The organism is Mycolicibacterium sp. XJ662, from assembly GCF_053484035.1.
In genome coordinates this window covers 53,707-167,495 of record NZ_JBEFTL010000009.1, presented here as the reverse complement: position 1 = coordinate 167,495, position 113,789 = coordinate 53,707, and the positions used below count along the sequence as shown (strand labels likewise).

Here is a 113,789-nt window from a genome sequence, read left to right as displayed (position 1 = left end):
CCCCGATCCGGACCGCCGCGGTGACCTGGCGATGACCTGGCTGCTGGCCGGCCTGTTCGCGGGCATCGTCAGCGGGGTGGTGGCGTGGTTCATCTCGCTCTTCTACCAGGCGCTCTACGTCGAAGCGCTGATCAACGAGGTCACCACGTTCGCGGCGTTCACCGCGCTGCTGGTGTTCGTGATGGCCATCGCCGGCGTCGCGCTCGGGCGTTGGCTCGTCGACCGCAAGGCTGACCAGACCCCGCACCTGCACCACAGCGACGACGACCGCGCGGACACCGACGTGTTCGCCGCCGTCCGCCACCCCGGCGGCGCCGACGAAACCCAGACCACCGAAGTGCGTCGCGAGGATCAACCCTGATCGGGGCTGACCGCCACCCGCTGTGAACCCGGACGAGTTCTGCACGTCCGACCAGTGGAGCGTGCTGTCCTCGGCCGCGTCGAACTCCCAGCTCGCCGGTGTTCTCGGCGGTTTCCTGATCACCGCGATCGCCCTGCTGTTCGACAAGAACAGCCGCGAAGGCGTGCACACGCTGGCGTTGTTCTCCTCCGCGGTGCTCGTGTTGATGCTGGACAGCTTCCTGTTCAGCCTGATCACCGGCACCCAGGTGCCCGACGGCGCGCGGCGCGCCACGTGTGCGATCGCCTGGACGCAGGGCGCGGTGTCGACGGGGATGCTGGCCGCCGGTGCGGTGGCGCTGTTCGGCGGGCTGGGTTGGATGTTGGCCAGCCACGCCGTCAATAAGGTGGCCGATCAGGACCCTGACGACGTCCGCGCGTACTGCTTCATGGCGGAACTGGGCGGTTGGCTGACGTTCGCGGCCGCGATGACGGCGACTTTGATCGTGTCGGAGACCTCGATCGACTACCTGCGCTTCATGTACGGGCACCGGCCCGCACTGTGGCTGGAGGGCGCCATCATCCTGGCCTGTGCGGTGTTCATAGTCGCCGATTTCGCGCTGGTGTCCGTGCGCACCCGGGCGTTGCGAAAGTCGTTGTCCAACACCGCCGAACCGACCCTGCTGGAGTTGCGGTCGATCAAGTTCGCGACGGCGGGAATCGTGGTGCTCGCGATCGGCGGGTCCTGGTTGGCGGTCAGTTTGGCGCGAGTTCCCGACGCCTGGCTGACGGAACCGAACCTGGTGATCGTCGGGTTCGTGCTGCTGCTCACGCTGGTGTTGCCGACGATCATCTCGACCGCGATCTGCTACTCGGTGCCCTCCACCGACGAGCGACCTTCGGCACCGAGGCTGGCCAGATACCGCAGGGCCAGCAGATAACCCTGCACCCCCAGGCCGACGATCACGCCGGTGGCCACCGCGCTGATATAGGAGTGGTGCCGAAACTCTTCGCGGGTGTGCACGTTGGAGATGTGCACCTCGATCAGCGGTGCGCGCAGCTCGGCGCAAGCGTCGCGCAGCGCGACCGAGGTGTGGGTCAGCGCGCCGGCGTTCAGGATCACCGGATCGCCGGCGTCGGCGGCAGCGTGGATGAAGTTCAGCAGCTCGGCTTCGCTGTCGCTTTGCCGCACAACGGCTTTGAGCTCCAGCTCCGCGGCCTCGCGTTCGATCAGCGCGACCAGGTCCTCGTAGGTGGTGCTGCCGTACACCTCGGGTTCGCGGCGGCCCAGCCGGCCGAGGTTGGGGCCGTTGAGGACGAGCACCGTCTGGGTCATGACGTCACCTCCGAGTACGCCGCAGCCAGCAGCGACGGATCGGGGCCCTCCAGGCGCCCCGGTTTTGCGAGCCCGTCGAGCACGACGAACCGCAACACCCCCGCGCGGGTTTTCTTGTCGCCGGCCATGTACTCCAGCAGCTGTGGCAGCGCATCGGGGTCGTAGCTCACCGGCAGGCCCAGCGCGGTCAGGATCGACCGGTGCCGCGCCGCGGTGTCGTCGTCGAGCCGGCCGGCCAGCCGGCCCAGTTCGGCGGCGAACACCAACCCCACCGACACCGCGGCCCCGTGGCGCCACCGGTAGCGCTCGCGGCGTTCGATGGCGTGGGCGAGCGTGTGGCCGTAGTTGAGGATCTCGCGCAGCTGCGACTCCTTCTCGTCGGCGGCCACCACCTCGGCCTTGACCGCGATCGCGCGCCGGATCAGCTCCGCCAGCACCGTGCCAGTGGGGTCGAGCGCGGCCTGCGGGTCGGCCTCGATCATGTCCAGGATCACCGGGTCGGCGATGAAACCGGCCTTGACGATCTCGGCCATCCCCGCGACGAGTTCGTTGCGCGGCAACGTTTCCAGCGTGGCCAGATCGACGAGCACGGCGGCGGGTTGGTGAAACGCCCCCACGAGGTTCTTGCCCGCGTCGGTGTTGATGCCGGTTTTCCCGCCGACCGCCGCGTCGACCATGCCCAGCAGCGTGGTGGGTACGTGCACGATGTCGACGCCGCGCAACCAGGTGGCCGCGGCGAACCCGGCCACGTCGGTGGCCGCTCCCCCGCCGAGGCTGACGATCGCGTCTTTGCGGCCGATGCCGATGCGGCCCAGCACTTCCCAGATGAACCCGACGACGGGCAGGTCCTTGCCCTTCTCGGCGTCGGGGATCTCGATGCGGTGCGCGTCGATGCCGTTGTCCGCCAGCGCCGTTCGGATCGCCTCCGCGGTCTGCGCCAGCACCGGCTGGTGCAGGATGGCGACCTTGTGTCTGCCCTGCATCGTCTGTCGCAGTTCGGTGAGCAGACCGGTGCCGATGATCACCGGATAGGGCGGGTCGACGCGTACGTCTACGGTGACCGGGCCGGTCACGGGTTCAGTCACGGTTGGCCTTCGGGTTGCGAGCGGCAAGGGCAGCGGGCGACGGCGGCGCCTCGGTGCTCGGTTCGGCGGTCAGCGACGACGGTCCACGTCGCCACGGCTGGCGGCGCCGACGACGCGGCGGCTGGGGCGCGTCGGGGTTCTCCAGCCGGGTCACGATGTAGCGCACGACGGCACCGGGATTGCGCCGATTGGTGTTGACGCGCATGGTGGCGACCCGCCGGTACAGCGGAACCCGTTGGGCCATCAGCGCTTTGAACTTCTCGCTGCGATCGCCGCCGGCCAGCAGCGGGCGTACGGTGCTGCCGCCGGTACGGCGCACCCCCTCGGCGGCGCTGATCTCGAGGTAGATGACCACGTGGCCGTCGAGCGCGTCGCGCACCCCCGCGGTGGTGATCGCCCCGCCGCCCAGCGACAGGATCCCGTCGTGGGTCTGCAGCGCGTCGCGGATGACCTCTTCCTCGATGCGGCGGAATTCCTTCTCGCCGTCGGTGGCGAAGATGTCGGCGATGGTGCGCCCGGTCTTCTGCTCGATCGCGACGTCGGTGTCGAGCATCGTCAGGTCCAGCGCCTTGGCGAGCCGGCGCCCGATAGTCGACTTACCCGAACCGGGCAGACCGACCAGAACCGCTTTGGGTGCCATCAGCCCGACGCCTGCGCCGACTGCGCCGACGGTTCGCGGTCACGCACCATGCGCAGATAGTTGTCGATGTTGGCCCGGGTTTCGGTCAGCGAGTCGCCACCGAACTTCTGCAGCGCGGCGCGCGCCAGCACCAGGGCCACCATGGTTTCGACCACCACGCCCGCGGCGGGCACCGCGCACACGTCGCTGCGCTGGTGGATGGCGACGGCCTCGTCGCCGGTGGCCATGTCGACCGTGGCCAATGCGCGGGGCACGGTGGAGATCGGCTTCATCGCGGCCCGCACCCGCAGCGGCTGGCCGTTGCTCATGCCGCCCTCGAGGCCGCCGGCGCGGTTCGTGGAGCGCACGATGCCGTCGGCGCCGGGATAGATCTCGTCGTGGGCGGCGCTGCCGCGGCGGCGCGCGGTCTCGAAGCCGTCGCCGATCTCGACGCCCTTGATCGCCTGGATGCCCATCACGGCGCCGGCCAGCTGGCTGTCGAGCCGGTTGTCGCCGCTGGTGAACGAGCCCAGCCCGACCGGAAGGCCGTGCGCGACCACCTCGACGACGCCGCCGAGCGTGTCGCCGTCGCGCTTGGCGGCCTCGATCTCGGCGATCATCGACTCCTCCGCGGCGGCGTCGAACGCGCGCACCGGGCTGGCGTCGATGGCGGCCAGATCCGACATCTGCGGCGGCGGCCCGGCATAGGGGTCCGACGCGCCGATGGAGATGATGTGGGACAGCACGTCGATGCCGAGGGCCTGTTTGAGGAACTGCTTGGCGACCGTGCCTGCGGCGACGCGGGCCGCCGTCTCGCGGGCGCTGGCGCGTTCGAGCACCGGGCGGGCGTCGTCGAAGCCGTATTTGAGCATGCCGGCGTAGTCGGCGTGCCCGGGCCGCGGCCGGGTCAGCGGCGCGTTGCGCGCGGAGTCCTCCAACTCGGCGGGGTCGACGGGGTCGGGTGCCATCACCGTCTCCCACTTCGGCCATTCGGTGTTGCCGATCTGGATCGCGATCGGGCCGCCCAACGTGACGCCGTGGCGCAGCCCGGCCAACATAGTGACCTGGTCCTGCTCGAACTTCATCCGGGCGCCGCGGCCGTAGCCCAGCCGGCGCCGGGCCAGCTGCGCGGCGATGTCCTCGGTGGTCAGCTCGACGCCGGCAACCATGCCCTCGACCACGGCCACCAGCGCGCGGCCGTGGGATTCACCAGCAGTGGTCCATCGCAACACGCAGCCATTCTCTCATGGCGATTTCGGCGCGTTTACCGTCGCTGAGCGTCCATTAGCGCGCCGAAATCGCAAACTAGTCGATCGCCAGCGCGGCCAGCACGCGGTCGATCTCGGCGAGCGCCTGGCGGTGGGCGGCCTTCTGGTCGTCGGCGCGCGCGACGATCATCGCGGTCTCACACAGCGCGCCGTAGAGGAAGTTGGCCAGCGGACCCGTCGGGCGCCGGGCGATTCGGCCGGCGTCGATCGCGCCGGCGATGCCGCGTTCCATCATGCCCAGCAGCGGAGCCTCTAGGCGGCGGACCTGCTCCCAGCCGATCGCCGCGGGCGCGTCGAGCAGCATGATCCGTTGCAGCCCGGGATCGAGGCACTCGTCGAGAAAAGCGCGGCAGCCGGCCGCGAACGCGTCCCACGGGTCCTTCTTGCGGCCGTAGGCGGTCGCCACCGGCGCCATGATCCGTTCCACCTCGCGGGCGAACACGGCCTCGAACAACTGCCGCTTGCCTTTGAAGTGGTGATACACCGCGCCCTTGGTCACCTCGGCGCGGGCGGCGACCGCGTCCAGCGACGTCGCGTCGTAGCCGTCGCGGGCGAACAGTGCGCGTGCGGCGTCGACCAGCGCGGCGGTGGTCGCCTCGGTGCGCTGCGCCTGGGTGCGTCGTGCCGCGTTCGTCGCCACAGCAGAACGATAGCCCGAGGTCATCGCGTCATCGGCTCCAAGACGATCAGCGGCAGCGGCCGTTCGGTGAACCGGGCATAGAACTCGGCCTGCGGGTACATCTGCACGAATCGTCGCAGCATCCGGTCGTACTCGGCACCCTTTAGTTCGCGCGGCCGGACCGTGCGCCGCTCGCGCCCGACGATCACCTCGCCGCTGCCGGCCGCCTTGAGGTTCAGCCACCACGCGGGTGTTCGCGCGGCGCCGGCGTTGGCGGCCATCACCACCAACGCGTCGCCGTCGCGCAGATAAAGCACCGGCGTGCTTCGGTTTTCACCGGTGCGACGCCCGACGGTCTGCAGCACCATCACCGGAGCGCCCGCGAACCAGCGGGGCATGACGCGGCCCCCGCTGACCCGGTACAGGCGGGCGTGCATCCGCGACATGGCGCGCTGGGCGCGCGGCCAGCGGCGCACCACCCGATTGGATTGGCGGGCAAGGCGTTCGTGGTCGGGAATGGCGGTCACCGCACCCGGTAGACGCGGTAGTCGATGTGGTCGGGCGACAAGATGTTGTAGCCGACGGCCACCACCTCGCTGAGCCACGCGTAGCGTTCGTCGGCGGTCTCGAAACTCGGGGTGGTCCGCACGTAGGTCTCGTCGAACCCGAGCGCCTCGCCCGCGGCCAGCCGGCCCATGCCGTCCGCCGGGATCTTGATGACACCGCCAGCGCGGTAGTGGATGAGCGCGCCATCGTGGGTCCGCAGCGTCGCGCGCACGTCGACCCGACCGACGCCGTCGCTGCCGACCAGCAGCCAGTCACCTCCGCCGGGCAGGATCTCGCCGCGCAACCGGGGGCCGTCGATGACGCCGCCAGTCGTGACGAAGGTCAACCGGGTACCCAGCGGCGTCGGGATCGCCTGTGCGGGTTGCAGATTGACCCCCATGTCGAAGAGATGCTCGACCGGTAGCGCGGTCACCATCGGCAGCTGGTCGACGGTCACGCTGTCTTCTCCAACGCGGCCTGCAGTTGTGCCGCGTCGATGAACGTGTCCTTGCGGGCCACCAGGCCATCGGGTGACACGTTGACGACGTCGAGGCAGTCGAACCGGATGTCTCGCGAAATCAGCGCCCAATCCAGGATCCAGTGGTCCGGCCCGTAGAGCACCCGGTACGTCTGCCAGGTGAAGTCGGGGAACTGCTCGAAGATGCCGGCGAAGGCCGCCCTCACGTTGGCCCGGCCGACGACCGGTGCCCCGCCGGCGTGCGTCCAGAACTGGGTGTCGGCGGTGTGCAGGGCCGCGATCGCGTCGGGGTCGCGTGCCGCCCATGCGGCGAAATAGCGCTCGGAAATGGCGGTGAGATCCACGGGTGCTCCGTTTCCTTTAGTTACATACTTTGGGTAGGTATTAACGTACCACGGGTAGGTAACTGCGGTCTAGAGCACTGCGAGCGACACCGCCGCCGCGGCGGCCAAGCACATCGAAGGGCCGTGCGGCACAGTGGTTTCGTCCCGGCGAATCGCCGCGACGATCGCCCATCCGGCGGTCAGCAGCGGCGCCACCAGTGCCGCCAGTGCCCACACGTCGACGCCGAACGCGCCCGTCAGCGCGCCGACACCGGCCGCAAGTTTCACATCGCCCGCGCCCATCGCCGTCGGCGCCAGCAGGTGCACGACCAGGTAGGCGGCGAACAGCGCGACGGCGCCCAGTACCGCGGAGACCCCGTGTCCCGCCACCGCGGCCGCGGCGAGAATCACCGTCGCGCCCGGCACCGTCAACCAGTTCGGTAGCCGGCGTTGGGTGATGTCGAAAACGCTCAGCGCCGCCAGCCACCCCAGCACGGCCGCACACGCCACTGCCCCCACTTTCGAAGGCTAACTGCGGCGCGGCACACCGTTATGCGCCGATTTCTGCGCCAGGGTCGTGGATCCGCGCGGCCAACAGCCCTGCGGTAGAAATCGGCGTCGGCGCCGCACGGTCTATCCCTGGCCGAGCGCGGCCCTCATCGCTTCTTTGGGTGCGGGCATCCCGGTGAACTGCTCGACCTGAGCGAACGCCTGGTGCAGCAGCATCTCCAGGCCGCTGATCACCCGGCCGCCGGCGGCGGAGACCGCGGCGGCCAGCGGTGTCGGCCAGGGGTCATAGATCGCGTCGAGCAGCGCGGGAACACCGGCGACCGTGTCCGCGTACTGCGCGGCGACGTCGGCGGGGATGGTGTTGACCACCACATCGACGCCGCTGAGTTGCGTGCCCAGCGCGACCCAGCGTGTCTCGGCGCTCAACCGCTCGCCCAAATCGACCAATGGGCGCGCCTTGTCGGGGTTGCGCGCCACGATGGTGATGTCCTGCACGCCGAGTTGGGCGAGGCCCGCGACGACGGCCGGTGCGGTGCCCCCCGAGCCCAGCACCGCAGCGCGGCCCGACGCCGCGCCCAGAGCGCCCGCCACGCCGTCGACGTCGGTGTTGTCGGCGCGCCAGCCGTCGGCGGTCCGCACCAGGGTGTTGGCCGAGCCGACCAGTTCGGCGCGCGGGCTCCGTTCGTCGGCGAACCGCAGCGCCGCGAACTTGCCCGGCATCGTCACCGACACCCCGACCCACTCCGGTCCGAAACCGCTTACTACAGACGGCAATTGCTCGGCCGTGCATTCGATGCGCTCATACGTCCAGCCGGCCAACCCCAGCGCGCGGTAGGCGGCCAGGTGCAGCTGCGGGGACCGCGAATGGCTGATCGGCGACCCCAGCACCGCGGCTCTCCTGCGATTTGTGTGCGATTTGTTGCGCTCAGCGCTCCTAAACGCGCCCAAATCGCTTACCGTGCCGAATCCAGGACGCCGTTGCCCATGGCCAGCTCGATGTTCGCCAGGTGCTGCCCGTAGTCGCGGGTGAACAAGGTGGTGCCCTGCATGTCGATGGTGACGAAGTACAGCCAGTCCCCCGGCTCGGGCCGCTCGGCCGCGGTCAGCGCCGGCTGTCCAGGCGAGCAGATCGGGGTGGCCGGAAGGCCGGGCCGCACATAGGTGTTCCAGTCGGTGTGCTGGGCGCGGTCGGCGTCGGTGGTGGCCACCTCGATGCGGTCCAGCGGATAGTTCACCGTCGAGTCGAATTCCAGCGTGCGGTTCTCGGCCAGCCGGTTGTAGATGACGCGGGCGACCTTGCCGAAGTCCTCCGGGGTGGCTTCGCGCTGCACCAACGACCCGACGGTCAGCACCTGATACGGCGACAGGTTCATCGCCGTCGCGGTGTCGAGCAGCCCACCCTGGGCGTACTGGGTCGCGCTGGCCCCGATCAGCGTCGACAGGATCTGTTCCGGGGACGCCGACGGGTCGATGTTCCACATGCCCGGCGCGATCAACCCCTCCAGCCGGCGGTGGTCCTGGCCCAGCGCGGTGACGGCATCGGTGGCCCAGTCCGGCACCGACAGCGTCGCCGGCGGGGCGGCGGTCGCGATGTTCTTCAGATCCTCTGCCGACACGCAGCGACGTTCCCCGTCGAGGTTCACGCACGTGGCACGCGAGATCAACGAGAGGATGCCGTCGGTGACGGCGTTGGTCTTGACGTCGCGCACGTCGTCGAGCTGACGACCCTCGGGGATCACCAGCTTGCCCACCCGGTTCTGCGGGTCGGCCAGGCGCTCAACGGCATTGGAGGCCGGGATCTCGGTGCGGACCTTGTAGAAGCCGGGCTGAATCGACGAGATCGCGGTGTTGCCTTCGGCGGCGTTGAGGAACGCTCCGACGGTCGCGACGACGCGGTGCTCCTGCAGCGTCTGCCCGATCGCGGTGGTGGAGTCGCCGTCGTGGACCTGGATGACCACATCGTTGACGCCTTCACCGGTGTAGTCGTTGCCGGTGCCGAAGAAGGAGTGCCACAGCTTGGAGCCCAGGAACACCGCGGCGACCGCGATCACGATCAACGTGGTCAGCGTCAACCCGCCGACGATCCGACGCTTACGCCGGCTCCGCGCCTCGCGGATCCGGTCGGCGCGCGTCCTGCGGCGCCTCGGCGGACCGACCGCGACGGGCTCTGCGCGTCCGCGGCTCCATTGGTCAGTCATCCCCAACCTCTCCGTGCCCGCTCCTCGCAGTGCGGCGTTGATCCAACCAGTTCTGCAGAATCCCCACCGCGGCCGCCTGGTCGATCACCGACCGCTGACCCTTGGCGCGGATTCCGGCTTCGCGCAGCGACCGCTGCGCCACGACGGTGGTGAGACGTTCATCGGCCAACCGCACCGGCGTCGGAGCCACGCGGCGGGTCAGCGCGTCGGCAAGCGCGACGGCGTCCTGCGCCGACGTGCCGGAGCGGTCGGCGAGCGTGCGGGGCAGGCCCACCACCACTTCGACCACGTCGAGTTCGTCGACCAGCGACGCGAGCCGACGGATATGGCGGTCGGTGCGGTCGCGCCGGACCGTCTCCAGCGGAGTGGCCAGGATGCCGTCGGGGTCGCTGACCGCCACCCCGACGCGCACGGTGCCCACGTCGACGCCGAGCCGTCGTCCCCGGCCGGGGTCGGGCGGATCGAGGTCACGTCCGGGCCGATCGGGTAGGCGGTCGGTTTGGGCCACGAGGTCAGCTCCGGTCTATCTCTGCGCGCAACGCGGCCAACGCCGCGTCGATCCCCGCCGCCCCCTTGCCAGAACCCTGCGCCAGTTCGGCCTTGCCGCCCCCACGGCCGTTGACCGGTGCTGCCAGCTGCTTGACCAGGTCGTTGGCGCGAAGACCGAGGTCTTGCGCCGCCTGGTTGACCGCCACCACGAACGGGACGGTGTCGTTGTCACCCTCGGCGATCAGCGCGACGACCGCCGGGTCACTGCCCAGCTTGCCGCGAATGTCACCGACCAGGGTGCGCAAGTCAGCGGCCGACATCCCGCCGGCCATCCGTTGCGCCACCACTCGGACCTTACCGATAAGTTCAGCGCCCGCGGCGGCATTGGCTGCGGCGGCCTTGGCGTTGGCCAGCCGCATCCGGTCGAGTTCCTTTTCGGCCGCGCGCAGCCGCTCCACCAGGTTGGCCACCCGCGCGGGCACTTCTTCGGACGGCACCTTCAGCGTCGACGCCAGACCGGCCATCAACGCGCGCTCCTTGGCCAGATGGCGGTAGGAGTCCAGGCCGACGTAGGCCTCCACCCGGCGCACACCCGAGCCCACCGACGACTCACCCAGGATCGTCACCGGGCCGATCTGCGCCGAATTGCGCACGTGCGTGCCGCCACACAACTCGAGGGAGAAGGGGCCGCCGATCTCGACCACGCGGACCTCGTCGGGGTAGGCCTCGCCGAACAGCGCCATCGCGCCCATCGCCTTGGCCTTCTCCAACTCGGTGGTGAACGAGTGCACCTCGTAGTCGGCCTCGACGGCCTGGTTGGTCACCTCTTCGATCTGGTGGCGCTGGTCTTCGGTGAGCGCGCCCTGCCAGTTGAAGTCGAACCGCAGGTAGCCCGGCCGGTTCAGCGAGCCGGCCTGAACCGCGTTGGGGCCCAGCACCTGCCGCAGCGCCGCGTGCACCATGTGGGTGCCCGAGTGGCCCTGGGTGGCGCCGTGGCGCCACCGCGGGTCGACGGTGGCGACGACGGTGTCACCCTCGACGAACTCGCCCGATTCGACGTTGACGCGGTGTGCCCACAGCGTTCGAGCGATCTTCTGCACGTCGGTGACGGCGGCCTTCGCCGAGGCGGATGCGCCGGTGCCGGAGATGTCGCCTTCGTCGGCGATCTGACCGCCCGACTCGGCGTAGAACGGGGTGCGGTCGAGGATCAGCTCGACGTGCTCGGAGCTGGCCGAGGTTTCGTGGTTGACGACGGGAACCCGTCGCCCGTCCACGAAGATCCCGAGAATCGTTGCCTCAGAGACCAACTCGTCGAACCCGGTGAACTCGGTGGGCCCGGTATCGACCAGATCGCGGTAGGCCGACAGGTCCATGTGGGCCTGCTTGCGCGCGGCCGCGTCGGCTTTGGCCCGCGCGCGCTGCTCGGCCATCAGGCCGCGGAACCCCTCCTCGTCGACGGACAGCCCCGCTTCCGCGGCCATCTCGAGGGTCAGCTCGAGCGGAAAGCCGTAGGTGTCGTGCAACGTGAACGCGTCGGCGCCGGACAGCACCGTCGCGCCGGAAGCCTTCGTCGCGCCGGCGGCCTCCTCGAACAACCGCGATCCCGAGGCGAGCGTGCGGTTGAACGCGGTCTCCTCGGCCACCGCGATGCGTTGGATGCGGTCGAAGTCGCTGACCAGTTCCGGATACGACGGGCCCATCGCGTCACGCACCGTGGTCATCAGGTCGGCGACGATCGGGTCCTCGATGCCCAGCAGCTTGGCCGACCGGATGATGCGGCGCAGCAGCCGGCGCAGCACATAACCGCGGCCGTCGTTGCCGGGGCTGACCCCGTCGGCGATGATGATCGCCGCGGTGCGGCTGTGGTCGGCGATGATCCGGTAGCGCACGTCGTCATCGTGGTTGCCCTGGCCGTACCCGCGCGGAGCGAGGCCGGCGACCAGGTCGATGACCGGGCGCACGAGATCGGTCTCGTAGACGTTGTCGACACCCTGCAGCAGACACGCCACCCGCTCCACGCCCATGCCGGTGTCGATGTTCTTGCGCGGCAGCGGCCCGAGGATCTCGAAGTCCTCCTTGGAGGTGCCCTCGCCACGTTCGTTCTGCATGAACACGAGATTCCAGATCTCGATGTAGCGGTCCTCGTTGGCTTCCGGGCCACCCTCGATGCCGTATTGCGGGCCGCGGTCGTAGTAGATCTCCGAGGACGGTCCGCACGGTCCCGGGATGCCCATCGACCAGTAGTTGTCGGCCATGCCGCGCCGCTGGATCCGCTCGGCGGGTAGGCCTGCGACCTCCTGCCACAACGCGACGGCCTCGTCGTCGTCGACGTAGACGGTGGCCCACAACCGCTCGGGGTCGAAACCGTAGCCGCCGGCCTCGACCGGGTTGGTCAGCAGCGTCCACGCGAACTCGATCGCGCCCTTCTTGAAGTAGTCGCCGAACGAGAAGTTGCCGGCCATCTGGAAGAAGGTGTTGTGCCGGGTGGTGACCCCGACCTCGTCGATGTCGGGCGTGCGGATGCACTTCTGCACGCTGACCGCACGCTTCCACGGCGGGGTGCGCTGGCCGAGGAAGTAGGGGACGAACTGCACCATGCCGGCGTTGACGAACAGCAGGTTGGGGTCGTCGAGGATCACCGAGGCGCTGGGCACCTCGACGTGGCCCGCGTTCACGAAATGATCGAGGAAACGCTTCCTGATCTCGTGTGTCTGCACGTTGCTACTGTCCTCGCCGTCGTGTGTTGTTCCGCAGGTACCTGCGACTATTCGACCGCACTACAGTACCGGTCGCGGTTGGCGGTCCTGAAAGGTCAACGAACGGGCGCGGCTGGCAGTGCCGCCTCAGGACGTGACGAAGCTCAACCGCACCGAACGCCGCGGGTTGTCCCGGTTCAGGTCGACGAGCACGACGCTCTGCCACGTTCCCAGCAGCGGCTCACCACCCTCGACCGGCAACGTCACCGACGGTGACACCAGCGCGGGCAGCACATGGTCGGCGCCGTGACCGGGTGAGCCGTGGGCGTGTCGGTAGCGATCGTCGCGGGGCAGCAACCGCTCCAGCGTGTCGACGAGGTCGTGGTCGGAGCCCGATCCTGTTTCGATGATCGCCAGGCCGGCGGTGGCGTGCGGGACGAACACGTTGCACAGGCCGTCCCCGCGGGAGCCGCAGAAGTCGCGCACCGCGTCGGTGAGGTCGACGATGCGGTCGCGGGTCGTGTCGATGGTCAGCACGTCGGAGTCCACGTCTTCGAGCCTACGAGGCCGCCGAGCGTTGACGCCCGCGTTTATTCGCCGGGGGCGCGGGGTATCGCACTCCCACGCCCGACCTTGGAGGACTTATGACCATCACCGGAGTGATCACGGCAATACTCATCGGCATCGTGGTCGGTGTGCTGGGCCGCCTGCTCGTGCCGGGCCGCCAACCGATCGGCTTTCTGGTGACCATCCTGGTCGGCATCGTCGCCGCGCTGATCGGCACCGCGCTCGCCAGGGCGCTGGGTATCCCGACCGCGACGAGCGGTATCGACTGGTTGGAACTGCTTGTCCAGGTGGTCGTCGCGGCGATCGGCGTGGCGCTGGTGGCCGCGCTGATGGGCCGCAGGGACACCGGTGTGGTGGGCAGGCGCCGCGGCATGCTGCGGCGGTAGCCACCAAGAGTTGGGGTGCACGTTGCCGTCGGGGTCGGCGGATCGGTGTGGAGCGCGTCCCCCCAGCGCGTCCCTCGATCACCGCGCCGCCCCGGCGGCAACCCCACTGTGGCGCCGAAAGGGACAAACGTTCTGGCGCAGTCAGCGCTTGCGGCGGATGATCGCCCGTAGCTTCTCCAGCCGGGCGGCGATCTCGCGTTCGACGCCGTGGGTGGTCGGCCGGTAGTAGTCGACGCCGACGAGCTCATCCGGCGGGTACTGCTGGGCGACCACCCCGTCGGGGTCGTCGTGGCTGTACTTGTAGCCGATCGCGTTGCCCAGCTTCTCGGCGCCGGAGTAGTGCCCGTCGCGCAGATGGGTCGGCACCAGCCCGGCCTTACCCGCGCGCACGTCGCTCATCGCGGCGCCCAGCGCCGTGGTGACCGCGTTGGATTTCGGCGCCGTCGCCAAGTGCACGGTGGCGTGCGCCAGGGTCAGTTGCGCCTCCGGCATGCCGATCAACTGGACGGTCTGCGCGGCGGCGACGGCGGTCTGCAGTGCGGTCGGATCGGCCATGCCGACGTCTTCGCTGGCCAGGATCATCAACCGCCGGGCGACGAAGCGCGGGTCCTCCCCCGCCACCAGCATCCGGGCCAGGTAGTGCAGCGCCGCGTCGACGTCGGATCCGCGGACCGATTTGATGAACGCGCTGATGACGTCGTAGTGCTGGTCACCGTCGCGGTCGTAACGCACGGCGGCCTGGTCCAGCGACTGCTCGATGGTTGCGACGGTCACCTGCTCCCCGGTTTCCGAGGCCACCTCGAGCGCGGTCAACGCGCGTCGCGCATCGCCGGCCGACAGTTGCACCAGGAGGTCGACGGCATCGTCGGTGACCTTGACCTTGCCGCCGAGCCCGCGCGGGTCGGCGATGGCGCGGCGCACCACGGCGCGTACCGCCTCGGCGTCCAGCGGCTGCAACTGCAGGATCAGCGACCGCGACAACAGCGGCGCGACCACCGAGAACGACGGGTTCTCGGTGGTGGCCGCCACCAGCAGCACGACGCGGTTCTCCACCGCGGACAGCAGCGCGTCCTGCTGGGTCTTGGAGAACCGGTGCACCTCGTCGATGAACAGCACGGTCTGCTCACTGTGGGCAGCCGCGCGGCGCGCGACGTCGATGACGGCGCGGACCTCCTTGACACCCGACGACAGCGCCGAGAGCGCCTCGAACCGGCGGCCGGTGGCCCCGGAGATCAGCGCGGCAAGCGTCGTCTTTCCGGTGCCCGGCGGGCCGTACAGGATGACCGAGGCGGCGCCGGAGCCCTCGGCGAGCCTGCGCAGCGGCGAGCCCGGTTGCAGCAGGTGATCCTGCCCGACCACTTCGTCGAGGGTGGCCGGGCGCATCCGCACCGCCAGCGGCGTCGACGCCCCGACCGGGCCGCCCGCGGTGACGCTCGGCTCACCGGGGACGTCGAACAGACCGTCGGACACGATCCCTGCTTACCACGCCGCTACGACCCCGGCCCGGCCGTCACGAAGTCGATCAGTTCCTCGACGCGCCCGATCAGCGCGGGCTCGAGGTCGTTCCAATCGCGCACCCGGCCCCGGATGCGCTGCCACGCCCTGGCGACGTCGGCCTGCTCGGTGTGCGGCCAGCCCAGCGCCCGGCACACACCCCGCTTCCAGTCGACGCCTTTGGGGATGACCGGCCACGCCGAGATGCCCAGCCGGACCGGTTTGACCGCCTGCCAGATGTCGATGAACGGGTGTCCGACCACCAGCGTGTGGTCTCCGCCGGGCCCGCGGCGGACCGCCTCGGCGATGCGGGCCTCCTTCGACCCGGCGACGAGATGGTCGACGAGCACGCCGAGCCGCCGGTGCGGCGCCGGTTCGAAGTCGGCGACGATGGCGGAGAGGTCGTCGACGCCGCCGAGGTGTTCGACGACGACGCCTTCGATGCGCAGGTCGTCGCCCCAGACCTGTTCGACGAGTTCGGCGTCGTGGCGGCCTTCGACGTAGATGCGGCTGGCGCGCGCGACCTTGGCCCGCGCGCCGGGCACGGCCACCGAACCCGATGCGGTGCGGGTGCTCTTCGGTGCGGTGCGCTTGGGTGCGGTGAGGATGACGGGCCGGCCGTCGATCAGGTAACCCGGCCCGATCGGGAACGGCTTGCGGCGTCCGTGGCGGTCCTCGAGTTCCATTCGGCCGTACTCGATCCGGACCACCGCGCCGACGTATCCGGTCTGGGCGTCTTCGACAACCAGACCCATCTCCACCGGCTGCTCGGTGGAGCGCAGCCTGCGGGGATGCGGGTTGTTGGCCAGGACGTCGGAGCCATAGCGATCAGCCACCGGGCGATCGTAGGGTCACCGGCGCGCTGAGCGCGTGCGACACGGCCGAGGGACGGGCGGCGCTAGGTTCGACGCCTGCTGATGCGCACGGACAGTTCGTCGGGCGGGACGACGTGGCCGACGGCGCACCGGATCTGCACCGTCGCCTCGGCACCGCAGCCCTTGTGCGCCAGGCGCAGCGGGGTGCGGTTGGGCAGGTGTCGTCGTCCCCACTCGAACATCGCCCACACCACCGGCATGAACTCGCGGCCCGCGTCGGTGAGCACGTACTCGTCGCGGCTGCGCTGCCCGGGTTCCTGATAGGGCCGCCGGACCAGCAGACCCGCCTCGACCAGGTCGTTCAACCGTGCGGCGGCCGCGGCTTTGGTGATCCCGACGCGCCGCCAGAAGTCGTCGAACCTGGTGGTGCCGTAGTAGGCCTCGCGCATGACGAGCATCGCCGACTTCGTTCCGAGCACCGCCATCGTCTTTTCGATCGGGCACTCACCCACCGCCGACCACGCGTCGCGGTCGGCCAACCGCCCCTCCAGCACTGTCATGGAAGTCACTCTACCCCTGAGTTGCCGTCGCTATACCCAGAGTGGTACACCTGAGTATAGAAACAAGTACCCAGCGTGGAGTGAGGAGAAAAGCCATGGCGGGACATTCAGGCCGCGACGCGGTCATCGTCGGCGCGGTACGCACACCGGTCGGTAAAGGCAAGGCCAACGGAGCACTGCACGACGTGCTGCCCGTCGACCTCCTCGCCCACAGCCTCAAGGAACTGGTGACGCGCACCGGGATAGACCCGGGCCAGATCGACGACGTCATCGCCGGCGCCGTCACCCAGGCTGGCGATCAGGCGGCCAACATCGCCCGCAACGCCGTGCTGGCCGCGGGATTTCCGGAGACGGTGCCCGGCACCACCATCGACAGGCAGTGCGGCAGCAGCCAGCAGGCGATCCACTTCGCCGCGCAAGGGGTGCTCTCCGGCGCCTACGACATCGTGGTGGCCGCAGGTGTCGAGTCGATGTCGCGGGCACCGATGGGATCCAGCGTGCTACCCGGCAGCGACCCGTTCGGGGCGATGGCGCAGCGCTACCCCGAAGGCCTTGTGCCGCAGGGGATCAGCGCCGAGTTGATCGCCGCCAAGTGGGGCCTGTCCCGTCAGCAGCTCGACGATTTCTCCGCGAGCAGCCACGAGAAAGCCGCCGCCGCAACGAAAGAAGGCCGCTTCGACAACGAGCTGGCGCCGATCGCCGGGCTGGCCAGCGACGAGATCATCCGCCCGGGCACGACGGTCGACACCCTCGCCGGGCTGCAGCCCGCGTTCTACAACCCGGCATACGAGCAGCGGTTCCCGCAGATCGGCTGGCAGATCACCCCGGGCAACTCGTCGCCGCTGTCGGACGGCAGCGCAGCGCTGCTGATCACCAGCAGCGAGACGGCCGCGCGGCTGGGCCTGCGCCCGCTCGCGCGCATCCACTCCATGACCGTCGTGGGCTCCGATCCGCTGTACATGTTGACCGGCGTCATTCCCGCAACCGAAAAGGTGCTGCGGCGTTCAGGGTTGACGCTCGAAGACATCGACCTGTTCGAGGTCAACGAAGCCTTCGCGCCGGTGGTGCTTTCGTGGGCGCACGACGTCGGGGCCGACCTGGCCAAGACCAACGTTCACGGCGGCGCGATCGCCATTGGGCATCCGCTGGGCGCCAGCGGCGCGCGCATCATGACCACCCTCGTCAACGCTCTGGAACAGCGCGGCGCGCGCTACGGCTTGCAGACGATGTGTGAGGGCGGCGGCATGGCCAACGCCACGATCATCGAGCGGCTCTAGCCGGGGATTTCACGCTCTCCGGAGCTCGAACAGCGGGATGACGCGGCTGGTCTTGGCCTGGTACTCGGCGAACACCGGTGCGATCTCGACCACCTTCGGATAGAGCTCGTCGCGCTCGGCGGTCGGCAGCTCGCGGGCGATCACGTCGTACGCCGTGGTGCCCACCTCGACATGGGCCCGCGGCTCGGCCCGCAGGTTGTGCACCCACGCGGGGTGCACATCAAGTCCCGCATACGAGCCGGCGATGAGAATCTTGCCGTCGATGTTGAAGTACGCCAGCGGCGAGATGCGCGGCTGGCCCGATTTGGCACCGGTCGTGGTCAGCAACAGCAGCGTCGCGTTCTCGAACGGACCGCCGACCTTGCCGCCGTTTGCGCGGAACTCGTCGACGATGTTTGCGTTGAATGACTTGATGTCGGAGAGGTCGGTCATGCGGAGTTGAGCGCACGAAGCCGCGCCGCTATTCCCGTTTCCGCATAATTGGGCCATGCGGGTGATTGTCACGGGCGCCAACAGCGGCGTCGGCAAGGCGACGGCGGCGGCGCTGGCCGCGCAGGGACACAGCGTCGTCATCGCGTGCCGCACGATCGCCAAAGGTGAGCAGGCCGCCGCCGAGATGGGCGGCGACGTCGACGTGCGTCACCTCGACCTGGCCGACCTGGCCAGTGTGCGGGTGTTCGTCGAGTCGGTGGAAAGCGTTGACGTGCTGGTGAACAACGCCGGTGTGATGGGAATGCCGTTGACGCGCACCGCCGACGGGTTCGAAGCCCATTTCGGCAGCAACCACCTCGGGCACTTCGCGCTGACGTGTCTGCTCGGCGAGAAGATCACCGACCGGGTGATCTCGGTGGCCAGCGCCACCTACCTGTTCACCCGCCTTCACCTCGACGACCTCAACTGGCATCACCGCAAGTACGCGAAGTGGAGCGCATACGGCGAATCCAAGCTGGCCAACCTGCTGTTCGTCACCGAGCTGGCCGCCCGCGGTGTGCGCGCATACGCCACCGATCCCGGCGCCACCGACACCGACATCACCCGATCACTCGGGATGGGCGACCATCAACGGATACGGCGGCTGTTGCACACCCCGGCCCAGGGTGCGCGGGCCAGCCTGCAGGCGGTGACGACCGACCTGCCCAGCGGCACCTATCTGGCGCCGCGGTTCAACCAGATCGGCCCGCCCAAGGTGACCCGGTTGTGGCCGAAGGCACGCGACCGGGCGATGGCGCGCCGATTGTGGGACGCGTCGGCCGAACTCACCGGATGTGACTGGCGCTAGTCTGTTTTCGGCTTGGCGTCGATGCCGGATTCCTTGCGCTGCTGCGGCGTGATCGGCGCGGGTGCGCCGGTCAACGGGTCGAGGCCGCCGCCGGACTTGGGGAACGCGATCACGTCGCGGATCGAGTCGGTGCCCGCGAGCAACGCGGTGATGCGGTCCCAGCCGAACGCGATCCCACCGTGCGGTGGTGCGCCAAAGGTCAAGGCGTCCAAGAGGAATCCGAACTTCTCCTGCGCTTCGTCCGCGCCGATGCCCATCGCCTTCAACGCGCGCTCCTGAACGTCACGGCGGTGGATACGAATCGACCCGCCGCCGATCTCGTTGCCGTTGCACACCAGGTCGTAGGCCTCGGACAGCACGCCGCCCGGGTCGGTGTCGAGCAGGTCGACGCACTCGGGCTTCGGCGCGGTGAACGCGTGGTGCAGTGCCGTCCATGCGCCGGATCCGACCGCGACGTCACCGTGCGCGGCCGCTTCGTCGGCCGGCTCGAACATCGGGAAGTCGACGACCCAGACGAACGCCCAGGCGGCTGTATCGATCATGTCCAACCGCTTGGCGATTTCGACGCGGGCCGCACCCAGCAGCGCGCGGGAGGACTTGGCCGGCCCCGCCGAGAAGAACACGCAGTCCCCCGGTGACGCGCCGACGGCCCCGGCCAGCCCTTCGCGTTCGGCTTCAGAGAGGTTCTTGGCCACCGGGCCGCCCAGCGTGCCGTCGTCGTTGACCAGCACGTAGGCCAGCCCGCGGTGGCCGCGCTGTTTGGCCCATTCCTGCCAGGCATCAAGTGTGCGCCGCGGCTGCGACGCCCCACCCGGCATCACCACGGCGCCGACGTAGGGCGCCTGGAACACCCGGAACGGGGTGTCCTTGAAATAGTCGGTCAGCTCGACGAGTTCGAGGCCGAACCGCAGGTCGGGCTTGTCGGTGCCGAACCGGCGCATCGCCTCGGCGTAGGTCATCCGGGGCAGCGGCGTGGGCACCTGGTAGCCGATCAGCGCCCACAGCGCGGTGACGATCTCCTCGGAGACCGCGATGACGTCCTCGGTGTCGACGAAGCTCATCTCCATGTCGAGCTGGGTGAACTCGGGCTGGCGGTCGGCGCGGAAGTCCTCGTCGCGGTAGCACCGCGCGATCTGGTAGTAACGCTCCATGCCCGCCACCATCAGCAGCTGCTTGAACAGCTGCGGGCTCTGCGGCAGCGCATAGAACGTGCCCGGCTGCAGCCGCGCGGGCACCAGGAAGTCGCGTGCCCCCTCTGGCGTCGACCGCGTCATCGTCGGCGTCTCGATCTCGACGAAGTCATGGCGCGCGAGCACCTCACGCGCCGCCGCATTCACCTTGGAGCGCAACCGGATTGCGTTGCCTGGGCCCTCCCGCCGCAGATCGAGATAGCGGTACTTGAGGCGGGTCTCCTCGCCGGGCTGCTCATCGAGTTGAAACGGCAGCGGCGCGCTCTCCCCCAGCACCGTCAGCGACGTCGCGTTGACCTCGATCTCGCCGGTGGGGATCTCGGGGTTCGCGTTACCCTCGGGCCGGATCTCGACGACGCCGACCACAGCGATGCAGAACTCCGCGCGCAACCGGTGGGCCACCTCGAGCACCTCGGGTTCACGGAATACCACCTGCGACACCCCGGATGCGTCGCGCAGATCGATGAAGATCACCCCGCCGTGGTCGCGGCGGCGTGCCACCCAGCCGGCCAACGTCACCTTCTGACCGGCGTCGGCGGGCCGCAACGACCCGGCGGCGGAACTGCGCAGCACTGAAACTCCTGAGGAAATCGGCTGATGGGACAACTGCCCAAGTGTAAAGGTGCCGTTTCGGCCGGTAGCTTGGCCTGCGTGCGCACCACCATCGCCGTCGTCGGCCCCGGAGCGATCGGCTCCACCGTGGCGGCGCTGCTGCATGCGGCCGGCCACCAGGTGATGTTGTGCGGGCGGACGCCGCGTGACGCGATCGAGGTGAGGCCGGACAACGGCGAGCCGATCGTGGTGCCCGGGCCCGTACTGACCGACCCGGCGCGCGTCGACGGCCCGGTCGACGTGGTGCTGTTGGCGGTCAAGGACACCCAGAACGCCGGCGCGGGGCCCTGGCTGGCCAAGTTGTGCGACGAACGCACCGTGGTCGCCGCGCTGCAGAACGGCGTCGAACAAGTCGAACGCGTCGGTCGTTACTGTCCCGCATCGACCATTGTTCCTGTGGCCGTGTGGGTTTCGGCTGAACCGGCACCGCAGGGCCACATCCGGTTGCGCACCGCTGCGCGGCTGGTGCTGCCCGAGGTACCCGCCGCGCAGACGATCGTTGACCTGTTCGACGGCAGCGCAGTCGCCGTCGAGATCGATCCGAACTTCCTCAGCGCGGCGTGGCACAAGCTTCTCGTCAACGCGGTCGTGGGGTTCATGGTGCTGACCGGGCGCCGCGCCGGCATGTTCCGCCGCGACGACGTGGCCGCCCTGGCGCGCCGCTATCTCACCGAGTGCCTGGCGGTGGCGCGGGCCGACGGCGCGAAGTTGGGCGACGAGGTGATCAAGCACGTCGTCAACCTGCTCGCCAGGTCGCCGGAGGACATCACCACGTCGATGCTCACCGACCGCCAGGATGGACGGCAGTTGGAGTGGGATATCCGCAACGGCGTGATCCTGCGCAAGGCGGCCGAGTACGGCATCCGCACCCCGATCAGCGACGTGATCGTTCCGCTGCTGGCGGCGGCGAGCGACGGGCCCGGATAGACACCGAAACCGACGCAGTGGTCGATTCGGCGGCCGAAAACCAGCCAAAGCGTCGGTCTCGGCGCGCCTAACTCGCACGGGCGGCCCGCGACGGCGATATCGTTTTCGCACCGATAGAGCGACGGCCTCCTGGAGGCGCGGAAGTGGCACCGGCACACTGCCCCACCTGTGCGACCGAAGCGCGTGCCGGCGCCCGGTTCTGCGACAACTGCGGAACACCGCTGGTCCAACCCCACGTCGCCGAGTACAAGCAAGTGACCGTGCTGTTCGCCGACGTCGTGCGGTCGATGGACATCGCCGCGGCGCTCGGCCCCGAACGGCTCCGGGAAGTGATGACCGAGCTCGTGCGGCGCGCCACCGCCGTGATCCGTCGCTACGACGGCACCGTGAACCAATTCACCGGCGACGGAATCATGGCGCTGTTCGGCGCTCCACGCGCGTTGGAGGATCATGCTCGTCGGGCATGTCTGTCCGCGCTCGACGTCCAGGACGAGGTCCGTGCCCTGGCCGCGGAGACCGCCCGCGGTGACGGGATCTCGTTGCAGCTGCGGATCGGGCTCAACTCCGGGATGGTCGTTGCCGGCGACATCGGTCCGGAGGCTCTTGCGTACACCGCGATCGGCGAGCACGTTGGGATGGCCCAGCGGATGGAATCTGTGGCGCCGCCCGGCGGGGTGATGCTCAGTGAATCCACGGCCCGATTGGTCGAGAACGACGCTCGACTCAGCGATCCGCAGTCCGTGCGCATCAAAGGGTCAGCCGGAACGGTCACAGCACGCCAGCTCCTTGCCGTGCGCAATCATCGCCGCGCGGGGCCGCGCACGACCCCGCTGGTAGGCCGAGATCGGGAGATGAGCGTGATAGCGGCCGCGTTCGACGAGGCGCTCAGCGGCCACGGGCGCGCCATCGGGATCAAAGGGCCGCCCGGGATCGGTAAGAGCCGGCTCACCCAGGAAGCCGTGGCACGAGCTGCGGACCTCGGCGTCGACGTCTTCTCGGCGTACTGCGAATCGCATTCCAGCCAGATTCCGTTCTTCGCCGCCGCCGAACTGCTGCGCTCCTTCTTCGGTGTCGACGGGTTAGACCCGGCCGACGCCGCGCTCAGGATCCGCACCAGGGTGCCCGAGGCGAACCCCGAAGATCTCCACCTCCTGCACGATCTGCTCGGGATCGGTGATCACGGCGCAGTCAGCGGCATCGACCCGGACGCCCGCAGGCGCCGGCTCACCGGTTTGCTCGACGCGGCTCTTCTGGCGCGCACCGAACCCGCCGTCTACGTGATCGACGATGTCCAGTGGATCGACGCCGTAAGCGAGTCGATGCTCACCGATCTGCTCGCCATGGTCCCGAAAACAGCTGCGCTGGTGCTGATCACGTACCGCCCCGAGTATCGCGGCGTGCTGAGCCGAACAGGCGACACCGGTGTGGCCGCTGACGTGCTCCCGCTGAGCGCACTGGACCGCTCGCAGACATCGACCCTGTTGGCCGAGTTGCTGGGGTCGGATCCGTCGGTCGCACAGATCACCGAGCGCGTTGCCGAGCGTGGCGCCGGCAACCCGTTCTTCATCGAGGAGATCGTCCGCGATCTGGCTGAGCGCGGAATTCTTGTCGGTGCGCGCGGCGCGTACGTCTACCGCGGCGACGGCGAAGTGAGCGTTCCGTCGACCGTCCAGGCCACCATCGCCGCCCGCATCGATCGCCTCGGCGCGGCCGCCAAACGAACGCTCAACGCGGCATCGGTGATCGGTTCGTCGTTCGGAGTTCGGCTGCTGCGTGCACTCGATGTCACCGAGGTGGCCGAGTTGATCGATGCCGAACTCGTCGAACCGGTGTCGATGTCGGAGTATGCGTTCCGGCATCCGTTGATTCGCGCGGTCGCCTACGAATCGCAGCTCAGGTCGAGCCGTTCACAGCTGCACCGACAGGTCGCCGCCGCCATCGAACATCAGGATCCGTCGTCAGCGGACAAGAATGCCGCACTGATCGCGACGCACCTCGAGGCAGCGGGCGACCTGCATGGGGCCTTCGATTGGCACATGCGCGCCGGGACATGGTCGGTGCACCGCAATATCGCCGCCGCGCGGATGAGCTGGGATCGGGCGCGTGCCGTGGCAGAAATGCTGCCCGAAGACGATCCCCGTCGGTTGGCGATGCAGATCGCTGCGCGAACGTGGTTGTGCGCCACCATTTGGCGGGTCGGTGGGAACCTCGAGGACGTCGAGTTCGACGTGCTACGCGATCTCACGACCGCCGCGGGTGACAAACGGTCGTTGGCGATGGGGATGATCGGGCAAGTCCAGATGCTCAACTTCCACGGGAAGTTCGCGGAAGCATCGCAACTCGCCGCCGAGTACGTGACCCTGCTCGAGTCGACAGGCGATGCGGAATTGACCATCGCGCTTCTCATGACTCCGGTCCTCGCGAAGTGGAACGCCGGCGAAATCTCTGCGGCTATGCGCCTGGCGCAACGCGTAATCGATCTTTGCGACGGCGATCCCACCGTGGGCAATCTGGTCATCGGTTCACCCCTTGCCATGGCGCTGGCACTGCGCGGATCGGCACGGTGCTGCCTGGGCATCCCGGGATGGCGCGATGATTTCGATGGTGCGATCGCGATGGCGCGTAGGGTCGACCCTTTCACCTTCTGTGGAGTCGTTCAGTTCAAGTACATCGCCGTGTTGAACTGGGCGCTGCAGGCTGACGACGTAGCGCTTCAGGACACTGCAGAGGCCGTGGAGATCGCTCGCCAGGGCGCTGACGACTTCACCCTCGCCAACGCGGAGTTCGCCCATGGTCTGGTGCTCGTGCGCCACCAAAACGCGGACCACAAACGCGGTTTCGGGTTGCTCGAAAGGGCCGCCGAGAAAGCGCGCCAGCACCGTTACACCATCATCGCGGCGTGGTGCGCCGACCTGGATAGGGCCGCGGAGATGATCAGAAGCGGAGACTGTGAGACGGCAGTCAAGCTGGCCCGCGGTGTCCTGGAGAACGAACTGCGAAGCGGAGAGTCGATCAATCAGGGCTGGACCACAACCGTGCTTGTCGAAGCGCTGCTCGCCCGTGGCGCCGAGGGTGATATCGACCTTGCCCGGGCGGCCGTCGAACAGCTGGCGAGCTTGCCTGCCGAACCCGGCTTCCTCTATCGCGAGTTGCCGCTGATGCGACTCAGCGCTCTGCTGGCGAAGGCACGCGGCGACGACGCGACCTATGCCGATCTGCGCGACCGCTACCGCGCGCGGGCTGAGGAGACCGGCATGGAGGGTCACATCGCGATAGCCCGCGCGATGGACTAGACACCGAAACCGCCGCAATGGTCGATCGGCAGTCGAAAACCAGCCAACGCGTCGGTCTCGACCGAATTCGAACACTCCGGCTAGACACCGTCCCCTAGGGTGTATGGCCATGCACGCATGCGAGCGCGTCGGCCTGGACTTCATCGACGACGCCCCGTTTCGGTTCGTCAGCACCGTCGACCTGGCGATCACACCCGAGCAGTTGTTCGAGGTGCTCGCCGACGCCGAATCCTGGCCGCAGTGGGCCACGGTGATCACCAAGGTGACGTGGACCAGTCCGAAGCCTCGTGACGTCGGCACCACCCGCACCGTGCACATGCGCGGCGGGATCGTCGGCGACGAGGAGTTCCTCGCCTGGCAGCCGCACAGCCACATGGCCTTTCGGTTCAACGAAGCCTCGACGAAAAGTATCGCGGCGTTCGCCGAGGACTACCGGGTGGTGAAGACCCCGGGCGGCTGCCATCTGACCTGGGTGATGGCGATGAAGCCCCACGGTGTCGCGGCCCGCATCGGCATGTCGCTGGGAGGTCCGGTGATGGGCTGGATGTTCCAGAAGTTCCTCTACAACCTGCGCGACTACTCGAACAAGCGGTACCCGGTGGGCTGAAACGGCGCGATTATTTCGCGCCTTACCGCAGTGTGCAAAGCTGGTCGACATGACCTTCAACGAGGGCATGCGCATCGACACCAGCACCACATCGAGCAGCGGCGGCGGGCGCGGGCCCGGCCGGGGTATCGCGATCGGCGGAGGTGTCGGCGGCCTCCTGGTCCTCGTGGTGGCCCTGTTCCTCGGGGTCGACCCCGGCACCGTCATGCCCGAGCAGCAGATGGGCAACGCCGACGTCGCAGCCCCGGGATTCGATCTGAGCCAGTGCCAGACCGGCGCGGACGCCAACGAGATGGTCGAATGCCGCGTCGTGGCCACCGGCAACTCGGTCGACGCCGTGTGGCAGCGCCTGATGCCTGGCTATGAGCGGCCCCGTGTCGAGCTGTTTACCGGATCCGTGCAGACCGCATGCGGCGCGGCCACGAGCGACGTCGGGCCGTTCTACTGCCCGGGCGATCAGACCGCCTACTTCGACGTCGACTTCTTCGACGTGCTGAAGACCGAGTTCGGTTCCAGCGGCGGCCCGTTGGCGCAGGAATATGTGGTCGCCCACGAGTTCGGCCACCACGTGCAGAACCGGACAGGCACGCTGGCCCGTGCGCACGGCGCCGGCGCCCAGGGCCCCACCGGCGGCGGCGTGCGCACCGAACTGCAGGCCGACTGCTACGCCGGCGTGTGGGCGCACCACGCGGCCATCACCAAACAGGAGAGCACCGGCGTGCCGTTCCTGGAGCCGTTGAGCGACAAGGACATCAACGACGCACTATCGGCCGCGGCGTCGGTGGGCGACGACCGCATCCAGAAGAAGGCCACGGGACAGGTCAACCCCGAGGCGTGGACGCACGGTTCGGCCGCGCAACGGCAGAAGTGGTTCACCGAGGGCTACCGCACCGGCGACCCGAACAGCTGCGACACGTTCGCCACGAGCGATCTTGGCTAGGACACCGTCGGCGGTCGATGCCGTCGCCGAACGCTACCTGGAGCGCTTTGCCGAGTTAGACCCCTGCGCCGCAACGGATATCGGTATCACGGGCCATGACGACGCCATCACCGACTACTCCCCCGACGGTGTTGCCGCGCGCGCCGAGGCGGCCCGAAACGCGTTGCGCGAACTCGACGCAGCACAGCCCGCCGACGACGTCGACCAGGTCACGATCGCCGCGATGCGCGAGCGGCTCGGGGGGCTGATCGAACTGAACGACGCCGGCCTCGACGTCGGCCCGTTGAATGTGATCGCCTCGCCACTGCAGTCGATGCGCGACGTCTTCGACTTGATGCCCACCGAAACCGAGGACGACTGGGCGCTGATCGCCGTGCGGCTGTCCCGGCTGCCGGAGCGGGTCGGCGGCTATATGGATGCGTTGCGTGCGGCCGTGACGGCCGGGCGCGCCCCCGCAGTGCGCCAGGTCGTGCGCGGCATCGAGCAGGCCACCGGCATCCAACAGTTCTTCGTCGACATGGTCGCCGACGCCGTACCCGATAACGCGGCGCTGCAGGAGGATCTGCGCCAGCACGCGGCCAACGCGGCCTATGCCTACCGGGAGCTGGCCAGGATCTTGGGCGACGAGGTCGCGCCTTACGCGCGCGCCGACGACGCCGTCGGCGTGGACGACTACCGGCTGTGGTCGCGCTCGTTTCTGGGCGCGACGGTCGATTTCGAGGAGACCTACCAGTGGGGTCTTGAGCAGCTGAAAAGCATTGTCGCCGAACAGCAAACCATCGCCCGCCAACTCTATCCCGACGCCACTGTGGCCGATGCGCTGCTGCGTCTCGATCAGGAGGAGCGCTACCTCGTGCACGGGGTCGACGAACTGCAGGCCTGGATGCAAAAACTCTCCGATCAGGCCGTGGAAGCGTTGGCCGGCAGCCATTTCGACATCGCCGCCCCACTGCGGCGGTTGGAGTGCCGGATCGCGCCCACCTACACCGGTGGCATCTACTACACCGGCCCGTCGGAGGACCTGACGCGGCCGGGACGGATGTGGTGGTCGGTACCGCACGGTGTCGACACGTTTCATACCTGGCGCGAAACGACGACCGTGTACCACGAGGGCGTGCCCGGCCATCACCTGCAGATCGGGCGCGCCGTGGTGTTGTCCGACCGGCTGAACCGGTGGCGTCGACTGGGCTGCTGGCTGTCGGGTCACGGTGAGGGCTGGGCGCTGTACGCCGAGCGGCTGATGGCGGAGTTGGGCTGGCTCGACGATGCCGGCAAACGGTTGGGAATGCTTGATGCTCAGCGCTTCCGGGCCGCCCGGGTCTGCATCGACATCGGGGTGCACTGTGGAATGACCGCGCCCGATGGCGGCGTGTGGGATGCCGAGCGGGCGTGGGAGTTCCTGCGTACCCACAGCGCGATGAACGACGAACACCTGCAGTTCGAACTGGACCGCTACCTGGGCTGGCCGGGTCAGGCCCCGTCGTATGCGATCGGGCAGCGGATCTGGCAGCAGCTGCGCGATGAAGCCCTCAGCTGCGGGATTTCGCTCAAGGAGTTCCACAGCCGCGCGCTGGATCTGGGTGGCCTACCGCTCGACGTGCTCAGGTCGGCGCTGATGAGCGATTTCGCGACGAGCTGATCCGCTGCGCGCGGCGCCTGCGGGGCCTTAGCGTCATGGCCATGGACACCGTGACCGTCACGCCGAATCTCACCATGCTGCGCGTGCACGGCTGGCAGGTCTACGTCTGGAACGACGGGGACTCCGTGACGCTGATCGACACCGGCGCACCCGGATCCGGAGCGGAGATCGCGGCCGCGGTCCCCCGCGTCGACAGAATCGTGCTGACGCACGGGCACGTCGACCACATCGGATCCGCCGCCGAGCTGCGCAGCACAACCGGTGCCGCTGTATTCGCCGGCGCAGGCGATGCGCAGGCGATCCGCACCGGTACCGCCCTGCCGCCGCCGGTGTTCGAAGACTGGGAAGTGCCTATCCACCAACGCGTTTCGGCCGGTCTGCCCGACGCGGCACCACCGGTCACCGTCGACCACGAACTCGTCGGCGGTGAGCGGCTCGACTTCGGCGGCGGCGCCGAGATCCTGTCCGTGCCGGGTCACACCGAGGGCAGCATCGCCATCCACCTGCCGCAGCACGGGGCGCTCTTCACCGGTGACACCGTCGCGCACGTCGGCTCCGTCATGCTCGGCACCTTCAACCAGGACCGCGCCCGAACCGTCGCCTCGTTGCGCCGACTGGCCGCCCTCGATGTTGAAATCGCATGCTTCGGTCACGGCGAGCCGATAGCGTCGTCTGCCGGCTCGCGAATTCGCGAAGCCGCAGCGGCCCTGTAGCCCAGGAGGTCAGATCATGCGTATCGCGGTCGCCGGCGCGACGGGCAACATCGGGGCGCGCGCGGTCACGTTCCTGGAAAACGACGGCCACGACGTGGTGCGGATCAGCAGATCGCTGGGCGTGGACCTGATGACCGGCGCCGGACTGGATGCCGCGCTGGAGGGCGTCGACGCCGTCCTCGACGCCATCAGCGCACCGCCCACCGACCGCGAGCAGACGCAGGCGTACTTCGGCACCACCACCGCGAACCTGTTGTCCGCCGAACTCCGCGCCGGGGTGCGCCACCACGTCCTGTTGTCGATCGTGGGGATCCACAGCATCGAGGGCAACCCCCACTATTCGGGTAAGCGCGAGCAGGAGCGGCTGGTTTCCGAAGGGCCAGTGCCGTGGACCATCGTGCCCGCCACGCAGTTTCACGATTTCGCCGCCATGGTCGCCGGGTGGACCGAGCAGGACGGCGTTGCCACCATCGCTCCGCTGCTGGTGCAGCCGATCGCCCCGGATGACATCGCCCGCGTGCTGGCCGAGGTGGTGGCCGGCGAGCCCCAGGGCCGTTATACCGATGTGGCCGGCCCGGAGCCGCAGGACCTGGTCGACATGGCCCGGCGCACCCTCGACGCCAGGGGGCATCGGGTCAAGCTGGTGCCGACGTGGTCGGGAATCTTCGGTGTTTCGATGGCCGGAAACGTGTTGTTGCCCGGGGAGAATGCCCGCATCGAAGCGACGACGTTCGACGACTGGCTCGCCGCCGGCGCCGACTGACAGGAGATCCCCACCGATGACGAACCCCGACACCCCGTTGGCCGGCAAGGTCGCCTACGTGACGGGCGCGGCGCGCGGACAGGGCCGCGCGCACTGTGTCCGACTGGCCCGCGCCGGCGCGGACATCGTCGCGATCGACGCGTGCGGGCCGGTCGCCGAGCACAACGGCTACCCGCCCGCGCTGCCCGAGGACCTCGCCGAAACGGTGAGCCTCGTCGAAGGCGAGGGCCGCAAGATCGTCGCCGACCGGGTCGACGTCCGCGACGCCGCCGGACAGCAGCGGGTGGTGTCCGACGCGGTGGAACAGTTCGGCCGCCTCGACATCGTCGTCGCCAATGCCGGCGTGATGAATTGGGGCCGGCTGTGGGAGATCTCAGCCAAGCAGTGGCAGGACGTGCTCGACGTCAACCTGACCGGCGTGTGGAACACGATCAAGGCCGTCGTGCCGCCGATGATCGAGGCGGGCAACGGCGGATCGATCATCACGATCAGTTCAGCCGCGGGGATCAAAGCCGTTCCGGGTTGCGGCCACTACTGCGCCAGCAAGTTCGGCGTCGTCGCGTTGACCAACTCGCTGGCGGTCGAACTCGGCGAGTACGGCATCCGGGTCAACTCGGTGCACCCCTACGGAACCGATACCCCGATGGGGAACGACACCTCGATGTGGCAGATCTTCGCCGACCACCAGGGCTACATCCACAGTTTCTCGCCCGGGGCGCTGCCGACCGACTCGCTGGCCGACCCGGACCTGATCTCTGACATCGTGGTCTGGTTGGCCAGCGACGCGTCATCGTTGGTGACCGCGGCCCAGATTCCCGCCGACAAGGGCTATCTGAAGATCTGAGCCCTCACCTTCCTCCCGCGAGCAGACGCAAAGGGCCCCGTCTCGCCGCAGATATGGGCCCTTCGCGTCTGCTCGCGCTGAAAAGGTGCCTAGAGGCGCGACTGTTCCTTGATCGCGGTGTCGGTGGTGCGCAGCGGCCGGATCAACGCGTCCTGGGCGAACGAGGCGATCAACTCACCTGCTTCGGTGTGCACCGTCCCGCGCACATAGGACATGCCGGCGCCAACCTGTGTGCTCTCATGGGTGTAGAGCAGCCAGCCGTCCCAGGAGAACGGCTCGTGGAAGCTCACCGACACCGTCATCGGCGCGGTGGAGACGGTCAGGTGCGCCTGCGCGGTGCCAATACCCGCATGCGCCCGCATCGTCGTCGAAATACCAAGGTGGCCAGTGAAATAGGCGATCAACGCCTTGGCCAGATCATCGCGCGTCGGGATCGGCTCGTAGTGCAGCCAGGCGTACAGTTCCGGCAGCCCCACGTCGTCGGGGCTGTTGACGTCGACCACATCGACCAACCGGACCTGCCGCCCGGTCATCGGCATCTCCGAGACGTTGGCGTCGGCAGGCCCCGCCACATCGGGGCGGGGCAGGTGGTGCCGGATGACGTCGGCGGTGGGCACGTCGGCCAGCACCGTCACCGTGATACACCGCTTGCCGTTCTGCTTGGCGGCTACGACAGCCGTTGCGGTGGAACGTCCTTCGGCGACGACGTCGATCTCGAGCTCCACGGGCCCGGCCCCGACCATCACCGCCCGGGAGAACACCCCATACACCGAGCGCACCGACTTGTCCGGAAACCTTTTGGCCGCAGCGACAATCGCCTGCGCGAGCACCTGGGTGCCCTCGACCACCTGACGGGCATCCTCACCCGCCGGGCCCGTCTGGGCGATGAAACGGTCTTGTCCGTCGGGCTCCACGTCGAACAGCTCGAGCAGTCCTTCAACGGTCCATGGCGTCTGCGCTGAATCTGTCGTCATGGGACCGAACAGTAACCGAGCATCGGCAAAAGCGGTAACGTCATTACCAGCCAGTCATCGCGAGCCCCGGAAGGTGGTCCAGCATGGCGAAGAGCACCGGCCGCTCGGCCGGCGCCGCCCGGTCGGCGTCCACTACCGGTGCTGCCGTCGTCGACCAGGAGTCGCGCGCCAAGCGCTTCATGAAGTCCGCGCTGGCGATTCTCGGCGAGACCGGACGTACCGACTTCACGGTGCTCGAGGTGGTCGAGCGCTCCAAAACCTCGCTGCGCTCCTTCTACCAGCACTTCTCCACAAAGGATGAGTTGCTGCTGGCCTTGATCGACAAGATCATGTCGGAGTCCACCCGCAGGTGGCGCGACGAAACCGAGGGCCTACCGAGCCGTAGGGCACTGCGCGTGCTCATCGACCGCATCTGCACCCCGGCCGAATCCACCACCCAGGACAAGGTCAACCGCGGTCTGACGTACTACAACGACCACCTCGCCGAAACCCTGCCGCGCGAGTACGCCCGCGTGCTGTCCCCGCTGCACGAACTAATCAAAGACATCATCGAGCGCGGCATCACCGAAGGGGTGTTTCGGTCCGGCTTCGACGTCGACGCCACGGCCGCGCTGATCATGCAGTCCGCGCTGGGCGCGATGCGGCTTCAGGTGTTGGGCGCCGAACTCAACGGCGTGCCTGTCGGGGCCGACCACATCTACCAATTCTGCGTCGGCGGCCTGCAAGCGGCACCCGACGACCGCACCTGACCTGCGCGGTACCGGCCCCGACGCTGGCGGGTCGGGGGTGATGTTTACGCTGGTCCAGACGTGGTAATGTCATTACCAGCATTGCAGAACCAGACTCTCCAGGAGGCGGAAATGGCCCGCAAGCTCCCCTATCCGGTGTTCGACGCCGACAACCACTTCTACGAGCCCAAAGAGGCGCTGACGCAGTTCCTGCCGGATCACCGCAAGAACGTCATCGACTACATCGAGGTCCGCGGCCGCACCAAGATCATGGTGCGCAACCAGGTCAGCGACTACATCCCCAACCCGACCTTCGAGGTCGTCGCGCGGCCCGGCGCGCAGGAGGAGTACTTCAAGCACGGCAGCGGCGGCAAGAGCTTCCGCGAGGTGATGGGCAAGCCGATGAAGGCGATCCCGGCGTTCCGCGAACCCGCCGCGCGCCTTGAGGTGATGGACGGGCTGGGCCTGGACTACTCGCTGATGTTCCCGACCCTGGCGAGCCTGGTCGAGGAACGGATGAAGGACGACCCCGAACTCATCCTCGACGTCATCCACGCGCTCAACGTGTGGATGTATGAGACCTGGCAGTTCAACTACGAGGACCGCATCTTCTCGACCCCGGTGATCAACCTCGGCATCGTCGACCGCGCGCTCGAGGAACTCGAGTGGTGCCTCGAGCGTGGCGCCAAGACCGTGCTCGTGCGTCCCGCACCGGTGCCCGGCCTGCGCGGCACCCGCTCGTTCGGGTTGCCCGAATTCGACCCGTTCTGGGACGCCTGCGTCAAGGCCGGCATCCCGGTCTCGATGCACGCATCGGATTCCGGATACGCCGAATACCTCAACGACTGGGAGCCCGCCGACGAGTTCCTGCCGTTCAAACCGACGGCGTTCCGGATGGTGTCGATGGGCAAGCGGCCCATCGAGGACTCGATGGCCGCGCTGGTATGCCACGGCGCGCTGACCCGCAACCCCGAGCTGCGGATCCTGTCGATCGAGAACGGCGCGGACTGGGTGCCCTACCTGTTCAAGCAGTTCGAGAGCACCTACAAGAAGATGCCGCAGGAGTTCCCGGAGGATCCGATCGAGGCGTTCAAGCGCGGGGTCTACGTCGCGCCGTTCTGGGAGGACGACTTCGCGCAGATGGCCGACCTGCTCGGCATCGACCGGGTGATCTTCGGTTCGGACTGGCCGCATCCCGAGGGCCTGGCCGAACCTACCCACCTGATCGACGACCTGCAGGCGCTCGACAAAGAGGGGCAGCGAAAGATCATGGGCGGCAACATGATCGATCTGTTCAAGGTTCCCAACGAGATCGTCCACAACCCGGACGTGCCGCCTCTCGTCATCCCCGCCTGACCCTCGAAGAGGTAGCACCGACCCCATGACCGACGCCGCAAACCCCGAGGTGCTGCTGTTCGCCTCGACCACGCAGTCGTTCCTCGAAAAAGAAGCGTCGCTGAGCGGACTGCGCGAACTGCACGACGCCGGCACCTCGTTCGACACCGGCTGGTGGCGTCGGGCCGCCGAACTCGGCTGGACCAGCCTGCTCGTTCCCGAGGACCTCGGCGGCGGCAGCGTGTCCGGAGACGGGGTGAAGGACCTGGCGCTGGTCGCCGAACTCGTCGGCAAGGTCGTCGCGCCCGGTCCCCTGCATCCGGTCAGCACGGTGCTGGCTGCGCTGGCCGAGGCGCCCGAAAACCACGGCGACACAATCGAATCACTGGTATCCGGTGAAACGGTCGCGTCGTGGGCGGTCTATGAGCCCGGGAAACCGTGGTCACCGATGACGCCCTCGGTCACCGCCACCGCAACCGGCAGCGGCTTCCGTATCGACGGGGTCAAGGACCGCGTCGAAGCCGGCGCCGACAGCACCGTCCTGCTGGTGGTCGCCGAGTGCGACGGCGCCGTGCGCCAATTCCTGGTGCCCACCGACGCGGCGGGCGTGCGCGTGGAACGGCAACGCTCGATCGACATGGTGAAGAACTACGCCCGTGTGCATTTCGACGGCGTGGAGGTCGACGGCTCGGCGGTGGTCGGGTCGGCCGAGCAGACTCCGGCGATCATCGCGCGGCAGCACCAGATCGCCGTGGTGCTCCAGTGCGCCGAGATCGTCGGCATCTTGGACACGGTGCTGGACTTCACCGTTCAGTGGGGCTTCGACCGGCATTCGTTCGGCCGCCCGATCGGCTCGTATCAGGCGCTCAAGCACAAGTACGCCGACCTGAAGATCTGGTTCGAGGCGTGCCGCGCGACCACCAACGCCGCGGTGGCCGAGGTGGCGGCACGTTCGCCGGGCGCGGAGATGGCGGTCAGCGTCGCGAAATCCTATTGCGCAGAACACGCACCCGGGATGTTGCAGGACTGCATTCAGTTACACGGCGGCATCGGCGTGACTTGGGAGCACGACCTGCACCTGTACCTGCGTCGCGCCACGCTGTACCGCTCGATGTTCGGCACCCCCGAAGAACACAACCTGCGCGTTTACGCACTGACCAAAGAGGGCCGGGAATTGGAGCACGCCGGATGACCGAGACTGCTGCGGCGCCAACACAAACCACGGAGTCGGTCGAGGAGTTCGCCGCCCGCGCCCGAGCGTGGCTGGCCGAGAACATGCCCGCAATCGACCCCAACAACCCACCCGAGCACGACCGCGGTGAAGAGGAACCCTGGCTGCGCGCCCGTGAACTTCAGAAGAAGCTGTGGGAGGGCGGGTTCGCCGGGATCTGTTTTCCCAAGGAGTACGGCGGCCTCGGCCTTCCGATCGCCTACCAGAAGGCGTTCGACGCGGCCTCGCGCAACTACGAGCTTCCGGTCATCCTCAACACGCCGACCTTCACGATCTGCGCGGCGACGATTCTGGACACCGGCAGCGAAGAGCAGAAGCGCCAGCACATTTCGGCGGCGCTGCGTGGCGACGAGGTCCTCGTCCAGTTGCTGTCGGAGCCCAGCGGCGGATCCGATCTCGCCGGCGTCATCACCCGCGCCGACCGCCAGGGCGACAAGTGGGTGATCAACGGCGCCAAGACGTGGAGCACGAGCGCGTTCGCCGCGGACTACGGGTTGATGCTGGCGCGCACCGACTGGGATGTGCCCAAGCACGAGGGCCTGACGATGTTCCTGGTGCCCATCGACAGCCCGGGCATCACGCTGCGCCGGATCAAGCAGGTCAACGGTTCGGTCGAGTTCTGCGAGGAGTTCTTCGACAACCTCGAACTCGGCGATGACGCCGTGGTCGGCGAGGTCAACGGCGGCTGGCAGGTGGCGTCGCGGCAGCTTTACCACGAGCGGCGCGCCGTCGGTGGCGGCTCGGAGTTCGCCTCCGGTATCGGCGCCGAGGGCAAGTCCGATGTGCCCACCGACTATGTGGCGTTATTGGAGGCGGCCGGCCAGGCCGACAGCGAGCTCGCCCAAGAGATGGCCGGCCGCGCGTTGGTACACCGCGCCGTACGGGAACAGCTCATCGAGCACGTGTACCACGGTGTGCTCGACGGTTCGCTGCCCCCGGCGGCCGGTTCGATCATCCGCATCGCGCACGCCGACATCCACCATCTGGAGTTCGACACCGCGCTGGCGATCACGGCCGGCGGCGGCGTCGTCGACACCGGCGACGATCTGATCCGCCACGGCGAGCGCTACCTGTCGCGCCAGGCGGCGGCGCTCGGCGGCGGCACCACCGAGATCGCACGCAACATCATCGGTGAGCGGGTGCTGGGCTTCCCCCGCGAGCACGCCGCCGACCGCGGGGTGCCGTTCAAAGAGGTCAAGCGCAACAAGGGCTGACGCGGCTCAGAACAGCGTCGGTTGCAGCGGCTGGGCCGGCTCGACGGCCGGCGTCGCCGTCATGCGAAACGAGCGGCGGTGCGGCGCCAGGCCGTGCTTGGCGATCAGCGGGGTCACCCGCTCGTGCAGCAGCTTGCGGTAGTCCTGCGGCAGATACGCTCCGCGCCGGTACAGGTCTCGGTAGGGCGCCACGAGTTCCGGATGCGCCCGCGCCAGCCACCCCATGAACCAGCCCCGCGTCGAGCCCCGCAGATGCAGCCCGAACGCCGTCACCCCGGTGGCCCCGGCGGCGGCGATCTGGCCCAGCAGCGTGTCGAGGTGCTCGGCCGAATCGGTCAGATACGGCAGCACCGGAGCCACCATGACGTGGCAGTCCAGGCCGGCCTCACGCACCGCGGAGATCAGCCCGAGGCGCGCCTGCGGCGTCGGCGTGCCGGGCTCGACGTCCCTGTGCACCTCCGGGTCGGCCACCGCGAGCGACACCGCGACGCTGACATCGACCCGACGGGCGGCCGCGGTGATCTGCGGCAGGTCCCGGCGCAGCAGCGTACCCTTGGTCAGGATCGAAAACGGGGTGCCCGAATCAGCCAGGGCGGCAATGATTCCGGGCATCAACGTGTAGCGGCCTTCGGCGCGCTGATACGGGTCGGTGTTGGTGCCCAGCGCGACGGTCTCATGCGACCACGACGGGCGCGACAGTTCGCGGCGCAGCACCTCCGCCACGTTGGTCTTGACGACGACCTGGCTGTCGAAGTCCGCGCCGCAGTTCAGGTCGAGGTACTCGTGGGTGGGCCGGGCGAAGCAGTACCGGCAGGCATGCGAGCAGCCGCGGTAGCCGTTGACGGTATAGCGGAACGGCAGTTGCGAAACCTTCGGCACCTTGTTGAGCGCCGATTTGCACAACACCTCGTGAAACGTGATGCCGTCGAACTGCGGGGTGCGCACGCTGCGCACGAAGCCGATGCGCTGCAGGCCCGGCAGCGCGCCGTCATCGACGCTGACGCCCTGACCGTCCCACCGCATACCCTTATTCGAACTGACGTTCGAGACGATGTCAAGGTGGTGGCGGGCGCGTCGGTAAGCTTGTTGGCAGCGCTCGACCGTTCCCACTCCAACATAGCGCGCGGCAGGGGGCTTGCGGCAAGACCGGGGTGATGCGTCAAACTCGTTGGCCGAAGCGCAAACTCACGAAATGAGGCATGTGACAACCCGTAGATCGAAGGAACTGCAAGCCGAGCAGAGCTATGTGGCGGGGCTCTACGCGCGGCTGGATGCCGAGCGCGCCCGGCTCAAGGACCGCTACGACGCCGCGCTGCGCGCCCCCATCGACGCCCAGGACGGCGGCACGCTCGTCGACCGCGACGCCGCGGTGCGCGGCTTGGCCGGGCAACTGGACCGACTCAACGTCGCCGACCATGGGCTGTGCTTCGGCCGGCTGGACGACCGCACCGGGGAACGCACCTACGTCGGGCGCCTCGGGCTGTTCGACGAGACCAACGACTACGAGCCGCTGCTGGTCGACTGGCGTGCGCCCGCGGCGCGCCCCTTCTACGTCGCCACCGCGGCCAACCCGGAGAACCTGCGTCGGCGCCGCCAGTTCCGCACCCTCGGGCGCCGGATCACCGACTTCACCGACGAGGTGTTCGTCGGGCCGGGCGAAGCCACCGACGACGACACCGCCTTCGCGGGCGATTCCGCGCTGCTCGCGGCGGTAAACGCGCCCCGCGGCCCGGGGATGCGCGACATCGTCGCCACGATCCAGGCCGAGCAGGACGAGATCATCCGCCTCGACCACCCGGGGGTGCTGGTGATCGAGGGCGGCCCGGGCACGGGAAAGACCGTGGTGGCGCTGCACCGGGTGGCCTACCTGCTCTACACCCACCGCAAACGGATGGAAAGCCACGGGGTCCTGGTGATCGGGCCCAACCCGGCGTTCCTGGATTACGTCGGCCGGGTGCTGCCGTCACTGGGCGAGACCAACGTCGTGTTCATGACGGCCGGCGACCTGGTGCCCGGCCTGCACGTCACCGCCCAGGACGATCCGTGCGCCGCCGCGGCCAAGGGGTCGCTGAAGATGCTCGACGTGCTGGCCGCCGCGGTCGCCGATCATCAACGGCTGCCACAGGATCCGCTGCCGATCGAACTTTCCGACGTCACCGTGCAGATCGACGCCGAGACCGCCGAGTGGGCGCGCCAGGAGGCGCGCGACAGCCGCAGGCCGCACAACGCGGCGCGCGCGGTGTTCACCGAGATCGTCACCTACGTGGTGACCGAGCGGGCGATCGCACGCATCGGGCGCGGCTGGTTGACCCGCGACGACCGCAACGCGTGGGAAGAGCTTCGCGCCGACTTGATCGAGGAGCTTCGCGAAAACCAGGCGTTCACCGCTGCGCTCGACGAGCTGTGGCCGCTGCTGACGCCCGAACGTGTGCTGTCCCAGCTGTATTCGTCACCGGAGCGGCTCGCCACGGCAGGTGCGGACCCTGCGCTGCATCGCGCCGATGGCGACGCCTGGACGGTGTCCGACGTGCCACTGCTCGACGAACTGGTGGACCTGCTGGGCCGCGACAAGGCCGCGGACCGGGCCGCCGAGCGCGAACGCAAGGCCGAGGCCGACTACGCCGCAGGTGTGCTGGAACTCATGGTCGCACGCGAAGACATGATGGACGACGAGGACCGCCTGATGGCGCAGGACCTGCTCGCCAGCAAGGACCTCGCCGAACGGTTCGTCGAGCGCGACACCCGCGACGTCGCCGAACGCGCTGCGGCGGACCGGGATTGGACGTACGGACACATCGTCGTCGACGAGGCCCAGGAGCTGTCCGAGATGGACTGGCGGGTGCTGTTCCGGCGTTGCCCCAGCCGGTCGTTCACGGTGGTCGGCGATCTGGCCCAGCGCCGGTCGGCGGCCGGAGCGACGTCGTGGGACGCGATGCTGGCGCGGTATGTGCCCGACCGCTGGGTATACCGGTCGTTGACGGTCAACTACCGCACGCCTGCAGAGATCATGGACGTGGCCGCCGCGCTGCTCGCCGAGTTCGCCCCCGGCGTGCAGCCGCCGGAGTCGGTGCGCTCGTGCGGAATCCGGCCATGGTCACGACAGGTCAGTGCCGAGGACCTGCCCCCCGCCATCGACGCGTTCGTGCGCGAAGAGGCCGGCCGCGACGGCACCAGTGTGGTGATCGGGCCGCCGGGCGTCCCGGGTGCGGTGACCCCGGCCGAGACAAAGGGGTTGGAGTTCGACGCCGTGCTGGTGGTGGAACCGCATCTCATCCTCGACGACGGCCAGCGCGGCGCGGCCGAACTCTACGTCGCGCTGACCCGCGCCACCCAACGCCTCGGCGTGCTGCACACCGCCGCGCTGCCGTCGGCGCTGAGCGGCCTCGACACGCTCGTCGACGCGGGTAACCAGCAGTTGACGTAGCGCGTCGATTTGGAAAGATGCGCACCATGGCCGGAGCCGAACCCTACGGACAGCTGCAGTACAAGGAGATCCACGGCAGGCGGATGGCCTACGTCGACGAGGGCGCGGCCGTCGACGGCTGCACGATAGTGTTTCAGCACGGCAACCCCACCTCCTCGTACCTGTGGCGCAACGTGATGCCCCACCTCGAGGGATTGGGCCGGCTGGTGGCCTGCGATCTGATCGGGATGGGTGGTTCCGACAAGCTCGAGGACTCCGGACCCGACCGCTACCACTACGCCGAGCAGCGCGACTACCTGTTCGCGCTGTGGGACGCGCTCGACCTCGGCGACCGCGTCGTGTTGGTGCTGCACGACTGGGGTTCGGCGCTGGGTTTCGACTGGGCCAACCAGCACCGTGACCGGGTGGCGGGCATCGCCTACATGGAAGCCATTGCGATGCCGATAGATTGGGCGGACTTCCCCGATCCGGTGCGCCCGCTCTTCGAAGGGTTCCGCTCAGCCGACGGCGAGGCGATGATCTTGGAGCAGAACCTGTTCGTCGAAGCCGTCCTGCCCGGCGCCGTGCAACGCCCACTCACCGACGAGGAGATGAACCACTACCGCGCGCCGTACCTCACCGCCGGTGAAGACCGACGCCCGACGCTGTCGTGGCCACGCAACATCCCGATCGAGGGTGAGCCCGCCGACGTCGTCGCGATCGTCGACGAGTACGGCCGGTGGCTGGCCGGCAGCGACGTGCCGAAGCTGTTCGTCAACGCCGCGCCCGGCGCGATCACGCGCGGACGGGTGCGGGACTTCGTGCGTACCTGGCCGAACCAGACCGAGGTCACCGTCGCGGGCACGCACTTCATCCAGGAGGACAGCCCCGACGAGATCGGCAACGCCCTCGCGGCGTTCGTGCGCGCGCTGCGCGCGGCAAACGATTAGGTCTGCGTCACCAGTTTCCGAGCTGGCAATGCGCGGTGTAGGGGCCAGAGTTCGAGACGACGACCTCACCGTCGACGGCGATCTCGCAGTGCGGGTTCGGTGCGCCCTGCATGGCGTGCACGCCGGTGCTCGCGGTCAGAATCGCCCACTGCGGATCCTCGAGCGTGGTCTCGAACACCCACGGCGCACCCGGGCCCAGGTCGATCTGCTCGCTCTTGAGGTAGGCGTACGCGTCGGCGTTGTAGGCCTCTTTGCTCGCCGGCTGCGCGATCAGGTAGTTGAGTTTGTAGTCCGCGGTGTTACCCGGTGACGTGAGCGTGTAGCGGACCTGATGGGTGGTCGGCTCCGCGTTCGCGGCGGCCTGACTGACTCCGATGGATGCGGCCGCCAGCGCGAGCGCTGCCCCGACCCGAATTGTCGCAGTTCGCATGTCCCTCACATCGCCGCACCATACCGAATCGTTACACCCCCATCTGTGGCGAGCGTGCGTGTTTGCGGCCGACACGCCGACCATCTGGGCGATTTCACGCACGCTCGCAACAAGCGAGGTGGCACGCTGCAGGCGTGGACACGTCATCGCAACCCCGGGTAATCGCTGACACCGGCGGCCTCGTAGTCACCGACGACGGACGCCGCGTCCTGGTCATCGACCGCGGGACCGGGCCGTCGGCGGTGCTGGCCTTCGTGCTGGGCGTGCTGGTGCTCGTCGCCGGCGGCTTCGGCGTCGTCGCGCTGGTGACGGGCACGCCGTCGGCGGCGCTGGGCGCGGCGTTGGTGGCGGCCGCGGTCGTGTCGGCGGTGTTCGTCGTCGTCGTGGTGCGCAGGATCCGGCGCAACCGGGGACGTCCGCTCAACGAATGCCGGCCCGTGGCGGTGATCGACCGCAAGCTCGGCCTGTTCAGCTACCGGGGCGGCGCGATCGTGCAGCTGGATCAGGTGCGCTTCGCGCGTCGACTCCAAATCGGTTCGAGCTCACCGAAATTGGTCGCGGTGACGCCCGGTGGCACGAAGGTGCTCAAGCGCGGAAACCCGTTCGACGGCGGCGTCGGCAGCATCGACGAGATCCTCACCAACGTCGCGCAGGGCTCCGATACGACGGATCAGCGCTAGTGTCCGGCGGTTCTGTCGCCGGAGTCGTCGGCCATTTGAGTTTCCGACGAGCGTGCGTGTCTGTCGCCGACACGCCGCGAAATCTCAGCAGTTAGCGCACGCTCGCACCGGTTTTCGCCGCACTGCGCTAGTTCCCCGTGGTCCTGGTGGTGTCATGCCAGTCGACCCACGCACGGGTGAAGTAGCTGGTGTCAACGATGCCGTTGTTGACCCGATAGTAGCCGTCGTAAACGGTGTATCTCTGGTCACCGGTTTGCTGGGTACCGAGGCCGTTGGTGTTGCCGCCCCAGGTCATCGTGTGTGCGTCACCCAGGTTGACGGTGACGGAGCCCCGTTCGAGGGTGTACCACGGGTCACCGTTGCCGTTATTCGAGGTATTCAGGCCGCCGCTCAGATCATCGCCGTCTGGGTCTGTCGTCGTGATGGTAATGGTGCAGCTGGTGAACGCACACGCCAAGGGACCGAGGCTCAGCGTGGGACTGGAGTTGATCGCGTAGATCGGCACCACGACCGTGACCTGCGCGGTGCCGCCGAACCCGTCGGTGACCGTCACGGTGAACGCGTCCTGGTAGGCGGTCAGGGAGACACCGTTGTAGGTGCTGCCGGCAGCCCCGATCCTGGCGGCGGCGTGCCGCTGTGCGGTCGTCAGGGTGCTCGTGTAGGTGAACTGACCGTCGGCGGCGATGGTGACGGTGGCTCCGCGCGAGCTGGTCACACTGGTCGGCCAGATCGGAGCGTCGCCGTCGGCGTCGTAGTACGTCAGCTTTCCGGAACTGGTCTGTGTGGTGCCGATCAGCGTGCCGACCGTCGGCGCCTCAGTCAGTGTCAGGGTCGGAGCGGTGTTGGGCACGTCCGGCTGGACGGGCAACCGCAGGGTGACCGTGCGGCCGTCGGCGTCGGTCGCGATGATGGTGAATACGTCGTCGGCCGTCGTGCTGTGGCCCAGAGTCCAGTCGCGGACGTAGGTGAAGGTCCCGGTGATCGGGTTGAACGCCGTGATCGTGCCCTTCGTCGGGAGCGTTCCAAGCGAGAAACCGGTGAAGATGCCGGCGTCGGCGGGCGGGATCGGCACCGATCCATTGACGACATACTGCGCCGGCTTGGTGACGTTCGCCGGGTTGATCGAGGTCACGTTGGTTACGGTCACGGTCACGGTCGCACTGCCGTGGTGACCGTCGCCGACCCGCACCTGGAAGCTCTGGGTGGCGCCGGCCGTCGCCGACGACACGTAGGTGAAGTCGCCTGTCGTCGGGTCGATGGTGACGATGCCGCCGTTGCCACCCGAGCCGTTCTTGGTGTAAGCGGAGTTGCCGTTCAGATCGTTGACCGACGACGCGACCAGCGTGTAGGTCAACGTGTCGCCGTCGGAGTCGCTGGCGTTGATCTTGCCGCGCACCACGCCCAGGGCGTCGGGGGCGCCCACGGTGGGCGCGCTCGTGGTCGGGTTGGCGTTCGTTCCGTCGACGATCAGAATTCTGAACGGGAGCGTGTAGGTGACGCCGTCCACGGATTCCACCGGGATGTAGACGACGTCGTACCTGTCGGCCTCGTTTTCCGAGGTTGCCCGGTGGTAAAACGCATTGCCGGGAAGCGTGTTGGTGTAGGTGTAGCCTCCGCTGCCACTGTTGATGGTGACCAACGCCCCACCCTCCGAGACAAATGTCCCGAGCAGCGATCCGCCGAAGTCCACCCCGTTGCCGTCGGGATCGGACGCATGGAACGATCCCGCCGCATACATGGAGCCAAGAGACGTATATGGCGCACCGCTATAGGGCCAAAGCTGCGAGTACGTCGTCCAGGTGTCGAACTGGGTCAGGACCGCCATCTCCTGGAACCGCTTGTAGACCCCGACGAGCCCCACGTAGACGGCGAGCGTGAACGGGTTCACTTGTTCGGCTGTCCAGGCGGGCAGAATCACATCCCAGGCCCGCTCCGGTTCGTGGAAGGCGCCACCGTCTCCGAGCCCGAGAATCGCCGCCGTCTGCGCTGCGGCGACCTTGGCCAGGAGGCTGTCGAAGTCGTTGAGGTCCGCTTCGGTGACGACCGCGCCGGTGGTCGCCTTGATGATGTCGATCTCGATCAGAACCGGGTCATAGACGCCGTTCAGCATGTTCTTCAGAACCGTTGCCGTCCCGACCACGGCGGCGCCCATGATCTTGTACGGGGTGATGACGCCGAGAGTGTCTGCCCCGGGGGCGATCGTGAACGGCGGCACTACCCGGTTCAGAAAGTCACCCATCGCATTGAGCGTGTCGACGAACGTATAACCCGGGATGGCCGATACGAAGAACAGCCCGAGGATGTTTTGGAGGTCCGGCACCCACCGCGCGGGACTGCCCGGAAGCGCACCGGCGAGCACCCCCTCAAGTTGGTCGTTGGCGAGGTCGAGCGTCCAGTCGGTTTGGTAAGTGGTGATGTCGGTGAAGTTCCACGGTGGCCCGGGCCAGCCGACCAGCCTGTTGACGGCCCGGGTGAGGACGCCGTGGAAGTACCACTCGGCCGATCCGGGCGTAAGCGTCGCCAAGGCCACATCGGCAGCCTGGGCCCCAAAGAGTGCGGCACCCGGGGCGCCAAAGAGTGCAGCACCCGGTGCGCCAAAGGGTGCGGCAACCGGGCCGCCAAAGAGCGCGGCACCCGGGGCGCCAAAGCCAAAGAGTGCGGCCATGCCGGAGACCGAGTTGATCCCGCCGTACATATCGGCTGCAAGTGGCGCACCGATGATCGGAATCATGCCGACGAAATCACGTGCAAGATCATGGATCTCGTCAACGATGTCATCCTGATCGCCACGCACCACGGCAGAGACCAGTGCGGAGGCGTTGAATATTGCGCTGACCCCGTACATCACCGTGCCCACTCCGGGAATCCAGCCGATCGACCGGCTGACCTCTGCAAGCACCGCTTCGCCCACCATCTCGGCGACGGCACCGACCGCTCCGGCCAGCGCAATGAAGGGGTCCTCGTTCCGACGAGCGGATACCCACATCGCTTGAAGCAACATACCGACGGGCGAATTCGGCGCTGAGTTGCCGTCCGGGGTGATTCCGAGTTGCCTCAACAGCTCACGCGACATCTCGGTGACAGCTACTTCAAGTTCCGCGGGGTCGATTTCCTCGTCCTCGGCGGGGTTTTCGGACGAGGACGAGGTTGCCGGCCCGTCGGGGCTGTCGGCCAAAACGACAACATCCGAAGTGTCCGCTGGTTCAGTCGGCGCTTCGGTGCCGACGAAATCGGGGCCGTCCGCAACAGCGGTGTCGTCGGACGAGGGTTGCGCAGCGCCCGTGTCAACGGCTAATTCTTCAAGTGCGCTGGGCTGCCCGGACTCCGGGGTGATCTCCGGATCATCGACCTCTTCGGAACCCTCCGGTTCCCCGTCATCTTCTGGTTCTGCGTCATCTTCTGGTTCTGCGCCGTCGTCGTCGACGGTCTCGGTGTCGTCTTCAGACAGATCGTCCTCGGTGTCCTCCTCGGACAGATCGTCGTCCCTGAAGTCGGTGTCGTCGAGATCGTCGTCACCGTCGTCGATGTCGTCGATGTCGTCGACGTGGGAGCCTTCGTCTGTGTCCTCCGCTCCAGAGGAAATGCCCGGCGCACCGGCGGTTTCAGCCCCATCGGTCTCACTCCGGCTTTCGGTGCCGCCAGCACCGGGGTCACCCTGCGAGGTCGTCGAGTTCGCCGACTCTGCCGCCGCCACACCCTGGCCGGTGACCAGTGCCGCGGCCAACCCGGCGCCGACGGCGCCGGCCCTCAGCCAGTTCTGGGTCTTGGCGGGTTTGCGATGACGGCCTTTCGTCCGACGCGGCTTTCGCGGGCTGGGAGCGGCCAACGCATCTCCTTAGCTGCATCACTCTCGGTCTCGCCGATCTGCAACGTGTGTCAGTTGCCAGCAAAGGGGCCAGCGCATGGTTCACCGGTGCAATCCGACGATGTTTCGCCGCCATGACCGGGCGGCGCCACTAGCAATCAAATTAACATGATCGACAATATTTTAGAGTGGCAAATGAAGCCGAGTTCTCTGCTCGGTTCGGCAACCGCACACTGACGCTGGCGTGAGCGTGCGCAAAATGCGCAAAATCCACGGCGTGGCGCCCTCAGACGCGCACGCTCACGGGAAAGGGGAGGCTCGAGGGGCGTTAGGCGCGGCCCAGGCGTGACAGGACCTCGGTGAGCACGTCGTCGGCGGGCACGTCGACCTGCTCGCCGGTGGCCATGCTCTTCAGCCCGATGGTGCCCGCCTCGATGTCGCGGTCGCCGGCCACCAGCGCGATCGAGGCGCCGGAGCGGTCCGCGGCGCGCATCGCGCCCTTGATGCCGCGGTCGCCGTAGGCCAGGTCGACGCGTACCCCGGCGGCACGCAACCGGGCGGCCAACACCACCAACTCGGCCTTGGCCTGCTCCCCGAGCGGCACGCCGAACACCTGGACCCGAGCGGTGCCCGCGACGGTCTTACCCTCGGCCGTCAGCGCCAACATCGTGCGGTCCACACCGAGCCCGAAACCGATGCCCGACAGGTCTTTTCCGCCGAGCTGGCTCATCAGCCCGTCGTAGCGGCCGCCGCCGCCGATACCCGACTGAGCGCCGAGGCCGTCGTGCACGAACTCGAACGTCGTCTTGGTGTAGTAGTCCAGCCCGCGCACCATCCGCGGGTTGATCGCGTAGGGCACCGACAGCGCGTCCAGATGCGCCAGCACGCCGTCGAAATGCTGTTTGGCGGCGTCGGAGAGGTGGTCGAGCATGACCGGCGCCTCAGCGGTCATCTCACGGATCGCGGGGCGTTTGTCGTCGAGCACGCGCAGTGGGTTGATATGCGCGCGACGGCGGGTCTCCTCGTCGAGGTCGAGCTTGAACAGGAAGTCCTGCAGCAGCTCGCGGTACTGCGGGCGACAGCTGTCGTCGCCCAGCGAGGTGATCTCCAACCGGAAACCGTCGAGGCCCAGCGACCGAAACCCGGCGTCGGCGATCGCGATCACCTCGGCGTCCAACGCGGGGTCGTCGACGCCGATGGCCTCCACCCCCACCTGCTGCAGCTGCCGGTAGCGGCCGGCCTGGGGCCGCTCGTAGCGGAAGAACGGCCCGGCGTAGCACAGCTTGACCGGCAGCGGCCCGCGGTCCAGCCCGTGTTCGATGACCGCGCGGATCACCCCCGCGGTGCCCTCCGGGCGCAGCGTCACCGAGCGGTCACCGCGGTCGGCGAAGGTGTACATCTCCTTGGACACCACGTCGGTGGACTCCCCCACACCGCGGGCGAACAGCGCGGTGTCTTCGAAGATCGGCAGCTCGACGTCGCCGTACCCGGCGCGGCGGGCGGCCTCGAGCAGGCCGTCGCGCACGGCGACGAACCGCGCCGACTCGGGCGGAAGGTAATCCGGGACGCCCTTGGGCGCCTGAAATTCAGTCACTGGCTCAAGCCTTCGAGAAACGGGTTGTTGCGGCGTTCGAAGCCGATCGTGGACTTCTCACCGTGCCCAGGTAGTACCACGGTGTCGTCGTCGAGCACCAATAGTTTTGTCACGATCGAACCCAGCAGGTCACGGCCGCTGCTGCCCGGCAGGTCGGTGCGGCCGACCGAACCGCGGAACAGCGTGTCGCCGGTGAAGACGACCTCCTGCGGCCCCTCTGCGGTGCGGAAGACCACCGATCCGCGGGTGTGGCCGGGGGTGTGGTCGACGGTGACCGTGATGCCGCCGAGTTCGAGTTTGTCGCCGTCACGGTCGAGTTCGACGAGTTGCCTGGGTTCGCGGAACAACGCGCCGAACGCGAGCTGAGCGAGCCGGGGCCCGAAGTCCTTGATCGGGTCGGTCAGCATGTAGCGGTCCTCAGGGTGGATGTAGGCCGGGCAGCCGTACATGTCGGCCACCTTCTGCGCCGACCAGATGTGGTCGATGTGGCCGTGCGTCAACAACACCGCCGCCGGGGTCAGGTGGTTCTCGTCGAGGATCCGGCGCAGCGGCGCCATCGCGCGCTGGCCCGGGTCCACGACGATGGCGTCGGCCCCGGCCCGCGGGGCCAGCACGTAGCAGTTGCACGCCAACATGCCCGCCGGAAAGCCGGTGATCAACACGACCTCCAGTTTTCCATCCCGCCACGACGTGGGGCGCAGCGCCACTCACAGCAATGCCTGGCACACTCATTTCGGACCAAAAGCGACACGAGGAGGACACAGGCGGTGCCGACCAACGAACAGCGTCGTGCCACGGCGAAGCGCAAGCTCGAGCGGCAATTGGAGCGCCGGGCAGAAAAGGACCGCAGGCGCCGCATCTTCACGATCGTCGGCGGGGCCGTCGCGGCGGTCGTCGTCGTCGCCGCCATCGTCGCGACCGTGGTCATCACCAACCGCGACTCCGACACCGAAACCGCGTCGGACACGACAAGCCCCGCGCCGACGACCTCGGCGCCGGCCGAGGCCGGTCCCGGCGGCCTGCCGCCGTTTGCCGCGCCCGCGGGTCTGGGCGAGAACTGCCAGTACCCGGCGGCGCCGACGCCGGCCGCCAAGGAGGTCGATCCCCCGCGCACCGGCAAGGTGCCGACCGAGCCGGCGCAGGTCAGCGCCAGCATGGCGACCAACCGGGGCAACCTGGGGTTGATGCTCGACAACGGCAAGTCGCCGTGCACGGTCAACAGCTTCGTCAGCCTGGCGCACCAGGGCTATTTCAACGACACCCCGTGCCACCGGCTGACCACCAGCCCGTCGTTGTCGGTGCTGCAGTGCGGCGACCCGACCGGGCAGGGCAACGGCGGCCCGGGCTACCAGTTCGCCAACGAGTACCCGACCAACCAGTACCAGCCAGACGATCCCAAGCTGATGGAGCCGGTGACCTATCCGCGCGGCACGCTCGCGATGGCCAACGCCGGTGCCAACACCAATGGCAGCCAGTTCTTCCTCGTGTACCAGGACTCGAAGCTGCCGCCGAACTACACGGTGTTCGGCACCATCGACGAGACAGGGCTGGAAACGCTCGACAAGATCGCCGCGGCCGGGGTGGCCGGCGGCGGTGAGGACGGTCCGCCGGCGCAAGACGTCCAGGTGACGTCGATCATGCTGGACTGATGCGGTGACCGGTCCGCCGCCGTACGGCTACGGTTATCCCCCGCCCCGGGGCACCAACGGGTTGGCGGTCGCGGCGCTGGTGTGCGCGTTCCTGTTTGCGCCGCTGGGCATCGTGTTCGGGCACCTGTCGCTGTCGCAGATCAAGAGGACCGGCGAAGAGGGCCGCGGCCTCGCCATCGCGGGTCTGGTCATCGGCTACCTGATCACGGCGGTGACGGTGATGGTGATCGTCGTGAGCGTGCTGTTCGTCCTGTTCTTCGCCAGCGCCCTCCAAGACGTCGACCTGTATCCGGATTCGCCCCGCTACACGGTGGCACCGCCCGCCGAGCTGCCCGCGTTCGATCCGCCCGCGACGCCGGGGTCCAACTGCCAGTACCCGGCCACCATCGAGCGCGCCAGCAAGCCCGTGGAACCGCCGAGCGTGGGTCGGGTGGCGACGGATCCGGCCCGCGTCGACGCCACGATCGTGACGAACCAGGGCGACATCGGGGTGCAGCTGCACAACGCCGAGGCCCCGTGCACCGTGCACAACTTCACCAGCCTGGCCCGGCAGAAATTCTTCGACGCCACCACGTGTCACGCGCTGAGCACCACGGCGTCGCTGCACGCGTTGCGGTGCGGAGATCCGACCGGCGGGGGCACCGGCGGGCCCGGCTACCAGTTCCCCAACGAGTACCCCACCAACCAGTACCGGCTCAACGACCCGGCGTTGCGGCTTCCGGTCCGATATCCGCGCGGCACGTTGGCGATGGCCAACAGCGGGCTGGGCACCAACGGCAGCCAGTTCCTGCTGATCTTCGAGGATTCGCCAATGCCGCCCAAATACACGGTGTTCGGCACCATCGACGCCGCCGGGCTGGCCGTGCTGGAGAAGATCGGCGCGCAGGGTGTCGCCGGCGGCGGCGACGACGGCAGGCCGGCGTTCGACGTGACGGTCGAGTCGGTGCAGATCGACTAGTTCTATCGGTACCCGCGCTTCAACAGGTACCGGGCACCGGCGGTCATGGCCTCGGCGCTGGCCAGGTCGAAATCGAAGGCGTCGGCCAGCCGGTCGGTGATGTTGAACGCCAGGCACACCGCCAACGCGTCGCTGATCTGCTCGGGTGAAACCCCTTGGGCCAGTACGGACCGCATGTCATCGGCATCGACGTGGTGTTCGCGCGTCAGCTTTCCGAGAAGGCCGAGAGTGGCCCGCAGCCCGTCGTCGATCGGTGCGGTCGACAGGTCGGCCAGCGTGGCGGCGACCTTCTCGTCGTCGCCGTACCACAGCCCCGATGTGGCCGAGTGTGCGGCGATGCAGAACTGGGTCTGGTTGACGTGCGACACGTAGGCCGCCATCAGCTCACGGTCGCCGACCGACCACGGCGAGGCTCCGCGCATCGCCTCATGGGTGAGGTCACCGGCACCGTAGAACTCCGGGCGGTACATCGCCAGCTTCACTGCGTCGACGACCGGCTGCCGAGACACCAACCGCACGAGCGCGAACAAGACTTTGGTGCGCAGGCGGTGGCCCCGCTCGAGAACGGTGAGCCTCATCGCTCGCGCCCCTGGGTCGCCGCGGCCAGCGCCGCCACCGCGGCTTCGTACTGGCGGCTCGCCTGCCCCACGGCGGCGCACACCACGATCTCGAAGATCTGGTCCTCGCTCAGGCCGGCGATCCGCGCGTCGGCGATGTCGTCGTCCGTCACCGCGTGGGCGCGGTGGGCCACCTTCTCGGTCAGGGTGCGCAGCGGCTCGGGTAGGCCCGCGTTGTCGAACGCGGCGCGGCGCAGCGCCGACGGCGCCTGTCCCCCGTCGCCGAGAACGCGGGCGATCAGCGCGTGGTGCAGTTCGGTGATGTCAACCATTTTCAATCGTCCAAGAACGCCACTCTTTGACCCGTTCAGACGATACGCCTACGTTCAGATCACCCCGGTTGATACGAACGTGAACGTGTGAATGCGAAAAGGATGTCCATGGTGAACTCCACACGGCGGAACTTCTCGAGGATCGGAAAGGCAACCGGGGTGCTCGCGCTCAGCGCGTTGCTTGCGCTCACCGGCTGCTCGCGGGTGCCCGAGGGCGGTGAAGGCGACACCCTGCAACGGGTCAAGGACGCCAACTCGATCAAGATCGGCATCGCGGGCGAGGTGCCCTACGGCTACACCGTCGACGGTGAGGTCACCGGGGAGGCACCGGAAGTGGCCAGAGCGGTGTTCGCCGCGATGGGCATCGAGAACGTCGACGCCACCCAGGTCGAGTTCAGCCAGCTGATCCCGGCGCTCAACGCCGGGCAGTTCGACATGGTCGCCGCGGGGATGGCGATCCTGCCGGCACGCTGCAACAACGCGCAGTTCTCCGCGGTCGACTACGTCACCCCGACGGCGATGCTCGTGCCGCAGGGAAACCCGGAGCAGGTCAACAACTTTGACGACATCAAGGCCAAGGGCCTCAAGCTCGCGGTGCTCTCGGGCACGGTCGAAGAGGCGGTGGCCCACGACCTGGGTATCCCCGCGGCCGACATCCAGCCCTATGCGGGTCAGCCCGAGATGCTGCAAGCGCTGCTGGGCGGACGCGCCTACGCCGGCGCGTTGACCGACATCTCGCTGCGCCGGATGCTGGCCGACAACCCGACAGCGCCGCTGGAGGTCACCGAGGGCTTCGTGCCGGTTGTCGACGGCGAGAAGCAGATTCAGGCCGGCGGCTTCGTCTTCCGCCAAGGCGACGACGGGCTGGTCGAGGAATTCAACACCGAACTCGAAAAGCTGCACAGCAGCGGTCAGTGGCTCGAGATCGTCGAGCCGTTCGGGTTCACCGAGGACAACCTGCCGCCACAGGATCTGACCACCGAGCAGTTGTGCGAGGCTGCCTGAGGCGTTCTTGATGCCCGACAACATCGGATTGTTCGTCGAGACGATCTCTTCGGGGCTGCTGCTCACCGTTCAGGCGACGGTCGGCGGCATCCTCATCGCGACGGTGTTGTCGTTCGTGTTCGGGCTGGCGATGCTGTCGGGCTCGCGGGTGGTCCGCGCGTTCGCCCGGATGTACGTGGAGATCTGGCGCGGCACCTCCGAGGTGGTCCAGCTGATGTGGATCTACTTCGTGTTGCCGGTGCTCGTCGGGTTCCAGATCGTTCCGCTGGCCGCCGGCATCATCGTGCTCGGGCTCAACCACGGCGCCTACGGTGCCGAGATCGTGCGGGGTGCCATTTCGTCGGTGCCCAAGGAGCAGTACGAAGGGGCCGTCGCGCTGAACTTCACCCGCAGCCAACGGATGCTGCGCGTCATCCTGCCGCAGGCCCTGGCCGAAATGGTGCCGCCGTTCAACAACCTGTTCATCCAGCTGCTCAAGAACAGCTCGCTGCTGACGATCATCACCGTGCACGAGATGACGTATCAGGCCCGCGAGGTGTTGGTCGACCGGTTCATCTCACAGGCGGCCACCATCTGGACCATCGTGTTGCTGTTCTACCTGGCGCTGGCCGTACTGATCACCCTCGCCATGCGGGTGCTGGAACGCTGGACTGCCAAGCTGGCGGGGCGCAGGCCCCCGCAGCGCCGCGGCCTGATGGCGACGCTGACGGCCCGGCGAGCGGGCTGAGCTGTGCTGTGGGACTGGGAATTCGCGTGGGAGGTGCTCCCGAAAATCGTCGTCGACGGGCTGCGCATCACGGTCGTCGCGACGGTCGCCGGCTCGATCCTGGCCTACACCCTGGGGTTGGTGCTGGCGCTGCTGCGACGCTCACCCATCCGCGTCGTCAGCACCGCCGCCTGGGCGTTCATCGAATTCGTTCGCAGCACACCACTTTTGGTGCAGATCTTCTTTTTCTTCTTCGTGCTGCCCGACTTCGGGTTGAAGTTCGAACCGTTGACCACCGGCATCATCGCCATCGGACTGCACTACTCCACCTACACCGCCGAGGTGTACCGGGCCGGGATCGAGGCGGTGCCGGCCGGGCAGTGGGAGGCCGCCGTCGCGCTCAACCTGCCCCGCCACCGCGTCTGGGCCGCGGTGATCCTTCCGCAGGCCGTCCCGCGGGTGCTTCCGGCGCTCGGCAACTACACGATTTCGATGCTGAAGGAGACACCGCTGCTGTTGATGATCGGCGTGCTCGACATCGTCGGTGTCGCCAACCAGGTGGGCTCGCGCGCGTTTCGCTACGTCGAGCCGATCACGATCGCCGGCGTGCTGTTCCTGGTGCTGAGTTACTCGGCGTCCCTGCTGGTTCGATGGATGGAGCGCCGTGTCCGATACACCGGCTGAGATGATCCGCTTCGACGACGTCGTCAAGCGCTTCGGCGACACCAGAAACATCAACGTGATCGACCACCTGAGTTTCTCGATGCCCCACGGTCAGTTCGTCGCGCTCATCGGCCCCAGCGGTTCGGGCAAGACGACGATCCTTCGGCTGCTGATGACGTTGGAGCGCGTCACCTCGGGACGCATCGTCGTCGGCGGGCAGTGCCTGACCCACATGAGCCGCGGCGGCAAGGAGGTGCCCGCCGACGAGAAGCACCAGCGGCAGGTACGCAAACGCATCGGCATGGTGTTTCAACAGTTCAACCTGTTTCCCAACATGCGGGTGCTGGAGAACATCACCGAGGCGCCGATCCGCTCGCTCGGTTTGGCGCGCACCGAGGCCGAGGACCGGGCGCGGGAACTGCTGGAGATGGTCGGTCTGGCCGACAGGGTCAGCGCACGGCCCTACGAACTGTCCGGCGGCCAGCAGCAGCGGGTGGCGATCGCCCGGGCGCTGGCCATGCAACCCGACGTGCTGCTGCTCGACGAGGTCACCTCGGCGCTGGACCCCGAACTGGTGGCGGGCGTTCTCGCGCTGCTGCGAGACATCGCCGCCACCACCGACATCACGTTTTTGTGTGTGACGCACGAGATGGACTTCGCCCGCGACGTCTCCGACCGGGTGATCATGCTCGATCACGGCCGCATCGTGGAGGACGCGCCACCGGACAAGTTGTTCACCGACCCGGAGAACGACCGGACCCGTGCGTTCCTGCGGGCCGTGCTGGAGCGCCGTTAGGCGCGGTTTCAGGACCGCGGGCAGCACCCACGGCGAGCAGACATAGAAGGCCCCAAATTAGCCCGGTTCAGGGGCCTTCCGCGTCTGCTCGCGAGAGGAAATGAACTAAGCCGCCGACGTCACCCGGTAGACGTCGTAGACGCCCTCGACGTTGCGCACCACGTTGAGCACGTGCCCCAGGTGTTTTGGATCGCCCATCTCGAAGGTGAACCGGCTGATCGCCACCCGATCGTTGGAGGTGGTCACCGAGGCCGACAGGATGTTGACCTTCTCGTCGGCCAGCACTCGGGTCACATCCGACAACAGCCGGTGGCGGTCCAGCGCCTCGACCTGGATGGCAACCAGGAACACCGAGGACGGCGACGGCGCCCACAGCACCTCGATGATGCGTTCGGACTGTTCTTGCAGCGACGCGGCATTGGTGCAGTCGGTGCGGTGCACGCTGACCCCGCCGCCGCGGGTGACGAAACCCATGATGTTGTCGCCGGGCACCGGCGTGCAGCACTTGGCGAGCTTGGTCAGCACGCCCGGCGCGCCGGGCACCGAAACCCCGACGTCCTCGGAACTGCGCTGGCGCACCGGCATGGTGGCCGGGGTGGACCGTTCGGCGAGTTCGTCGACGGCTTCCTCGTCGCCGCCGAACTGGGCCAGCAGGCGCTGCACGATGTGACGTGCCGACACGTGACCCTCGCCGATAGCGGTGTACAGCGCCGACACGTCGGCATACCGCAGGTCTCTGGCCAGACCCGACATCGATTCGGCACTGACCAAGCGCTGCAACGGAAGTCCGCCTCGGCGCACCTCCCGCGCGATCGCGTCCTTACCGGCCTCCAGCGCCTCCTCGCGACGCTCCTTGGCGAACCACTGCCGGATCTTGGCCTTCGCGCGCGGCGACACCACGAACGTCTGCCAGTCGCGTGACGGCCCGGCGTTGGGTGCCTTGGACGTGAAGACCTCGACGACTTCCCCGTTTTCGAGTTTGCGTTCCAGCGCGACCAGCCGGCCGTTGACCCGCGCGCCGATACAGCGGTGGCCGACCTCGGTGTGCACGGCGTAGGCGAAGTCCACCGGCGTCGACCCCGTCGGCAGCGTGACCACGTCGCCCTTCGGGGTGAACACGAAGATCTCTTGTACGGCAAGGTCGTAGCGCAGCGACTCGAGGAACTCGCCGGGGTCGGCGGCCTCCCGCTGCCAGTCGAGCAGTTGGCGCATCCACGCCATGTCGTCGATCTCGGCGGCGGCGTGCGGATGCGGAACACCGTTGCGGCCCTTGGATTCCTTGTAGCGCCAGTGCGCCGCGATCCCCCACTCGGCGGTCTTGTGCATGTCGTGGGTGCGGATCTGGATCTCCAGCGGCTTGCCCTCAGAGCCGACGACGGTGGTGTGCAGCGACTGGTACACCCCGTAGCGCGGCTGGGCGATGTAGTCCTTGAACCGGCCGGCCATCGGCTGCCACAACGAGTGCACCACGCCGAGCGCGGCGTAACAGTCGCGGATCTCGTCACACAGGATCCGCACCCCGATCAAGTCATGGATGTCGTCGAAGTCGCGACCCTTGACGATCATCTTCTGATAGATCGACCAGTAGTGCTTGGGCCGGCCCTCCACCACCGCGTTGATCTTCGAGGCGTTGAGCGTGGCGATGATCTCGTCGCGCACCTTGGCCAGATAGGTGTCGCGCGACGGCGCGCGGTCGGCGACCAGCCGCACGATCTCGTCGTACTTCTTGGGATGCAGGATCGCGAACGACAAATCCTCGAGCTCCCATTTCACCGTGGCCATACCGAGGCGATGGGCCAGCGGCGCAATGACTTCCAGCGTTTCGCGGGCCTTGCGGGCCTGTTTCTCCGGCGGCAGGAAACGCATGGTGCGCATGTTGTGCAGCCGGTCGGCGACCTTGATGACCAGAACGCGCGCGTCGCGGGCCATCGCGATGATCATCTTGCGGATGGTTTCGCCCTCGGCCGCTGTGCCCAGCGCGACCTGGTCCAGCTTGGTGACGCCGTCGACCAGGTGGCCCACCTCGGTGCCGAACTCCTCGGTCAACGCCTCCAGCGTGTAACCGGTGTCCTCGACGGTGTCGTGCAGCAGCGCGGCGATCAGCGTGGTGGTGTCCATGCCGAGCTCGGCCAGGATGTTGGCCACCGCCAACGGATGCGTGATGTAGGGGTCACCGGAGCGGCGCATCTGGTCGGCGTGCCGAGCCTCGGCCACCTCGTAAGCCCGCTGCAGCAACTGCAGGTTGGCCTTCGGGTAGAACTCCTTGTGCACCGCGACCAGCGGTTCGAGCACCGGGTTGACGGCGCTGCGCTGTGCCGTCATCCGGCGGGCTAGCCGGGCCCGCACCCGCCGTGACGCGCTGCTCGCCGTTTTGGACGTGTCTGTCTTCGGCACCTCCATCGGCTGGGTTTCTGGCGAATCCGCCTCGGGAGGCGACTGCACAGCCTGACCCGTGCGGGAAGGATCTCCGCTGGAAGCCATCGTCACCTCCTGTCCGGCGAGAACGTCCAGACTTCGAGGATATCGTTCACACGGTGTGCAGGGACGTCACCGTGAGTCCCGGCAGCGCGGCGCGGCCGTCCAGCGCCGTCAATTCGAGCACCATCGCGGCGCCGGTCACCGTCGCACCCGCATGTTGCAGCAGTTTCACCGTCGCGGCCGCGGTTCCGCCGGTGGCCAGCACGTCATCGATGACGAACACCGAACGGCCGGTCAACTCGATGCCCTCGGCGGGAATCTCCAGCACCGCCGTACCGTACTCCAGCGCATAGGTTTCGCTGCACACCGGCGGCGGCAGCTTGCCGCCCTTGCGCACCGCCAGCACCCCGGTGCCCAGCCGGATCGCGACGGCCGCGGCCAGCAGGAAGCCCCGTGCGTCGATGCCGGCCACCAGGTCGGCGCCGCGCGCCAGGTGCGCCAGCGCATCGGTGACCACCGCAAGGCCGTGCGCGTCGGCCAGCAGCGGGGTCAGGTCCTTGAACTGGATGCCCTCTTCGGGAAAGTCGGGCACCTCGCGCAGCATCGCCGCGATCAGCGTCGAGACGTCCTGGCCTGAGGACCCGGTCATCGCGACAGCGTCCAACGGTCCATATTCCACCCCGCACCCCAGCGCGTCGGATTGCTCTCCACGGCGAACATCTTGTTCGACGTCAGCACGGTGCGCTGCTGCCGGTACAGCGGAAGGGTGGGCATGTCCGCCCACAGGATGGCTCCGCCCTCACCGAGCAACCGGGCGGCCTCCTTGGGGTCGGCCGTCACCGCCAAGGTCGCGATGATCTCGTCGACGCGCGGGTTGGAGTAACGCGACAGGTTGTTGGCGTTGGCCGTATGCAGGTCGTAGGCGTCCACGGCGGACGATCCACTCGACCCGCTGCCCGGCGCCCCGCCGGTGGTCGCGATCAGCGCGTCGATTTCATTGTTGCGCAACGTCATCGGTCCCGTCGTTTCCGTGGCGACGTCCTGCACGGTGATGCCCGCGGGGGCGCATGCCTGCGCGATGGCGCCGACCGCCGCGGCCAGCCGCGGGTTCGGGCTCAGGTAGCCGATGCGCACGGTCAGCGGTTGGCCCTCGATCGCGGCGCGTGCGGCGTCGGGATTGGCCGCGACGAACCCGCTGCCCTCGGCCGCGCCCTCCACGGCGCTGTAGGCGTCTTCGGTGGCCGGGTTGAGCCGCGCGTTGACGATCGGCACGCCGGCGTTTCGGGCGATCGCGTCGCGCGGCGTGCAATGGGCCAGGGCGCGGCGCGCCGGGGTGGCGGCCAGCGGGCCTTCGGAAGCGAAGATCAGCTGCTCGATCGACGCCGACGGCGACTCGGTGCGCACATAGTCGTCGGGCGGGTTCAACGTGCCCGATGACCCGGTCGCGATGTCGACGACGTCGTAGGCGCCTTCGTTGACCCGATCCTGCATCGCGTCGGGGCGCGGGTGCACGGTGATCTCTTTGGTGACCGGCGCTGCGCCCCACCACATCTCGTTGGCGACGAGCACGACGGCGCCGTCTTCGGTCACCGAGTCGAGCTTGTACGGACCCGATGACGGGAACTTCTTGAGGTCCAGGTCGGGGGCGAGCTCCCAGGTGCTGTTCCAGACCTGCGCGATGCGTTCGATCGTCGGGCCGTCGTTGTCGGCGATCGCGGTGGCCAGCCCGCCGTCCTGCAGGCCGAGCACGTCGGCGATGACGTGCGACGGCATCATCGACGTCGCGCTGAACAACTGGCCGTAGTCGACGAATCCGCGCTCCGGGAGAAACGACACCCGCGCCTTCTTCTGCCCGGGTGTGCACTCGACGCCGGCGATGTCGCTGTAGCCCGCGCGGCTGGCCGCGTCGAAACCCGGGAACCGCCCGGACTGCGACGCCCACGCCAGCACCATGTCATCGCAGGTGACGGGCTTGCCGTCGGAGTAGACCGCGTCCGCGTTGATCTCGTAGTCGAGCAACAGCGGGCTGCGCCCGACCACGGACACCGAGCCGAAGTCCTGATCGCCGACGACCTGGCCGTCCGGTCCGTGATAGCTGAAGCCGGTCAGCACGCGGGCGAAGGCCTGCGGAGCCGCCGACGCGGCCCCCTCGACGGTGTTGGTGTTGTACGTGGTCAACGGGCCGTCGACGGCGTAGTCGACGCTGTCGGCGGGGCTGCGCGAACACGACGCCAACCCCGCGGCCAGCAACAGCACAGCCGCCAGGACGCCGCCGCGCCGGCACCGGCCAGTCATCTCCGGCTACCGCCGCCGCGTATTGCGTTTACCCGACGGTCGCCCCGTTCGGCTGCTCGTCGGCCGTACCGGGCGGGCGCCCGGTGCCGGCTTGTCCGGTGCGGGGGTGCTGGTGGCCACCGATGCCGCCGCGACGGTCTCCGGCTGCTCCTCGGGCTCGCTGTCGCTGTCGGTGTCGGTATCGGCGGCGGCCTTGGCTTCGATGCCCTTGCGGCGGTTCATCACGCGGCGGGTGTGGTTGCGCACCAGGTCGGTGCGCTCACGCATGGTCACCAGCAGCGGGGTGGCGAAGAAGATCGACGAATAGGTTCCGACGATCACCCCGACCAGCTGCACCAGCGCCAGGTCCATCAACGTGCCGACGCCCAGCAGCCACACCGCGATCACCATCAGCGCCACGATCGGCAGCACCGAGATCACGCTGGTGTTGATCGACCGCATGAAGGTCTGGTTGACCGCCAGGTTGGCCTGTTCGGCGAACGTGCGCCGGGTGGTGTGTTCGAAGCCGTGGGTGTTCTCCTCGACCTTGTCGAACACGATGACGGTGTCGTAGAGCGAGAAGCCCAGGATCGTCAGCAGGCCGATCACCATCGCCGGGGTGACCTCGAAACCGACGATCGAGTACACGCCCGCAGTGACGATGATGTCGAACGCCAGCGTGGCCATCGCCGCCAGCGACATGTAGCGCTCGTAGCGCACGGTGATGTAGATGGTCGCCAGGACGATGAACACCACCAGCGCGATCAGCGCCTTCTGGGTGATCTGACCGCCCCAGGTTTCCGAGACCGCCGAGTCGCTGATGGCCAGCCTGCTCGGAACGCCGTCGGCGTTGAGCGGTTTGAAGGCGTCGAACAGCGCGGTGCGCAGTTCTTCGGTCTCCTCGTTGGTGAGGTGCTCGGAGCGGATCTGCACGGTCGCCGATCCGCCGCTGCCGACGAGGACGACGGATTCGGGCGCTTTGCCCAGCGTCTCGGTGAACACGTCTTCGACCTGCTCCACCGAGATGGTGCCCGTCTCGGTGGCCGCGGGTACCGCAACCTTGGTGCCGCCCTCGAAGTCGATGCCGAGCGTGAACCCGCGCAACAGCATGCTGGCGATGCACACCGCGACGATGACGCCGCTGACCGTGAACCACAGCTTGCGCTTGCCGACGACCTCGAACGCCCCGGTGCCGGTGTAGAGGCGGACGAAGAAGTTGTGCTTGGGCGTCCCGGATTCCAGGCTGGGCGCCTCGACGGCGGTCGATTCGGGTGAATGCTTAGCGGCCATATGTCAGTCCCGTCCCGTCGCGTGTGCCGCCGCTCGTCGTTCCCGGGCGATCTGCTGCACCGCACCGAGGCCGTTGAACGCCGGTTTGGCGAATGTCGTCGACTTCGACGCCAGGTACACCAGGGGCCAGGTCACCAAGAAGACCACCGTGACGTCGAGCACCGTGGTCAAGCCGAGCGTGAACGCAAACCCCTTCACCTGCCCGACCGCCAGGATGTACAACACCACCGCGGCCAGAAGCGTCACGGCGTTGCCGGACACGATCGTCTTGCGGGCCCTGGCCCAACCGCGTGGTACCGCGGACCGGAACGAACGGCCTTCGCGTATCTCATCTTTGATGCGTTCGAAGAACACCACGAACGAGTCAGCCGTCATACCGATACCGATGACCAGACCCGCGATGCCCGCGAGGTCGAGGGTGTAGTTGATCCATCTGCCGAGCAGCACCAGGATCGCGTAAACCATTGCGCCGGAAGCCACCAGCGACAGCGCGACCAGCACGCCCAGCAGTCGGTAGAACAGCAGCGAATACAACAGCACCGCGACCAGCCCGACCGCGCCGGCGATCAGACCCGCCCGCAGCGAGGACAATCCCAGTGTGGCCGAGACGGTTTCGGCCTCTGAGGACTCGAACGACAGCGGCAGCGAACCGTACTTGAGCACGTTGGCCAGTTCGCGCGCCGACTGCTGGTTGAACTGGCCGGTGATCTGGGTGCGGCCGCCGGGAATCGCCTCCTGGATCGCCGGTGCGCTGACCACCTTGGTGTCGAGCACGAACGCGGTCTGCGTGCCGACGTTGGCGGCGGTGAAGTCGGCCCAGGTCTTGGAGGCGTCGCTCTTGAACTGCAGGTCCACCACGTATTCGCCGCGCTGCTGGTCCAGGCCCGAGTCGGCGGTCTCGATCTGCTCGCCGTTGATGATCGACGGAGCCAACAGGTAGACCTCGTCGCCGTCGGTGGAACAGGTGATCAGCGGCAGGTTCGGGTCGTCGTGGCCGGCCAGCACGTCGTCTTCATCGCAGCGGGTGGCCTGGAACTGCAGCGCCAGAATCTGGATCTGCTGGTCGTTGCTCTGCCGCAGCTGCTTCTCATCGGCGATGCGCTGCTCCAGGGTCACGTCCTCCGGGGAGGTCGGCGCGGCGCCAGGTGACGGCGCCGGTGGCGGCGGCGCGGGGCTGGGCGACGGCGACGGCGCAGGCTGGGCAGGCGGTTCCTGCGGATACGGACGCGGCTGCGGCGCGGGCGCCTCCTCTGCGGGCGCGGGCGCCACCGGAGCGTCCGGTTGCCCCGGCGCGATCGGCGGGGTCCCGGGCATTCCGGGTGTGCCGGGGGGCGCTCCCGGCGCGCCGGGCGTACCGAACGGTGAACCCTCGGGCGCTCCCGCCGGTGGCTGCTCCATCGCGGGGATGGCGTGGATGACCGGACGGATGTAGAGCCGGGCGGTCTGGCCGAGGTTGCGCGCGTCGCTGGTGTCGCTGCCCGGCACGGTGATGACCAGGTTGTTGCCGTCGATGATGACCTCAGAGCCCGAGACGCCGAGACCGTTGACGCGGTCGTTGATGATCTGCTGGGCCTGGTTGAGCGCCTCGCGGGTCGGCGGTGAGCCGTCGGGTGTGCGCGCGGTCAGGGTCACCCGGGTGCCGCCCTGCAGGTCGATGCCGAGTTTCGGCTCAGCCTGTTTGTCCCCCGTCAGGAAGACAAGGGAGAAGGCGCCGATAAGCAACGCCAGAAAGAGCGTCAGATAGCGGTAGGGGTGCACCGGCGCCGAAGACGATGCCACGTTTCAGGGTCTCCTAGAGGTCAGTTCGTCAGCACCGCAGAGCGTACGTGCTCTTGCTGAGTCCTCAGTTGTCAGTCTTTGTTGTTGGGGCTCTCGGTGAGTTCGGAGGCGCTGTCGGTGTCCTCGTAGTCGTCGTCGAAGTCGTCCTCGATGCGGTCGCGCACGGCCAGCTTCATCCAGGTGGTGACGACACCGGGGGCGATCTCCAGGTCGATGTTGTCGTCGGAGATCGCGGTGATGGTGCCCTGCAGACCCGACGTGGTGTGGATCCGGTCCCCGATCTGGAGCGAATTGTGCAGGTCGATGGTGGCCTGCATCGCCTTCTTCTGGCGTCGCGACGCGAAGAACATGAACGCGCCCAGCACGATGAGCAGAGGCAGGAAGATGACGAGGTCCATGAAGGTAACTGTCTTTCGTGTAGGTCTTGTGGTCACGGCGCGCAGACGGCAGGCCAAAGCGCCTCGTAAGTGACCAGTGTGCCATTGTGCCGGGTGACACCGATGGACGCACCTGACCCCCTGCCCGATCCGACGAAATTCGTTGCCGATCCCGCATACGGGCGGTGATCCCGTTGCCCGGTCCCCTGCTTAGTGACCGAATCGGTGAATCCGGGCCGGTTCTCGTGGCGACTTGAGGAGCGCGAGCCGCGCTCAGCGCGGGTGCGGCTCCACAGTCGCGGGCTTTAGAAGACGCCGTCGGTCATCAGGGTGGCGACGAAGCGGTAGATCTCCTCGGCGGTGAGTTCCACGCCGTCGGCCTCGAAGTCGATCAGCTCCGACAACAGGTCGTCGGTGGGCTTCCAGCACCGTTCGGCGATCTTGACGTCGACGTACTGGAAGAGGGCTTCTTCATCGCGCGGCGCCATCGGAGCAGCAGCCCAGCGCGCGAACATCGGCCAGTCCTCTTCGGGAAAGCCGAACGCCTCGCACAGCGCGGTGGCCGAATTCTGGCGTGCAACAACAGAACTGGTGACGCCAGGCCTGTCAGGCATAACTAAACTCCTTGGAAATCGCGACTAGGACTACGGGTATAACGTTTAGATAGGCAGGCTATCTTCCGAATACCCGTGTCACCGTCACGCAGATCACATGCGGCGGGTGAACCTCGTCCCACCCGCTGCGGCGCTGCGATCCACGTCACCGCACACGAAACGGCGCAAAGCGCCCGATGGGCACTTTGCGCCGCTGTCGCGTTTCCGAGAGTCGCTTACCGGTGCGCGAGGCGCTGTCCGCGGTGATCGCGCGAGCGGAACCGGTCGAACAAGCCCCGCTTGCGTGGTTTCGCGGTGTCGGCGGTCGGGCCGATGACCTCGGTGTGCTGACCCGCCGTAGCGGGCGCGGGTTCGTCGACGTGTTCTGTGGTGGTGGCCGCTGGCGCAGGCGCGGCGACGGCGGCGGTCGCGGAACGATCCGCCCATTCGACGTCACGCACGCTGCGTACCGAGATGCGGCCCAGCGCGGCGGCACCCAGGAACACGATCAACGCGCCCAGACCGTAGAAGTAAGTCAGCTCCAAGGCCACCCGCTTGGCCTCGGTGGCGGCGACGGGCACGCCCGCGTCGCCGATGGCCAACGGACCGGCGAAGGCACGGCCGATCACGAACCAGGCACCACCCGCGACGGCCAGCCAGCCGCCGAGCATGGCGGTGGCGCGGTTGCGCGACACCAGCAACAGCAAACCGCCGATCACGGTCACCACCCCGGGCAACACCTGCAACCAGCCGCGTCCGGTGGTCCACGTCCAGGCCTGGTCAGGGCTGAACGCAAAATTGAACAGCGGTCCGATGAACGGAATCAGCGCCCCCCACGCGCCTAACAGAATCAACAGCAACCCGCTTGCCGCGCCCCGACTGCGGGGCATGTGCAAACGGCCGCCTCTGGCCGGTACACGCGTCTCGGTCATGATGCCTCCTTGGTCACTGGATGAATACCCACGCGCTGGGCCGTGTAACCGGGCATGACTACGTTGGGCGGTATGCGGCTCGACGGTGATGCGGCGCGCGAAGTGCTGGCCGACGCCTGGGAGCGCTGGGCCCGCCGGTGCGACCAACTCACGGGCCAGGAGTGGTCGGCGCCGACGCGCTGCGGGGGCTGGGACGTCGCGGCGCTGCTCGCCCATGTCTGTCCGGAACCGGCGATGTGGGACCGGCTGGCCGAAGCGGTCGTCGATCCGCCGGCCGCAGTCACCGACGCCGCGATTCTGTTGCGGCGCTTCAATGAGCCCGGTGGTGTGGCCAACACGAACGCCGACGGCATCGCCGAGGAGGCGGTGGCCAACGCCGGGACGTTGACCGCCACGGCAGCGGCTCGCCGGTTCGCCGGGGCCGCCCGGACCCTGCGGGCCAGCACGATGCCGGCGAGCACCGTGGTCGCCTATCCGTTCGTGGGCAGCACGACGATCGCGGTCATCGCCGAGACCGCGCTGATGGAAGCCACCGTGCATCTGCTGGACCTCGCCGCCGCGGTCGGCGGCGTCGAACCCTCGCCAGAGGCGCTGACGGCCACCCGCGATCTGCTGATCGCCGTGCCGGATGCCACAGCCGCGGTCGAGGTGCTCGCCGGGCGTGCCGCCTTGCACACGGCGCTGCCCGCGATTCGCTGACTCTGGTGTCGCGCCCGGCTCACGCGCCGGCGCGGACCAGGTCGACGACCCCGATGATGTTGTCGGCGACGAACTTCGGTTCGTAGAGCATCAGGTTGTGGCCGCTGTCGGCAGCGATGACGTTGGTGGTGCCGAGCGCCTCGGCCAATTTGGTGTTGGCCTGGTGGATTTGTGCCAGCGTGTAGTTGTCGGGTGTGAGCGTCTCGGGTGGGACGAACTTACCGGCGCTCAGCACGATCGCCGGAACGCGCGGCAGCGGTGGCGCGGACTCGATTCGGGCGAACGCGTCGCCGCCCAATATGCCCTCTGCCCCGGGTTCGGCCGGCGCCGTGATGTCGCGTTCGAATGCGGCGTTCTGCGCGGGGGTGCCGAGGGAGGGCAGGAACTCCGACACCCCGTCGACCATCACAATGCCCGCCACCAACTGCGGATGTGTCCTCGCCAGCAGGTCGAGGACGAGGCCGCCGTAGGAATGCGCGACGAACACGAACGGTCCCGGCAACTGTGCGGCCCCGAGCAGGGCGAGCACGTCATCGACGTCCTGTTGGACGGTATGGGGTTGCGCCACGTCGGTCGACCGGTCGGCACCATCGGGCCGGGTGTTCGGCCGGTCATAGACACATGTCCGGCTCACCTTGGCGACCCTCGGTTGCACCGCGTCGGGACTGGGCACCAACTGGGCCTGCGTGATGATGTCGTACGGCGACGATCGGATCGGGTCATCCTGTGGCACAACATAGTTCCAGGCTTCCGCGTAGCTGCCCTTGCCGGGGATGACGAACACCGTGGGCGCACCGGAACCCTGGCAGTCCAGATACAGCGATCGGCCGTCGCCGATGCCGACTAAGCCCGGCGAGACGGGATCGGCGGAGCTGTGAGCGCACCCGGCCGCGACGAGGACCGCCGGCAGCACAGCCAGGATTCGCCTCACACAGCGACGCTACAGCGTGACGTCGACGCCCAACAGCACCAGCATCACACGCCCACGCTTTCCACTCGCACGACCGGCGGAAGGGCCAGCATGAACACGCCCGTCAGCGCGATCCACGCGGCGGTGGTGTAGGCGGCGGGCAGCCCGACCCAGGTGTGCAGCAGCGCAGGCACGCCGAGCACCGCGAACGCCACTGACCATTTCGGCAGCACCGCGGTGCGCCAGACGACGTAGGCGGTTGCGAAAATCAGTGCGGCGGCGCCCAATTGGCTGTAGTGGTACAGCCACATCGACAGCCCGAGGAACGGCTGCGAGAACTCCGTCACGGTCACGTCGTCGAATTGCACGATCGCGGCGGGCACCGCCACCTCGGCGGCCAGGCCCGCTGCCATCAATGCGAGGAACACCGTGCCGCCGATGATCGCGGTGTACACCGCCCCGGTGGGCCCGGCGGCCGACCGTAGCGTGGCGGTCAGTACCCCGAGGAACAACATGCCGAACAGGATGTGCAGGAGCGGCAGGGTGCCGTTGGCGGTGAGAAACGATGCGGCGCTGTCGAAGTAGGTCTGCACGCGGCCGGGATCGTCGGGCGTTTCCGGAGAGCCGACGAGGTAGGCGGGCACGATCACCGCCGCCGATGCGATGCCGCACAGCCCGCCGACCCGGATGGTTCCGCTTCCCATCGAAGAACTCCCTCTATTCGAACAGGCCCGGCTGGCCCAGGCCGTTGACGCCACTGGGCGGTGTCATGCCCAGGTGCGTCCACGCCGAAGCGGTGGCCACCCGGCCCCGCGGCGTGCGCGCGATCATCCCGGCGCGTACCAGAAACGGCTCGCAGACCTCCTCGACCGTGGCGGCCTCCTCCCCGACCGCGACGGCCAGCGTGGACACCCCGACCGGGCCACCGCCGAAACTCCTTGTCAACGCGGACAGCACGGCCCGGTCGAGTCGGTCCAGGCCGAGCTCGTCGACGTCGTAGACCTCCAGCGCCGCCTTGGCGATATCCCTGGTGATGATGCCGTCGGCTCGCACCTCGGCGTAGTCGCGGACCCGGCGCAGCAACCGGTTGGCGATGCGCGGGGTGCCGCGGGAGCGGCGGGCGATCTCGGTCCCGGCGTCGGCGCCCAGTTCGATGCCCAGGATGCCCGCGGAACGCTTGAGCACCAGTTCGAGTTCGGCCGGCTCGTAGAAGTCCATGTGTGCGGTGAAGCCGAACCGGTCGCGCAGCGGCCCGGTCAGCGCACCGGAGCGGGTGGTGGCGCCGACGAGCGTGAACGGCGCGACCTCCAACGGAATCGACGTCGCCCCAGGGCCTTTCCCGACGACCACGTCGACGCGGAAGTCTTCCATCGCCAGATACAGCATCTCCTCGGCCGGGCGGGCGATGCGGTGGATCTCGTCGATGAACAACACGTCGTGCTCGACGAGGTTGGACAGCATCGCGGCCAAATCCCCCGCGCGTTCCAGCGCGGGCCCGGAGGTGACCCGCAGCGACGACCCCAGTTCGGCGGCGATGATCATCGCCAGCGACGTCTTACCGAGCCCGGGCGGACCGGACAGCAGGATGTGATCGGGTGTGCCGCCGCGGTTCTTGGCGCCCTCGATGACCAACTGAAGCTGTTCGCGCACCCGGGGTTGGCCGATGAACTCGCCGAGCGAGCGCGGTCGCAGGCTGGCGTCGATGTCGCCTTCTCCGACGGTCAGGGCCGGCGACACCTCGCGGTCGTCGGGATCCTGCTCGGGGTCGTCGAATCGGCTCACTTCTTACCCAACATGGACAGCGCCGCCCGCAGCGCGGTCGACTGGGTGGCCTCGGGGTCGTTGGCCAGCACCTTGTCGGTGGCCTCCTCGGCCTGTTTGGCCGCAAAACCCAGGCCGACAAGGGCCTCCACCACCGGGCCGCGCACCGAGTGTCCGTTGAGCACGGTGGCGCCCGACGGGGTGACCGCGCCCATCTTGTCGCGCAGGCTGAGCACCATGAGCTCGGCGGTTTTCTTGCCCACCTTGGGGATTCGCGTCAGCGCCGTGATGTCGCTTTCGGCGATGGCCTGGCGCAGGGTGGGGCCGTCGTACATGGCCAGCGCACCCAGCGCGATGCTCGGCCCGATACCGGATACGCCGAGCAGGGTGAGAAACAGGTCACGGGCGTCGCCGTCGGGGAAGCCGTACAGCGTCATCGAGTCCTCGCGCACGATCATCGCGGTGATCAGCCGGGCGTCGCTGCCGCGGCGCAACGTCGCCAGCGCGGACGGCGTCGCCATCACCTTGTACCCCACCCCGGCCGCCTCGATGACGACGTGGTCGAGTGCGACGTCGAGAACCTCGCCGCGGATGGATGCGATCATCGTGCTGCTTTCACTCTGGCCTGCTGGGTCTTCAACTTCGCCTGGTACTTGCGCTTCTGCTCGGCGGCCAGCGCTTCGGCGGCGGCCATCCGCGCGATCATCGGGGCGCGCCAACAGTGACAGATCGCCAGCGCCAACGCATCGGCGGCGTCGGCGGGCGTCGGCTTGGTCTGCAGCGCAAGAATTCTGGTGACCATCGCGGTGACCTGCGCCTTGTCGGCGTTACCGTTGCCGGTGACCGCGGCCTTGACCTCGCTGGGCGTGTGGAAGTGCACGTCGATGTCGCGTTTGGCCGCGGCCAGCGCGATGACACCGCCGGCCTGCGCGGTCCCCATCACGGTCGACACGTTCTGCTGGGAGAACACCCGCTCGATCGCGATGACGTCAGGGTGGTGGGTGTCCATCCAGTGCTCGACGGCGTCGCTGATCATCAGCAGTCGGCGGTGCAGCGCCTGATCCGAGGGGGTGCGCACCACGTCCACGTCCAGCGCGATGACCTGCCGGCCCTTACCGCTCTCGATGACCGAGAGGCCGCAGCGCGTCAACCCGGGGTCGACACCCATCACCCGCACGGCCGCTCCTTCTGTGAACACCTGTTCGAGAGCTTAACGGGAGAAGTCGACACCTTCGGGCAGACACGCTCGGGGCCGACACCGCTACGAGCGCGCCTCCGCGCGCTCCTGCGGCCGCAGTAGTGGCGTGCCGCGGTACTGCGGGGCCAGCGCGCGGCCCGCGGCCAGCAACGGTTCGGTGCTGCGCAGCGTGCGTGCCAGGATGAACGCACCTTCCAGCGCGCCGACCAGGGCCAGCGTGACGCCGCGGGCCTGCGGTGCGTCCAGACCCCGTCCGACGAAGTAGGCGGTGCCGCCTTCGATCCACGCGTCGAACACCGAGGCCGACGTGGCGCGCAGTTCCTCGACCGTGTCGGCGACCTCGGCCGCGACGGTGCCGACCGGGCACATGTTGGCGAAGCCAGTGCCCGCCATGTCCTCGGCGGCCTGGGTGTAGACGGCTTCGATCGCCGCGCCGAGGTCGGTGTGCTCGTCGACGATCGCCGGGATCAGCAGCGCGTAGGCGGCGCCCGCGTTGATCAGCGCCTCGCGCGCGATCTGCACCTTGCCGCCGCGGAAATGGTGGTACAGCGAGCCGATGGGCGCGCCCGCGGCCTCGGCGATGTCCTTCATGCCGACCGCGCCGTAGCCCTTGCGGCGCATCAGCTCGGCGGCCGCCGTCAGAATCGCTTCCCGGGTGGACCTTGCCATTCTCGCCTCCTGCCTCCAGACTAGAGCATACGTTCTAGAATCAACGTTCTAATCGGAAGAGACCGCCATGAGATCCGTCGACATCACCGCAGGCACCATCGAGTACCGGCAGGAGGGCGACCCGGACGGAGCGCCGGTGGTGTTGCTGCACGGCGTGTTGTTCAACGACACCCAGTGGGACCTCGCGTTGCCGCTTCTGCCGACGGGATACCGGTATCTGTTACCGGTGCTGCCTCTGGGCGGGCACCGCATCCCGATGCGTAACGACGCCGACCTGACGATGCCGGGAATGGTCAACATCGTCGCGGATTTCCTCGACGCCCTCGACCTCACCGACGTCACGCTCGTGGTCAGCGACTGGGGCGGACCGCTGTTTCTGACCGACATGGGCCGCGACAAACGCGTTGCGCGCCTGGTGATCTGCCCGTCGGAGGCGTTCGACAACTTTCCGCCCGGCTTGCCGGGCAAGATGGTCTGGCTGGCCAGTCGCACCACGGGCACGGTGGCGCTCGCGCAGCGCCAGCTCAGGATCGGCTGGCTGCGACGGCAGTTCTTCATGCTCGGCCAGATGACGAAAAAGCCTGTCCCCCAGCGCATTGCCGAGGATTGGACCACCGCCGCCCTGGCCGACAAGCGAATTCGGCGCGATCTGCTGAAGTACTGCCGCACCAAGTTCGACGACCGGGAGTTGATCCGTGCGACCAACCGGCTGGCGGAGTTCGACGGCGACGCCCTGGTGTTGTGGAGCCGCAACCCCGTCATGCCCGTCGCGCACGGCGAGCGCCTGGCCGCGCTGTTACCGAAGGCGCAGCTGCGTTATGTCGACGACGCCTACGTGCTCGTCATGCTCGACAACCCGCACCAAACCGCGCAGGCGCTGAGCGCCTTCCTCTCGCCGAACCCGACGAATTGGTCGAAAAGTGCGCACGAAATCCGCCAAAACGTCGGTCTCGACGCAAAGGGGAACGACGCGGGGCGTTAGTCTTCGTCGTCGAGTTGGGCCGCGACGTCGTCGGGGACGTCGATGTTGGTGTAGACGTCCTGCACGTCGTCGAGGTCCTCGAGCGCGTCGACCAACTTCATGATCTTGCGCGCACCGTCGAGGTCGACGGGCACGGTCACCGACGGCTCGAAACCGGCCTCGGCCGAGTCGTAGTCGATACCGGCGTCCTGTAACGCGGTGCGCACCGCCACCAGATCGCCGGGTTCGGAGATCACCTGGAAGCTGTCACCGAGATCGTTGACCTCTTCGGCCCCGGCCTCGAGCACTGCGGTCAGCACGTCGTCCTCGCTGAGCCCGTCCTTGTCGAGCGTCACGACGCCCTTGCGGGAGAACAGATAGGCCACCGAGCCGGGATCGGCCATGTTGCCGCCGTTGCGCGTCATCGCCACCCGCACGTCGCCGGCCGCGCGGTTGCGGTTGTCGGTCAGGCACTCGACCAACACCGCGACGCCGTTGGGGCCGTAACCCTCGTAGGTGATGTTCTGGTACTCCGCGCCGCCGGCCTCCTCACCGGCGCCGCGGCGACGCGCGCGCTCGATGTTGTCGTTGGGCACCGAGTTCTTCTTGGCTTTCTGAATGGCGTCATACAGCGTGGGGTTGCCGGCCGGGTCGCCACCACCGACGCGCGCGGCCACCTCGACGTTCTTGATCAGCTTGGCGAACATCTTGCCGCGGCGCGCGTCGATGATGGCTTTCTTGTGCTTGGTGGTGGCCCACTTGGAATGGCCGCTCATTCAGGTGGTACTCGCTCTCTGAAAAGTCGTACTCAACGTCCGCCCGACGAGTCTACGTGCATCGATGCGACAACCGGCGTCGAGCGGATGTCTCCGGAAATGTAATGCTGCAGATTGGGTGCGACCGCAACGACGATCTCCTCCGGGCTCATCGACGCGATCGGCTCGATTTTCCAGATGTAGCGCATCATCGCCAATCCCATGATCTGTGACGAGATCAGGCCGCTGCGCACCTTGCGGTCGTGATCGTCGACGCCCAGCTGCGACACCCCCATCAGGCTGCTTTCGACGATCCTGCGCAGCTTTTCGCGGGTGCCCTGGTCGTGCGCTGCGGTCTGCAGCACCGACCGCAGCACGGGACCGACCTCGTCGTCGGCCCAGGCCCCCAGCATCAGGCGCAGCAAGGCGGCGCCGAGTTCGTCCACCGGGGTGGTCCACGCGTCGGCGACGTCGTCCAGCCACCCCTGCGGCGGGTTCGTCGCCGCGTCGAGCAACCCCTCCTTGGATTTGAAGTAGTGGTAGACCAGCGCGGGGTCCACGTCGGCCCCGCGCGCCACCGACCTGATCGTCGTGCCCGCCCAGCCGGTCTCTGCGAACGCTTCGCGCGCCGCGGCCAGTATCCGCGCGGCCAGCACGCCGCGCTCATCCCGCGGGCCGGGGGCCGCCGGCTTCTTCGACATGCACCGATTCTAGCGTGAATTTCACGTTGCGTTGAGACTAGTTTCACCGTAGCGTGAAACTATGTCCGCATCGGAACGCGTCCTCAACGGGCCCCAAACCACCGGCCGCACCTACCGCAACCTGAGCCGGCCGCGGTTCGGGATCCGCCGCGACGACAACGTCGCCGTGCCGATGCGCGACGGCGTCACGCTGCTCGCCGACGTCCACCGCCCCGCCGAGACAGGCAGGTATCCGGCGCTTGTCGCGGCGTCGCCCTACCCGCGCCAGATGCAGGACCTCGGCGCACCGGCCGGGTTCATCGAAGCGGGTGCGACGGACTTCTGGGTGCCGCGCGGCTATGTCCACGTGATCGCCAACGTCCGCGGGACGGGCGGGTCCGGCGGAATGTTCGGGTTCTTCGACGCCCAGGAACGACGCGACATGTTCGACCTCGTCGAGTGGGCCGCCGCGCAGCCGTGGTGTGACGGCAACGTCGGCATGATCGGCATCAGCTACTTCGCGATGACCCAGTTGGAGGCCGCGGTCGAGCGGCCCCCGCACCTCAAGGCGATCTTCCCGGTCGCCGCGACGGCCGACCTGTACGAGGGCGCCTCCCACCACGGGCTGGCCAGCACGTCGTTCATCACCCCGTTCCTGTCGATGATGGGGCTGACGTCTGACCGCAGCGACGCGTTCTGGCGGCGCAACCCGGTGCTCGCGCTGGCGCGCCGGATCCTGACCACCCCCCGCCTGCACCGCAGGTTCGCGACGATGAACGGTGAGTCGGCGGTCACGATGATGCGCCAACTGCTCAAGCTGCCGCACAGCCCGCACCCGTGGGATGACCTGTTCCTCGACGTCGTCGTCAGACATCCGCACCGCGACCAGTGGTGGCAGGAACGCAACCTGCTGCCGCTGCTCGCCGACGTCGACATCCCGGTTTACCTGGGCTGCGACTGGGAAAACGTTCCCCTGCATCTACCTTCGACGTTCACCGCGTGGAAAGCCTTGGCGGACAACCCTCATGTGCGCATGGGCATGCTGGGCCAGTTCGGTCTGACCTGGCCGTGGGAGAGCCTGCACCACGAGGCGCTGGCCTGGTACGACCACTGGCTCAAGGGCGCCGACACCGCGATCATGGATGGCCCGCCCGTCCGCTACGTATTGCCCGGCGCCGACGGCTGGCACACCGCCACGTCGTGGCCGCCGCCGGTCACCTACCGAACGCTGGCGCTGCGCGCCGACGGCGCACTGTCCGAGGATGAAGGCGCGCCCGGCGCGCGCGAGTACCTGGCGCTGGGTGCGGGCCTCAACCGCGCCAGGCCCAGCGCGATCGATCCGCCGTCCGCGCTGACGTGGACCACCGCTGCCCTGCCGGCCGCCCTCGATGTCGTCGGCGACATCGAGTTGCGCCTGACCGCGACCGCCACGGCATCCGACACCGCATGGATCGCGACATTGCAGGACGTCGCACCCGACGGCGAAGTCACCGACGTGACCGCGGGATGGCTACGCGCGAGCCTTCGGACGGTCGACGACGCCGCAAGCCGTGACGGTGCGCCGGTGCTGCCGTGCACCGACGCCGTCGCGGTGCCCGTCGGCGAGGATGTCGAGTACCGAATTCCGTTGGTGCCCAACGCCCGTCGCTTCCGCACCGGACACCGCATACGCATCGTGTTGACCAGCGACGACCAGGACCCGCAGGCGCCGGCGATCATGAACTTCCGGCATGCCAGCGTCGGCACCAGCAGCCTCAACACGGTCCGGTCCGCATCGCGGCTGCTGCTGCCCGTGCTGGGTTGACGGCACAATTTCACATCGAACTTACTCCGCAGTAAGATACCGGCATGTCGTTCTCGCTGGAACTTTCTCCCGACCTCATCCACGTCCGGGACTGGGTGCATGACTTTGCCGCCGACGTGATCCGACCCGCCGCCGCCGAATGGGACGAGCGCGAAGAGACGCCGTGGCCGATCATCCAGGAGGCCGCCAAGGTCGGCATCTACTCCATGGAGTTCTTCGCCGAGCAGTCGGCCGAGCCGTCCGGGCTGGGGATGCTCACCGCGTTCGAGGAGATGTTCTGGGGCGACGCCGGAATCGCGCTGGCCATCCTGGGCACCGGCCTGGCGGCGGCCTCGCTGGCGGCCAACGGCACCCCCGAGCAGGTCGGTGAATGGGTGCCGCAGATGTTCGGCACGGTCAACGAGCCCAAGGTCGCCGCGTTCTGTTCCTCCGAACCCGGCGCCGGGTCCGACGTCGGCGCGATCCTGACCCGCGCCCGCTACGACGAGGCCACCGACGAGTGGGTGCTCAACGGCACCAAGACCTGGGCCACCAACGGCGGCATCGCCGAGGTGCACGTCGTCGTCGCGTCGGTGTACCCCGAACTGGGCACCCGCGGGCAGGCCACCTTCATCATCCCGCCCGACACCCCCGGGTTCCGGCAGGGCCAGAAGTTCCTCAAGCACGGCATCCGGGCGTCGCACACCGCCGAGGTGGTGCTCGAAGACGTCCGCATCCCCGGGCGCCTGATCGTCGGCGGACGCGAGAAGTTCGAGGAGCGCATCGCGCGGATCCGCGAGGGCAAGAGCGCCAAGAGCCAGGCGGCGCTGGCCACGTTCGAACGCACCCGGCCCACGGTGGGGGCGATGGCCGTCGGCGTCGCGCGCGCGGCCTACGAGTACGCGCTGGACTACGCCCTGCAACGCGAGCAGTTCGGCCGCAAGATCGCCGAATTCCAGGCCATCGCCTTCAAATTGGCCGATATGAAGGCCCGCATCGATGCGGCGCGTCTTCTGGTGTGGCGGGCCGGGTGGATGGCCCGCAACGGTAAGTCGTTCGACAGCGCCGAGGGGTCGATGGCCAAACTCGTCGCCAGCGAAACCGCGGTCTATGTCACCGACGAGGCGATCCAGATCCTCGGCGGCAACGGCTACACCCGCGAGTATCCGGTCGAGCGGATGCACCGCGACGCGAAGATCTTCACGATCTTCGAGGGCACCAGCGAGATCCAGCGCCTGGTGATCGGCCGCGCGGTCACCGGCCTACCGCTGCGCTGACGAGTGATTTCGGCGCGCTAACGACCCGTCAGGGGGCATGAGCGCGCCGAAACCACTCAGGAGAGCGCGTCGACGAACAGTTTGTGGATGCGGCGGTCGCCGGTCATCTCCGGGTGAAACGCCGTTGCGAACACCCGGCCCTGACGCACCGCGACGACGTGGCCTGCCGCCTCGGCGAGCACCTGCACGCCGGGTCCGACGCGTTCCACCCACGGCGCCCGGATGAACACCGCGTGCACCGGCGCGTCCAGCCCGTCGAACGCGATGTCCCCTTCGAAAGAGTCGACTTGACGGCCAAAAGCGTTGCGCCGCACCGTCATATCGATCGCCTTCAACGGTGCGGCCTCGCGTCCGGCCGCCCCGGCATCCAGGATCTCGGTGGCCAGCAGGATCATCCCCGCACACGATCCGTAAGCCGGCATCCCCTCGGCCAGCCGCGCCCGCAGCGGCTCGAGCAACTCGAGTTCGCCGAGCAGGTGGCTCATCGTGGTGGACTCCCCGCCCGGAATCACCAGCGCGTCCACGCTTTCCAGCTCGCGCAACCGCCGAACCGTCGACGCCTCGGCCCCGGCTTCGCGCAGCGCCGCGAGGTGCTCCCTGGTGTCGCCCTGCAGCGCCAGCACACCGACGTGCGGCGCGCTCATCGCTGGTAGTCGCGCTGGTAGCGGGTCAGGCCTTCCTGCATCACCGCCGCCACCATCTCCCCGTACTGGTTGAAGATCTTGCCCTGGCACAGCGAGCGCCCGCCCGACGCCGACGGCGAGGATTGGTCGTAGAGCAGCCATTCGTCGGCCCGGAACGGCCGCATGAACCACATGGCGTGGTCCAGCGACGCGACCTGCAGGTGCCTGCGCACCTCGGGGTAGTTGACCTGCGCCGAACCCAGCAGCGTGAGGTCGCTCATGTAGGCCAGCGCGCAGATGTGCAGCACGTGGTCGTCGGGCAGCGGATCGCGGTGCCGGAACCACACCTGCTGCTGGGACGCCTTGCCGGGCAGCAGCGTGAGTTGATCACGCGGCACCAGCCGCACATCCCACTCCGCGAACTGCGCAAACCCCGCGTCGTCGAACGCCCCGCCCTTGGAGATGAAGCTCGGCAGGTCGTCGGGCGGCGGCGCGACGGGCGCGACGTCCTGGTGCTCGATCCCACTCTGGTCGGTCTGAAACGACGCCGACATCGAGAAGATGGTCTCGCCGTGCTGGATGGCGTTGACGCGGCGGGTGACGAACGATCCGCCGTCGCGCAGCCGTTCGACGATGTACACCGACGGGGCGCGGGCGTCGCCGGGACGCAGGAAGTAGCCGTGCAGCGAGTGCACCTGAAACGACGGGTCCACCGTGCGCACCGCCGATACCAGCGACTGGCCCGCTACATGACCGCCGAAAGTGCGTTGAAAGTAACCGGATTCGGGGCTGAACACGCCACCGCGGTAGATGTTGACCTCGAGTTGCTCGAGATCAAGTATCTGTTCGATCGCCACGAGACGTACTTACCAGCCGCGATCAGCGAGCCGGTGCGGGGCCGCAACACCCTCCACGTTGAGGCCGACCATCGGCTCCCCCAGCCCGCGCGAGACCTTCGCCAGCACGTCGGGGTCGTCGTAGAAGGTGGTGGCCTTGACGATCGCGGCGGCACGGGCTGCCGGGTCGCCGGATTTGAAGATGCCGGAGCCAACAAAGACGCCTTCGGCGCCCAGCTGCATCATCATCGCCGCGTCGGCCGGGGAGGCGATACCGCCCGCGGTGAACAACGTCACCGGCAGCTTGCCTGCGCGGGCCACCTCGGCGACGAGATCATAGGGTGCCTGCAATTCCTTTGCCGCAACGTACAACTCGTCTTCGGACATCGATGTCAGACGGCGGATCTCGCCGCCGATCTGACGCATATGGGTGGTGGCGTTGGACACGTCGCCGGTGCCGGCTTCGCCCTTGGAGCGGATCATCGCCGCGCCCTCGGTGATGCGGCGCAGCGCCTCGCCGAGGTTGGTCGCGCCGCACACGAACGGCACGGTGAACTTCCACTTGTCGATGTGGTGGGTGTAGTCGGCCGGGGTGAGCACCTCGGACTCGTCGATGTAGTCGACGCCGAGGCTCTGCAGGATCTGCGCTTCGACGAAATGGCCGATGCGGACCTTGGCCATCACCGGGATGGTGACCGCCGAGATGATGCCCTCGATGAGATCAGGATCACTCATCCGCGCGACCCCGCCCTGGGTGCGAATGTCGGCTGGGACGCGCTCCAGGGCCATCACGGCCACTGCGCCCGCCCCCTCGGCGATGCGCGCTTGCTCGGGGGTGACCACGTCCATGATCACGCCGCCCTTGAGCATTTCGGCCATGCCGCGCTTGACTCGTGCGGTTCCGGTCTGCGACACGGACCCCTCGTTCGCCGCGGTTTCCACTGCTATCTCCTCCAAGTCGCTACTGATCCACTCTAATGCGGCCGCAAAACCGTTTATTTCGCAGCATCAGCGGATCGATTGCAGCTGGCGCCGCGGCACGCCGTCCCGCGCGTCGGCCAGCGCGTTGGCCTCGACCAGCAGCTCGCCGAGCTGCACGGGGTACACCGCTTCCCCGCTGGCGACCAGCTCTTGGATCATTGTCTCATCGCACCAGCGGTACCCGTGAATGTAGGACCGCTCCAGCCCCGTGCGGCCGTCCGGCGCCGGTTCGAAACGGCGGGTGCGGTGCACGAAGAACATCTCCTGGCTGCGGATCACCGACCCGTTGAAGTCGATCACCGCATCGCGGCGCCACACCGGACCGATCATCTGCCCGGCATCGACCCGCAACCCGGTTTCCTCGTCCACTTCACGCGCGGCGGCCTGCTGCAGCGTCTCCCCCTGTTGCACGGCGCCGCCGACCGTGAACCACCAGCGCGGCGCTGGGCCCTCGCCGGCGTCGGTGATCGCCGGGTCGGACCCGCTCAACAGCAGCACCGCCCCGGTCTCGTCCAACAACACCACCCGCGCCGACACCCGGCGGCTGACCGGCGGGGTGGTCTCTGCCCGCTCGGCGATCTCGAAATAGGTTGGCAACGCGGCTGTTCCGCCGAGCCGCAGCGCCCGCACGGCGGGGCGTTCCCGCAGCGCGAGGGTGTCGCGGACGGCGTCGTTGTGGAAGCGACGCGCCAACAGCACCCGCGCCTCGGCGTCGGCGAGTTCGGCGACCAGCGCGACGGGCAGCGACGCCGGATCGACCATCGCCAGCGCCGCGGACAGTTCGTTCTCGGCGGCCTCGCGCGACGACCGGGGGGCGCGTTCGGCCGCGTCGGCCAGCGCCGCCAGCCGTTTGCCCTGCGGTCCGCCGCCGTAGGCGTCGGCGGCCACCGCCCTGGCGACGACGGCGCGCCGGGCCAGCGCACTGTCCAGGGACTGCCAGGACAGGTCGTAGCGCACGTGGAGGCGGTCGAGTCGGTTGGCGGTCTGGATCGCCCACCCGCCGATCGCCAACAACGCGGTGAGCAGCACCGCGAGCGCGATCACCACGATCCACGTGGTCAATTAGATCCCCCGGTCACTACGCTTCTGCCCGCCGTGCCGGCCACCTGCACCTTGATCCCGGCACCCGCCACCGTCTCGTAGACCCGCATGATCTGGCGCGCCACCACCGACCAGTCGTAGCGCCGCACCGCGTCCGTGCCGGCCTCGATGTAGCGCTCGCGCACGATGTCGTTCTCCAGCACCTCGATCAGGCCCTTGGCGAGCGCGGCGTCGTCGTCGATCGGCACCAACCGGCCGACCGCACCGTCCATCAGCACCCGCCGAAACGCGTCCAGGTCGCTGGCCACCACCGGGGTCCCGGCCGCCATCGCCTCCACGAGCACGATGCCGAAGCTCTCGCCGCCGGTGTGGGGGGCGCAGTACACGTCGGCGCTGCGCATCGCCGACGCCTTCTCACCGTCGTCGACCTGACCCAGGAACCGTAGGTGACCGGCCAGCTTGCCGGCGTCCTCGCGCAGTTCGTCGGCGTCACCGCGGCCCACGACGAGGATCTCGATGTCCTCGAACCGCTCGACCAGCGCCGGCAGCGCCCGCAGCAGCACGGCCATGCCCTTGCGCGGTTCGTCGTACCTGCCGAGGAACAGCACCGACTTACCCGGCCGCGGGTAGCCCTCGAGGCGCGGCGCCGAGGCGAACGCGCCGACGTCGACCCCGTTGGGGATCTCGACCGCGTCGCTGCCCAGCGCCTCCATCTGCCAGCGCCGCGCCAGATCCGACACCGCGATGCGGCCGACGATCTTCTCGTGCATGGGCCGCAAGATCGGTTCAAACACACTGAGTGTCAACGATTTTGTCGTCGACGTGTGAAAGGTCGCGACGATCGGGCCTTCGGCGATGTTGAGCGCCAGCATCGACAGGCTGGGCGCGTTGGGTTCGTGCAGGTGCAGCACGTCGAAGTTACCGTCGGCCAGCCAGCGTTTGACCATCCGGTGGGTGGCCGGCCCGAACCGCAACCGCGCCACCGAACCGTTGTACGGGATCGGTATCGCACGGCCGCCGGAGACGACGTAGTCGGGCAGCGTCACATGCGGTGAGGACGGTGCCAGCACGCTGACGTCGTTGCCGCGGGCGCGCATCACCTCGGCCAGTTGCAGCACGTGGGACTGCACACCGCCGGGCACGTCGAACGAATACGGGCATACCATCCCGATGCGCATCAGGTCGCTCCCAGCTTGGCGCGCCGCTCGGCGGGCAGGTCGGCCAGCCATTGCGGCTGCATCATGTGCCAGTCTGCCGGGTGCGCGGCGATGTTGCGGGCGAACCGGTCGGCCAGCACCTGGGTGATGGCGGTGACGTCACCGGAGGAGGTGTCCACCGCCGGATACACCCCCATACCCCAGCCGTCGCCCTCGAACCAGCAGTGCGCGGGCAGCAGCGCCGCACCGGTTTCGATCGCCAGCTTCGCCGGACCGGCGGGCATGCGGGTGGCCTCGCCGAAGAAATCGACCGTCACGCCGTTGCGGCTGAGGTCGCGCTCGGCCATCAGGCACACGATGTGATTGTCGCGCAGGCGTTCACGCAGGATGTCGTACGGTGGGCGCTCGCCGCCGGAGGACGGCAGCACCTCGAAACCCAGGCTCTCGCGGTAGGCGACGAACCGGTTGTAGAGCGATTCGGGCTTGAGGCGTTCGGCGACGGTCGTGAACGAGCCGTGGTTCTGCACCAGCCACACCCCGGCCATGTCCCAGTTGCCGCTGTGCGGCAGGGCAACCACCACACCGCGGCCGGCCTCCAGCCCCGCCCATACCCGGTCGACGTCGTGCACGAAGAGGTCACGTCCGACAGCTTCGTGGTCCATGGTCGGCAGCCGGAACGCCTCACGCCAGTACCGAGCGTAGGAGGCCACCGACGCGCGGATCAGCCCGTCGGGCACGCGGTCGGGCGTCACGCCGAGCACCCGGGCCAGGTTCTTGCGCAGCTGTTGTGGCCCGGCGCCCCGCGCGGCGTAGTGCGCGCCGGCGTTGAAGGCGTTGCGCGCCGCGAACTCCGGCATGGCGCGGACCAGCCGCCAACCGGCCGCGTAGCCCCAGTCCGACAACCGTCCGCTCAACGGGTTGCGCGTCTGCGGTTCCGGCTGGGTGCTCGTCACGCGTTCTCCTCCCCCTGGTCCCCTGGGGGGTGGTGTTGTTTGGTGTCGGGTTTGGTCAGCAGATCCATTGCGCCGGGTGAGGTCCGCACGCTGTGCACCCGCTGGCCGAGCGTGATCAGGCTGGTGATCGCCAGCACCCACATCGCAACGTGCAGCAGCCACGGCATCGGGAAGAACGGCAGGTCGGAGACGCCCGCCCCGATCAGCACGATGATCAGCCGCTCCGGGCGCTCGATCAGCCCGCCCTCCGCGGAGAGCCCGCTGGCCTCGGCGCGGGCCTTGATGTAGGAGATGACCTGCGAGGTCACCAGGCAGATCGCGGTGGCCACCACCAGCGAGGCGCTGTGCAGCCCGAAGGCGGCCCACCACAGCAGCCCGCAGAAGATCGCGCCGTCGCCGATGCGGTCGCAGGTGGCGTCGAGCACCGCCCCGAAGCGGGTGCCGCCGCCGCGCTCGCGGGCCATCGCCCCGTCGAGCATGTCGGCGAGCACGAAGAAGAACACGGCCACCGCGCCCCACCACAGCTGGCCGATGGGAAACAGCGTCAGCGCGCCGAGCACCGATCCCGCCGTGCCCAGGATCGTGATCGTGTCGGGTGTGAAGCCTGCCCGCAGCGCGGCTTTGGCGATCGGCTTGCTGAGCTTCTCGTAAGCCGCGCGGGTCATCAGGTAGAAGTTGCTCACTGCTGCTTCGCCCACTCCGTTGCCAGCAGTTGCCGGGTCTCACGCAACAACTGCGGCACCACCTTGGCCCCGCCGATGATCGTGATGAAGTTCGCGTCGCCGATCCAGCGCGGCACCACATGCATGTGCAGGTGCTCGGCCAGCGAGCCGCCCGACACCTGGCCGAGGTTGAGCCCGACGTTGAAACCCATCGGGTTGGACACGCTCTTGATGACCCGAATCGCCTTCTGGGTGAACGCCATCAGCTCGGCGCTCTCGGCGTCGGTGAGGTCCTCCAGCTCCGAGACCCGCCGGTAGGGCACCACCATGAGATGGCCCGGGTTGTAGGGGTACAGGTTCAGCACCACGTACACCTGCTGGCCGCGCGCCACCATCAGGCCGTCCTCGTCCGAGAGCGTCGGGATCTCGGTGAACGGCCGGGATTCGCGGGTGTTTTCGCGGCGCATCGGGGCTTCGGCGATGTAGCTCATCCGGTGCGGTGTCCACAGCCGCTGCAGGTGGTCGGGTTCACCGGCGCCCTGGTCGACGATCGTGCGGTCCTCGGGTCCGTCGCGCAGGTTTTCGTCACTGGTCACGACTGGTTGCCCACCTTGAGCAGATCGGCGGTGGGAGCGGCGTTCTCGCGGCTGGTGACCCAGTTGACGATGGCCTCGACGGCGTCATCGCGGGGTACCCCGTTGACCTGGGTGCGGTCACCGAAGCGGAAGCTGACCGCCCCGGCCTCCACGTCGCGGTCGCCGGCCACGAGCATGAACGGCACCTTCTGGTTGGTGTGGTTGACGATCTTCTTGGCCATCCGGTCGTCGCTGGTGTCGACCTCGGCGCGGATGCCGCGCAGTTCCAGTTGCGCGGCAACGCCGTTGAGGTAGGCGATGTGGTCGTCGGAGACGGGGATGCCGACCACCTGCACTGGCGCCAGCCACGCCGGGAAGGCCCCGGCGTAGTGCTCGGTGAGGATGGCGAAGAACCGCTCGATGGATCCGAACAGCGCGCGGTGGATCATCACCGGGTGCTGACGTGACCCGTCGGCGGCGGTGTACTCCAGCTCGAAGCGCTCGGGGAAGTTGAAGTCCAGCTGGATGGTCGACATCTGCCAGCTGCGCCCCAACGCGTCTTTGACCTGCACCGAGATCTTGGGACCGTAGAACGCCGCGCCCCCGGGATCGGGGACGAGCTCCAGACCCGATGCGGCGCCGACCTCGGCGAGCACGTTGGTGGCTTCCTCCCACAGCTCGTCGGAGCCGACGAACTTGTCGGGGTCCTTGGTGGAGAGCTCGAGGTAGAAGTCGGTCAGGCCGTAGTCGGCGAGCAGATCCAGCACGAACCTCAGCAGCGAGGTCAGCTCGTCGCGCATCTGCTCGCGGCTGCAGTAGATGTGCGCATCGTCCATCGTCAGGCCGCGCACCCGGGTCAGCCCGTGCACCACCCCGGAGAGCTCATAGCGGTAGACGGTGCCGAACTCGAAGAGCCGCAACGGAAGTTCGCGGTAGGACCGCCCGCGCGACCGGAAGATCAGGCAGTGCATCGGGCAGTTCATCGGTTTGAGGTAGTAGTCCTGGCCCGGTTTGCGCACCGTGCCGTCCTCGTTGTACTCGGCGTCCAGATGCATCGGCGGGAACATGCCGTCGGCGTACCAGTCCAGGTGCCCGGAGATCTTGAACAGCTCGGCCTTGGTGATGTGGGGGCTGTTGACGAACTGGTAGCCCGCCTCGATGTGCTTGCGCCGCGAGTAGTCCTCGAGCTCGCGGCGGATGATGCCGCCCTTAGGGTGGAAAACCGCCAAGCCCGAACCGATTTCGTCGGGGAAGCTGAACAGGTCGAGTTCGGCGCCGAGCTTGCGGTGGTCGCGGCGCTGGGCTTCCTCGATCAGTTCGAGGTGGCGGTCGAGGGCTTCCTGGGACTCCCATGCGGTGCCGTAGATTCGCTGCATGCTCGGGTTGTCCTGGTTGCCGCGCCAGTAGGCAGCCGAGCTGCGGGTGAGCTTGAAGGCCGGGATGAACCGCGTCGTCGGGATGTGCGGGCCCCGACACAGATCGCCCCACTCGCGTTCCTTGGTGCGGGGATTGAGGTTGTCGTAGGCGGTCAGCTCGTCACCGCCGACCTCCATCACGTCGGGGTCGCCGGACTTGTCGTCGACGAGTTCGAGTTTGTAGGGCTCGTTGGCAAGTTCTTGGCGCGCTTGGTCTTTGGACTCATAGACCCGCCGCGAGAACAGCTGGCCTTCCTTGACGATCTGGCGCATCCGCTTCTCGAGCGCCTCCAGATCCTCCGGGGTGAACGCACGCTCGACGTCGAAGTCGTAGTAGAAGCCGTCGGTGATGGGCGGGCCGATGCCCAGTTTCGCCTCCGGGAACAGGTCCTGGACGGCTTGGGCGAGCACGTGTGCGGTGGAGTGGCGCAGCACGCTGCGGCCGTCCTCGCTGTTGGCGGGCACCGGCGTCACCTCGACGTCGGCCTGCGGCGTCCACGACAAGTCACGCAGCAGGCCCTCGGAGTCGCGGACGACGACGATCGCGTCGACGGCGCCGCGGCTGGGTAGCCCGGCTTCCCGCACCGCCGCCCCCGCGGTGGTCCCGGCAGCGACCCGGATCGGGGCTGCGGGGGCGTGGTTGACGGCGGCGCTCATCGGTGACTCTCCAAGCTCTCGGGGAAGTTCTCCACACAACTCAAGACGCGACCATGCTATCTAGGCGAGCGCTCAGGATCCCAAGCCAATGGGGCTGTTCAGCCAGGTCCACTCGATACCCACCAGGCCGGCGCCCCACGACAGCGCACCCAGCAGCCACAGCGTCACCCACACGATCAGCGCGGTGAACAGCCCGCCGAGCGCCTGCACGGCCCAGTGCTGCTGGTGAAACCAGGCCATCACCTCGTCGTAGCGTCGGCGCACGACGAGAAGCAGGCGCCGCGCCCACGCGAACTCGGTGGACAGGATGCCCAGCCCGACGAACACAATGGCCCAGCCCGGCCCGGGATACGGGATGGCGATGATCCCGATCGCCAGCACGATCAGGCCGATCGCGCCGACGACGATGCGGTACGCGAACTCGACGCGGCGCCGGCCGCGCAGCCGCTCGCGCCACCGCAACCAGCTTGGGACCTCCCGGTCTTTCTGGTCGGTCACGGCTGGCCGGGTTTGAGCTTGACGAACAGCGCCTCGGCGTCGGCCAGCACGGTGTCGCCGTCGAGCACGCGGCCCTCGATGAAGATTTTTCGTCCATCGACGCGTTCGACGCCGGCGTCGACCGTCAACTGCTTCTCGATCGGCACGATCTGGCGGTAGTTGACGTGCAGGTACGCGGTGCGTTGTCGGGGACCCTCGGTCAGCCGGAAGGCGGTGTAGCCGAGCACCGAGTCGAACATCTGCGCAATGCAACCGCCGTGCACGGCGCCGTTGCGGCCGAGGTGAAACCGGCGGAAGCGCACGACGCCGCCGACCCGGCCGTCGTCGGTCTTGTGGTACTCCCCCGGAATGCCGAGCACGCTGCCCCGGTTGGGCAGGTCCAGGCGCCGGCCCGACGGTGACGTCCACTCGTCGACTTCGTAGGGGCCCAGCAGCTGGGAGACCTTGTCGAGGAGGTCGGCGGCTTCGGTGATCACCTCGTCGGGAGCGTCGACCGCGCGGGCGTGGTCCTGAAGGGTGCGGACCCCTTCGACGAACCTGCCGTAATCCGGCCCGCCCTTGGTGGTTGGCTGCGGCGGGTTGAACCCGCCGCCGGGATGTGCGTCGATGCTCACCCGCTTACCGTATTGCCTGGCGCGTTACCCGGCTGAACCGGCGCGACTGAGCGTCTCGAACTCGTCGTCGGACAGCTCGATCGCGGCCGCGGCGACGTTCTCCTCGAGGTGGGCGACCTTGGAGGTGCCGGGGATCGGCAGCATCACCGGGGAGCGTTTGAGCAGCCAGGCCAGCGCCAGCTGCGACGGCGACGCGTGGTGGTCGGCGGCGATGCGCTGCAGCGGGCCGTCGGGCGCCGCCAACGGCCCCGCGGCCAGCGGAAACCACGGGATGAACCCGATGCCGTGGGCTTCGCAGGCCTCCAGCACGGGTTCGGCGGTGCGGGTGGTCAGGTTGTACATGTTCTGCACCGACACGATGTCGGCGACCTTGCGGGCGGCCTCGAGCTGTTCGACGGTGACCTCCGAGAGCCCGATGTGGCGGATCTTGCCTTCCTGCTGCAGCGCGGCGAGCTCACCGATCTGGTCTTCGGCCGGGAACTTGTCGTCGATGCGGTGCAGCTGGAACAGGTCGATGGTGTCGACGCCGAGGCGGCGCAGGCTCATCTCGCACTCCTGACGCAGATACGCCGGGAAGCCCAGCACCGGCCACACGTCGGGGCCGGTGCGCAGCAGACCGGCCTTGGTCGCGACGACGACGCCGTCGGCGTAGGGGTGCAGCGCTTCGCGGATCAGTTCCTCGGAGATGTAGGGGCCGTACGAGTTGGCGGTGTCGATGAAGTTGACGCCGAGCTCGACCGCGCGGCGCAGCACGCGAAGGCACTCGTCGCGGTCGGCGGGCGGGCCCCAGGTGCCCTTGCCGGTCAGCCGCATGGCGCCGTAGCCGAGGCGGTTGACGACCAGATCGCCGCCGAGGGTGAACGTTCCGGATGCCTGCGCGATGCTCTTGGTGCTCATGTAGACGAACGTACGCCGCGCGATACCGTCGGCTCCGATGAGACTCAGTGAGCTCGCGACGCTGCCGTTGACCTACGCCGAGGTGGGGGCCACCGCAGGGCCGTTGCCGGCGGGTTATCACCACGTGCACAAGAGCGCCGTCATCGGCAGGGGCCGTGCGCGTTTCGAGGAGGCCGCGGCCACCGGCATGCGCTGGGGTATGTTGCGCGGCGCCGGCGTGCGGGTCGAGGCGACGACGGAGACTGCGCAGGTGGGTGCGGAGGTGATCGTCCATCTGGGACCGGTGCGCGCGCCGTGCCGGGTGGTTTACGTGGTCGACGAAGCCGATCGGCGCGGCTTCGCTTACGGCACCCTGCCCGGTCACGCCGAATCCGGTGAGGAGCTGTTCCTGGTCCGCTACGATCCCGACACCGACGAGGTGTGCGCGGTGGTGACGGCATTCTCCCGGCACGCCACCTGGTGGAGCCGGCTGGCATCACCCGTCACGTCGTTGGTGCAGCGGATCGTCACAGAGCGATATCTGCAGGCTCTTTGAACTCCGGTGCGCACCACCTGTGATAGTTGACGGAGGGCGGTCGGATGGAGACGGTTGACGGATCCACGGGCGCGCAGGACGCCCATCTGCGCATCGCGGAGATCGTGCAGAGCCTCTACAGCCGGCCCGACACCGACTCGGGCACCGTGATCGCCGAGTTGGCCGAGCATGCCGTCGTCGAGATCCCCGGCGCCCAGTACGCCGGCATCACCGTCACCCGCAACGCCAAGCACATCGACACCACCGCGGCGACCCATCTGTGGCCGGTGCTGTTGGATAAGGTCCAGCAGCGTCATCGGGAGGGCCCGTGCCTGACCGCGGCCTGGGAAGAAAAGGTCGTCCACGTCGCCGACCTCGAGACCGAGGACCGGTTCCCCCTCTACTGTCGGGATGCGTTGGCAGAAACCCCGATTCGTTCGATCATGGCGTTTCAGCTCTTCATCGCCGGCAAAACGATGGGGGCATTGAACATTTACGCCGAATCACCAAATGTGTTCGGCGAAGAGGCCAAAAAGCTCGGCCTGGTCTTTGCGACCCATTCCTCGGTGGTGTGGAACTCCGCGCGCCGCGACGAGCAGTTCAAGCGGGCGCTGGCCAGCCGTGACACCATCGGTCAGGCCAAGGGCATGGTCATGGAACGTTACGGTGTTGATGCGGTACGGGCTTTCGACTTGTTACGCAAGATTTCTCAGGAATCCAACGTGCCGCTGGCGCAGGTGGCCGAAGAACTCGTATTGAAGGCGCAGTCACCGGAGCCATCGAACTAGCCGCTGAGCGCTGATTGACGGGCCGTGGCCGAACCGTGACTGAGACTTAACCGAATCGCTCACGCGCCCTTACCCATCCATCGAGAACGCACCCATAGCATCGAATTGACACTCGAGAAATTTCAAGGGAGCCCAATCCGTGCGTGGCGTTGTCCGGTGTGTTCTTGCTGCCGTCGTAGTCGCTACCAGCGCGGTCGCCGGCCCGGCTGATACCAGCCTGGCCGCGGCGAACCGTTCGCTGACTAGCGTCATCACGTCCGTCCTACCGTCTCCGGATCAGGTGGTCGGCGTGGCACACCCTGTGGTGGTGACGTTCAGCGCGCCGATCATCGACAAGCGTGCCGCGGAGCGGACCCTCAATATCACCTCCTCACCTGCGATGACGGGCCAGTACGAGTGGCTCGACAGCAAGGTGGTGCAGTGGACCCCCGACGAGTTCTGGCCCGCGCACAGCACGGTGTCGCTTTCGGTGGGCGGCGTGCCGACACGGATCGTGACAGGTGCTGCCGTCGTCGCCGTGGCCAACATCGAAGAGCACACATTCACCGTGACCATCGACGGAACCGAGGCCGGACCGCCGCCGATGTTGCCGGCGCCGCACCACCGACCGCACTTCGGCGAGCCCGGGGTTTTCCCGGCGTCGATGGGCCGGGAGCAGTACCCGACACCGGTCGGTACCTTCCCAGTCCTTTCGAAAAAGCGCGACGTGGTAATGGATTCGAGCAGCGTCGGCATTCCCGTCAGCGCCGAGGACGGCTATCTGCTCACCGTCGATCACGCTGTTCGTCTCACCACCCGCGGCATTTTCGTGCACGCCGCACCGTGGGCGGTCAACTCGATGGGATATGAGAACACCAGCCACGGCTGCATCGGCCTGAGCCCCCAGGACGCCGAGTGGTACTTCGACGTCGTCAAGGAGGGCGACCCGGTTATCGTGCAGCAGAACAGCGTTGAGATACCTCGTCCGGTTGAGCCGGAGGCTCCCGTCGAGGTACCGCGGATCGTTTCCGGCTGACGGAGTCTCGCGCTTCTTCGCCCTTCACCCAGCCCGGCGTGCCGGTAGTCCTGGCGTGTATAGCTGATTGTTCTGTCGTGCAATGAGTTTGGCCCGGCGGTGAGTTGGTACTCACCGCCGGGCCAAAGCCGGTAGAGGGTTAGTTGTGCGTCATCAGCCTGCAGGGCCAGGCATGATCGGCTGGCCGGGCACCGGAGCACCCTCCGGGGCCGGTCCGGTCACCTGTCCCTTACCGCCCGCGCCACCCATCTCGGTGATCGGAGCCACCGGAGCGAGCGGAGCACCCGCCACTGCTATCGGAGCGGCAGCCGGCGGCGGAACCACGGGCGGCGGCACCAGCGGCGGCACCACTGGCGGAGGCACCAGCGGTGGCACCAGCGGCGGCGGAACCACTGGCGGAACCAGCGGCGGCGGGACGACCGGGGGCGGAACCACAGGAACCGGTCCCGGCAACGCCATCGGAACGCCAGCCATATCGGTGAGCGGCAGACACGCGCCTGCCGGCGCCGGGGCCTCCCCTGCGGCCGTCTCGACACACTCGTAGCCGCCGGCCGACGCTGTCGGGCTCAACGCCATGGCTACCCCGCACAACCCAGCCCCAACAACGGCTGTGATGTTGAATCGATCAAAGACCGTCATCGACGTCGATCCCTTCATTTACCTTCAGATATTCCGCACTCACTCATGCAGCAGACCTGCATGCCGTACCGGAGTCGCGGTTATGCGACCGCGTAAATTATCAGCACCGACACGACGCCGACGCGCCACGCCGCACCGCACCGTTTCCAAATGGTGACCCGTATGGAAGGCCGGAGTGTCCTTCCGCCCGCCTGTCGGCTTCCCAGAGTGCTTTACGTGACGGAATTTGCTTGACCGCAGCGCTTTTGGTTTACCTAACCGATGCGAACCCGAGTCGCAATCGTCATCGACGCCGGGACGAAATCGTGCCTTCGGGGCCGCTCGACGTTTGGTTCCGTCACATGGGGGCATGCCTGTTACGGCAGAGCAACCGAGTCAAGGGTTGGTAAGTGATGGCTGTGGAATCCAAGCCCAGCGCCGATGCATCCATCGGCGAGTTGATGGGCCAGTTGTCGACACAAACGTCGCGGCTGATCCGCGACGAGATGCGGCTAGCCCAGAAAGAGTTCCAGGAGTCGGCCAGGCACGCCGGGATCGGCGCTGGCCTGTTCAGCGTCGCGGGCCTGCTGGCGTTCTTCGGCGTGGCGACGTTCATCACGGCCGGCATCGCGGCGCTCGCGCTGGTGCTGCCTTTGTGGGCGTCGGCGTTGATCGTCGGCGCGGTGTTGTTCATCGCGGCGGGGATTGCCGCGCTGATCGGACGCAAACAGACCGACGAGGTCACGCCGGCGGCGCCGCGGACCGTCGAGACGGTGAAGGCCGACATCGAAGAGTTGAAGGGTGCCCACTGATGACCACACCTGATTCCGGACCTGGTCCCGGTCGTCCCGAGCCGGGCCCCTCGGCCGACATCTCCGACATCGAGGCCGACATCGAGCAGACCCGCGACGAACTCGGCCAGACCGTTGCGGCGCTGTCGTCGAAGCTCGACGTCAAGGAGCGCACCAAGGAGAAGGTCGCCGACACCAAGGAGCGGGTGGCCGAACGGGCCGACACGCTCAAGCACACCGCGACCGACAACCCGTCGCGCACGGTGCCGATCGCCGTCGTCGTCGTGGCACTGCTGGTCGGGATCGTCGTGTGGAGACGTCGGCGGTAACGCAGGCTCAAGGTTGCAGGACTGCCCCGCAACCCTTTTGACTCATGGCGGCTGGACCCCGCCGCGCCCACCCGATTGGCCGTGGGACTGCGAGTGAGCCCGTTGCCCGTTGCGGTCATAACAATATTTGATTTGGCAAATACCTTGGCGCGTTGACAAATTCGTCAAAAAATCGGCAATTTTTCTCCCGGAATGAATTCGTGTGTGCAAAACTTCGCCGGTGCCAGAGCGCCACACTGTCCCCCCGACCGCTGTAGGTGAGGCCAATGCGACTTCTCGACTTCCGGGCCAAGACACCACTTATCGGGATGACCCTGGTCTTTGTGGCGATGGGCCTCGTCGTGCTGACGGACTATGTGGCCCCGGGCTGGTACTCGATCATCGGGTATGTGATCGCCGCGGGCGTCGCGGTGTTCGGTTTCGTGTTCACGTTTCGCGACATCCCCACTCCGCCTCCCGACGCGGACGTGGACGAGATCCAGAAGCCGGGTGTAACCCCGAAACACTGACCCTCCATCAACGCTGAGCCGGCGAGAGGCACCCGACATGGCGACCATGCCTGATTCATTGACGCCGGATACATCGGTGCTGACCAGCGAGGACGCTGGCTACCACAAGAGCCTGAAACCACGCCAGCTGCAGATGATCGCGATCGGCGGCGCGATCGGCACCGGCCTGTTTCTCGGCGCCGGCGGCTACCTGGCCAAGGCCGGCCCGGGGCTGTTTCTGGTGTACGCGGTCTGTGGTGTGTTCGTGTTCCTCATCCTGCGCGCCCTGGGTGAGCTCGTTCTGCACCGGCCGACCACGGGGTCGTTCGTCTCGTACGCGCGCGAATTCCTCGGCGAGAAGGCGGCTTACGTCGCGGGCTGGATGTACTTCCTGAATTGGGCGATGACGGCCATCGTCGATTCCACGGCCATCGCCACCTACTTCCAGTTCTGGTCGATCTTCGACGGGATCCCCCAGTGGACGATCGCGCTGGTCGCGCTCGCGGTGGCGCTGAGCGTGAACCTCATCTCGGTGTCGCTGTTCGGTGAGCTCGAATTCTGGGCCGCCCTGATCAAAGTGCTTGCGCTGCTGACGTTCCTGGTTGTCGGCACCATCTTCCTGGCCGGCGGCGGCGAGGTGAACGGACGCGACACCGGCCTCAGCGTGATCGCCGACAACGGCGGCCTGTTCCCGATGGGCGTACTCCCCCTCGTCGTCGTCATATCGGGCGTGGTGTTCGCCTATGCCGCAACAGAATTGGTCGGCACAGCGGCCGGTGAGACGGCCGAGCCCGAGAAGGTCATGCCGCGGGCCATCAACTCGGTGATCGCCCGTATCGCGCTGTTCTATGTGGGCACGCTGTTCCTGCTCGGCGTGTTGATGCCCTACACCTCTTACTCGGCCGACGAGAGCCCGTTCGTCACGTTCTTCTCGAGCATCGGGGTCTCCGGCGCCGGGGCGATCATGAACCTGGTGGTGTTGACGGCGGCGTTCTCCAGCCTCAACGCCGGGTTGTACGCCACGGGCCGCATCCTGCGTTCGATGGCGATGAACGGGACCGCGCCGAAGTTCACCGCGCGGATGTCGAGTCGCGGTGTGCCCTATGGCGGTATCTGCCTGACCGCATCGATCGGCCTGTTGGGCGTACTGCTCAACGGTGTGGTGCCCACCATGGCGTTCGAGATCGTGCTCAACGTCGCGGCGCTCGGCATCCTCTCGTCGTGGGCGATGATCATCGTCTGCCAGCTCCAGCTGCTGCGATGGTCGAAGCTGGGCAGGTTGGCCCGGCCGTCGTTCCGAATGTGGGGAGCGCCCTACACCGGCTACGCCACGTTGGCGTTCCTGTTGGCGGTGCTGGTGCTGATGGCGTTCCAGTATCCGATCGGAACGTGGACGGTGGCCAGCCTGCTCATCTTGATTCCCGCCTTGATCGTTGGCTGGTATCTCGTTCGTGGCCGCGTGGTCGACGCAGCTGCCTCTCCGAACTTCCTCGAGCAGTAATTGGGGGACTAACCGGGGGTCTGGTGGAGGGCCCCGCACGACTCGACCGTCGAAGATTGGAGTGAGAGCGATGCACAAGGTGGACCAGACCACCGAACAGATGATGCGCAGCGTGTTGGCCGTCGCCGAGGACCGGTTGCGGATGGACCCCGTGCCGCTCAACAAGACGGTGCCGCCGGCCGAAGAGCTCAACGAACACTTCAAGGGGCTGATCCAGGAGATGCCGCGCGACCCGGACGAGGTGCTGGGCGTGTACACCTCGGTGATCGCGCCGACGGTGATCTCCGCCGACAGCGACCGGTTCCTCGGGTTCATTCCCGCGGCGCCGACGCGGGCCAGCCTGCTGTTCGACATGCTGGTGTCGGTCACGCCCGTGCAGGGCAAGTCGTGGCTGGAAGCCTCTGGGGCGGTGGCCGCCGAGAACAGCGCGCTGCGGGTAATCGCCAACGAAGCCGGGATGCCGGCGACGGCCGGGGGCTGTTTTGTGTCCGGCGGGTCGGCGGGCAACTTGTCGGCGCTGGCCGTGGCGCGCGAGACGGCGAAGAAGCGCGGCGCCACGGGGCGGCTGCGCGTGGTCGTCGGAGCCGATGCGCACTCGTCGGTGGTCAACGCGCTGCACCTGCTGGAGTTGGACGCGCTCGTCATCGACACACCGGATCATCGGCTCACCGCCGAGATCGTGCGGAATGCGGTACCGAGCGATGCGGAGAACATCGCGGCGGTGGTGTGCACGGCGGGCACCACCAACGCCGGCATCATCGACGACTTGGCCGGCGTCGGCGCGATTGCGCGCGAACGCGGCTGGTGGATGCACGTCGACGGCGCATACGGCGGGGCCGGGGTGTTCGCGCCCTCGCTGAAGCCGAAATACGCAGGCCTCGAACATGCGGACTCGTTCATCCTCGACCCGCACAAGTGGTTGTTCACGTCGTTTGACTGCTGCGCGGTGCTCTACCGCGAGCCCGAACTGGCCCGGGCCACCCATACCCAGGACGCGTCGTACCTGGATGTCATCAAGGTGTCAGGCGAGGAATGGAACCCCGCCAACTACGCCTACCACCTGACCCGGCGGGTGCGCGGGCTGCCGCTGTGGTTCTCGCTCGCGGTGCACGGCATCGGGGCATACCGCGAGGCCATCGAGGTCGCGGCGTCACTGGCCCGCGAGACGGCGGAGCTGATCAACGCGGCCCCGCAGCTGGAGTTGATTCTCGAACCCGACCTCGGGGTGGTGCTGTTTCGCCGGCTCGGCTGGGGTCCCGACGACTACACCGCGTGGGCGCAGGGCTTGCACCAGGACCAGGTGGCGTTCATTCCGCCGACCAAGTGGGAGGGTGAGCCCGTCGGCCGGTTCGCGTTCCTGCATCCGGGAACCAGTATGGATTTGGTGCGGGAAATCCTGGCACGGACCGAGTAGGTGAGGCCTCTTGCGCGCTCCTGCGCGCTTGATGTTCGCCGCGTCGACGCCGACTAAGTGGGTGTTGCCGCGACACTAACACCCACTTAGTCACGTATCTGGGTGTAAAGTTCCGGGATGGACCCGCTTGGCAGCCACGCCGTCCAGTACGAGACGCTGCCCTGGGACGCCTCCCCTGCCGCATCGTATGTGCGGGCGGCACAGCGACAACAAGGCAGCTATAACGCGGCGATCAGCGCGCAAATCGCGGATCTCGCTGTCAAATTACCGTCCGACGTGCTCGCCGACGCTGAGGACGCCAGCCGCGAGGTCACTCGATTCGACGCTGAGGTCGGCGGTGGTACCGTGCCGTTTTCATCGGTGCTGTTGCGAACCGAATCGTCAGCCAGCTCCACCATCGAAAACCTGACGGCATCGGTACGCGCCATTGCCGAGGCCGAGCTGCCAGGGGCCAAGACGACCGCTAACGCCAAGGTCATCGTCGCCAACACCGCGGCGATGGTCGCCGCGATCAACCTGGCGGACAACATCGACGCTGACGCGATCCTGGCGATGCACGAGGCCCTTATGCGCGATGTCGACCCGAAATCCGCCGGTCGGTGGCGCAAAGAGCAAGTCTGGATCGGCGGAAGCACCCATGGTCCGCGCGGCGCCATGTTCGTACCTCCGCACCACAGCCGCGTTGTGGAAGCCATCGACGACTTGCTCCGCTTCGCCCAGCGCGACGATATCCCCGCCCTCCCCCAGATCTCGTTGGCACACGCGCAATTCGAGACGATCCACCCCTTCACCGACGGCAACGGTCGCACCGGCCGAGCACTGATTCAGGCGATGTTGCGCCGCAAAGGACTAACACGAAATGTGACGGTGCCGGTGTCGGCTGGACTGCTGACAGACACCGACAGCTACTTTGCGGCGCTGACCGCCTACCGCGAGGGCGACTCCGCACCGATCGTGCGCCGCATGTCGGAGGCGGCTGTCGCTGCAGTCTTCAACGGTCGTGAGCTGGTCAATGAGTTGCACGCCGTGCGGGCAAAGTGGAACGACAAGATCAGTGCACGCAGCGATTCAGCCGTGTGGCAGATCGCCGACCTATTACTGCGTCGCCCGGTCATCAATACGGCACTGCTGACCGAGGAACTGGGTATCGAGTCGAAGCACGCACGCCGATACCTCGAACCCTTGTCAGCGGCGGGCATCACCATCGAAACGAGCTCGGGACCACGCAGCCGCGTGTGGCGCTCGCCAGAGGTCATCGCGGCACTCGATGCGTTCGCCGAACGCGCGCGCCGAGGTGGGCTGCGACGATGAGACAGCCGACCGCCGCCAGGTTGGTCGACGATCGCGTCCCCACGACCGAAACGGTGCGGATCAGAGTGTCACGTGATGAAGCGTGCGCCGACGGGCCAAACGCCGCCCCAAGGACGAGCAGGACCCGGTCTTGGACTGAGGATTCTGTGGTCCCGACTGGGATCGAATTAGATCGCGTGGCGTTTGCTTGTCACAGGTAGAGGGATTATCGCCGCAGGTCACCGACCTAATCGGCGGTCACGTGAGTTAACGGCCATACGCGGCCATATACAGGCTGGATAACACACGGATAACATCACTGGCATGGCTGGAAAACAGGGACACCGGGGCTGGGGATGGGTCCGTCCCAGCGGTCGGCGTCACCCGAAACGCTGGCACGCAAGCTACATCGGCCCCGACCGGGTGCGCCACAACGCGCCGAGCACGTTCGGGCGCAAAGCCGACGCCGCGCATTGGTTAGCGTCCGAGCGCCGACTCATCGACTTGGGCGCGTGGACGCCGCCCGCCGACCGGGCCACCGCCAAGGGGGTGACGCTGGCGCTGTATGGCCCGCAGTGGATCGAGCAGCGCACCGTCAGGGGCCAACCACTCAGGCCGCGCACCAAGGGCCACTACGAGAGCCTGTTCAACGAACACATCAAGCCGACCAGTATCGCCAAAATCCCCATCGCCGCGATCACGCCGCAGGCCGTCCGATCCTGGTACGCGAACACCTTGGTCGACCGGCCCACCTATCGGTCGCACGCCTACGGGCTGCTGCATTCGATGCTGGCGACGGCGGTGTCCGATGGGCACATCAACACCAACCCGGCGCAGATACGCGGGGCGGGCAGCGTCACCGCGAAAAAGCAAGCGGTGATCCTCGACGTGGGCGAGGTCGCCGCGCTGGCCGACGCTATCGACCCCCGCTACAAGGCGCTGGTGTTGATCTCCGCGTGGTGTGGGCTGCGGTGGGGCGAGGTCACCGAGCTACGCCGCAAAGACTTCGATGACGAGGCCGCGATCATCACCGTGGGCCGCGCCGTCGTGCACAAGCCGGAATGCATCATCGACACGCCCAAGACGCACCGGGTGCGAACCGTGGTCACGCCGCCGCATATCCGGCCAGTCATCTTGGCGCACTTGGCATCTGCGACAAATGTCGCACCCGATGCGCTGGTGTTCCCCGCCGAGCGCAGCTGCCACCTTAATGACAAGACATTTAGGCGCTACTTCCACGCGGCGCTGAAAGCCATTGGCCGCGACGGCAAGACCAAGCCCAAGCCCGCGATCCACGATCTGCGGCACTTCGCGGGAACGCAGGCCGCGCGGGTCGGCTCCCTACGGGAGACGATGGAGCGGCTCGGGCACACGACGGTCAAGGCGTCGATGACCTATCAGAACGCGGTCAGTGGCCGCGATATCGCGGTGGCCGAGGCGCTGTCGGCGCTGGCGACGACGTCGGAATAAGAACACGTTGCAATCCGAGATCACGTAGCGCACACACCATCTGCGCTGCGCGAACCCAACGGCCAGTGTGGCAGGCACTCCGGGATCACAGTATCCCCTACCGGTCGTCCGTAGGCGCTCGTATACAGGACCCTATGAGCGTCACCAACATCAAACGGACGGTTCCACCCGTCGACATCCGCACTGCTGCACGCATTCTCAATGTGAGCACCATGTTTATCCGTCGTCGCATTGACGACGGCACGCTACCCGCCTACCAGATCAAGGGTTCCCGCGTCATCCGCATCGAACGAGCCGACGTGGAAGCCCTCAAACAACAGATCGCGGTACGGCCCGGTGGTGCGCGGTAGTGACTCGCTCCCCCGAATGCCTCAGCGGGGGCGAAACACACTGAGGCACACCCGAAAGAAGGACACCCAATGGGAACACGCACGACGATCAAGACTCCCCACACGGACGATTGCATAGGTGTGGACGGTAAGGAATGCGAACCGACTCAAGGCATATGGGACCAACCATCAGGTTACTGGGTCAATGCAGTCATCGACCAAGCTGCCGAGGAAGCCGTCACCGGCGGAATAGCGATGCCGCCGTGGTGCGCCATTCGCCAACGCGCCTGGGTCGCCGAGGCTTTGCGGGACGACGTAACCGCCTGAGCGACAACAGGAAAGGACGTACAATGCAAGAACTGCATTGGGTTGAACGTGTTTGCGACTACTCCGACGGCAGTGTCTCAAGGGATTACGACACGCTGGTAGAACCGCCCGTAGGGTTCACGATTGCATCCCCACGACGGCGTACCGGTTACATGTTTGACCGGGTGTGCGTATCAGACATAGGCACAGTTGTTTTGACCGGAGACGACCGGGAGATGTTCCTTACGGACGACGATGTCCGCGCACTATCGCAGTTGCTTTCGGCTGCGCTCGACAAGCTGGACCGCACATCCATCGACAGGACGGAAACCGCCTAACCGCAAAACCACAACCGCACATACAAACAACAGGCCCCCTTGGCGAGTAATCGCCGAGGGGGCCTGCTGCACGAAAGAAGAAACACATGCAGGATAACACGTCTGACGACGCAGAGCAGCCGTGTCCCGGCTGGATCACCGGCAAGTGCGTGGCGTGTGACTGTCCGTGGCTGACCGACTACCCCGACACAGCAGCCGGTGACTTCATCGGCGCGGTTCGTGCCAATAGGCCGTACGCACCCAAGGGTGCGGCGCTGCCGGGCGGTGATGGAGTACGCCCATGGGAGCAGGCGCATCCCGAGGACGTTGCCGAACTGGAACGGCGGCGCGCACAACGCGCACAACGACAAGCCACGTGGCGCAACGTACAACGCAGAACCGTCAAAAACGTGACGCCGCGGGCACTTAAAGCGCTAACCGACGAGGGCAACACCCTGGCCCACACCGCGCGCGGAGGCCGCAACGAGCAGGCCAACACGTCAGCGTTCAACCTCGGCCAGTTGGTCGCGATGGGCGAAGTGCCGGAACGCCTTGTGAAAGAGGAACTGTGGGCCGCGTGCCAGATCAATGGACTGATACGTGACGACGGCGAAGCATCGGTCAAAGCCTCACTGCGGTCGGGACTGGAAGCCGGGAAGAGGGAACCCCGCCAATGAACAGTGAGTACGGAAAACAATGGGAGCGCGGCACGACACCGGAGATCAGCACCCCAAAGCTGTGGCGCGCTGCCGACCTCAAGCCTGCCGCGCGGTTGCGGTGGCTGGCCAACAAGTGGATTCCGCGCGGTGCTCCGACCGTATTGTGCGGCGACGAGGGTATCGGCAAGACGCTGTTCGATATTCGCGTCGTCGCCGCCGTCACCACAGGGACCCCGTTACCGGATGTCGGTATCCCCAAGCGTGATCCGCAGCATGTCCTACTGGCTGCGATCACCGAAGAGGACTGGTCGACCATAGTGCTGCCACGGCTAGAGGTCGCCGGGGCCGACCTCGACATGGTGCGGGTGATCTGCTCGGAAGCCGACGGTTCAGGTGCGCCGGTTTTTCCCCGCGACTTCGACCTCATCCGCGAGATGGACCCGAAACCGGCACTGATCGTTGTCGATTCCTGGCTAGACACCCTGGCAATGGATATGGTTGTCCGCGATTCGCAAAGCGCCGCAAGGGCTTTGGCACCGTGGACCGACCTTGCCACCAAGACCGACGCGGGCATCATTCTCCTCACGCCGACCAACCGGCTGGCTACCGGCGATGTGCGCGAACGGTACGGTGCCACCCAGCATTTACGCAAGAAAGCGCGGATGACACTGTTCGCGGTGCGCGACGACGATACCGACTTCATGGTGATCGGGCCGGACAAGGCCAACGTCACCAAACCCGTGCGTGCCGCGATGTATCGGGTCACCGCAGTGGACAGGTGGGAACCCGCCGAGGACGACGACGGCACCGTGGGCAGGCTCGACTACGTCACGACGACTGACCGCACCATCCGTGAATGGGTCACCGACACACATGAACAGGCCAACGACGGCGACGACGATTCAGCGTTGACGACGGCAACCAACTGGCTGCGCGAATACCTCACGATGAACTGGCCGCAGATGGACTCGGCTCAGGTGAAGCTCGATGCCGACGCGGCCAAGATCAAACCGCGCACGCTGCGGCGTGCACGCCTGCGGCTGCGCGTGGTCATCGACACCGGGGCCGACCCTGTGACCAACGCGTTCAAGACGTACTGGCGGCTGCCATGAGCAAACCCATCGCCGGAAAACGCCGTTATGCGTGCCAGTTCGGGGCGGGCAACTGTGTCCAAGTGTGGCCCTATATGTATCTCAGGGACATAGTTACAGGTAGAGACATTGGTGTTGGACATAGATGCACGTCACGCATTTACACCCAACCCATGGCTCGCAAACACGTTGGACACACTTGGTGGCGTGCACACCGCAGACCAGCATCTATGTCCAAGGCCAAGCCTGTAAGCAGCAAGTATGTCCTACAGACATATATAGGGACACGGTTGGACACAGTTGGTTCCGCTGCGCGCCAACAACTTCTGAAGAGCAAACGCGGCAGCGCCAACCGTAGGCCGCCCGAACAGTGGCCCGCTGCCGACCGCCGACGCCGGATCGACCCAACCATGCGCGGATGGCCGGTTTCGTCCGTCAGCGTGGCGCTGGGGGCCGGGAATCGGGGGCTGTGGTGAATGCCGCCGCCCATTGCGCGCGGATCGCGCTCGACGCGTACGACAAGCTCGGCAAGCCGATGCCGCCGGAACTACTGGCGTGGGTGGACGAACAGCTTGGCGGCGGTGGTTCCGACCCCGGTACCGAAACGTTGCTGAGCGCCGCCGAAGTCGCCACGCTGTTGGGTATCAGCCCGCGCGCTGTTCGCAAGGCAGCGGCGAAGCTGGGGGGCCGCAAGGCCGGTTCTCAGTGGGTGTTCGAACGGAAGGCGGTGGACAGCTATGGACGTACCCGTCGCGGCCAGTGACACCGCGATCAGGCACCGCCGTCTGGCGGCGAACGGTCGCTGCGGCGGGCACGCGCGGTGCGCGCACTGTCGGCGGCGTGACGCGATCTTGAACGAGTACCAGCGGACGTGTCCGGTCTGCGGTGTTTCCGCCCGCTATGCGGAAACGTTGGATCGCTGGATACATCTGGACGGGTCAGCCAACCGGGATTGCTGGGTCGAAATGACGAAAGGTACAGTGCAATGGGCGATTTGATCCGTCTTCACGAACTCGTCGCCGAAGGATTCGGCAGCAGCGTCGATGATCTGGCGCGGCAACTGGCCGGTCAGGTCGAACTCGACACCATCGGGTTCCGCTGTGTCACCGGTGATCTGGCTGCCGAAATGTTCGCCGCACGTGAACAACAGTGGGCCGTCGAGCGTGAACGCGAGCGCCAACGGCTGGAAGACGAAAAGGCCAAGGCTGCCGAGGCGAAGGCGCAGGCTGCCGCGCGGCGGGCTGCGCTGAAGGCGCGGGCCGACCGTCAGCGCGCGCTCGTTGACCGTGGCCTGAGCGCAGCGGACGTGATGCTCGCCGACGCCGAACAAGTCGACGGCGACATGGAGGTCCGCAGCTACCGCGACAAGGCCGCGAACTTTGAAGGCGGCGAAAGGTTCCGGCGCGAGGCACACGGCGATGCGTGACCGGCGGGTGGAATTCTACGACGCGACCGCCAAGGCGCGCCGTGATCGACGGCTACACAGCCAGTGGGCAGCCGACCGGGCGCTGCTGGAACGCCGGGTGCGCGACCAGCTGGCGCGTGAAACCCGCGCCGCCGTCACGCGTTCGCCGCAACGTGGCCGGTTCGTCGGCAGGCCGATAGACGATGATGAATGACCAAAGAACGTGTGGGCCGTGCCTTTCTCGTGTCGCTGGCGGCGGGTGCGGACCGTGCGCCGCCGAGGGTGAAGGAAGCACCCTGGTACAGGCGGCAGCACCGGGCCGAGCCGGGTTCTCTTCGGTTTCCCCGGCTCGGCCCGTCCACCATCGGGTGCGACAAAATGTCGCACCCGCCAACAGCATCAAATTCGTCATGCATGACGAATTTTGCCCGAGGGTGCTTCCAAGATGGCGATTGCCCGCGCCAACAGGTTTCGAGGTGAATCATGCTTGACCCACTAGGATCGCAGGTAGTCGAGTTCGTCAAGGTCACCGCTGGCGCTACACGTGACCGGGTCAACGTGCCCACACCGGACGAGAGCGTGACGGCGGTGGGAGGCTGTGTCTTTCGCACGTTGTCAGCCACGCAGACAACGGACTTGACCACCGTCGTCGCCGTGCGCGTCAGGTGCACCGTGCGGCCCGATCTGCCGGTGACGCTGACGATGACGTCCAACGACTACCTGCAATACGAGGGTAAAAGGTACCGGGTTTCCGGTGGGTCTCAGATCAACCGAGATTTCGAGGGGAACATCGACCACGTTGTCGTTGAGGCGATTGGGCAGGTGGCGTGAGATGGCAATGCAACCGGAACACCGCAAGCTCTACGGCTCGGCACGGTGGAAGAAGCTGCGCTTCCAGGTGCTCACCGAAGACGGTCCGCTGTGCCGCCTGCGCTTGCCCGGCTGCACCGGCGTAGCCGACACCGTTGATCACGTTGTGCCGGTTCGTGATTGGGCCGAGGGGATGTTTGTTCGGAGTAACTGCCGACCAAGTTGCAAGCACTGTAACGCTAGTCGCGGCGGTCGCCAAGACGGGCTGGACACCCGGCCCCGTCCTGCGGCCTTGAAGTTCTTCGACGTGGAAGACTGAGGTGCCACCATGATTCCAGCAAACACTGGCCCGTTGTCAGCAAACGGTATGAGCGTCGGCGGTCCGGAACGGATATTAGGGTCAATCGGAACGGATATTAGGGCGGTCGGGCGCGACGCTGCTTTTTGGCTGGTCAGAGGGCCGTTCCACCCCCGCCAGACCGATCTATCTATCGCGAAAAACGGCGAAAACAGAAAAACGAAGAAATCTGGTCCCCGCCCGTCGATTCCAGCAAACCAGCAAACTCGGACAGCAAAGGCGGTGAACTGATGGCACGGGTACGCGTGAAGCAGAACCGTCAGCAGATCGAGAACCTGTTGGCCGACAAGCTACGCGACGAGGGCAGGCCCGCCATCGCCGCCGCGAACCGCGAGCTGGCCGAGGACGCCCGCCGCTACTGGCGGGCGGTCGCCCCGGTCGATGAGGGCGATTACCGCGACAGTATCCACGTGCGTCCCCGCCACGACCACAACCGGCTACCGGCGACCAAGGTGGTGGCCACCGACTGGAAGTCGAGCTTCATAGAGTTCGGCACCGGTGGCGAGTCGCCGACGCCGGAGTTCGCGCCGCGCGGTCAGACCCAGATTCACTTTGGAGGCGGGCTGTAAATGGCAAGTGAGAAGCCCGGCAACAACATTGAGCTGAATGTACTCACCGACCTTGAGCGTCGTGCCCTGCGCCGCACCGCGAAAGACCTTAAGCAGACGTTCGACCGCACCGGGGTCGACATCGCGCGCGACTACGAACGCAACGTCATTGACACGGTGTCGAAGGGAAACCGTTCGGTAGCAGACGATCTGGCGCGCCAGCGCAAAGATGACCTGGCCGCGATCAGGGTGCTCACCCGCACCGAGCAGGACCGGGTCAAGGACCGGCTGGACGGCTTACGCGACATCGAGGCGAAGCGCCAGCGGGATCACAACGCCGAACTTCGCCGCATCGAGGCGGAGCGCCGTGCCCGAATCCGATTCCAACAGCAGCAGATTCGCTTTGCCCAGCAGCAGGCCGACCGTGCTGAGCGGTTGCGGGTCAAGCGTGACCGGGACCGGCTGGGCCGCAACGGTGCTGGCGCGGTGGGCGGGCTGGCCGGTTTGGGGCGTGACTTGAGCGGTCTGGGTAGGGCTGTTGGGCCTGCCGGGATCGCGGCGCTGGTGCCGTTAGCCACCGGTTTGACCGGTGCCCTCAGCACTCTGTCGGGAGTGATCGGCGTGTTCCCCGGAGTTACCGCTGCCGCCGGTGCCGGGATCGGTTCACTTGCGTTGGGCCTCAGTGGATTTGGTGACGCGATCGAAGACATTCGCGATCCGGAGAAGTTCGCCGAGGCCATTAAGCGGTTGTCGCCTGCCGCGCAGGCTGCCGCGATGAGCGTCAGAAACCTTGTGCCCGAGTTCGACCGGCTGCGACTGTCGACGCAACAAGCACTCTTCGCGGGTGTGGGGCCGCTCATCAGCGAGCTTGCCAACACGCTCTTGCCGACCATTCAGGCCACGACGACCGGGATCGCCAACGCGCTCAACAACATGTTCGGTCAGTTCGCTATGCAGCTACAGACGCCGAAAACCCTGGCAGCACTGGATGAGATCGGGCACAATTTGGTGGCGACGTTCGACGCGTTGGGGCCGGCCGTCGCCCCGTTCACCGACGCCATAGTCGAGATAGCCCGCGTATCAACGGGTTTCCTGCCGCAGCTGGCGCAGGGGCTGGCCAACGCCGCGCAGGAGTTCGGCCAGTGGATCAACGACATCAGCGCCAGCGGCGAACTGGAACAATGGATTTCGCGTGGGATCACAGCGGTCGGTCAACTGTGGGACATCACAAAGGATTTAGCGAGCACGTTCCTGGCGCTGGCACCGGTCGGCGAAAAAATCATGCCGATGATCGTGGACGCTGCCGACACGCTCGCGAACGTCATGCCGACGATAGCCAATGTGGTCAGCGACATTTCGCCGTTCTTCACCATCTGGGGGCCGGTGATGGAGAAGGTCGCCAACGCCACCGAACGCACCGCACCGGCCATGGAATCAATCGCCAACGCGGTGGCGACGATAGCGAGCCTGTCGCCGCAGCTGCGGGCGCTGGAAGCGCTCGGCAACCTGTTGCCCGGCGGCGGCAGCGACCCGCGCGGCGGGCGGTCGATCCCCAAGACACCCGGTGCCCCCGGCGTCGGCGGCGCTTTGGGCCAAAGCAGCATCGACCGGCCACCGCTGGGCTTGCCGCCCGGTTTCACCATGCCGCCGTCGTTTTCGTCGTCGTCGGCGGGCGATGCGGTCGCCAAAGAAATGACCCGCGCACCGTTCGTGGACCCGTCACGGTTCGCGGCGTCGTCTCCGCTCAGCAGTGATCCCGATGTGGCACGGGCACTTCGCGCGCTGGAAGAGGCGCGGCTGCGCGAAATCAACCTGAAAGCGGTGGGTAACGCCGACCAGCTCGAATTGTTAAGGGCCAGAAACAGTGTCCTCGACGCCGAGCAGCGGGTCCGCGACGCCGAGCAACGGGCCATCGAAGAGCACATCTCCGCGATGGAGAAGAGCCTTCCGAAGCTGAGGACACTGGCCGACAGCCTCGGACAGGTGGGCGCGGCGCTGGACCGAGACCTGGGATTCTCCAAGGGATTACCGGGCTTAGCCGACAACCTGGTGCGCTTTTTGGCCAGCCTGGCGTTCGCGCCCGCCGTGGGCGCACTGAGTGCCGCGCAGGTCAACGCCGGATACAAGCCGGGTAGCGCCGGTAGCGGCATCTTCGGAATGCTGGCTGGCACAGGTGCGCTCGGAGCCGCCCACATGGTGACGCCGTCAGCCATGGGTCCAACACCCTTGGGCGGCAACGTGGGTTCGCCGATAGGCCCGGTCGACTTCTCGTCGGTGGGTATGCCGTCGATCCTCAACGACACCGGCAGTGTGGCGTCCGGCCCGCAGTCGCGGATGGCCGCTGCGTTGATCCAGAAGTTCTGGGGCGACCAGATTCGCGGGAAGATCGGCGGTAGCCGAGATAACAACACCGCCAAGGGAACTCACGACGCCGGGCTGTCCATCGACATTCCCATCGGTCCAGACCAGATGGCGGTGGGCGACGAGATCAACAGCTTTCTTCAAGCCAACGCCGGACCCCTCGGGCTGAAGTACACCATCTGGCGTAACCAGGGTAAGTATCCCGGCGGTGGCGGGTTCCCCGCCAAAGGTCACATGAACCACATCGACGCCCATTTCAACGGCCAGCCGGGGACCGGGCCGATGTCGATGTCGGCTGCGTTCTCTTCGGGCGCGACGCCGGTGTTCGTCACCAACTGGCCGGGCGGCGCAGGCGGTTTCGGCGGTCCCGCGTTCACGCCTTCGGGGCAGGGCACCTCCGGTGCGAACTGGGACGCCATCGCGGGCGCGGAGTCCAGTGGCGACTGGGCAGCCAACACCGGTAACGGGTTCTTCGGCGGTTTGCAGTTCAAGCAGTCGACGTGGGATGCGTTCAAGCCGCACGGCGCACCGGCGCGCGCCGATCTGGCCACCAAAGCCCAGCAGATCGCCGCAGCCGAGAACGTGTTGCGGGGACAAGGCCCGAAGGCGTGGCCCGCCACGTTCCAGGCCCATCCCGAATGGTTCACCGGCGGCGGCGGTTCGACGCTGCCCGGCGCGGGGATGCCGACCGGGCTGCCGTCACCGGCGCTCGGGCAACCTGGGGGGCCGACGACACCCGGTCTGGGTGTGCCGAGCTTCGCCACCGGCCAAGGCACCGGGCCGCTGCCGGGGCCACCGCCGGTGCAGGGCCACACGCCGGGCCAGGGTGGCTGGCAGACCAGCGGCGGCGGGTTCGCGGGCCTGGGCGGGCTGCCCATGGGCGCGATCCAAGGCGCGATCAGCGCCGCCGGTACCGCCGGTGCGCCGTTCGGCGGTCAGGCCGCAGCTGCGGCGGCGCAGATGGTGGTGCAGCTGCTCAACCGCACGGCGGCGTTCGCCGGTCAAAGCGCGGGCATCTTGGCTCAGGGTGCCATCGACACGATCACGCCGGGCGGTTCGCAGATGGCCGACTTGAGCAACAACCTGCTGATGCGGATTGCGGGCGGGTTCGCCGGGTCGCGGCCATCCATTCCGGTGTCGGCGGGCCAGCAGGAGGCGCCGATGCCGAACAGCCACGGCGGCGACCCGGCGCAGTCTCAGGCTCAGCCGCAGAGTCCGCAGGGCCAGCAGGGCAACACGTTCAACCAGAGCTTTGTGTTCCCGAACGCGTCCACCGACGAACAGGTTGCGCGTGACGTCAAGCGCCAGACCAACGCGTACGGGGCCGGGCAGCCGCGATGACCAAGGGTCGCCGCAACTGGAAGGCGGTCGGCCAGCGGGTGCGGTGCCGGTTCTGCGGCAGCGACTATCCGACCGACAAGTGCCCGTGCCCGGCGGCGCGTCTCCGGTATCCGGAACAAGATTCCGAAAACCGGAAATGAAAAGCGTTGTGGACCAACGGCTTTCGGGCGCGTAGTCTGCCAGCTATGACGAACATCACGATCACCCGCCGATCACCCAACGCCAGCATCGACGTCGCGGAGTTCATCGGCGACAACACCGCCATCGGGGCCGACGCCGAGCACCTGGTGCGCATCACCGGACTCGACCCCACCGACTACCTGACGCCCGCCGAGGCGACCGCGCTTGCCGAGGCTCTGCGGACGGTGGCTACGGGAGAAGTTCTACGGGATAACACCGGCATAACACCGGATTCTGAAAACACCCTCTGACCTGGTGGTCCCGACTGGGATCGAACCAGTGACCTTCCGCGTGTGAGGCGGACGCTCTCCCGCTGAGCTACGAGACCGGGATGCTCGACTCTACGGCCGAACGACGTCGAAGACTAGCACGTTCGAGGCTACCGACCCGAATTGGCGGAGCTGTTTTGATGGCGGGTATTCGGGGTGGATTCTGCAGCGCTCGGGCGCCGGCGCGACGATCGGGGATGGCGGTACGGGGCAGCGTTTCTCGGCTCGGCGCGACGTAGAACGGCTAGGCTGGTGGATGACCCGAGTGCCGACGCGACGACGGCATCTCGGGATTTGTGCAGGTACGCTTGCGTCGACTAAGGTCGTGCTTCGCGACGGGCGACGTGTCGTTCGTGGCGCGCGGATGTAGCGCAGTTGGTAGCGCATCACCTTGCCAAGGTGAGGGTCGCGGGTTCGAATCCCGTCATCCGCTCGAAGGTGCAGTGGCATCAAAGCCCAGCGGTGGAGTGGCCGAGTGGTGAGGCAACGGCCTGCAAAGCCGTGCACACGGGTTCGATTCCCGTCTCCACCTCAATGTAGGTTCTGGCGCGATTAGCTCAGCGGGAGAGCGCTTCCCTGACACGGAAGAGGTCACTGGTTCAATCCCAGTATCGCGCACCAGCGTTTGTGCAGTTCAGCTGCGCTACAGCTCACACATCCTCATCGAACTCCGTACAGTCGCAGTCGGCGTGTCCGCAGTTGCTCAGGTTCCCGCCGTTATCCGTGTCCGAGTGGAAGCCCTGCGGGTGGGTCGGTACACGCAAGCGTGGCTCGCGCAGCATGATGCTTGAGGGGTTTGACGTCCATCCTGTCGCTGTCGTTGTGGTAGCGCCCAAAAGGGCTGTGTTTCGGCGTCTGGATATCCTTAATCGCTCGGGTAGCACACGTCGTGGCGCGCGATTCAGCCTGATGCTTCACCGTCAGCAATCATGCTGCCTCGATGAGGGCGGCTCAAGATTTGTGTCGCCACGCCGCCCGTCCGCATAACCCACTAGACGCTCGGTGCAGGCCTAAACACGCCACTATCATGCACCGTTCGCCGATAACATCCGATTTGTGGGGACACGGCGTGGGTTTTTTGCGGAACTTCAACATCAGCAGCGATTGGCTGAGCAGCGGCAACGTCGCGAACACGCCGCCGCTGTCCAGGCCTATAACCGAGCCATTCGTGAGCAAGAGCGGGCACAACGCGCGTATGAGCGTGAGGTCGCCGCGGCCGAGCGCCGTCAGGCGCGCCTTACTGCAGAATCAATACGCGCGGAGAAGGCGCTGAAGGCGGCGACCGCTGAAGTAAAGACCGCGGAGGCTGTCGATGTACTCGAACAAATCGATTCCATCCTCGCCGCCACGCTTGAGGTCGATGACTACGTTGACATCGACTCCCTCAAGCAGGTCGCTGTCCATCCTCCTTTCCCCCGAGAAGACCTGAAGAAGACGCTTCCGCCACCCAGACTGGAATCACCGCCGCCTGAACCGACGTTCGTCGCCCCCCCGGCGCCCACTGGTCTGTCCAAGCTGTTCAAGAGCGGGAGGCATGCAGAACTGCACGCCCAGGCCCACGCCGCATGGACTGAAGAACACCGGCGGTGGGCGCACTATGTGCAGGAGGTGTTACCGACCAAGAATGCGGAGCTCGTAGAAAAACACGCGGCCGCTGATGAGCGCCGCGCGGAACAACTCGCCGCGGCTGTTGCCCAATATGAAACAGAGTGCGCAGAGCGGGAGCGCGAAGTAGCAGAGGCAAACGAGAAGCTTGAAGCCTTGAAGACAGCGCTCGCTGCAAGCGATCCAGAAGCAATCAACGAATACGTTGGGCTTGTCCTGAGCAACTCTGCATACCCTCAGGCGTTCGACGTCGGCTACGAGTGGGAATTCGACGCTGAACTGAAAGAACTGGACATTATGGTCGACGTCCTCCCGCCGTCGGAAGCACCGGCAGTGAAGGCGTACAAGTATGTTGCATCATCTGATGAAACACGCGAGATACCCTGCAGCCAAAAGGAACAGAGGGAGCGGTATAACGGTGCTGTTGCCGCGGTAGCGATTCGCACGTTTCATGAAGTGTTCGAGAGCGATCGCGACGGGCGTATTCAAACCGTTTCGTTGAAGGTCGTAACAGAAACGCTAAATCCCGCAACCGGGCTGCCCGAAACCTTCCCATTGATCGCGGCCGCGGCGGACCGCGAGGAATTTTCGCAATTCGATTTGCGGAACGTAGATCCAGCGCAAACACTGGCGCACATGCGCTCTCAGGTATCCAAGAATGCCTTCGCGCTTAAGCCGATCAGCACTGCTCGCGGGATTCGGTGATGGTTCAGCCCGAGTTCAGCAATGGGTCAATGGCGGATCCCGGGCCCGCTGGCCTGTCGTTGCGGGAGCAATTCGAAGATGCGCTAGCCGAAATCGAGGCCTTGAAGCGCGATGTAGAAGCGATGCATGACATCGGTATCTATAATTATCGGCATCCGTTAGAGAACGCCGTCGAGTATCAGGACGCACTCGCCTCGATCAAAGCCGACGTCAAGGCGTTCATCACAGACGGCCGCGCGATCGAAGCATCAACACGCTTCACGTTCGACAACTCACTTGCCAAAGGGCGCAAAATGACTGCCGACCTTTCAAAGCTGATGCTGCGAGCGTACAACGCTGAAGCGGAGAACTGTCTCCGCTACGTTAAGGCCGGCAACCTCCGCGCTGCGGAGAAACGCCTGGCCGGTGCCGCAGCATCCATTGCGCGATATGCGTCGATGATGGAGATGCACATAAACCCTGAATATCACGCACTTCGACTGCGAGAGCTTGAGCTGACTGCTGACTATCAGATGAAGGTCCAAGAAGAGCGCGAGGCCGCGCGGGAGGAGCGTGCCCGCCTCCGGGAGGAAGAGAAAGCTCAGCGGGAACTGAAAGCCGAGCGCGACCGTCTTGAGAAGGAGCGGACGCATTACATGAACGTCCTGCAAGCCTTAGCAGGAGACGAAAACGAAGATGAGCGAACAGAACTGGCCGACAAGATAGCGACGATCGACCAGAGCATCGCCGCGAATGACTATCGCGCCGCGAACATACGGGCGGGCTACGTCTACGTTATAAGCAACCTCGGATCGTTCGGGCCGAAAATTGTGAAAATCGGAATGACGAGACGACTTGAGCCGTTCGAGCGCGTGCGTGAGCTCGGTGACGCATCAGTGCCTTTTGGGTTCGACGTGCACGCCCTGTTCTTCTCAGAAGACGCGGTCGGTGTTGAAACGAAACTCCATCAACGCTTCTCACACAACCGGGTCAATAGGGTAAATCTACGGCGTGAGTACTTTTACGCCACACCGGCCGAGGTCAAGAACGCATTGGTCGAAATAGCTGGCAACCTACTCGAATTCACCGAATCAGCCGAGGCCGAGCAGTATCACGCCAGCGAGTCGATGCGGGCAGCAGAGAAGGCTGCCCACAGGACAGCTACGTCTTCGGAACCAAACGGCTAGCTCGATGATGGTTCGCGAAACCGCCGGGCGCCGAGCAGCCGACGTGCGCGGCGGTTCAGACGCGTGCAACCGAGCACGCACGTGCGGAATGGAGGCCGTCTAGGTGACCGACCACAAGCTTGTACGCGACTTGATTCCCGACATCATCCGCAAGTCAGGCCGGCATGTCGAATCTCGTTACTTGGTAGGCAGCGCACTAGAGGTTGCTCTATTGGCGAAGCTGCAAGAAGAGACAGCCGAAGCCGCTGCCGCAGTTGGTAATCGCGCGGCTGTGACCGAGAAACTTGCCGACGTAAACGAAGTTGTGTCAGCGCTAATGAAGTATCACGAAATCGGCCATGAAGAGCTCGCGTTGGCTGCACAGCAAAAGGCCGCGCAGCGAGGCGGTTTCGAGAAGGGGATATGTCTTGTAAGTAAGGTCCCGGAGTCGGTCCGCCGGTACCGAGCACATGACGTTGATGCCCAGCGCGTCAAGTGGAAACCAAGTCGATGGCTAGCGACTTTTGCGAGGCACCAGGGCGCCTTTAATGATCTGAGTGCGCATTCCGAGGCTACGGGCGGCATCGCTCGCGGTTTTATCCACGGTCGAGCACACGGCGACCCGGTTGAGCTGTTCCTTATGGCCATGGCGTGGGGATTCGGCCCTAATGGTTACGGCCCAACACGCACCAACGCCGTGCTGGCGCAGGACGGTGCCGCAGACAAGATCGCAGCAATCGTGGAGGCGACCCGCAGTGACGGGGCGGCCGCCGGCTGGCGAACGCTGCTCCGCACTCACAAGATCAGAGGGCTGAACATGTCCTTTGGCACCAAGCTGCTCTACTTTGCCGGGTTTACCACGGCCCATCGGCCCCGCCCCTTAGTGCTTGATGAACGTGTCCGTGCGGCGCTGCACATCGTCGCGCCGGGAACCGTCCCGTCGAAAGGGACTGTGCGCGAGACCGATTACATGCGCTATCTCACCTTGGCAGAGAGTTGGGTGACGGATCCGCTCTGGGAGCAGACGCCGGACACCGTCGAATACGCGCTCTTTGCCCTTGGTTCCCACCGACGCGTCCAGTTGGAGAGTGCTAATCATCAGGGTCGTCCAATTAGTGAGTCCCTGCTGGCAGGTGTGTTCGTCAACACCAGTGGTCCGGAGCTAGCATGGCCACAACACTGCTATTAAGTTCGGTGTGATTCGGATCGACATCGAGGATCGCACATGAGGGAGTCGTCCATCGTCGGACATGCTCGACGATGGCTTCTGCGACTACGCCTCGAATCGTCGGCGGCCCCATGCGCACAGACACGTGCGACGCCAACGATGCTTTCCGCTCTGGTCTCAATGGCCATGCTGCACCAATCTGCGTGCGGTGTAGTTCGACTAGAAAAGCCCAGAAATGAGTAGCAAAGATTCCGACGACATCGCTAAGGCTATCGTCGCTGTGATCATCTTCATCTTCGTACTCATCGCGTTGATTCCGAAAGAGATTTGGATCGCGCTCGGCGTGATCGCGGGGGGCGCGGCGATTATTGGTTTTGTCACCTGGGCATTAGCTGCAAATGACAGGCGCCTCGCAGCGAAAGAGGCACGAGAACGCGCGGAGCGGGCAGCCCGAGCAGCAGCCGCCAAACGCGAACGCGAAGAAAAAGCCCGTCGGGAGAAGCGACAGCGCATCGAGTCGCTGGGCGCGGAAAATGCCGCGCTGGTGGAATCTGCACTCGCTGCTATAAAACAGGTCGGTGCATCCGAAGCCGCTCGCACCGGATGGCTCGGCGATATCGACTTCACCGCCGACATCCAACAAATAACTGACAACTTCCAGAAAGCACACGCCCTTCGCAAAGTTGCTGACAAGTTGTCCGCTCTGGATAAGCCCGGCGCTGACGATCGTAGGATCCTCGCAGACGCAAAGACCACCATCGCCACCCTGGAACTAGCTGGGGTCGAACGCGTTGAGCTACTTGGGAAGTGCGCAACGGAGGCGCGCCTGATCGACAAATCGCTGCACGATGAGCGTAGGGACGCTAAAACCGCCGAACAACGGGCGGAGCTGCACGCGAAGTTGAGCGGCTTGCTTTATGGAATCGAAGCAGCGCCGAACGCCACGACAGCGGATTCAGCTGCAGACAAAGTGATGGCGCGAGTTCAGGCTTACCGAGAAATCAAGAATCAAATTCAGCAAGCACGAGAGTACTAACACCGACTGGCAAGCATGCTCCTGGCCTTACCTCGTCGCGAAGCCTCACGGACCTAGCCGTTGCTGAGGACTCTGTCCTAATCATAGGGAAACCCCGGATTCCTTCGAGACCGGCACGCCCTACCTTTGGATGAAGTCACGTTCTACCAGTTCAAGATCGTTTGGAGTAAAGATGTTTCGTGCGTTCTTCGCCGCCGGGTTGCTTGCCGCTGCTGTCGCGGTTGGGTTTGCGCCAGGCGCCGGTGCAGAGCCCTACGCCAACTGCTCTGCAGCCGCTGAAGACGGCGCCTACAACATCCCGTCTGACTCTGACTTCTACGGACCGCATCTCGACCGGGACGACGACGGCGTGGGCTGCGAAAGGTAGCCGCCCCGGCCAGCGGACTGAACGGCGCTGTTCAGCTCGCGCCCACACCGGCATCACGACGTACGCGCTAGCCGAGTGACTCCCAGAAACGTGTGAGAACCGCGGCGCCGCGGGCCGGATCCTGCACCATCCACCAGTGGCCCAACCCCTCGAGCACTTCGGTGCGGGCTCCCGCTCGATCCGCCGCCCAGCGCCGGTTGTCGTCTGAGCCGATGTACGGGTCTTCAGTGGCTAACAGCGAAAGGCCGGGTTTTGCCGCCGCGTTCTCCAGGTCGCGACCGGCCTCGGCCATCGCGGGTTGACGAGCCGAGCGATAGAGCCGCAGGATCGCTTGACCCATCTCCGGACCCTGAGCCGGGGCGATCTTCAGCGCGATATCCATAGGTATGCCGAGTGCGGCCATCCGTTCGGCTCTGTCTTGGTCAGTGCCGCCGAGCAACTCGTCCACGAGCTTCTCGCCCTCGACGGGCGTCTGCCACACCTGGGCCAGGTCGTGCCACACGTAGTCGGGGTCGAACAGCCCGACGACGTCGCTCGCCCAGCTGCGCACCAGCTCCGGTCGATGCATCACCACGTTGACCACATGGCCACCGCCCCAATCATGTCCGACTAGGTCGACCGGCTCGCCAATGCGCGACAACTCCTCTTCGAGCCAGTCACGGTAGGCAAGGTAGGTCGCCGAGAAGCCGGCGGGTAACGGCGCACCGAAACCAGGCGGCGACAGACACACAACATCCTCGCGTCCCATGGCCTCGATGAGCGGGCCCCAGATCGCCTCGGTTTCTGGATTACCGTGTACCAGAACGACAGTCATAAGCGTCATCCTTGCACGCCCACTGGGTGCGTACGCGTTTGGCCGTCGCAGGCGTTCGCTCCGTCGCGAGGAACCAACGAACCGCGACCGCGCCCGCTGCTGATCACGCCAAACACCGTCACCGTATTGCGTAAAGCCGCAGCTCAATCGGTATCTGACCAGGGCCGAAGAAGGTCGAGTAGTCGACTACGCTAGGCCCACCGCATCCGCGGCAGCACCCTCGACCAGGCCACTACTCGCATGCATCGAGGGAGCCGACCATGGTCGAAATCGTCGAACGAGCCGATCTGCGCACACTACCCCTGGCACCAAAGAACCCCCTGCCCTACCGGCAACAGCTGAAGGCCGTCAGGACGTTTCACAGCGGAATGGAGACGTTGCGTGACGCGGGCGGACCGGTGACACGAGTCAATCTGGCGCCTAAGTGGCTTATGCCGACGGTAGTCGTCGTCACCTCGGCCCAAGGTGCCCGCGACGTTCTCGGCCGAGGTGGCGGACACCTCGAAAAGACGCGTGTGCATTCAGAAATGCGCCACGTGCTCGGCCCGAATCTCTTTGACCTCACCCATGAGCCGTGGCTACCGCGTCGACGCGCATTACAGCCGATCTTCACCAAACAGCACGTCCGTGCGTTCGCCGGACACATGGCCGAAGCCGCGCAGACTGTCGCCGACAGCTGGGTCGACGGCACCGAGGTGAACCTCGATATCGAATGCCGCAAGCTGACGCTGCGGGCGCTGGGCCGCTCAGTGCTCGGGGTCGATCTGGATACGCACTCGCAGGCGATCGCTGACTCGCTGCAAGTGGCGCTCGAATACATTGCGGATCGGGCGGTTCGGCCATTCAACGCCCCGCGTTGGCTGCCGACCCGTGCACGCCAACGGGCACGCGCCGCCAGCACCACACTGCACGAGCTCGCCGACGACATCCTTCAGGCGTGCCGCGCCGATCCGACCCGCGACGCACCACTGGTGCACGCGCTGATCGCAGCCCGCGATCCCGTCACCGGGCAAGCACTGTCCGACAACGAGATCCGTGACGAACTCATCGTCTTCATGTTGGCCGGCCATGACACCACCGCCACCACGCTGACCTACGCCATCTGGGCGCTGGGCCGCCACCCCGACATGCAGGACAAGGTGCGCGCCGAAGCTCTCGCGCTGGGCGAACGCGCACTGACAACCGACGACGTACCCGCCCTTGGCTACACCGTTCAGGTGCTACACGAAGCGTTGCGGCTGTGCCCGCCGGGTGCGGCGACCGCCCGAATGGCCATGCAGGACATCGGAGTCGACGGCTATCGCGTCGAGGCCGGCACCATGGTCGTGGTGGGCATCTACGCCCTGCACCGCGATCCCGCGCTGTGGCAGCACCCGTTGGAGTTCGACCCCGACCGCTTCAGCCCGCGGAACTCCAAGGTCCGCGACCGCTGGCAGTACCTGCCTTTCGGGGCGGGACCGCGCTCCTGCATCGGCGACCACTTCGCCATGCTCGAAGCCACCCTCGCGCTCGCCACCATCATTCGGGGCACCGAAATCCGCTCCGTGAGCCCGGATTTCCCGATCGTCACCCCGTTCACCACGGTCGCCGCGGAACCGATCTGCGCCACCGTCCGCGCGAGAACTGACAGTTGAAAAACAAAGAGTTCCCCGCCGCTCCGGCGGGGAACTCTTCGTCAAGCGAATGCTTAAGCGCGCGGGTTGTTGACCGTGCCGCCGCCACGGGTGGCGGGGTAGTCGGCATCCTTGCGCCGCTTGAGACCGATCAGACCGGCCAGGCCCAGCAGACCCAACAGTCCCCACAGGCCGTTGTCGCCGCTGTCGTCGTCGTCCTGGGTCTGCTGCGCGACCGTGGTGGTGGTCGTCGCCGGCGCTTCGTACGTCGTCGCAGTCGCGACACCGGCTCCGCCGAACAGCAGAGTCAACGTGGTGGCTCCAACAACTAATGGCTTCTTCATTTCTTATCTCCTCGGTGTGATATCCCGGCTCGTCGCCAGGCGCTGCAGACCAGGTTTCTCTAGTCGGGGCTGACGTCCGGGCTCTCCGGGCTGACTCATCCTGCGAGCCTGCT

117 protein-coding genes and 4 tRNA genes (1 of these 121 running past the window's edge) are annotated in these 113,789 nt (G+C 67.0%); 62 read left to right on the top strand and 59 right to left on the bottom strand.

The features are described from left to right. On the top strand, positions 1-361 hold the 3' portion of the coding sequence (locus ABQE93_RS21410; RefSeq protein WP_448410337.1) for a B-4DMT family transporter. Its footprint begins 188 nt before the window's first position; only the last 361 of its 549 coding nucleotides appear in the window; the start codon falls outside the window, past its left edge; it ends in the stop codon at positions 359-361. Between the two features lie 22 nt (positions 362-383). Next, complete coding sequence (locus ABQE93_RS21405; RefSeq protein WP_448410336.1) at positions 384-1,280, top strand: hypothetical protein; 897 nt, start codon at positions 384-386, stop codon at positions 1,278-1,280. Here the strand turns inward: ABQE93_RS21405 and aroQ are convergent. The 14 genes from aroQ to ABQE93_RS21335 form a co-directional block, all read right to left on the bottom strand. Beyond that, the gene (aroQ, locus tag ABQE93_RS21400; protein ID WP_448410335.1) at positions 1,208-1,675 is read right to left on the bottom strand and encodes a type II 3-dehydroquinate dehydratase; all 468 of its coding nucleotides are present in this window, start codon (positions 1,673-1,675) and stop codon (positions 1,208-1,210) included. The genes ABQE93_RS21405 and aroQ overlap by 73 nt on opposite strands. Further along, complete coding sequence (aroB, locus tag ABQE93_RS21395) at positions 1,672-2,748, bottom strand: 3-dehydroquinate synthase (RefSeq protein WP_448410425.1); 1,077 nt, start codon at positions 2,746-2,748, stop codon at positions 1,672-1,674. The genes aroQ and aroB overlap by 4 nt, the downstream gene beginning before the upstream one ends. Positions 2,749-2,752: 4 nt before the next feature. Beyond that, the gene (locus ABQE93_RS21390; RefSeq protein WP_448410333.1) at positions 2,753-3,400 is read right to left on the bottom strand and encodes a shikimate kinase; all 648 of its coding nucleotides are present in this window, start codon (positions 3,398-3,400) and stop codon (positions 2,753-2,755) included. Next, entirely contained in the window at positions 3,400-4,611 is a 1,212-nt protein-coding gene (aroC, locus tag ABQE93_RS21385) for a chorismate synthase (RefSeq protein ID WP_448410331.1), read from the bottom strand. Before aroC ends, ABQE93_RS21390 begins: the two co-directional genes overlap by 1 nt. Before the next feature lie 73 nt (positions 4,612-4,684). Continuing rightward, complete coding sequence (locus tag ABQE93_RS21380; protein ID WP_448410330.1) at positions 4,685-5,287, bottom strand: TetR/AcrR family transcriptional regulator; 603 nt, start codon at positions 5,285-5,287, stop codon at positions 4,685-4,687. 20 nt (positions 5,288-5,307) lie between these two features. Continuing rightward, positions 5,308-5,793 carry a nitroreductase/quinone reductase family protein gene (locus ABQE93_RS21375; protein WP_448410328.1) on the bottom strand — a complete coding sequence of 162 codons (486 nt, stop codon included), beginning with the start codon at positions 5,791-5,793 and terminating at the stop codon, positions 5,308-5,310. Further along, positions 5,790-6,269, bottom strand: a complete 480-nt coding sequence (locus tag ABQE93_RS21370) for a DUF3237 domain-containing protein (RefSeq protein WP_448410327.1) — start codon at positions 6,267-6,269, stop codon at positions 5,790-5,792. The genes ABQE93_RS21375 and ABQE93_RS21370 overlap by 4 nt, the downstream gene beginning before the upstream one ends. Beyond that, on the bottom strand, positions 6,266-6,634 hold the full coding sequence (locus ABQE93_RS21365) for a nuclear transport factor 2 family protein (RefSeq protein WP_448410326.1): 369 nt from the start codon (positions 6,632-6,634) through the stop codon (positions 6,266-6,268). Before ABQE93_RS21365 ends, ABQE93_RS21370 begins: the two co-directional genes overlap by 4 nt. 69 nt (positions 6,635-6,703) lie before the next feature. Further along, entirely contained in the window at positions 6,704-7,132 is a 429-nt protein-coding gene (locus tag ABQE93_RS21360) for a prepilin peptidase (protein ID WP_448410324.1), read from the bottom strand. Positions 7,133-7,246: 114 nt separating this feature from the next. Continuing rightward, positions 7,247-8,071: a shikimate dehydrogenase gene (locus ABQE93_RS21355; protein ID WP_448410322.1), complete on the bottom strand. Its 825-nt coding sequence runs from the start codon at positions 8,069-8,071 to the stop codon at positions 7,247-7,249. Between the two features lie 5 nt (positions 8,072-8,076). Continuing rightward, positions 8,077-9,321, bottom strand: a complete 1,245-nt coding sequence (locus ABQE93_RS21350; protein ID WP_448410320.1) for an endolytic transglycosylase MltG — start codon at positions 9,319-9,321, stop codon at positions 8,077-8,079. Continuing rightward, positions 9,314-9,829 carry a Holliday junction resolvase RuvX gene (gene ruvX / locus ABQE93_RS21345; protein ID WP_448410319.1) on the bottom strand — a complete coding sequence of 172 codons (516 nt, stop codon included), beginning with the start codon at positions 9,827-9,829 and terminating at the stop codon, positions 9,314-9,316. The genes ABQE93_RS21350 and ruvX overlap by 8 nt, the downstream gene beginning before the upstream one ends. Positions 9,830-9,833: 4 nt before the next feature. Next, positions 9,834-12,527: an alanine--tRNA ligase gene (gene alaS, locus ABQE93_RS21340; RefSeq protein WP_448410318.1), complete on the bottom strand. Its 2,694-nt coding sequence runs from the start codon at positions 12,525-12,527 to the stop codon at positions 9,834-9,836. 126 nt (positions 12,528-12,653) lie between these two features. Continuing rightward, positions 12,654-13,055, bottom strand: a complete 402-nt coding sequence (locus ABQE93_RS21335) for a secondary thiamine-phosphate synthase enzyme YjbQ (RefSeq protein ID WP_448410317.1) — start codon at positions 13,053-13,055, stop codon at positions 12,654-12,656. Between the two features lie 95 nt (positions 13,056-13,150). On the opposite strand from ABQE93_RS21335, the gene ABQE93_RS21330 reads away from it, so the two are divergent. After that, positions 13,151-13,459, top strand: coding sequence for a GlsB/YeaQ/YmgE family stress response membrane protein (locus tag ABQE93_RS21330; protein ID WP_448410315.1), 309 nt, complete (start codon positions 13,151-13,153; stop codon positions 13,457-13,459). Between the two features lie 141 nt (positions 13,460-13,600). Here ABQE93_RS21330 and ABQE93_RS21325 read toward each other — a convergent pair whose 3' ends face one another. From ABQE93_RS21325 to ABQE93_RS21315, 3 genes are all read right to left on the bottom strand, one after another. Next, complete coding sequence (locus tag ABQE93_RS21325) at positions 13,601-14,929, bottom strand: replication-associated recombination protein A (RefSeq protein ID WP_448410313.1); 1,329 nt, start codon at positions 14,927-14,929, stop codon at positions 13,601-13,603. Positions 14,930-14,949: 20 nt separating this feature from the next. Continuing rightward, a complete protein-coding gene (locus ABQE93_RS21320; RefSeq protein ID WP_448410311.1) occupies positions 14,950-15,789 on the bottom strand; it encodes a DUF3097 domain-containing protein in 840 nt (279 codons plus the stop codon). A 62-nt stretch (positions 15,790-15,851) separates the two neighbouring features. Further along, a complete protein-coding gene (locus tag ABQE93_RS21315; protein WP_448410309.1) occupies positions 15,852-16,328 on the bottom strand; it encodes a winged helix-turn-helix transcriptional regulator in 477 nt (158 codons plus the stop codon). Between the two features lie 95 nt (positions 16,329-16,423). Between ABQE93_RS21315 and ABQE93_RS21310 the strand changes: the two genes are divergently transcribed. Next, positions 16,424-17,605, top strand: a complete 1,182-nt coding sequence (locus ABQE93_RS21310) for a thiolase family protein (protein WP_448410307.1) — start codon at positions 16,424-16,426, stop codon at positions 17,603-17,605. Positions 17,606-17,614: 9 nt separating this feature from the next. On the opposite strand, the gene ABQE93_RS21305 is transcribed toward ABQE93_RS21310, so the two are convergent. Further along, positions 17,615-18,037 carry a nitroreductase/quinone reductase family protein gene (locus ABQE93_RS21305; protein ID WP_448410305.1) on the bottom strand — a complete coding sequence of 141 codons (423 nt, stop codon included), beginning with the start codon at positions 18,035-18,037 and terminating at the stop codon, positions 17,615-17,617. A gap of 55 nt (positions 18,038-18,092) precedes the next feature. Here ABQE93_RS21305 and ABQE93_RS21300 point away from each other — a divergent pair, with 55 nt between their 5' ends. Continuing rightward, positions 18,093-18,884 (top strand): SDR family NAD(P)-dependent oxidoreductase, encoded by a 792-nt coding sequence (locus ABQE93_RS21300; RefSeq protein ID WP_448410303.1) that lies wholly within the window; start codon positions 18,093-18,095, stop codon positions 18,882-18,884. Here ABQE93_RS21300 and aspS read toward each other — a convergent pair. Further along, complete coding sequence (gene aspS, locus ABQE93_RS21295; protein WP_448410301.1) at positions 18,881-20,647, bottom strand: aspartate--tRNA ligase; 1,767 nt, start codon at positions 20,645-20,647, stop codon at positions 18,881-18,883. The two genes, ABQE93_RS21300 and aspS, sit on opposite strands and share 4 nt — an antisense overlap. A 78-nt stretch (positions 20,648-20,725) precedes the next feature. Here aspS and ABQE93_RS21290 point away from each other — a divergent pair, with 78 nt between their 5' ends. The 8 genes from ABQE93_RS21290 (at position 20,726) to ABQE93_RS21255 (ending at position 30,412) form a co-directional block, all read left to right on the top strand. Next, a complete protein-coding gene (locus ABQE93_RS21290; RefSeq protein WP_448410299.1) occupies positions 20,726-21,613 on the top strand; it encodes an oxidoreductase in 888 nt (295 codons plus the stop codon). Between the two features lie 143 nt (positions 21,614-21,756). Then, the gene (locus ABQE93_RS21285) at positions 21,757-24,906 is read left to right on the top strand and encodes an ATP-binding protein (RefSeq protein WP_448410297.1); all 3,150 of its coding nucleotides are present in this window, start codon (positions 21,757-21,759) and stop codon (positions 24,904-24,906) included. Between the two features lie 103 nt (positions 24,907-25,009). After that, positions 25,010-25,513 carry an SRPBCC family protein gene (locus ABQE93_RS21280; RefSeq protein WP_448410295.1) on the top strand — a complete coding sequence of 168 codons (504 nt, stop codon included), beginning with the start codon at positions 25,010-25,012 and terminating at the stop codon, positions 25,511-25,513. Positions 25,514-25,562: 49 nt separating this feature from the next. Then, complete coding sequence (gene ypfJ, locus ABQE93_RS21275; protein ID WP_448410293.1) at positions 25,563-26,453, top strand: KPN_02809 family neutral zinc metallopeptidase; 891 nt, start codon at positions 25,563-25,565, stop codon at positions 26,451-26,453. Beyond that, positions 26,446-28,092, top strand: coding sequence for a DUF885 domain-containing protein (locus ABQE93_RS21270; RefSeq protein ID WP_448410291.1), 1,647 nt, complete (start codon positions 26,446-26,448; stop codon positions 28,090-28,092). The genes ypfJ and ABQE93_RS21270 overlap by 8 nt, the downstream gene beginning before the upstream one ends. 41 nt (positions 28,093-28,133) lie before the next feature. After that, positions 28,134-28,805, top strand: a complete 672-nt coding sequence (locus ABQE93_RS21265) for an MBL fold metallo-hydrolase (protein ID WP_448410289.1) — start codon at positions 28,134-28,136, stop codon at positions 28,803-28,805. A gap of 16 nt (positions 28,806-28,821) precedes the next feature. After that, on the top strand, positions 28,822-29,568 hold the full coding sequence (locus ABQE93_RS21260; protein ID WP_448410287.1) for an SDR family oxidoreductase: 747 nt from the start codon (positions 28,822-28,824) through the stop codon (positions 29,566-29,568). 16 nt (positions 29,569-29,584) lie between these two features. Beyond that, on the top strand, positions 29,585-30,412 hold the full coding sequence (locus ABQE93_RS21255) for a mycofactocin-coupled SDR family oxidoreductase (RefSeq protein WP_448410286.1): 828 nt from the start codon (positions 29,585-29,587) through the stop codon (positions 30,410-30,412). Between the two features lie 89 nt (positions 30,413-30,501). Here the strand turns inward: ABQE93_RS21255 and ABQE93_RS21250 are convergent, their stop codons facing one another. Continuing rightward, positions 30,502-31,386, bottom strand: a complete 885-nt coding sequence (locus ABQE93_RS21250; protein WP_448410285.1) for an acyl-CoA thioesterase — start codon at positions 31,384-31,386, stop codon at positions 30,502-30,504. Positions 31,387-31,469: 83 nt separating this feature from the next. Here ABQE93_RS21250 and ABQE93_RS21245 point away from each other — a divergent pair, with 83 nt between their 5' ends. The 4 genes from ABQE93_RS21245 (at position 31,470) to ABQE93_RS21230 (ending at position 35,894) form a co-directional block, all read left to right on the top strand. Further along, positions 31,470-32,135, top strand: coding sequence for a TetR/AcrR family transcriptional regulator (locus ABQE93_RS21245; RefSeq protein ID WP_448410284.1), 666 nt, complete (start codon positions 31,470-31,472; stop codon positions 32,133-32,135). Between the two features lie 111 nt (positions 32,136-32,246). Next, positions 32,247-33,470, top strand: coding sequence for an amidohydrolase family protein (locus ABQE93_RS21240; RefSeq protein ID WP_448410282.1), 1,224 nt, complete (start codon positions 32,247-32,249; stop codon positions 33,468-33,470). A gap of 25 nt (positions 33,471-33,495) precedes the next feature. Further along, the gene (locus ABQE93_RS21235) at positions 33,496-34,641 is read left to right on the top strand and encodes an acyl-CoA dehydrogenase family protein (protein ID WP_448410280.1); all 1,146 of its coding nucleotides are present in this window, start codon (positions 33,496-33,498) and stop codon (positions 34,639-34,641) included. Then, positions 34,638-35,894, top strand: a complete 1,257-nt coding sequence (locus ABQE93_RS21230) for an acyl-CoA dehydrogenase family protein (protein WP_448410279.1) — start codon at positions 34,638-34,640, stop codon at positions 35,892-35,894. Before ABQE93_RS21235 ends, ABQE93_RS21230 begins: the two co-directional genes overlap by 4 nt. A 6-nt stretch (positions 35,895-35,900) precedes the next feature. Here the strand turns inward: ABQE93_RS21230 and ABQE93_RS21225 are convergent, their stop codons facing one another. Next, positions 35,901-36,917, bottom strand: a complete 1,017-nt coding sequence (locus ABQE93_RS21225; RefSeq protein ID WP_448410278.1) for an Rv2578c family radical SAM protein — start codon at positions 36,915-36,917, stop codon at positions 35,901-35,903. A 178-nt stretch (positions 36,918-37,095) separates the two neighbouring features. On the opposite strand from ABQE93_RS21225, the gene helR reads away from it, so the two are divergent. Then, entirely contained in the window at positions 37,096-39,318 is a 2,223-nt protein-coding gene (gene helR / locus ABQE93_RS21220) for an RNA polymerase recycling motor ATPase HelR (protein WP_448410276.1), read from the top strand. A 26-nt stretch (positions 39,319-39,344) separates the two neighbouring features. Further along, the gene (locus tag ABQE93_RS21215) at positions 39,345-40,247 is read left to right on the top strand and encodes a haloalkane dehalogenase (RefSeq protein WP_448410274.1); all 903 of its coding nucleotides are present in this window, start codon (positions 39,345-39,347) and stop codon (positions 40,245-40,247) included. Positions 40,248-40,254: 7 nt separating this feature from the next. Here the strand turns inward: ABQE93_RS21215 and ABQE93_RS21210 are convergent, their stop codons facing one another. Further along, positions 40,255-40,677 (bottom strand): Rv2576c family protein, encoded by a 423-nt coding sequence (locus tag ABQE93_RS21210; RefSeq protein WP_448410273.1) that lies wholly within the window; start codon positions 40,675-40,677, stop codon positions 40,255-40,257. Positions 40,678-40,811: 134 nt separating this feature from the next. Between ABQE93_RS21210 and ABQE93_RS21205 the strand changes: the two genes are divergently transcribed. Beyond that, positions 40,812-41,357 carry a hypothetical protein gene (locus tag ABQE93_RS21205; protein ID WP_448410272.1) on the top strand — a complete coding sequence of 182 codons (546 nt, stop codon included), beginning with the start codon at positions 40,812-40,814 and terminating at the stop codon, positions 41,355-41,357. A 127-nt stretch (positions 41,358-41,484) separates the two neighbouring features. Here ABQE93_RS21205 and ABQE93_RS21200 read toward each other — a convergent pair whose 3' ends face one another. The 3 genes from ABQE93_RS21200 to ABQE93_RS21190 all read right to left on the bottom strand — a co-directional run bounded on the left by ABQE93_RS21200 (position 41,485) and on the right by ABQE93_RS21190 (position 47,418). Beyond that, complete coding sequence (locus ABQE93_RS21200) at positions 41,485-45,183, bottom strand: Ig-like domain-containing protein (RefSeq protein ID WP_448410271.1); 3,699 nt, start codon at positions 45,181-45,183, stop codon at positions 41,485-41,487. A 307-nt stretch (positions 45,184-45,490) separates the two neighbouring features. Next, positions 45,491-46,756 (bottom strand): histidine--tRNA ligase, encoded by a 1,266-nt coding sequence (hisS, locus tag ABQE93_RS21195; protein WP_448410269.1) that lies wholly within the window; start codon positions 46,754-46,756, stop codon positions 45,491-45,493. After that, positions 46,753-47,418 carry an MBL fold metallo-hydrolase gene (locus ABQE93_RS21190; RefSeq protein ID WP_448410423.1) on the bottom strand — a complete coding sequence of 222 codons (666 nt, stop codon included), beginning with the start codon at positions 47,416-47,418 and terminating at the stop codon, positions 46,753-46,755. The genes hisS and ABQE93_RS21190 overlap by 4 nt, the downstream gene beginning before the upstream one ends. A 105-nt stretch (positions 47,419-47,523) precedes the next feature. Between ABQE93_RS21190 and ABQE93_RS21185 the strand changes: the two genes are divergently transcribed. Together ABQE93_RS21185 and ABQE93_RS21180 are read left to right on the top strand one after the other, a co-directional pair. Then, positions 47,524-48,405, top strand: coding sequence for a peptidylprolyl isomerase (locus ABQE93_RS21185; protein WP_448410268.1), 882 nt, complete (start codon positions 47,524-47,526; stop codon positions 48,403-48,405). Between the two features lie 4 nt (positions 48,406-48,409). Further along, positions 48,410-49,363, top strand: a complete 954-nt coding sequence (locus ABQE93_RS21180; protein ID WP_448410266.1) for a peptidylprolyl isomerase — start codon at positions 48,410-48,412, stop codon at positions 49,361-49,363. 2 nt (positions 49,364-49,365) lie between these two features. On the opposite strand, the gene ABQE93_RS21175 is transcribed toward ABQE93_RS21180, so the two are convergent. Both ABQE93_RS21175 and ABQE93_RS21170 read right to left on the bottom strand, forming a co-directional pair. Continuing rightward, positions 49,366-49,941 carry a carboxymuconolactone decarboxylase family protein gene (locus ABQE93_RS21175; protein WP_448410265.1) on the bottom strand — a complete coding sequence of 192 codons (576 nt, stop codon included), beginning with the start codon at positions 49,939-49,941 and terminating at the stop codon, positions 49,366-49,368. Then, positions 49,938-50,252, bottom strand: coding sequence for a carboxymuconolactone decarboxylase family protein (locus ABQE93_RS21170; protein WP_448410263.1), 315 nt, complete (start codon positions 50,250-50,252; stop codon positions 49,938-49,940). The genes ABQE93_RS21175 and ABQE93_RS21170 overlap by 4 nt, the downstream gene beginning before the upstream one ends. 111 nt (positions 50,253-50,363) lie before the next feature. Here ABQE93_RS21170 and ehuB point away from each other — a divergent pair, with 111 nt between their 5' ends. The 4 genes from ehuB to ehuA are packed head-to-tail and all read left to right on the top strand — an operon-like array spanning position 50,364 to position 53,422. Beyond that, on the top strand, positions 50,364-51,257 hold the full coding sequence (gene ehuB, locus ABQE93_RS21165; RefSeq protein ID WP_448410261.1) for an ectoine/hydroxyectoine ABC transporter substrate-binding protein EhuB: 894 nt from the start codon (positions 50,364-50,366) through the stop codon (positions 51,255-51,257). Between the two features lie 10 nt (positions 51,258-51,267). Beyond that, positions 51,268-51,984: an ectoine/hydroxyectoine ABC transporter permease subunit EhuC gene (gene ehuC / locus ABQE93_RS21160; RefSeq protein ID WP_448410260.1), complete on the top strand. Its 717-nt coding sequence runs from the start codon at positions 51,268-51,270 to the stop codon at positions 51,982-51,984. A 3-nt stretch (positions 51,985-51,987) separates the two neighbouring features. Continuing rightward, a complete protein-coding gene (ehuD, locus tag ABQE93_RS21155) occupies positions 51,988-52,647 on the top strand; it encodes an ectoine/hydroxyectoine ABC transporter permease subunit EhuD (protein WP_448410259.1) in 660 nt (219 codons plus the stop codon). A 1-nt stretch (position 52,648) separates the two neighbouring features. Next, the gene (gene ehuA / locus ABQE93_RS21150) at positions 52,649-53,422 is read left to right on the top strand and encodes an ectoine/hydroxyectoine ABC transporter ATP-binding protein EhuA (protein WP_448410421.1); all 774 of its coding nucleotides are present in this window, start codon (positions 52,649-52,651) and stop codon (positions 53,420-53,422) included. A gap of 105 nt (positions 53,423-53,527) precedes the next feature. Here the strand turns inward: ehuA and ABQE93_RS21145 are convergent, their stop codons facing one another. The 8 genes from ABQE93_RS21145 to ABQE93_RS21110 form a co-directional block, all read right to left on the bottom strand. Next, the gene (locus ABQE93_RS21145; RefSeq protein ID WP_448410258.1) at positions 53,528-55,903 is read right to left on the bottom strand and encodes a RelA/SpoT family protein; all 2,376 of its coding nucleotides are present in this window, start codon (positions 55,901-55,903) and stop codon (positions 53,528-53,530) included. Between the two features lie 46 nt (positions 55,904-55,949). Next, positions 55,950-56,489, bottom strand: a complete 540-nt coding sequence (locus ABQE93_RS21140; RefSeq protein WP_448410257.1) for an adenine phosphoribosyltransferase — start codon at positions 56,487-56,489, stop codon at positions 55,950-55,952. Then, complete coding sequence (locus tag ABQE93_RS21135) at positions 56,486-58,135, bottom strand: ABC transporter substrate-binding protein (protein ID WP_448410256.1); 1,650 nt, start codon at positions 58,133-58,135, stop codon at positions 56,486-56,488. The genes ABQE93_RS21140 and ABQE93_RS21135 overlap by 4 nt, the downstream gene beginning before the upstream one ends. Before the next feature lie 6 nt (positions 58,136-58,141). Further along, positions 58,142-59,404 carry a protein translocase subunit SecF gene (secF, locus tag ABQE93_RS21130; RefSeq protein WP_448410255.1) on the bottom strand — a complete coding sequence of 421 codons (1,263 nt, stop codon included), beginning with the start codon at positions 59,402-59,404 and terminating at the stop codon, positions 58,142-58,144. A 3-nt stretch (positions 59,405-59,407) separates the two neighbouring features. Then, the gene (secD, locus tag ABQE93_RS21125; RefSeq protein ID WP_448410253.1) at positions 59,408-61,183 is read right to left on the bottom strand and encodes a protein translocase subunit SecD; all 1,776 of its coding nucleotides are present in this window, start codon (positions 61,181-61,183) and stop codon (positions 59,408-59,410) included. A 71-nt stretch (positions 61,184-61,254) separates the two neighbouring features. Continuing rightward, entirely contained in the window at positions 61,255-61,581 is a 327-nt protein-coding gene (gene yajC, locus ABQE93_RS21120; RefSeq protein ID WP_448410252.1) for a preprotein translocase subunit YajC, read from the bottom strand. 284 nt (positions 61,582-61,865) lie between these two features. Further along, positions 61,866-62,174 (bottom strand): cytochrome P450 family protein, encoded by a 309-nt coding sequence (locus ABQE93_RS21115; RefSeq protein ID WP_448410251.1) that lies wholly within the window; start codon positions 62,172-62,174, stop codon positions 61,866-61,868. A 215-nt stretch (positions 62,175-62,389) separates the two neighbouring features. Then, entirely contained in the window at positions 62,390-63,085 is a 696-nt protein-coding gene (locus tag ABQE93_RS21110; RefSeq protein ID WP_448410249.1) for a hypothetical protein, read from the bottom strand. Positions 63,086-63,157: 72 nt separating this feature from the next. On the opposite strand from ABQE93_RS21110, the gene ABQE93_RS21105 reads away from it, so the two are divergent. Beyond that, complete coding sequence (locus tag ABQE93_RS21105; protein WP_448410248.1) at positions 63,158-63,784, top strand: maleylpyruvate isomerase N-terminal domain-containing protein; 627 nt, start codon at positions 63,158-63,160, stop codon at positions 63,782-63,784. A gap of 19 nt (positions 63,785-63,803) precedes the next feature. On the opposite strand, the gene ABQE93_RS21100 is transcribed toward ABQE93_RS21105, so the two are convergent. From ABQE93_RS21100 to ABQE93_RS21075, 6 genes are all read right to left on the bottom strand, one after another. Continuing rightward, positions 63,804-64,715, bottom strand: a complete 912-nt coding sequence (locus ABQE93_RS21100) for an alpha/beta fold hydrolase (protein WP_448410247.1) — start codon at positions 64,713-64,715, stop codon at positions 63,804-63,806. A 44-nt stretch (positions 64,716-64,759) separates the two neighbouring features. Next, the gene (locus ABQE93_RS21095) at positions 64,760-65,398 is read right to left on the bottom strand and encodes a hypothetical protein (protein WP_448410246.1); all 639 of its coding nucleotides are present in this window, start codon (positions 65,396-65,398) and stop codon (positions 64,760-64,762) included. Between the two features lie 13 nt (positions 65,399-65,411). After that, positions 65,412-66,476, bottom strand: a complete 1,065-nt coding sequence (gene ruvB / locus ABQE93_RS21090) for a Holliday junction branch migration DNA helicase RuvB (protein WP_448410245.1) — start codon at positions 66,474-66,476, stop codon at positions 65,412-65,414. Beyond that, the gene (gene ruvA / locus ABQE93_RS21085) at positions 66,473-67,060 is read right to left on the bottom strand and encodes a Holliday junction branch migration protein RuvA (RefSeq protein ID WP_448410243.1); all 588 of its coding nucleotides are present in this window, start codon (positions 67,058-67,060) and stop codon (positions 66,473-66,475) included. The genes ruvB and ruvA overlap by 4 nt, the downstream gene beginning before the upstream one ends. Continuing rightward, entirely contained in the window at positions 67,057-67,632 is a 576-nt protein-coding gene (gene ruvC / locus ABQE93_RS21080; protein WP_448410419.1) for a crossover junction endodeoxyribonuclease RuvC, read from the bottom strand. The genes ruvA and ruvC overlap by 4 nt, the downstream gene beginning before the upstream one ends. Before the next feature lie 84 nt (positions 67,633-67,716). After that, positions 67,717-68,322: a TetR/AcrR family transcriptional regulator gene (locus ABQE93_RS21075; RefSeq protein ID WP_448410241.1), complete on the bottom strand. Its 606-nt coding sequence runs from the start codon at positions 68,320-68,322 to the stop codon at positions 67,717-67,719. A gap of 67 nt (positions 68,323-68,389) precedes the next feature. Here ABQE93_RS21075 and ABQE93_RS21070 point away from each other — a divergent pair, with 67 nt between their 5' ends. Further along, positions 68,390-69,304: an alpha/beta fold hydrolase gene (locus ABQE93_RS21070; protein ID WP_448410240.1), complete on the top strand. Its 915-nt coding sequence runs from the start codon at positions 68,390-68,392 to the stop codon at positions 69,302-69,304. On the opposite strand, the gene ABQE93_RS21065 is transcribed toward ABQE93_RS21070, so the two are convergent. Both ABQE93_RS21065 and ABQE93_RS21060 read right to left on the bottom strand, forming a co-directional pair. Then, on the bottom strand, positions 69,301-70,059 hold the full coding sequence (locus ABQE93_RS21065; RefSeq protein WP_448410238.1) for a YebC/PmpR family DNA-binding transcriptional regulator: 759 nt from the start codon (positions 70,057-70,059) through the stop codon (positions 69,301-69,303). The two genes, ABQE93_RS21070 and ABQE93_RS21065, sit on opposite strands and share 4 nt — an antisense overlap. A 32-nt stretch (positions 70,060-70,091) precedes the next feature. After that, on the bottom strand, positions 70,092-70,739 hold the full coding sequence (locus tag ABQE93_RS21060) for a TetR/AcrR family transcriptional regulator (protein ID WP_448410236.1): 648 nt from the start codon (positions 70,737-70,739) through the stop codon (positions 70,092-70,094). 61 nt (positions 70,740-70,800) lie between these two features. On the opposite strand from ABQE93_RS21060, the gene ABQE93_RS21055 reads away from it, so the two are divergent. Further along, the gene (locus ABQE93_RS21055) at positions 70,801-72,522 is read left to right on the top strand and encodes a CocE/NonD family hydrolase (RefSeq protein WP_448410234.1); all 1,722 of its coding nucleotides are present in this window, start codon (positions 70,801-70,803) and stop codon (positions 72,520-72,522) included. Positions 72,523-72,566: 44 nt separating this feature from the next. Then, a complete protein-coding gene (locus tag ABQE93_RS21050) occupies positions 72,567-73,778 on the top strand; it encodes an acyl-CoA dehydrogenase family protein (protein WP_448410232.1) in 1,212 nt (403 codons plus the stop codon). Positions 73,779-73,834: 56 nt separating this feature from the next. On the opposite strand, the gene pdxT is transcribed toward ABQE93_RS21050, so the two are convergent. The 12 genes from pdxT to ABQE93_RS20990 all read right to left on the bottom strand — a co-directional run bounded on the left by pdxT (position 73,835) and on the right by ABQE93_RS20990 (position 84,687). Further along, entirely contained in the window at positions 73,835-74,422 is a 588-nt protein-coding gene (gene pdxT / locus ABQE93_RS21045; protein WP_448410231.1) for a pyridoxal 5'-phosphate synthase glutaminase subunit PdxT, read from the bottom strand. After that, positions 74,419-75,258: an acyl-CoA thioesterase II gene (gene tesB / locus ABQE93_RS21040; protein WP_448410230.1), complete on the bottom strand. Its 840-nt coding sequence runs from the start codon at positions 75,256-75,258 to the stop codon at positions 74,419-74,421. Before tesB ends, pdxT begins: the two co-directional genes overlap by 4 nt. Positions 75,259-75,267: 9 nt before the next feature. After that, positions 75,268-76,179, bottom strand: coding sequence for a pyridoxal 5'-phosphate synthase lyase subunit PdxS (gene pdxS / locus ABQE93_RS21035; RefSeq protein ID WP_448410228.1), 912 nt, complete (start codon positions 76,177-76,179; stop codon positions 75,268-75,270). Positions 76,180-76,245: 66 nt separating this feature from the next. Next, complete coding sequence (locus ABQE93_RS21030) at positions 76,246-77,280, bottom strand: NUDIX hydrolase (protein ID WP_448410226.1); 1,035 nt, start codon at positions 77,278-77,280, stop codon at positions 76,246-76,248. Beyond that, positions 77,277-78,437, bottom strand: a complete 1,161-nt coding sequence (locus tag ABQE93_RS21025; protein WP_448410224.1) for a glycosyltransferase family 4 protein — start codon at positions 78,435-78,437, stop codon at positions 77,277-77,279. The genes ABQE93_RS21030 and ABQE93_RS21025 overlap by 4 nt, the downstream gene beginning before the upstream one ends. Then, positions 78,437-79,369 (bottom strand): phosphatidylinositol mannoside acyltransferase, encoded by a 933-nt coding sequence (locus ABQE93_RS21020; protein ID WP_448410222.1) that lies wholly within the window; start codon positions 79,367-79,369, stop codon positions 78,437-78,439. Before ABQE93_RS21020 ends, ABQE93_RS21025 begins: the two co-directional genes overlap by 1 nt. Then, positions 79,366-80,052 (bottom strand): phosphatidylinositol phosphate synthase, encoded by a 687-nt coding sequence (gene pgsA / locus ABQE93_RS21015; protein WP_448410220.1) that lies wholly within the window; start codon positions 80,050-80,052, stop codon positions 79,366-79,368. Before pgsA ends, ABQE93_RS21020 begins: the two co-directional genes overlap by 4 nt. Then, a complete protein-coding gene (locus ABQE93_RS21010) occupies positions 80,049-80,627 on the bottom strand; it encodes an ATP adenylyltransferase (protein ID WP_448410218.1) in 579 nt (192 codons plus the stop codon). The genes pgsA and ABQE93_RS21010 overlap by 4 nt, the downstream gene beginning before the upstream one ends. Next, on the bottom strand, positions 80,624-82,678 hold the full coding sequence (thrS, locus tag ABQE93_RS21005; protein ID WP_448410216.1) for a threonine--tRNA ligase: 2,055 nt from the start codon (positions 82,676-82,678) through the stop codon (positions 80,624-80,626). Before thrS ends, ABQE93_RS21010 begins: the two co-directional genes overlap by 4 nt. A 72-nt stretch (positions 82,679-82,750) precedes the next feature. Further along, on the bottom strand, positions 82,751-83,176 hold the full coding sequence (locus tag ABQE93_RS21000; protein WP_448410214.1) for a TIGR02611 family protein: 426 nt from the start codon (positions 83,174-83,176) through the stop codon (positions 82,751-82,753). Continuing rightward, entirely contained in the window at positions 83,173-83,784 is a 612-nt protein-coding gene (locus tag ABQE93_RS20995; RefSeq protein WP_448410417.1) for a PaaI family thioesterase, read from the bottom strand. Before ABQE93_RS20995 ends, ABQE93_RS21000 begins: the two co-directional genes overlap by 4 nt. A gap of 30 nt (positions 83,785-83,814) precedes the next feature. Continuing rightward, positions 83,815-84,687 (bottom strand): aldo/keto reductase, encoded by an 873-nt coding sequence (locus ABQE93_RS20990; protein ID WP_448410212.1) that lies wholly within the window; start codon positions 84,685-84,687, stop codon positions 83,815-83,817. Between the two features lie 37 nt (positions 84,688-84,724). On the opposite strand from ABQE93_RS20990, the gene ABQE93_RS20985 reads away from it, so the two are divergent. The 3 genes from ABQE93_RS20985 (at position 84,725) to ABQE93_RS20975 (ending at position 87,004) form a co-directional block, all read left to right on the top strand. Next, on the top strand, positions 84,725-85,222 hold the full coding sequence (locus ABQE93_RS20985; RefSeq protein WP_448410210.1) for a DUF1990 domain-containing protein: 498 nt from the start codon (positions 84,725-84,727) through the stop codon (positions 85,220-85,222). A gap of 44 nt (positions 85,223-85,266) precedes the next feature. Continuing rightward, positions 85,267-85,989 (top strand): GAF and ANTAR domain-containing protein, encoded by a 723-nt coding sequence (locus tag ABQE93_RS20980; RefSeq protein WP_448410208.1) that lies wholly within the window; start codon positions 85,267-85,269, stop codon positions 85,987-85,989. Between the two features lie 139 nt (positions 85,990-86,128). Next, the gene (locus ABQE93_RS20975) at positions 86,129-87,004 is read left to right on the top strand and encodes a L,D-transpeptidase (protein WP_448410206.1); all 876 of its coding nucleotides are present in this window, start codon (positions 86,129-86,131) and stop codon (positions 87,002-87,004) included. Positions 87,005-87,157: 153 nt separating this feature from the next. On the opposite strand, the gene ABQE93_RS20970 is transcribed toward ABQE93_RS20975, so the two are convergent. Beyond that, on the bottom strand, positions 87,158-87,643 hold the full coding sequence (locus tag ABQE93_RS20970; protein WP_448410204.1) for a hypothetical protein: 486 nt from the start codon (positions 87,641-87,643) through the stop codon (positions 87,158-87,160). Between the two features lie 392 nt (positions 87,644-88,035). Between ABQE93_RS20970 and ABQE93_RS20965 the strand changes: the two genes are divergently transcribed. The 20 genes from ABQE93_RS20965 (at position 88,036) to ABQE93_RS20870 (ending at position 104,861) form a co-directional block, all read left to right on the top strand. Then, a complete protein-coding gene (locus ABQE93_RS20965) occupies positions 88,036-88,434 on the top strand; it encodes a phage holin family protein (protein ID WP_448410202.1) in 399 nt (132 codons plus the stop codon). Next, positions 88,434-88,742 carry a DUF3618 domain-containing protein gene (locus ABQE93_RS20960; protein WP_448410200.1) on the top strand — a complete coding sequence of 103 codons (309 nt, stop codon included), beginning with the start codon at positions 88,434-88,436 and terminating at the stop codon, positions 88,740-88,742. The genes ABQE93_RS20965 and ABQE93_RS20960 overlap by 1 nt, the downstream gene beginning before the upstream one ends. A gap of 266 nt (positions 88,743-89,008) precedes the next feature. Continuing rightward, entirely contained in the window at positions 89,009-89,251 is a 243-nt protein-coding gene (locus ABQE93_RS20955; RefSeq protein WP_448410198.1) for a hypothetical protein, read from the top strand. Between the two features lie 46 nt (positions 89,252-89,297). Continuing rightward, on the top strand, positions 89,298-90,731 hold the full coding sequence (locus tag ABQE93_RS20950; RefSeq protein WP_448410415.1) for an amino acid permease: 1,434 nt from the start codon (positions 89,298-89,300) through the stop codon (positions 90,729-90,731). 70 nt (positions 90,732-90,801) lie between these two features. Further along, on the top strand, positions 90,802-92,145 hold the full coding sequence (locus ABQE93_RS20945; protein WP_448410196.1) for a pyridoxal phosphate-dependent decarboxylase family protein: 1,344 nt from the start codon (positions 90,802-90,804) through the stop codon (positions 92,143-92,145). A gap of 117 nt (positions 92,146-92,262) precedes the next feature. Further along, on the top strand, positions 92,263-93,456 hold the full coding sequence (locus ABQE93_RS20940; RefSeq protein ID WP_448410194.1) for a Fic family protein: 1,194 nt from the start codon (positions 92,263-92,265) through the stop codon (positions 93,454-93,456). 303 nt (positions 93,457-93,759) lie between these two features. Continuing rightward, entirely contained in the window at positions 93,760-94,905 is a 1,146-nt protein-coding gene (locus ABQE93_RS20935; protein WP_448410192.1) for a tyrosine-type recombinase/integrase, read from the top strand. A gap of 134 nt (positions 94,906-95,039) precedes the next feature. Then, positions 95,040-95,255 carry an excisionase family DNA-binding protein gene (locus ABQE93_RS20930; protein ID WP_448410190.1) on the top strand — a complete coding sequence of 72 codons (216 nt, stop codon included), beginning with the start codon at positions 95,040-95,042 and terminating at the stop codon, positions 95,253-95,255. Positions 95,256-95,324: 69 nt separating this feature from the next. Continuing rightward, a complete protein-coding gene (locus tag ABQE93_RS20925; protein WP_448410188.1) occupies positions 95,325-95,561 on the top strand; it encodes a hypothetical protein in 237 nt (78 codons plus the stop codon). A gap of 23 nt (positions 95,562-95,584) precedes the next feature. Beyond that, on the top strand, positions 95,585-95,878 hold the full coding sequence (locus ABQE93_RS20920) for a hypothetical protein (RefSeq protein WP_448410186.1): 294 nt from the start codon (positions 95,585-95,587) through the stop codon (positions 95,876-95,878). 86 nt (positions 95,879-95,964) lie between these two features. Next, the gene (locus ABQE93_RS20915) at positions 95,965-96,534 is read left to right on the top strand and encodes a hypothetical protein (protein WP_448410184.1); all 570 of its coding nucleotides are present in this window, start codon (positions 95,965-95,967) and stop codon (positions 96,532-96,534) included. Beyond that, positions 96,531-97,628 carry an AAA family ATPase gene (locus ABQE93_RS20910; protein ID WP_448410182.1) on the top strand — a complete coding sequence of 366 codons (1,098 nt, stop codon included), beginning with the start codon at positions 96,531-96,533 and terminating at the stop codon, positions 97,626-97,628. Before ABQE93_RS20915 ends, ABQE93_RS20910 begins: the two co-directional genes overlap by 4 nt. A 397-nt stretch (positions 97,629-98,025) precedes the next feature. After that, on the top strand, positions 98,026-98,370 hold the full coding sequence (locus tag ABQE93_RS20905; protein WP_448410180.1) for a helix-turn-helix domain-containing protein: 345 nt from the start codon (positions 98,026-98,028) through the stop codon (positions 98,368-98,370). Positions 98,371-98,592: 222 nt separating this feature from the next. Next, the gene (locus ABQE93_RS20900; RefSeq protein ID WP_448410178.1) at positions 98,593-99,033 is read left to right on the top strand and encodes a hypothetical protein; all 441 of its coding nucleotides are present in this window, start codon (positions 98,593-98,595) and stop codon (positions 99,031-99,033) included. Continuing rightward, positions 99,026-99,226 (top strand): hypothetical protein, encoded by a 201-nt coding sequence (locus ABQE93_RS20895; protein ID WP_448410176.1) that lies wholly within the window; start codon positions 99,026-99,028, stop codon positions 99,224-99,226. Before ABQE93_RS20900 ends, ABQE93_RS20895 begins: the two co-directional genes overlap by 8 nt. Positions 99,227-99,495: 269 nt before the next feature. Further along, complete coding sequence (locus ABQE93_RS20890) at positions 99,496-99,843, top strand: hypothetical protein (protein ID WP_448410174.1); 348 nt, start codon at positions 99,496-99,498, stop codon at positions 99,841-99,843. Between the two features lies 1 nt (position 99,844). Beyond that, positions 99,845-100,141, top strand: a complete 297-nt coding sequence (locus tag ABQE93_RS20885) for an HNH endonuclease (RefSeq protein WP_448410172.1) — start codon at positions 99,845-99,847, stop codon at positions 100,139-100,141. Between the two features lie 269 nt (positions 100,142-100,410). Continuing rightward, entirely contained in the window at positions 100,411-100,749 is a 339-nt protein-coding gene (locus ABQE93_RS20880; protein WP_448410170.1) for an HK97 gp10 family phage protein, read from the top strand. Beyond that, positions 100,750-104,430 (top strand): transglycosylase family protein, encoded by a 3,681-nt coding sequence (locus tag ABQE93_RS20875; protein ID WP_448410168.1) that lies wholly within the window; start codon positions 100,750-100,752, stop codon positions 104,428-104,430. Between the two features lie 185 nt (positions 104,431-104,615). After that, positions 104,616-104,861 carry a hypothetical protein gene (locus tag ABQE93_RS20870; protein ID WP_448410166.1) on the top strand — a complete coding sequence of 82 codons (246 nt, stop codon included), beginning with the start codon at positions 104,616-104,618 and terminating at the stop codon, positions 104,859-104,861. Between the two features lie 2 nt (positions 104,862-104,863). Here ABQE93_RS20870 and ABQE93_RS20865 read toward each other — a convergent pair. Next, positions 104,864-104,938, bottom strand: a tRNA-Val gene (locus ABQE93_RS20865). A 301-nt stretch (positions 104,939-105,239) separates the two neighbouring features. Between ABQE93_RS20865 and ABQE93_RS20860 the strand changes: the two genes are divergently transcribed. From ABQE93_RS20860 to ABQE93_RS20825, 8 genes are all read left to right on the top strand, one after another. After that, positions 105,240-105,312 (top strand) — tRNA-Gly (locus ABQE93_RS20860). Between the two features lie 28 nt (positions 105,313-105,340). Further along, positions 105,341-105,411 (top strand) — tRNA-Cys (locus ABQE93_RS20855). A gap of 14 nt (positions 105,412-105,425) precedes the next feature. Beyond that, positions 105,426-105,500: transfer RNA gene (locus tag ABQE93_RS20850), tRNA-Val, on the top strand. 435 nt (positions 105,501-105,935) lie between these two features. Further along, entirely contained in the window at positions 105,936-107,189 is a 1,254-nt protein-coding gene (locus tag ABQE93_RS20845; protein WP_448410164.1) for a hypothetical protein, read from the top strand. Further along, positions 107,189-108,355, top strand: a complete 1,167-nt coding sequence (locus tag ABQE93_RS20840) for an SNIPE associated domain-containing protein (RefSeq protein WP_448410163.1) — start codon at positions 107,189-107,191, stop codon at positions 108,353-108,355. The genes ABQE93_RS20845 and ABQE93_RS20840 overlap by 1 nt, the downstream gene beginning before the upstream one ends. Before the next feature lie 103 nt (positions 108,356-108,458). Then, entirely contained in the window at positions 108,459-109,523 is a 1,065-nt protein-coding gene (locus tag ABQE93_RS20835) for an 8-oxoguanine DNA glycosylase OGG fold protein (protein WP_448410162.1), read from the top strand. Positions 109,524-109,737: 214 nt separating this feature from the next. Beyond that, positions 109,738-110,538, top strand: a complete 801-nt coding sequence (locus tag ABQE93_RS20830; RefSeq protein ID WP_448410160.1) for a hypothetical protein — start codon at positions 109,738-109,740, stop codon at positions 110,536-110,538. Positions 110,539-110,710: 172 nt separating this feature from the next. Then, positions 110,711-110,905, top strand: coding sequence for an excalibur calcium-binding domain-containing protein (locus ABQE93_RS20825; protein ID WP_448412454.1), 195 nt, complete (start codon positions 110,711-110,713; stop codon positions 110,903-110,905). A 67-nt stretch (positions 110,906-110,972) separates the two neighbouring features. Here the strand turns inward: ABQE93_RS20825 and ABQE93_RS20820 are convergent, their stop codons facing one another. Further along, entirely contained in the window at positions 110,973-111,719 is a 747-nt protein-coding gene (locus ABQE93_RS20820) for an alpha/beta fold hydrolase (RefSeq protein WP_448410157.1), read from the bottom strand. Between the two features lie 260 nt (positions 111,720-111,979). Here ABQE93_RS20820 and ABQE93_RS20815 point away from each other — a divergent pair, with 260 nt between their 5' ends. Then, positions 111,980-113,353 (top strand): cytochrome P450, encoded by a 1,374-nt coding sequence (locus ABQE93_RS20815; RefSeq protein WP_448410155.1) that lies wholly within the window; start codon positions 111,980-111,982, stop codon positions 113,351-113,353. Between the two features lie 53 nt (positions 113,354-113,406). On the opposite strand, the gene ABQE93_RS20810 is transcribed toward ABQE93_RS20815, so the two are convergent. After that, positions 113,407-113,676: a WGxxGxxG family protein gene (locus tag ABQE93_RS20810; protein WP_448410154.1), complete on the bottom strand. Its 270-nt coding sequence runs from the start codon at positions 113,674-113,676 to the stop codon at positions 113,407-113,409. Between the last annotated feature and the right edge of the window lie 113 nt (positions 113,677-113,789).

Bases quoted from the DNA above. Each gene is read 5' to 3' on its own strand.
- aroQ (WP_448410335.1), bottom strand. From the start codon at position 1,675: ATGACCCAGACGGTGCTCGTCCTCAACGGCCCCAACCTCGGCCGGCTG.
- ABQE93_RS21390 (WP_448410333.1), bottom strand. From the start codon at position 3,400: ATGGCACCCAAAGCGGTTCTGGTCGGTCTGCCCGGTTCGGGTAAGTCG.
- ABQE93_RS21350 (WP_448410320.1), bottom strand. From the start codon at position 9,321: ATGACTGACCAATGGAGCCGCGGACGCGCAGAGCCCGTCGCGGTCGGT.
- ABQE93_RS21330 (WP_448410315.1), top strand. From the start codon at position 13,151: ATGACCATCACCGGAGTGATCACGGCAATACTCATCGGCATCGTGGTC.
- ABQE93_RS21315 (WP_448410309.1), bottom strand. From the start codon at position 16,328: ATGACAGTGCTGGAGGGGCGGTTGGCCGACCGCGACGCGTGGTCGGCG.
- ABQE93_RS21310 (WP_448410307.1), top strand. From the start codon at position 16,424: ATGGCGGGACATTCAGGCCGCGACGCGGTCATCGTCGGCGCGGTACGC.
- ABQE93_RS21305 (WP_448410305.1), bottom strand. From the start codon at position 18,037: ATGACCGACCTCTCCGACATCAAGTCATTCAACGCAAACATCGTCGAC.
- ABQE93_RS21300 (WP_448410303.1), top strand. From the start codon at position 18,093: ATGCGGGTGATTGTCACGGGCGCCAACAGCGGCGTCGGCAAGGCGACG.
- ABQE93_RS21280 (WP_448410295.1), top strand. From the start codon at position 25,010: ATGGCCATGCACGCATGCGAGCGCGTCGGCCTGGACTTCATCGACGAC.
- ypfJ (WP_448410293.1), top strand. From the start codon at position 25,563: ATGACCTTCAACGAGGGCATGCGCATCGACACCAGCACCACATCGAGC.
- ABQE93_RS21265 (WP_448410289.1), top strand. From the start codon at position 28,134: ATGGACACCGTGACCGTCACGCCGAATCTCACCATGCTGCGCGTGCAC.
- ABQE93_RS21260 (WP_448410287.1), top strand. From the start codon at position 28,822: ATGCGTATCGCGGTCGCCGGCGCGACGGGCAACATCGGGGCGCGCGCG.
- ABQE93_RS21255 (WP_448410286.1), top strand. From the start codon at position 29,585: ATGACGAACCCCGACACCCCGTTGGCCGGCAAGGTCGCCTACGTGACG.
- ABQE93_RS21250 (WP_448410285.1), bottom strand. From the start codon at position 31,386: ATGACGACAGATTCAGCGCAGACGCCATGGACCGTTGAAGGACTGCTC.
- ABQE93_RS21245 (WP_448410284.1), top strand. From the start codon at position 31,470: ATGGCGAAGAGCACCGGCCGCTCGGCCGGCGCCGCCCGGTCGGCGTCC.
- ABQE93_RS21240 (WP_448410282.1), top strand. From the start codon at position 32,247: ATGGCCCGCAAGCTCCCCTATCCGGTGTTCGACGCCGACAACCACTTC.
- ABQE93_RS21235 (WP_448410280.1), top strand. From the start codon at position 33,496: ATGACCGACGCCGCAAACCCCGAGGTGCTGCTGTTCGCCTCGACCACG.
- ABQE93_RS21230 (WP_448410279.1), top strand. From the start codon at position 34,638: ATGACCGAGACTGCTGCGGCGCCAACACAAACCACGGAGTCGGTCGAG.
- ABQE93_RS21225 (WP_448410278.1), bottom strand. From the start codon at position 36,917: ATGCGGTGGGACGGTCAGGGCGTCAGCGTCGATGACGGCGCGCTGCCG.
- ABQE93_RS21215 (WP_448410274.1), top strand. From the start codon at position 39,345: ATGGCCGGAGCCGAACCCTACGGACAGCTGCAGTACAAGGAGATCCAC.
- ABQE93_RS21210 (WP_448410273.1), bottom strand. From the start codon at position 40,677: ATGCGAACTGCGACAATTCGGGTCGGGGCAGCGCTCGCGCTGGCGGCC.
- ABQE93_RS21175 (WP_448410265.1), bottom strand. From the start codon at position 49,941: ATGAGGCTCACCGTTCTCGAGCGGGGCCACCGCCTGCGCACCAAAGTC.
- ABQE93_RS21170 (WP_448410263.1), bottom strand. From the start codon at position 50,252: ATGGTTGACATCACCGAACTGCACCACGCGCTGATCGCCCGCGTTCTC.
- ehuC (WP_448410260.1), top strand. From the start codon at position 51,268: ATGCCCGACAACATCGGATTGTTCGTCGAGACGATCTCTTCGGGGCTG.
- ehuA (WP_448410421.1), top strand. From the start codon at position 52,649: ATGATCCGCTTCGACGACGTCGTCAAGCGCTTCGGCGACACCAGAAAC.
- ABQE93_RS21145 (WP_448410258.1), bottom strand. From the start codon at position 55,903: ATGGCTTCCAGCGGAGATCCTTCCCGCACGGGTCAGGCTGTGCAGTCG.
- ABQE93_RS21140 (WP_448410257.1), bottom strand. From the start codon at position 56,489: ATGACCGGGTCCTCAGGCCAGGACGTCTCGACGCTGATCGCGGCGATG.
- ABQE93_RS21135 (WP_448410256.1), bottom strand. From the start codon at position 58,135: ATGACTGGCCGGTGCCGGCGCGGCGGCGTCCTGGCGGCTGTGCTGTTG.
- secF (WP_448410255.1), bottom strand. From the start codon at position 59,404: ATGGCCGCTAAGCATTCACCCGAATCGACCGCCGTCGAGGCGCCCAGC.
- yajC (WP_448410252.1), bottom strand. From the start codon at position 61,581: ATGGACCTCGTCATCTTCCTGCCTCTGCTCATCGTGCTGGGCGCGTTC.
- ABQE93_RS21115 (WP_448410251.1), bottom strand. From the start codon at position 62,174: ATGCCTGACAGGCCTGGCGTCACCAGTTCTGTTGTTGCACGCCAGAAT.
- ABQE93_RS21110 (WP_448410249.1), bottom strand. From the start codon at position 63,085: ATGACCGAGACGCGTGTACCGGCCAGAGGCGGCCGTTTGCACATGCCC.
- ABQE93_RS21105 (WP_448410248.1), top strand. From the start codon at position 63,158: ATGCGGCTCGACGGTGATGCGGCGCGCGAAGTGCTGGCCGACGCCTGG.
- ABQE93_RS21095 (WP_448410246.1), bottom strand. From the start codon at position 65,398: ATGGGAAGCGGAACCATCCGGGTCGGCGGGCTGTGCGGCATCGCATCG.
- ruvA (WP_448410243.1), bottom strand. From the start codon at position 67,060: ATGATCGCATCCATCCGCGGCGAGGTTCTCGACGTCGCACTCGACCAC.
- ABQE93_RS21075 (WP_448410241.1), bottom strand. From the start codon at position 68,322: ATGGCAAGGTCCACCCGGGAAGCGATTCTGACGGCGGCCGCCGAGCTG.
- ABQE93_RS21070 (WP_448410240.1), top strand. From the start codon at position 68,390: ATGAGATCCGTCGACATCACCGCAGGCACCATCGAGTACCGGCAGGAG.
- ABQE93_RS21065 (WP_448410238.1), bottom strand. From the start codon at position 70,059: ATGAGCGGCCATTCCAAGTGGGCCACCACCAAGCACAAGAAAGCCATC.
- ABQE93_RS21060 (WP_448410236.1), bottom strand. From the start codon at position 70,739: ATGTCGAAGAAGCCGGCGGCCCCCGGCCCGCGGGATGAGCGCGGCGTG.
- ABQE93_RS21055 (WP_448410234.1), top strand. From the start codon at position 70,801: ATGTCCGCATCGGAACGCGTCCTCAACGGGCCCCAAACCACCGGCCGC.
- ABQE93_RS21050 (WP_448410232.1), top strand. From the start codon at position 72,567: ATGTCGTTCTCGCTGGAACTTTCTCCCGACCTCATCCACGTCCGGGAC.
- pdxT (WP_448410231.1), bottom strand. From the start codon at position 74,422: ATGAGCGCGCCGCACGTCGGTGTGCTGGCGCTGCAGGGCGACACCAGG.
- ABQE93_RS21025 (WP_448410224.1), bottom strand. From the start codon at position 78,437: ATGCGCATCGGGATGGTATGCCCGTATTCGTTCGACGTGCCCGGCGGT.
- thrS (WP_448410216.1), bottom strand. From the start codon at position 82,678: ATGAGCGCCGCCGTCAACCACGCCCCCGCAGCCCCGATCCGGGTCGCT.
- ABQE93_RS20990 (WP_448410212.1), bottom strand. From the start codon at position 84,687: ATGAGCACCAAGAGCATCGCGCAGGCATCCGGAACGTTCACCCTCGGC.
- ABQE93_RS20985 (WP_448410210.1), top strand. From the start codon at position 84,725: ATGAGACTCAGTGAGCTCGCGACGCTGCCGTTGACCTACGCCGAGGTG.
- ABQE93_RS20980 (WP_448410208.1), top strand. From the start codon at position 85,267: ATGGAGACGGTTGACGGATCCACGGGCGCGCAGGACGCCCATCTGCGC.
- ABQE93_RS20970 (WP_448410204.1), bottom strand. From the start codon at position 87,643: ATGACGGTCTTTGATCGATTCAACATCACAGCCGTTGTTGGGGCTGGG.
- ABQE93_RS20965 (WP_448410202.1), top strand. From the start codon at position 88,036: ATGGCTGTGGAATCCAAGCCCAGCGCCGATGCATCCATCGGCGAGTTG.
- ABQE93_RS20960 (WP_448410200.1), top strand. From the start codon at position 88,434: ATGACCACACCTGATTCCGGACCTGGTCCCGGTCGTCCCGAGCCGGGC.
- ABQE93_RS20955 (WP_448410198.1), top strand. From the start codon at position 89,009: ATGCGACTTCTCGACTTCCGGGCCAAGACACCACTTATCGGGATGACC.
- ABQE93_RS20950 (WP_448410415.1), top strand. From the start codon at position 89,298: ATGCCTGATTCATTGACGCCGGATACATCGGTGCTGACCAGCGAGGAC.
- ABQE93_RS20945 (WP_448410196.1), top strand. From the start codon at position 90,802: ATGCACAAGGTGGACCAGACCACCGAACAGATGATGCGCAGCGTGTTG.
- ABQE93_RS20940 (WP_448410194.1), top strand. From the start codon at position 92,263: ATGGACCCGCTTGGCAGCCACGCCGTCCAGTACGAGACGCTGCCCTGG.
- ABQE93_RS20935 (WP_448410192.1), top strand. From the start codon at position 93,760: ATGGCTGGAAAACAGGGACACCGGGGCTGGGGATGGGTCCGTCCCAGC.
- ABQE93_RS20930 (WP_448410190.1), top strand. From the start codon at position 95,040: ATGAGCGTCACCAACATCAAACGGACGGTTCCACCCGTCGACATCCGC.
- ABQE93_RS20925 (WP_448410188.1), top strand. From the start codon at position 95,325: ATGGGAACACGCACGACGATCAAGACTCCCCACACGGACGATTGCATA.
- ABQE93_RS20920 (WP_448410186.1), top strand. From the start codon at position 95,585: ATGCAAGAACTGCATTGGGTTGAACGTGTTTGCGACTACTCCGACGGC.
- ABQE93_RS20915 (WP_448410184.1), top strand. From the start codon at position 95,965: ATGCAGGATAACACGTCTGACGACGCAGAGCAGCCGTGTCCCGGCTGG.
- ABQE93_RS20910 (WP_448410182.1), top strand. From the start codon at position 96,531: ATGAACAGTGAGTACGGAAAACAATGGGAGCGCGGCACGACACCGGAG.
- ABQE93_RS20905 (WP_448410180.1), top strand. From the start codon at position 98,026: ATGGCCGGTTTCGTCCGTCAGCGTGGCGCTGGGGGCCGGGAATCGGGG.
- ABQE93_RS20900 (WP_448410178.1), top strand. From the start codon at position 98,593: ATGGGCGATTTGATCCGTCTTCACGAACTCGTCGCCGAAGGATTCGGC.
- ABQE93_RS20895 (WP_448410176.1), top strand. From the start codon at position 99,026: ATGCGTGACCGGCGGGTGGAATTCTACGACGCGACCGCCAAGGCGCGC.
- ABQE93_RS20890 (WP_448410174.1), top strand. From the start codon at position 99,496: ATGCTTGACCCACTAGGATCGCAGGTAGTCGAGTTCGTCAAGGTCACC.
- ABQE93_RS20885 (WP_448410172.1), top strand. From the start codon at position 99,845: ATGGCAATGCAACCGGAACACCGCAAGCTCTACGGCTCGGCACGGTGG.
- ABQE93_RS20880 (WP_448410170.1), top strand. From the start codon at position 100,411: ATGGCACGGGTACGCGTGAAGCAGAACCGTCAGCAGATCGAGAACCTG.
- ABQE93_RS20875 (WP_448410168.1), top strand. From the start codon at position 100,750: ATGGCAAGTGAGAAGCCCGGCAACAACATTGAGCTGAATGTACTCACC.
- ABQE93_RS20870 (WP_448410166.1), top strand. From the start codon at position 104,616: ATGACGAACATCACGATCACCCGCCGATCACCCAACGCCAGCATCGAC.
- ABQE93_RS20840 (WP_448410163.1), top strand. From the start codon at position 107,189: ATGGTTCAGCCCGAGTTCAGCAATGGGTCAATGGCGGATCCCGGGCCC.
- ABQE93_RS20830 (WP_448410160.1), top strand. From the start codon at position 109,738: ATGAGTAGCAAAGATTCCGACGACATCGCTAAGGCTATCGTCGCTGTG.
- ABQE93_RS20825 (WP_448412454.1), top strand. From the start codon at position 110,711: ATGTTTCGTGCGTTCTTCGCCGCCGGGTTGCTTGCCGCTGCTGTCGCG.
- ABQE93_RS20820 (WP_448410157.1), bottom strand. From the start codon at position 111,719: ATGACTGTCGTTCTGGTACACGGTAATCCAGAAACCGAGGCGATCTGG.
- ABQE93_RS20815 (WP_448410155.1), top strand. From the start codon at position 111,980: ATGGTCGAAATCGTCGAACGAGCCGATCTGCGCACACTACCCCTGGCA.
- ABQE93_RS20810 (WP_448410154.1), bottom strand. From the start codon at position 113,676: ATGAAGAAGCCATTAGTTGTTGGAGCCACCACGTTGACTCTGCTGTTC.